Here is a 115,343-nt window from a genome sequence, read left to right on the forward strand (position 1 = left end):
CAAATCTCAATGAACTAAACAAAACAATACCCCGTTTTGCGGGTGCAAATATAGAACCCTTTTTCTTTATGACAACACATTTTCATAACTATTTTAAAACTTTTTTTTAACAGTCTGATAAACTATAACTTATGAGCACAAAAAAAGCTTTATCCCATATCATAAATAATTATAGGCAGCTTTAGTATATATAATGAAGTTAGATCAAATTTAACCTTCACCCCTCTTTATAGTAGTCATCTCACATAATCAAAAGAATTCATCAATTAAATATGTCTTATATATTGTATGAGTTTTATTATCGTATTATCTTTGCCCCTTTAATTAGAAAAACATGATCAAGATTACGTTACCAGACGGTTCGGTTAGAGAATATAATAGCGGTGTTACTGCTATGGATATCGCAAAAGATATTAGTGAAGGTTTTGCAAGAAATGTAATTTCTGCAAAGTTTAACGGAACTACTATTGAAACCACCACCCAATTAACCACAGATGGTAACCTTATATTATTTACGTGGAGAGATGACGAAGGCAAGACAGCGTTTAGACACTCTACATCTCATGTTTTAGCCCAAGCCCTTGAAGAACTATACCCTGGAGTTAAGCTATCTATTGGTCCTGCAATTGATAATGGATTTTATTATGACGTTGATCTAGGGGATAAAACAATCTCTGAAAAAGATTTCAAGACTATTGAAGATAAAATGCTCGAAATCGCAAGAGGCAAGCATAACTTCAAAATGAGAGCTGTTTCAAAGGCTGATGCTTTAGCCAAATACAAAGAGGAAGGAAATGAGTATAAAGTTGAACTGATTGAAAACCTTGAAGATGGAACAATTACATTTTGTGATCATGATACTTTTACTGATTTATGTCGAGGAGGCCATATTCCTAACACAGGAATTATCAAAGCCGTAAAGATCATGAGTGTTGCCGGCGCATATTGGAGAGGAGATGAAAATAATAAACAACTAACACGAGTTTATGGAACATCTTTTCCTAAACAAAAGGAATTAAAAGAATATCTAGAATTACTAGAAGAAGCAAAAAAACGTGATCATAGAAAATTAGGTAAAGAACTAGGGCTTTTCACTTTTTCTCAAAAAGTGGGTCAAGGACTACCTCTTTGGCTTCCAAAAGGAGCTGCTTTACGAGATCGTTTAGAGCAATTTTTGAAAAAAGCTCAAAAAAAGGCTGGATATGAAATGGTAGTTACTCCACACATTGGTCAAAAAGAGCTATATGTAACTTCTGGTCATTATGCTAAATATGGAGAAGATAGCTTTCAACCTATAAATACTCCTGCTGAAAGTGAAGAATTTCTATTAAAACCCATGAATTGCCCTCACCATTGTGAAATATACAATAGCGAACCGTGGTCATATAGAGATTTACCTAAGCGATATGCCGAGTTTGGCACCGTATATAGATATGAACAAAGTGGTGAACTTCATGGTTTAACTCGCGTAAGAGGATTTACCCAGGATGATGCTCATATCTTTTGTACTCCAGACCAATTAGATAATGAATTTAAAAAAGTAATTGATTTAGTTTTATATGTTTTTGGTTCTTTAGGTTTCGAAAATTTTACAGCCCAAGTATCTGTTAGGGATTTAGAAAATCCCAATAAATATATTGGTGATGTAGCAAATTGGGAAAAAGCTGAAAATGCTATTATCAATGCTGCAAAAGACAAAGGTCTTAATTATATAATAGAAAGTGGTGAGGCAGCCTTCTATGGTCCCAAACTTGACTTCATGGTCAAAGATGCTTTAGGAAGAAGCTGGCAATTAGGAACTATCCAGGTAGATTATAACTTACCAGAACGTTTTGAACTTACATATAAAGGTAGCGACAACGAATTACATAGACCAATAATGATCCATAGAGCTCCTTTTGGTAGTCTGGAAAGATTTATCGCAATCTTATTAGAACATACGGGAGGTAATTTCCCATTATGGCTCATGCCAGAACAGGCTATTATACTCTCTATCAGCGAGAAATATGAAAAATACTCTGAAAAAGTTTTAAATTTGTTAGAAAATGACGAAATTCGCGCCCTCTCGGATCATAGAAATGAAACGATTGGCAAAAAGATCAGAGAAGCTGAAATGAATAAATTTCCTTATATTATAATCGTAGGGGAACAAGAAGAAAAAGATAATACAATTTCTGTTCGAAAACATGGAGGAGAAGATTTAGGAGCAATACCTATTGAAGAATTCTCTAAATTAGTAACCGAAGAAATTAACAAAACTTTAAAACCGTTTAACGGATAACGAATACTAAAAAATTAAGTTTAACTAAAATTATTAAGTCATAGCAATTAGAAGAAGAAGGTCTCAAAAACCACTAAGAGTAATTAAAGAAGATGCTCACAGAATCAACCATAAAATTCGTGTTGATGAAGTGCGTCTTGTAGGTGACAATATAGAAGTTGGTGTATACCCAACAAAAAAAGCTTTACAACTTGCCGAAGAGCAAGAACTCGACCTTGTAGAGATTTCACCTAAAGCCGTACCCCCCGTTTGTAAAATAATGGATTACAAAAAATTCCTTTATGAACAAAAGAAAAGAGACAAAGCCTTAAAGTCAAAGGCCACTAAAGTTGTTATTAAAGAAATTAGATTTGGTCCCAATACAGATGAACATGATTATGAGTTCAAGAAAAAACATGCCATTAAATTCCTAAGCGAAGGAGCTAAATTAAAGGCTTATGTATTTTTCAAAGGACGTTCTATCATATATAAAGATCAAGGACAAATCTTACTTCTTAGGCTTGCACAAGAATTAGAAGAATATGGTAAGGTTGAGCAAATGCCAAAACTAGAAGGTAAGCGAATGATAATGTTCATTGCGCCAAAAAAATAAACAAATTCCTAACAAAAAGGAAATTGTAATAATATTAAGTGAGATTATAAAAACAAGGATACAATGCCTAAAATGAAAACAAAATCCAGTGCTAAAAAGCGATTTAAGCTTACCGGTACTGGTAAAATTAAAAGAAAGCATGCGTTTAAGAGTCATATCTTGACAAAAAAATCTAAAAAACGTAAGCTTGCTTTGACGCACTCAACATTAGTGCACAAAAGCGATGAAAATAGTATTAAAGAGCAATTGCGATTGAAGTAATCACTTTTTAATAAGGTTAAAATTAATATAAACCAAGGAGTTAGGCCAATAGTAATAAACTCTCTAATACAGATGTAACTACTATAAAACAAAAGAGTCGAATATCGACCGCCTACTACTAAAAAATTTAAATTATGCCAAGATCAGTAAATTCCGTTGCAAAAAGAGCTAGAAGAAAAAAAGTTCTTAAGCAAGCAAAAGGTTACTTCGGACGTCGTAAGAATGTTTGGACTGTAGCAAAAAATGCGGTTGACAAAGCGATGCAATATTCGTATAGAGACCGTAGAAACAAAAAGAGAACTTTCCGTGCTTTATGGATCACCCGTATTAATGCTGGTGCTAGATTACATGGAATGTCTTATTCTCAATTTATGGGACAAGTAAAAGCTAATAATATCGAATTAAACCGTAAGGTTCTTGCAGATTTAGCGATGAACAACCCTGAAGCTTTTCAAGCAATTGTAGAAAAAGTAAAATAACTCTTTTAGTAAAAACAATACAATCTCACTTATAAAAAAACCCTGCTATATAGCAGGGTTTTTTGTTCTATTTAGTTTTTACATAAATGCATTTTGTCGACAAAACAAGTACTTTAACTATAAAAAGGGATGCTAATCAGTATTTTTTCATTACTTTTAAGAAAACTCGACATATATGAAAAAAGCTTACTTTTTACTTACATTCGTTTTATTTTCTAGTAGCCAACAATTGTTAGCACAAGATCATACTGGACACTCAGATAGTGATATGGGTGCAGAACAGATTTTTGGTCTTCTCGAAATGCCATTCCTTGCCATTGCTTTGGTTTTTAGCTTCTTAACAGCAACACGATTAAAGGGAGGAAAATTTGGATCAGGAATGACACTATTAGCATGGGGATTTGTAGTAATGGCTCTTGGACATCTTCATATGCAAATAGCTCATATTTTTAATTATAATATTTTTAAAAATATATTTGGAGACACGGCGGGTAATTATATCTGGTTTATTGCTCTTATTCTTACATGGGGGTTATCTGCGCTGGGTTTTTATAAAATATATAAAGCCAGTAAAATATGACCTTAGATGATCCTTAATTGGTTTAAAAGAATATTTCGCCCCAAGAAAGCTTATCCTTCAAAAAACCAAGAAGAACAGAAAATTATAGATCTTATTGATTTTCTATGGAATGAGGTTGATATACATGCAAACGCCTCTAACTTAAAAACAAAGGTTAAAGCTTATAAAGGACTATCTCTCACCAAAAAGATTGAGTCCCTACCCGAGGTATATTTATTTCTCGAAGAACATCTTACCGAAAAAAACACAATAAAACTTGCCAGTAAACATTTTATAAGAAATCAGGTTGCCGAACAACATGCTCCTCTATTTAAATACAAAAATTTCAAATTAATATTTGATCCACTAAAGGAGCAAGAATTAATATTATGTAAAGTTTTTCTCTCGAACGTACTAAAGAAATCTTCAGAACTGGTCGGCAACTATAATGATCAAAAAATCCAGCAAATAAAACAATATCTAGACACCGAATATGATTTTAATTCTATTGATCTGATCAAAGAAAGAAAAAAGCTACTAGAATACTCCAATCAAATATTTTTTAGAATAAAAAATAGTTTAGGGATAAATGCTATTACAAACATCTACCTCATTATCTATAAAAAGCATTTTCAATCCTATCATTTACTAGAATCCTTCACCGCTACTCTTAATGTTATCCCAGAAGAAATTCTTTCAAAAGATCTTATTAATTTCCCAAGCAAACAACAAATGCATAAGATGCTGCAAAAGCAGCTATACAGCTTGGAAGAAATAAACGAGAGACTAACCAAAGAAATTGTTGAAAGAAAAAAAGTAGAAGAAGAACTAAAATACAGTGAACACTTAAAAACAACTATTCTAGAAACTGCTATGGATGCCGTAATCCTAGTAAACAGTATAGGAACAGTATTAAACTGGAATAAACAAGCTGAAATAATTTTAGAGTTAAAAAAAGAAGAAACTATAGGTAAGAACTTATATTCTTTGGTACCCAGAAAATTAAGACACCAATTAAAAACCAGTTTTAGCAATTATATACAAACAGGAGAAGATGAACTCATAAATAAAAGAGTAGAGACCTCTATTAACAGAAGAGATGGCTCTATTGTTTATATCGAACTTACTATTATTGCTATTAAAACTAAAAACGATTATCTTTTTAATGCTTTCTTTAGGGATATAACCAATAGAAAAATTATAGATAATGAAATTAGAGAAGCAAAAGTAATAGCAGAGAAATCTGCAAAAGCAAAATCTGTATTTTTATCTAATATGAGTCATGAAATCAGAACACCACTTAATGTGATTCTGGGACTTACAGGTATTTTACAAAAAAGTAATTTTAGTACTCCACAAATCGATAGAAAAAACCTAGATGGCATACAATTTTCTGCTGAAAATCTTTTGATTCTTATTAATGATATTCTTGATTTTTCTAAAATTGAAGCAGGAAAACTAACATTACACAATACCGATTTTAATGTTCGAGAACTCATTACTAATATCTCTCGAGGTTTTAGAATAAAAGCAGATGAAAAAGGACTAAAGTATATTATGCATATTGATTCTTCAGTACCTAAATTCATTATTGGAGATCAACTTAGGTTAAATCAAATTTTAATTAACCTATTGGGTAACGCAATAAAATTTACCCAAAAAGGAGAAATAATAATTCAAGTACAAACAGAAGAAGTTATTGAAACTCATATTACTATTAATTTTTCTGTAAAAGATACTGGAGTAGGCATACCAAAAAACAAACTAAAGAATATTTTTGAAAGTTTTTATCAAGTCCATAAACCTGGCAAAAACAAGATAGAAGGAACTGGTCTTGGTTTATCAATTTCTAAACAACTTATAGAACTACAAGGGGGAACTCTCAAGGCCGAAAGCCAACCCGGAAAAGGTTCTTCCTTTAATTTTTCTATTACTTATGCTAAAAGCAGTTATAAATCTTCAGAAAACGAAAAACTAACCACACAAGCTGAAAATAAGCGCAGTTTATCAGGAATGAAAGTTCTTGTAGTCGAAGATAATAAAATGAATCAATTTTTTATGAGGCAATTATTTTCTAACTGGAACATCAAAGCAGATATTGCTGATAATGGAAAAATTGCTTTGGAAAAATTAGAAGAATCTATTTATGATCTTATACTGATGGACATGCATATGCCAGTCATGGATGGTCCCGAAACAACAGAAATCATACGAAAATCCAGCAATAACAGGATTAACCAATTACCAATAGTGGCATGCTCCGCAGATGTATTTCCAGAATCAAAAAAGAAAGCAATCGAATCTGGAATGAATTTTTACTTAACTAAACCATTAAGTGAGGAAGCTCTAGAAGAAATACTCTTTAGCTTACAATCCAACATAAAAAATAAAACTTCTTTTCATACTGATACTAATCCCATAGCTAACAACAAAAAGTTCTGCGATTTATCTTTCCTGAAAAAAACTTTTGATAACGATATAGAAATCATCAAAAGTGTGCTTCAGATATTTATAGAAGAAACTCCTGAAGAATATAAAAAATTAAAAGAGGCTATTGAAAACAAAAATATAAACGTAATACAAGGAATTGCTCATAAACTTAAATCAAGTTTTAAAACTATTGGGTTACAAAAAGAAACCAGTATTCTAGAAGACATAGAACGTTCTTCGAAAGAAAAATTAGAATTCTCTTTGCTTTTAAAACTATTTCAGGATTTAGATGGATACTACCCAAAAATCATCAAGGAAGTCCAGCAATACATAAACGATCCAACTTCTTTAAATACCTAAAAAAAGAAAACATTTTTTCCCACCTATTACTATCTTTGCATTTATGCAAAATCAAATAAAAAGCTTGCAGAATGATAAAGTAAAATTTCTCAATCAACTTAAAGAAAAGGCACGAGTTCGTCGGAGAGAAAAACTTTTTATCATTGAAGGTAAGCGTGAAATTACTCTAGCAATACAAGGCGGCTATACTATTACCCAATTATATTATTGTTCTTCTATTATTACCTATAAAGAGGTTTCATTGCTAGCCAAAACTTATAGCAATCAAATTGAGTTATTCGAGATTACATCAGAAATATATCAAAAGCTAGCTTACCGAGCAACGACAGAAGGGGTCTTGGCCGTTGTAGTATCCAAGAATACAGATATAAACAAATTGACTTTACCTTCTAAAAACCCTCTTATTTTGGTAGCAGAAGCTCCTGAAAAACCAGGCAATATAGGAGCACTGCTTCGTACTGCTGACGCTGCTCAATTAGATGCTGTTCTCATTGCCAATCCAAAAACCGATCTTTACAATCCTAATATCATACGATCCAGTGTAGGATGTCTGTTTACTAATACAATTGCCACAGGATCAACAGTTGATATCATAAATTTCCTAAAAAAAGAACAAGTGAATATCTATGGCGCAGCATTACAAGCATCTGTAAATTATAATACATTAGATTACACCAAGCCCACTGCAATTGTTGTTGGCACTGAGGCTACTGGCATGAGCGATCTGTTTTTAGAAAATACCACTCAAAATATTATTATTCCTATGAATGGTGTAATAGATTCAATGAACGTTTCTGTAGCCGCCGGGATTTTAATTTTTGAAGCAAAACGTCAACGGGGCTTTACAAACTAAAAGATTTAATATTATATTAAAAATAAATTAAAATTCATTACCTTACGAATTCTTACATGTCCCAAATGTTTGAACTCTAATTTGCTATAAACCGATGACCCCTTATTACCTATTTTACTTACTGATAGCCATCATTGTAATTGTTTTCTTAATAGATTCTCTATTAGATATACTTAATGCCAGACATTACAATAATGAAATCCCTAAAGAACTTTTAGACGTATACCCAGAAGAAGAATATGAAAAATCTATAGCATACAAGAAAGCAAATTATAAATTCAAACTAGTTTCTTCTACTGTATCCTTAATTATAATGCTTTTATTTTTCTTCTTAGACGGTTTTGCTTGGGTAGATACTATATCAAGAAGCATTTCTAATAACTCTATTATTATAGGACTTCTTTTTTTTGGAATTATTATGATTGGTAGTGACATTCTATCTACACCTGCTGTCTATTATAAAATTTTTGTAATTGAAGAAAAATTTGGTTTTAATAAAACAACTATAAAAACCTTTTTTATTGATAAGATAAAAAGCATGATCATGATGATTGTTGTGGGTGGAGGGCTACTAGCATTAATTATATGGTTTTATGAATTAACAGGAAGGTCATTCTGGATATATGCCTGGACATTAGTATCTATTTTTACATTAGCAATGAATATGTTCTACGCTAAACTTATTGTACCTATATTTAACAAACAGACTCCTTTAGAACCGGGAGAACTTAGAGATACGATTGAAGCTTATTCAAAAAAAGTGGGATTTCAATTAAAAGATATTTTTGTGATTGATGGTTCTAAGAGAAGTACCAAGGCAAATGCTTATTTTTCTGGTTTTGGTAGTGAAAAAAGAATTACCCTTTATGATACATTAATTAAAGATTTAAATAATGAAGAAATCGTTGCTGTACTTGCTCATGAGGTTGGTCATTATAAAAAAAGGCATGTAATCGTTAATTTACTATTATCTATAGCGCTTACTGGTTTGACATTATGGTTTTTATCTCTTTTCATAGCAAATCCACTTCTTTCTGAAGCTCTTGGGGTCGCAACTCCTTCATTTCATATAGGTCTTATAGCCTTCGGAATTTTATATAGTCCTATTTCTGAAATAACTGGGTTAATAATGAATGTAGTATCTAGAGCATTTGAATACCAAGCTGATGACTATGCAAAAAACACATATAATAATGAAGCTTTAATTAGTAGTTTAAAAAAACTTTCAAAAAATAATTTAAGTAATCTTACACCTCATCCTGCTATGGTATTCATTCATTATTCACACCCTACTCTATCGCAAAGGATTAAAAATCTAAGAAAATAAATCCATCACTTAAGTACTTGGTGGTTACATTTCTTAATTGTACTTTTAATTATTATTGAAAAAAATTGTTTTTTAATTATTAAAATAAGGCATAATTTTTGACAACTAATACGACTAAGGGGATATCACACATATTGCTTAATAGGGCTTTCTTAAAAAACTTTGTGTTATGACCGAAGCTGCTATAGACGAGGAAAACAAAAAAATTGCAAAGCAATACAAAGAATTGCTTCGTATTAGTTATAGGGATCTTACCAAAGAGGACAAAATACTTATACGACAAGCATTTGATATTGCTGTAGATGCACATAAAGATCAACGCCGTAAGAGTGGTGAGGCATATATTTTTCACCCTATTGCTGTTGCTAAGATTGTGGCCAGTGAAATTGGACTTGATGCTACATCCATTGCTGCTGCTCTACTTCATGATGTTGTAGAAGATACAGAATATACATTAGTCGATATAGAGCAAATGTTTGGAGAAACGGTTGCCCGTATTGTAGATGGTTTAACTAAAATTTCTTCTCTAAAAAAAGATAGAGATATATCCTTACAAGCAGAGAATTTTAGAAAAATGCTCCTTACTCTTAATGATGATGTTAGAGTTATTATCATTAAGATTGCCGATCGTTTACATAATATGCAAACGATGGATGCTATGCGACCAGACAAACAAGTAAAAATCGCCTCTGAAACACTATTTATATATGCCCCATTAGCGCATAGAATTGGCTTATATAACATCAAAACAGAACTTGAAGATTTGGGGCTCAAATATACCGAACCTGAGGTTTATAAGGATATTCTCGAAAAAATTAAAGAGAGTAAAGAAGAGCAAGATGAATATATCAAAAGATTCTCTGATAAAATTAGAGAAGGACTGGATAAAGAAGGATTAAATTATGAAATAAAAGGAAGGCCTAAGTCCATTTTCTCCATTCGCAGAAAGATGGTGAAACAGAATGTATCATTTGACGAAGTCTATGATAAATTCGCCATACGAATCATCTATAAGTCCGATGCTGACACTGAAAATGAAAAATTCATAGCTTGGAAAATCTATTCTATTGTTACAGATTACTACAGGCCTAATCCAATTCGATTAAGGGATTGGATTAATCAACCCAAAACAACAGGTTATGAGGCTTTACACATTACGGTTATCGGGCCAGATAGCAAATGGGTAGAGGTTCAAATTCGTAGTGATCGTATGCATGAAATCGCTGAAAAAGGATACGCTGCTCATTATAAGTATAAAAACAATGAAGAAAGGCAAGAGGACCAAGGATTAGATGGTTGGCTCAACAGACTACAGGAAGCCTTAGAAAATTCTGAAACCAATGCTGTAGACTTTGTAGAAGAATTCAAACTAAATCTTTATGCTAAGGAAATCTTTGTTTTTACTCCAGAAGGTGATTTAAAATCCTTACCCAAAGGAGCTACTGCCTTAGATTTTGGTTTTAGCGTACATACAGAAGTTGGCTTAAGAACTCGGGGAGCAAGAGTAAATGGCAAATTGGTACCATTAAGCCACGAACTTAAAAGTGGTGACCAAGTCGAAATAATTACCTCAACAAAATCAAAACCTTCTTCCAGCTGGCTGGATTACTCTACTACTGCAAGAGCACGATCAAAGATAAAATCTGCTTTACGAGATGAGAGAAAACAAATCGCAGAAGATGGTAAAGTTATCCTAAAACGTAAACTTCGTTCCCAAAAAATTACAATGGGAGAAAAAGTAGTAAATGAACTTGTTCTTTATTTTAAACTTAAAACAAGTTTGGATTTATTTTATAGAGTTGGTATAGGAACAATTGACAACCAAAAAATTAAAGAATTTGCTACTACTCGAAGCAATGTCTTTATGAATTTTATTAAAAACAGAATTCGAAGAGGTAACATTAAAGATGTAGATAAAGAAGAAATTACATCAAAATATGATCTACTTGTTTTTGGTAAAGATTCAGAGAAGTTAGAATACAAACTATCAAATTGTTGCAACCCTATACCTGGGGATGATGTTTTTGGCTTTATAACTGTTAATGAAGGAATAAAAGTGCATAAAAATAATTGTCCGAATGCATTGCAATTACAAAGTAACTATGCATATCGTATTATGCCTGCTAAATGGATTGATTCTAGTCAGGAAGAATTCAAAGCAGTAATCAAACTTAACGGTATTGACAATATTGGGGTTGTAAATGAAGTGACCCAGATCATTTCTAACAATATGCATCTCGCTATTTACAATATGAACTTTGATACTAATGATGGTGTTTTCACGGGAAAAATAACTGTAGGTGTTAAAAATAAAAATACTTTAAAAACAGTAATGAAAAGTCTTTCTAAAATAAGTGGTATTGATAAAGTAGTCAGAGAATAATTCTATATAAGAACACTTTATAACCTACTGCTATTCTGTTCTTTTCAGGTCATTACCACAACTTATATAAGTTATATTTAATTAATTTTAAAACGTTTAAATAATCGTTTTAAAAATCAGAGTCTCGCTAATAAAAAATAATGTAACTTTGCTTTTTTAAACGTATGAGTACTAAAGCAACTACACAAAACGATCAAGTTATCGTTAAAAATGTGTTTACCAGTTTCTTAGAAGAAAATGGTCACAGAAAAACACCCGAAAGATACGCTATACTTCAAGAGATATATGAAAGTGATGAACATTTTGATATAGAATCATTATATATCAAAATGAAAAACAAAAACTATAGAGTTAGTCGTGCTACTCTATATAACACTATAGAACTCTTACTGGAATGCAAATTAGTAAGAAAACACCAATTTGGGCAAAATCAAGCTCAATACGAAAAATCATACTTTGATAGACAACATGATCATCTAATTCTAACCGATACAGGGGATGTATTAGAATTTTGTGATCCTAGAATCCAATCTATAAAGAAAACAATCGAAGAAATTTTTGATGTAGACATTACAAATCACTCTTTGTATTTCTACGGCACTAAAAAGAAACCAACTAATCAACAAGACAACTAATGGCTGTAAACTTATTACTTGGTCTTCAATGGGGAGACGAAGGTAAAGGAAAAATTGTAGACGTTCTTACAAAAGATTATAATATTATTGCACGATTTCAAGGAGGACCTAATGCTGGTCATACTTTAGAATTTGATGGAATTAAACATGTACTCCATACTATCCCAAGCGGGATTTTTCATGACAAGGCTATTAATCTTGTCGGCAATGGTGTTGTAATCGACCCTGTTATTTTCAAAAAAGAATTAGATAATCTTGATAAGTTTAATTTGGATTACAAATCCAAATTATTAATATCAAGAAAAGCACATTTAATTCTTCCAACACACAGAATTCTTGATGCCGCATCTGAAGCCTCTAAAGGGAAAGCCAAAATAGGCTCTACCTTAAAGGGAATCGGCCCTACTTATATGGATAAGACAGGTAGAAATGGTATTCGTATTGGAGATTTAGAATTAAGTGATTGGAAAGAACGCTATCGTACCTTAGCTAATAAGCACGAAGCTATGATTGATTTCTATGATGCCAAAATAGAATACGATTTAGAAGAATTAGAACGTGAATTTTTTGAAGCTGTAAAAGTATTAAAAACGTTAACTTTTATTGATAGCGAAGAATATTTGCATCAGGCTCAAAAGGATGGTAAAACAATTTTGGCAGAAGGTGCTCAAGGATCATTATTAGATATAGATTTTGGAACCTACCCTTTTGTTACATCATCTAATACTACCGCAGCAGGTGCCTGTACTGGCTTAGGTATAGCTCCAAACAAAATCAAAGACGTTTTTGGAATTTTTAAAGCATACACTACTCGCGTTGGTAGCGGACCATTTCCAACAGAGTTATTTGACGAAGATGGAGAAACTATGGCTCGTGTAGGACATGAATTTGGAGCAACAACTGGAAGACCAAGAAGATGTGGATGGTTAGATCTTGTTGCTTTAAAATATGCTGTTCATGTTAATGGTGTAACCAAATTAATGATGATGAAAGGTGATGTTCTAAGCGGGTTTAAAACCTTAAAAGTATGTACTGCATACACATATCAAGGTAAAAAAATCACTCATTTACCTTACAATATTGAACCTGAAAATGTAACTCCTATATACACAGAGATGAAAGGTTGGTCAGAAGATCTAACTGAAATGACAGATGCTTCTCAACTACCAAAGGAATTGAATGATTATATTACTTTCTTAGAGAAAGAACTGGAAACTCCAATAACAATAGTTTCTGTTGGACCAGATAGAAAACAAACTATCCATAAGTAAACTACAAAAAATAACATTTCGATGTGATTGCATATCACATCGAAATGTTATTAAAATATTATAAATCTCTCTTAGAATTTCAAGAAATTAAAACAGCTTTTTAGCTTTAAAAGCTATCTTTATAATGAAGTTGTACTAACTTTACTAGGTTTAAGTTTGATAACTCTTTCTAGTTTTAATCTGGTTTTTGGCCTACTATCTTCATAGCTCTCAGGAAACGATGTTACTTGCCTAAATCCATAAATATCGTCATCACCTTTTCCTCCTTTACGATTACTTGCAAAATATCCACTCTTATTTTCTTCATTAATAATAAAAGTGAAATCATCTTTAACACTATTAATGGGCTTTCCTAAATTATAAACTTTAATTGAGCCATTTCTTTTAGGTATTGCCATAAAAATATCCAATCCTCCAAAACCTTCATGTCCATCACTTGCAAAAAAGAGTTTACCTTTATCACTTATATAAGGAAAAGTTTCTCTCCCAGAAGTATTAATTTGTTTCCCCAGATTCTTTATAGCTCCAAAACTTCCATCTTCTTTTATCTCTACTACATACAAATCAGATTTACCATTACTTCCTGGCATATCACTAGCAAAGTATAAGAATTTTTCATCAGGAGATAGTGCGGGATGAGCTACAGAGTATTCATCACTACTAAATGGTAATTCTTCAACACTTCCCCATTTTCCTCTATCATATCTTGCTCTATATATTTTTAACAGCACTGTTCCCTTTTCATCTGTTTTTGATTTTCTTTTAGAATAGTTATTTCTTGTAAAATAAACTGTTTTTCTATCTCTACTAAAAGTTGCAGATGATTCATGAAACTTTGTATTTATATCCCCCTTTAATCTAGTTATACTCTTTTCATCGGTTTTTACTGTATTCGTGGCATATAAATCTAAAAAAGGTTGATTATTCCATTCATGAAGTATTGTAGAATAGTTATTCTTATTTCTTGAAGAAGCAAAAACTAATTCATTTTGATAAAAACTAGGCGCATAATCAGAGTACTCTGAATTTATATTTAAAACATCAATAATAAAATTTGCAGATTTATCCTCGGATGATGAAATATCATAACCTATTGTCGTATTACTTATCTCAACTTCGATTTCGTTATTATCATCACTGGCATACAACAAGGGAAGCACCTCAATCCCTTCAATACTATTTTCAGTACTTTTCAGACTATTGAAATACTTGTTCTGATATTCAGGTGTTATTTGTTTTGGATATAAAGATTGTAAAACCTCATACCATCTTGCAGCTCTTTCCAATTCTCCATTAAAGTAATATGAATCTCCTAGTTTTTCATATAACTCCATTGATGAACATCCCTTTTCTAATGCTTTTAAATACATCTCTCTAGCCTCTATAAAGGCATAGTTTTTAAATGCATTATTTGCTTTTTCTAACTGCTTTTCCTGAGAAAATACAGCTCCCCAAAAAAACAAAAAAAATAGAGCCCCAAAGTTTTTTTTCAAAAACATCTATTATTTTTTTGTCAATAGTGTCCCGATCTATACTCTTTTTCCTTAGTAAAAAAGCACATGCATATCCCAAGTGATTTCTATAACACTCACTAGAATACATAGTCCTGATTTAACTAATAAATAAAAAAAGTTAATGATGCTATCCCCATAGCACCTATCGTACCCTTTTGTTGTTTTCTATCGCAATTTACTGATGCTTAAGCAGATCAAGTGTTAAAAAAATCGAAAATTTATTTATTTAACTTTTTTTCGCTCATAATTTTAGACAAATTTAATGCTCTTCATATCACACGTGTTCCCCTTTTCATAAGCTTTGTGATCGTTTTTTAAGCTATGTTTTTATGAAATTAAATAGAATTGACTTGTAAAAATGCAACATACAGTATAACAAACGGTTATTGATTAGTAGTAACTAAGTTTTTATTTTACATTGTACGCCACAATCATTAGATACAATTTTCGTTATTTTGCATACAAATTTAAAACACTTGAAAAACAATTTTTTCTACATAACATTCGCTCTTTTGTTTTCTTTGGCATCCTTTGCTCAAGAAGCAAAACAAATTAAAGTGCAATCAGATCGTACAATAAAAAATGAAAATAGGTTTCCTGGAGCTACAATTTTAGCCAAGGTAAACAAACAGGTATACATGCAGCATGAAGGAATTGAAATCTGGTGTGATAATGCTGTGCACTATGGTGCAGATAAATTTGTCAAGGCATCAGGTAATGTAATTATAAAGCAAGGAGATACGCTGACAATGACTAGCAAATATGCAGAATATAATGGGAATACTCAATTTGCATATGCTCGGGATGATGTTTTCATGGAAACTCCGTCTAATACATTACGTACAGATACTTTATTTTTTGACAGGTTAAAGCAACAAGCATATTATAGAAGCGGAGGAACTGTAAAAGATTCTTCAAATACATTAACAAGTCAAATTGGTCGTTATTTTATGGATAGAAAGCAATATTCATTTAATACAGCCGTAAAAATTGTTAATCCAGAAAATACAGTGGACTCTGATCGTCTGGACTATTATACAGAAAATGGACATGCTTACCTTTATGGACCTTCTACGGTTAAAGGAAAAGAGAGTACATTATATTGTGAACGTGGATTTTATGACACTAAGGTTAAAACAGGATATGCTATAAAAAATGCTCGAATAGATTATGACAAACGTACCGTATTTGGGGATAGTATATTTTATAATAGCGCAATTCAGTTCGCTTCTGCAACAAACAACATCAAGGTATTAGACACGGCTAATAATTCGCTAATCACTGGCCACTATGCAGAAGTATTTAAGGATAAAGATTCTGTATTTATTACCAAAAGAGCACTTGCTGCCACACTACAGGAGAAAGATTCTATCTTTATCCATAGTGATACACTCATGATCACAGGGAAACCTGAACAAAGAATAATGAATGGTTTTTATGACGTAAGGATTTACAAGAGTAATATGAGTGGTAAAAGTGATTCAATAAATGTAAATCAAACTACAGGATATACCAAAATGATCGGTAAACCTATTATTTGGTCACAGAGAAATCAAATGACAGGTGATACGATAAAAATTATTTCTAATACCAAAACAGAAAAACTAGACTCACTTATTGTATACCAAAATGCTTTTCTTGCACAAGAAGACACCTTAAAAGCAGGATTTAATCAAGTAAAAGGTCAAATCTTATACGGTTTGTTTAAGGATAATGAGATTTACCAAGTTGATATTGACAAAAACACGGAGACAATCTTCTTTCAAAGAGAAAGCGATGGAGAACTAAAACTTATTGGAATTAATAAAGTACTATCCAGTTCGATTAAAATGCTTTTAAATGATAGAGAAATCGAAGATGTTTATTATTATCAGAATGTTGATGGTACTTTATATCGCGAAATTGATCTACCATTAAATGCACGTGAACTTTCTGGATTAAATTGGCGAGGAGAAGAGCGCATTAATACTAAAGCAGATCTGTTTAAAGGAGAATCTCCTCCAAAACTCATAAAAATAACTGGAATACCTTTACCAAAAGACGAAGCCGATTTTTTTGATGAAGAAACAGTAAAACGATTAGAAGATAATAAATCTGAAAAATCACAATTGCTTGAACAAGAATTAAAAGATGCAGAACTTAAAAAAACTAATGAAGAGCTCGATTCTATTCCATCTCAAAAATTCATAAAAGAAGAAATCAAAACTGAAAAGAAAAAAAATCAAAAAAAAACTTCTTTTATTGATCAAGACCTTACTCGCACCCCTAAACAAAGAGATAGTATTACTGTAACCACGCTACAATACTCTGATAAGAAACCAAAAGACAGTATCAGAAATTAAGTATAGAAATAGAACAAAGCACAGATTGATTTACTAATAATATATTTTGAAACAAAATTTTTTCAAATATCAAGCACAAACTTCTCCTCATCCTTTGGCTATGGAGGTTTCTCATGCTAATGGTAGTTATATCTATGATATAGAGAATAAAAAATATCTTGATTTTGTTGCTGGCGTATCTGCATGTAGTTTAGGGCATAGACATCCTAAGGTTGTAGATGCTATAAAAAAACAACTGGATAAATACCTTCATGTAATGGTGTATGGAGAATACATTCAACAACCAGCAGTTGAACTTACTCAACTTTTAGCGAATCATTTACCTTCTCCATTAGAAAAGACATATTTAACTAATTCGGGAACTGAAGCTATAGAAGGATCGCTAAAACTTGCAAGAAGAGCTACAGGACGAAGTCAAATTATTGCTGCAAACCTAGGATATCATGGAAATACAATGGGATCTATGAGTGTAATGGGCTATGAAGAACGTAAACAAGCATTCAGACCTCTCATTCCTGATGTTTCCTTTATATCTTTTAACAAAGAAGAAGATTTAAAACATATAACAAACAAAACAGCTGGAGTTATTCTTGAAACCATACAGGGAGGGGCAGGATTTATTGAACCTAAAAATGAATACCTTAAAAAAGTAAGAAAAAGATGTACAGATGTCGGTGCATTGCTTATTCTTGATGAAATCCAGCCGGGATTTGGAAGAACAGGCACATTATTTGGTTTTCAAAATTATGATAGTGTTCCTGATATAGTTGTTATGGGTAAGGGAATGGGAGGAGGCCTACCAATAGGCGCTTTTACGGCCTCTACAAAAATAATGAACCAGCTTCAGGACAACCCTAAACTAGGCCATATTACAACTTTTGGAGGTAACCCTGTAATTGCATCTGCCGCTTTGGCAACATTACGAGAAATTACAGAAAGTGACTTAATGGCAGCTACTTTAGAAAAAGAAAAGCTATTTAGATCCTTATTAGTTCATCCCCTCATTAAAGAAATACGTGGATTAGGTCTAATGCTTGCCTTAATAACTCCTTCTGCAGAGATCACAAATCAGGTTATTTTAAAATGTCAAGACAAAGGACTCATTCTTTTTTGGTTACTTTTTGAAACTCGTGCAATTCGCATAACCCCACCGCTTACTATATCTGAGAATGAAATAAGAGAAGGATGCAATATTATTCTTACTGTACTAGATGAGCTATAAAAATCTAAATTTTAAGACTTGATCGCTAAAAAATCATTAAAAATATCGTATATTGAAGTATCTCATCCTATCTTTTCACAAATTCAGTATCACATAATAGCTTACAAAAAAGAAAAACTCTAATCCATTATCAATATAATGGTACGTATTTTGTTAATTAGTTTGTTAAAAACAATTGATCATCGAAGTATAATCATTCAATTTCATTTGTAATTTTAATACTGAGGAAATCAATAATGCGAAAATAGATTAAGTAATGGAGTTATTAAATACTCTCTTTTGTTGGGGAAAACAAAAAAAGTATTTTCACTGTTTTACAATTTATGAAGCATCTTTAATCAACGTGTATGAAATTTAACCGCGAAGAAGAAGAAAATAATTTCTCAATTACTCGATATGAGTCTATGCTGAGATCTAATGATGTTAAATTTTTTGATTCAGATGAGTTTGAATCTATAATTCATCACTATCTGGAAAATGGAAAAATTGCCAAAGCAAAAAAGGCAATTTCTCTAGGTTTATCTCAACACCCATCTTCCGTTAATTTAAAGTTATTACAAGTAGAAGTATTGGTTTTTGAAAACCGATTAGATAAAGCCGATAATCTTTTGGCTCAATTACATGCTATAGAGCCAGAAAATGAAGAAATCTACATCCAGAAAGCAAATATTCTCTCAAAACAAAATAATCATGAAAAAGCTATAGAGCTTTTAACTATGGCTCTGAGCTATACCGATGATTCTGCCGACATATATTCTTTGATAGGAATGGAGTATCTATTTATGGATGATTTTGAAAATGCTAAAATCAATTTTATGAGATGTTTAGAAGCAGATGATGAAGATTATTCTGCTTTATATAATGTGATATATTGTTTTGATTTTCTTGAGCAACATGAGGAAGCTATTGAGTATCTAAACATGTTCTTGAATAAAAATCCTTATTGTGAGGTAGCTTGGCATCAAGTTGGTAAACAATACTTTGATTTAAAAGAATATGATAAAGCATTAGCAGCGTTTGACTTTGCCATTATAAGTGATGAATATTTTATAGGAGCTTATCTTGAAAAAGGAAAAGTATTAGAGAAATTAAAAAGATATAATGAAGCTATAGAAAATTATAGAATCACTTTAGAATTAGATGACCCCACTTCTTTTGCACTATTAAGAATAGGAAAATGTCATGAGCGATTAGGAAATGATGATTTAGCCATTCAGCATTATTCTAAAACTGTACATGAAGATCCTTTACTCGATAAAGGATGGATCGCCATTACTGATTTTTATATGAGGAAACGCGATTATCAAAAAGCATTATACTATACTAATAAAGCAATAAACATTGATGGTGAAAATGTTTTATACTGGAAAAGGTATGCTAAAATTAACAATAGACTTGCTTTTTTTGAAGAGGCAGAACGTGGATATAGAAAAGCATTAGAATTAGGAAACTATGAAATAGAAACCTGGTTAAATCGCTTTGATATACTTAGGTTTTTAGGAGAATCTGATGCTGCTATACAAAGTTTACATCAAGCTATCGAATTTTACCCTGATAATCCAGAAGTACAATACAGACTTGCAGGATTGTATTATGAAATGCAAGATTATGAGAAGGGTGAATACCATATCAGAAAGGCTCTAGAACTCGACTATGAATACCATATTGTTTTAGAAGAACTATTCGAAAAGATTTTTAATCTTACTTTGGTTAAAAATATTATTTCAGAATATAAATAATTCTAAAAAGACCATTTTTTTTGTATTAGGTTTGATTGTAAAATTGCATACATTTGTTTTGATTAAAAACATCAAAAACAACACAAATGCAAAGAAGTCTTAAGGACTATTTGATAATCTCAATAAAAGGCCTTGCTATGGGAGCTGCAGATGTAGTTCCTGGGGTTTCAGGAGGTACTATCGCTTTTATATCCGGTATTTATGAGGAATTAATTGAAACCATTAACAGATTAGACATTAAATTCTTTTCAGTTTGGAAAAAAGAAGGCTTCCTAACATCTTGGAAAACATACAATCTTTCCTTTTTGACAGCTCTTTTCCTTGGAATAGCAATCAGCATCTTATCTCTTGCCAAATTAATAAAATGGCTACTCCATAACGAACCTCTTTTACTTTGGGCTTTTTTCTTTGGATTAGTCCTTGCCAGTATTGTTTATATAGGTAAACAAATCAAAGTCTGGAAGCCAAAAGTAATATTGGGTATTGTTGTAGCAGCTGTACTCTCCTATTTTATAACGATAACAGAGCCTTTTGCCTCCCCAGATAGCAATTGGTATCTATTATTTTGTGGATTTTTAGCCATCATTGCAATGATATTACCAGGAGTATCGGGAGCTTTCATACTCCTGCTTCTAGGAGCATATCAGACATTCATCTCCATCTTAAATCAATTACGTGATGGATTAGTTACTATGAATATCGATCTTCTGTGGCAAGCTGTCTCTAAAATTCTTATCATCGGTATTGGTGCAATTGCAGGTTTAAAGTTATTCTCTAAAGTACTGAACTGGATGTTTAAAAATCATAACAATACCACTTTAGCTATACTTACGGGGTTTATGATAGGTTCTCTTAATAAACTTTGGCCCTGGAAAAAAGTGTTGTCATGGAGAACAAACTCTGAAGGACTTAAGGTTCCTTTTATTGAAAAAAGTATACTTCCAACACAGTATGAAGGTGACGCCCAGATCATCTGGGTTTTACTTTTTATAACAATAGGTTTTTTATTAATTCTTATCTTAGAACGTCTTTCTGTGAAAAAAGAAGACTAATACCTATGCAACAAAGTACCCGAACCTTTACTGATAGATTATTTCTTGTTATAAAAGGTCTTGCTATGGGTGCTGCCAATAAAGTTCCCGGAGTTTCAGGAGGTGTAGTTGCCTTTGTTGCAGGTTTTTATGAAGAATTCATTTACTCTCTTCAAAAGATTAATTTTAAAGCTTTTAAGCTGTTTATTAATTTTAGATTTAAAAGTTTTTGGAGATACATAAATGGTAGGTTTCTCGGATTATTGATTTTAGGAATGTTAATTAGTTATTTTAGTGTTTCAAAAATTCTGGATTACCTCATCATTCATTATGAATTATATGTCTGGGCTTCTTTTTTTGGAATGATAGTGGGTTCTATTTATTATATCGTAAAAGATTTTGATGATTGGAGTAGACGAAATATTTGTCTTATTATAATAAGTATAATAGTCGGAATTAGTATTAGTTTATTAGATCCTGCAAAAGAAAATGACAATCTATGGTTTGTATTTATTTGTGGTATTATTGGAGTATCAGGTATGACATTACCAGGGTTATCAGGTTCTTTTATTCTCATATTACTTGGCAATTATGTATTATTACTTGTTGATTCTGTCAATGCTTTATATGATACCATTGCAGATCTAATTCGTTGGGATTTTTCTTTTACTGAAAACACCAATAGAATACGGTTACTAAAAGTACTTGTTGTATTTAGTATTGGATCTTTAACCGGTCTTGTCACATTATCGCACTTCTTAGGATATGTATTAAAACACTATAAAAGTGCAACTTTTGCTGCTATCATAGGGTTTATAACAGGCTCATTAGGTGTTGTTTGGCCTTGGAAATATAAAATTTACAAAACAGATACTTTAGGAAATACTCAAATTGATGCATTAGGCAATCCCATTTTAGACAACTATGATCGTTACTTTCCTGATTTAACCATTTTAGAAACCTATATAGGTCTTTTCTATATCATTGTAGGTATCGCTATTGTGCTATGGTTAGAGTGGTATGGCCAACGAACACAAAAAACTTCACAATGAAAAAAACATACGGTTTGCTAGGCAGACACATAGGCTATTCATTTTCCAAAAATTACTTTTCAGAAAAATTTGAAGAAGAAAACTTAGATTGTGAGTACAAGAATTTTGATATATCTCAAATAGAAGATGTAAAAGAAATTATTAACAATCCTGTGGTCAAAGGTCTAAATGTAACCATTCCATATAAGGAAGAAGTAATTTCATTTGTACATGATTTGGATCCCATAGCCAAAGAAATTGGAGCCGTAAATGTTATCAAATTTGATAAAGACAAAAGATTAAAAGGTTTTAATAGTGACTATTATGGATTTACTGAATCTCTAAAACCATTATTAAACAATACTGTAAAAAAAGCACTAATTCTTGGAACAGGAGGAGCTTCAAAAGCTATTGCTTATGCGCTTCAGCAACTCAATATCGAATATACATTTGTATCTCGCAATCCAGACTTTAATGAGCTAAGTTATACTAATTTGGATGAAGATATTATTCGAACATACACTCTAATAATTAACTGTACTCCATTAGGAACACACCCCGATGTCCAAAATTATCCCGACATCCCATACGAGTATATTACTAAAAACCATGTACTCTATGATCTTATATATAATCCTGCAGAAACTGTTTTTATGCAGAAAGGAAAAGAAAAAGGAGCTACAGTAACTAATGGATTACGAATGTTAATACTTCAGGCAGAAAAGTCCTGGGAAATCTGGAATACCTGATTTCTTAGTAAATTTTGTCATAAAATTCTTACTAAAATTTGTTATTACTACTCTTAAAACCTATCAATAACTTTGAGGTTTTCTAATATGTTAGTATCTTAGTCAGGCATTAAGCCGAGACAAACAAAAACGTTCACACAATGTCCACAAGCGATAACCTGCCTAAGGCAGATGGAAATGAAGAAAATAAGACTAAAGCTTTAGAAGTAAATTCTGAAACTTCAGATGTTGATGATAATAAAGAATTAGTTTCATCAGAGACAACAGATGAAACTCCTACTGAAACATCAATACAATCTAATGAAGGAAACCCTGAAGCATCTATTGAGATAGTCAATCCGCAAATTACAGATGCTGTAGAAGCACAACCTGAGTCTCAAAGTGATGAGACTAAAGAGTCTAATTCTGAAGAAAAAGAAGAGGAAAAGATAGAAACTCCTACAGAACAAGAAAGTGTTGAGGTAGAAAAAAATGAGAATACTCCTGAGGGTGAAGCCATAATTTCTAATAGTGCTGCAACTAAAAAAGAAGAAACTACAAAACCAGAAGTAGTTGTTGACGCTAATGATACTAACGAAAATGATCCTGATGAAATTCAGGATGAAATGAACGAAGCTGTTGCAGAACATAGCGAAGACGAAACTACTCAGGAACGTCATGATATAGAGAAGAAAGATTATCATGCCATGAATAAAGAGGAATTGATTAAAGAACTTAGAGACTTGATCAGGAATGAAAAAATTCAGGCAATTAAAGAGCATGTTGACGAAATCAAGAATGAGTTTAATGAAAAGTTTAATGAAGAAGTAGAACAGAAAAAAGAGGAATTTCTAGCAGATGGAGGAGATATAATTGATTTCTATTATTCTACACCTATAAAAAAAGAATTTAACTCTGTATATTTTGACTATAAAGAAAAACGAAATTCATATTATCAAAATCTAAAAAAAGACTTACAGGAAAACCTTAAACGACGATTAGAATTAATAGACGAATTAAAAGGTTTACTTAATGTAGATGAAAATATAAATACTACTTATAATCATTTTAAAAGTATACAAGAAAGGTGGAGAAACGCAGGACCAATTCCTAGAGATAAATACAATACAGTTTGGAACACTTATCACCATCATACCGAAAATTTTTATGATTTCTTGCACCTTAACCGAGAGTTTAGAGATTTAGATTTTAAGCATAATCTAGAGCAAAAACTTAAAATTATAGAACGAGCTACAGAACTAGCACAGGAAACAGATGTGAATAGGGCTTTTAGAGAATTACAGCTACTTCACAAAATGTGGAAAGAAGATTTAGGGCCGGTAGGAAAAGAATACAGAGAACCTATTTGGGAAAAGTTTAGTGCTTTAACCAGACAAATTCATGAAAATCGACAAGCGTACTTCAAAGATCTCGATAAAGTTTTTGAAAAAAACTTAGAGGTAAAAAGAGAAATTATTTCAAAAATAACCAAGGTCAGTTCTGAACACCCAAATAATCATAGTGGTTGGCAACAAAAAATAAAAGAAATTGAAGCTCTTAGAGATGACTTTTTTAAAGCAGGAAAAGTTCCTTCAAATGTAAATGAACAAACCTGGAGTGAATTTAAAACCGCTGTTAGGGATTTTAATCGCAATAAAAATGCATTTTACAAGAGTCTCAAAAAAGATCAGTTTGAGAATCTAAATAAGAAAATGGAGCTGATTAAAATCGCTGAAGACAACAAGGATAGTGATGATTACTCCGTTACTACTCCACTCATGAAAAAAATTCAAGCTGATTGGAAAAAAATAGGTCATGTTCCTAGAAAAGATAGTGATCGAATTTGGAAAAGATTTAAAGACGCTTGTAATACTTATTTTGACAAGCTTCATGCAGAAAGAAATGAAGCTAATAAAGAAGAAGTGATTTCTCTAGAAAAAAAACAAGCTCATATTGAAGCTCTTAAAGAAATTAAACTTTCTGGCGATCCAGAGGCTGACCTTAGCACAATAAAAGACAATATTGCTACTTGGAAAACTTTGGGAAGAGTACCTTACAAAAAGAAAAACATAGAAGTAGAATATAATAAAGTCCTCGATAGCCTTTTTCAGCAGCTTAACTTAAGCCGTAAAGAAACAGAACTTATTAAGTATGAAAATAAGTTAAATACATTATCAGGACAAACAGATGATCGTGCACTTAGAAACGAACAGAATTTTATTCGTAAAAAAATCGAAGAAGTAAATGGTGAAATTCGTCAACTCGAAAATAACCTTCAATTTTTCAAACATGCCAAGGATGATAATCCAATGGTAAGAGATGTTAAGAAAAATATTGAAAAACACAAAGAGAATTTAGACGTCTGGAAAGCCAAACTAAAGAAGATTAAACAACTTTAGTCATCATCATGCGATGTACACTCTGTAATTCAGAAACTATATTATATTCTGAAATACAAAATAAAAAATATTGCAAGTGTACTACATGTGATGGTATTTTACTTCATACTTCACATTTCTTGTCTGCCGTAGCAGAAAAAGAACGTTATGAACTACATCAAAATGATGTAACTGATTCTGGGTATCAAAATTTTGTGTATCCCATTATAGAGCAAGTACAAAATGATTATTCATCAAACCATAAAGGTTTAGATTTTGGGTCTGGAAGTAATTCTGTCATTACATATTTATTAAACAACAATAAATATCATATAAGCACCTATGATCCTTTTTTTGACATCAATGATGATGTTCTTAAAAAAAAGTATGATTACATTGTTTGTTGTGAGGTAATGGAGCATTTCTATTCTCCTAGTAAAGAATTTAAACTCTTACACTCTATTCTACTTCCTAATGGAGCTCTATACTGTAAAACTAATCTGTATGACTCTTCAATTGATTTTAAAACATGGTGGTATAAAAATGATACCACACATGTATTCTTTTATTCTTCAAAAACATTGCATTGGATAAAAGAAAAATTTCAATTCAAATCCTTAGAAATCACAGATAATTTTATCGTTTTAAGAAAAGAGTAATATTAAGTTTCTCTTATTCACAATATTTAAAGCCGAAATAATAACACTTTTTACAAGTATAAAAAGAGTGTTTATTATGTATTTGTTAACACGAAAACGTTTTCGTCTATCAACCTGGTAAAACGCTTTCAAGATTTTATCTAAATTGTCTTTTCACAAAACAAAACTAATTAGATGATAAACAAATAGTTACAACCAATTTATTTCACACAAACACACACACTAATGAAAAATTTACTACTTACTTTATTTTGTACTGTATGTACAGGAGCCATATATCTGTCTCCATTATCGACTAGCAGTCAAACCGATTTTAGAGAAGAAACTATTTACTTCTTAATGACCTCCCGTTTTTTTGATGGAGATTCTTCAAATAATGCTCCAACAGAATGGTCTTCTTACAACCCTAACCCTTTAATAAATCCTACAATTACAGATCCAAATGATGTCACGTGGAGAGGAGATTTTAAAGGTCTTATACAAAAACTAGATTACATCAAAGATTTAGGGTTCACTGCAATATGGATTACCCCTATAGTCCATAACCGAAGTCCATTGGATTATCATGGATATCATGCATGGGATTTTACCAAAGTTGATCCTAGGTTAGAATCTCCTGGTGCTACGTTTCAGGACCTAATTAATGAAATTCATGCTCGTGATATGAAAATTGTTTTGGACATTGTCACAAACCACTCAGGGAGATTTGGAATAAAAGATGTAGCTGAAATCAAATACAATACTGACCCTTCAGCTACCTGGTACGCTCCCGACAACTCTAATTGGGCATATGATGGATTAACTCCTAATCCAGAAGATGGTTTAATCTGGAGTAGAGCCAATTTAGCTAAAATGCCCCCTCCCTATAATCAAAATTTGGAAGCATTTAATTTCCCTAGTAAAGAAAACTATGTTGATACTTCTGATCCAAACTGGTATCATCACTCCGGAAATGGATTCGCTCAAGGGTTTGATGATGTAGAAAACTTACAAAATCGTGCTTTAGCTGGGGATACACCAGACTTAAATACCGGAAATCAAGTAGTCAGAGATTACTTGGTTAATGCCTATACTACATTTATTAATATGGGGGTAGATGCTTTTCGATGGGATACGGTAAAACATATGAGCAAAGAAGATATCTTATACTTCTATGATGCTTTTAAAGCTGTAAATCCAGATCTATTCATCTTTGGCGAAGTGGCACAAAAACGTCATGAGTTACACCCAGTCGAAGAAACAAATCCTCATTATTATACCTGGCGAGGTGCAGTAAACAATTCTGCTCCTATAGATTTAGCTGTAATAGATTTTTTCGGAGAAGCAACTTTTCATGGTACTTTTGAAGAAGGACAATCATTTCCTACAGTAAAAGCCGCTGCCAGATATGATAACCTTTATAGCGATCCATCTACATTAGTAACCTGGTTAGATAATCATGATTTTGGACCTAATAACGACTGGAACAGACGTTATGGGGGTTCTGATGAAAATCTAGCCGCCTGTATGAATTTTATGTTCACCTGGCGAGGAATTCCTACAGTATACTATGGTACGGAAATGCGCTTCAAAGCTGGAGAATTTAATGATATTCACGATGCTTCGGGTATTCAAAAATCCATTGATGAGACTGGTAGAGCCTATTACGGAGATATTATGGATCAAGCTCCGGGGCACAAAATATATAAACATATTAAAAAATTGAATGCAATTCGTAAAGCTGTTCCTGCATTACAAAAAGGAACGTGGAGTTGGAAAAATGCTCCTGGAAATGCCGTTGCGTATCGCCGTGTTTTTCAGAATAGTGAAGTTATAGTAGGCCTTGCAAAAGATGGAGACGCTTCTTTTTCCATTTCTGGGATGACTAATGGTATTTATAGAGATGCTGTTACTGGTAGAGAGATTGCCGCTACTAATGGTAATCTGAATTTTAGTGTAACTTCAGGTTCTGCAGGAATTTATGTTTTAAACGGTCCGGGATTAATTGGAAGTTGTGGTGGTGGTTTTTTTGAAAACTGCGTAAATGGACCTATACAACCTACTGCTATCATTAATCCAAATATTACTAGGTCTGAAAATCCAATTCAAGTAACCTTAGAAGGTATTGGAGGTGCTGGAAGTCCTTATACAATTTATTACACTACCAATGGTCAAATCCCAAGTAATAGTAGTACAAGATATACTGGAACTTTTACAATAACCGAATCCGCTTTAATCAAAGCTATTGTATATGACAAAAACGGCCTTGTATCTAACATTTCAACAAAAAACTATAGCATTGGCCCTATCGAAGGTTTACAAATACATTTTAAAAAACCTGCAAACTGGTCGCAAGCAAATGTTCATTACTGGAATGAACTCCCAGATGTCTTAACTACTAGCAATTGGCCAGGTCCACAAATGACAAGAATTGAAAATTCGGATTGGTATACCTACATTTTTGAAGGAGTAGAAAGTATTAACCTTGTGTTTAATGATAATGGAGGATTAAAAACCAATGACCTTTCTAGAAATAAAGATGGATGGTATGACAATGGTCAATGGTTTGATAATCAACCAGGAAATAATTCTAACACACCTCCTTCTCTTACTATGTCTCCTAATGGTGGTTCCTTTACACAAGGAGAATCCATTTCAGTAGCCTTAAGTGCCACAGATAATACTCCTGGCACAGATATATATTACACACTAAATGGAGATGATCCGTCTACCTCATCTAGGCTATATACTTCGGAAATTATAATTACTGAAAATACAACAATACAAGCAATTGCATATGATTCTGAAGGTTTAGTATCTAATACAGTTAATAATACGTTTACCTTCTCAACTTCAACAGAATCAATGACTATACATTACAAAGGTTCTTTGAACAACCCTAATTTATATTTTTGGAATACAAGTCCATCAGTAATAAATACTAATTGGCCTGGTGTAAACATGACCGAAGCAAGCAATGGCTGGTTTACATATATATTAGACGGTGTTTCTTGTACTAATCTTATTTTTAGCACTAATGGAAATAATCAAACTGAAGATCTTAATCGATGTGGTAGCGGGTGGTATTTTGAAGGAACATGGTATGATACAAACCCAGAACAAGTATCAGAAAACCTAACTGTCTATTTTAGGTCAGATTCTTATTCTTCTCCAACTATTCATTATTGGGACCTTACACCTTCACAAAATAATACAATGTGGCCAGGTAGTCTTATGACAGATAATGGAGATGGGTGGTATAGTTATTCATTTGCAAATACTTCTTGTGCGAATATGATCTTTAGTAATAATGGAGCTTCACAAACATCTGATCTTTTAAGATGTAAAAATGGTTGGTATTATAATGGGACGTGGTATGATAACAAACCAAATCGTAATAAATTAGATACCTCAATTTCTAGTTCACAAATTACTATTTCTCCAAACCCCATTAATGAAACTTCAATAATACAATGGTATACTAAAAATAATGACAGCAAAATTAAAATTGAAATTATAGACGTATATGGAATTACTCAAATTATTTATAGTAAAATAACTACTAGTAGGAAACATACTATTAATCTAAGTGAACATATGAATTCAAAAAGCTCAGGAATCTATTTTTGTAAAATAACTATTGATGATCATACTTTACTGAAAAAAATAATCAAACAGTAAATCTTTATATTTTGCCTTATATAAATAAAATAACCCACCAGTTCAACACTGGTGGGTTATTTTTTAAATTATTGATACTCTATAACACTTATTATTAGTATCCAGGATTCTGTTGTCCTGCTATAGTAGGGTTTGCATTAATCTCAGCAAGTGGAATTGGAAACTGGAATCTAAAATCTCCAGCTGCAAGAACCGGGGCTTCAGGTGGAGTTCCAGTACCATCAATAATATCACCTGCAGTAGGATTACGCATTATACTTTCTCCTCTTCTTTTAATATCAAAGAATCTATGACCTTCACAAGCCAACTCAACTCTTCTTTCAAATTGAATTGCATCTTCAAGAGCAGAACCTGTTTCTGTACCAGCTACAAAAGGAGTGTAACGTTGTGCTCTTACTTCATTCAACGTAGTTAAAGCATCTGCTTCCATTCCTAATTCAAATTGTGCTTCAGCTTTGTTTAATTTTCCTTCAGCACTACGGAATATTTTCACGTCAACTCGACCATTAACTTGTCCTGGTTCACCTAAGAATTTCTTTATTGCATTATAGTCATTACCTTGGTTTACACCAACAAATTGTAAAACATCTCTCCTTGCATCAGTAGGATCAATACTATTAAAGAAATCAAAATCAAGTACAAATTCTGAAATAGTACTACCATCCGAAGATTGACTATACAGTACACCAACATTATTACCTCCAGCTTCTGAAGAAGTGTTGATAGAAAGTTCTATAACAATCCCAGCATTAGTAGCATCAGTATACACATCAGGAAGTTCCGTAGGCGTTGCTAATGCAGTAGTAATCTCATTTGCAGCATTTATAGATTTTTGATATTCTCCGTTGTACAAATAAACTCTAGATAATAATGCAAAAACACCATTTCTATCTAATCTACCTTCACCATTACTATCGCTACCTATTAATGTACTCGCACGTTCCAAATCTCCGATAATTTCTACATAATTTGATGCTACAGTTTCTCTACCTGGTGTTGCAAAAGGATCTCCTGTATCACCGTCTTCTACCTTAAGATATGTAATCCCAAAAGAACTATTGGCTTCTGCGCTTTGTGTTGGGATTTGACCAAATATTCTGGCTAAATCAAAATGAGCCCAAGCTCTTATGGCTAATGCTTGCCCAAGAATATTATCTTGTGCAGGATCACCATCAAGATTACTAATTTGTCCTATAACTAAATTTGCTCCATTAATAGCTTCATAAGCTTCACTATAGAATAATGGAATAGGTCCAAGCGTACTAGGTACATACCTAAGATCATGATAATCATCATTAGATCTTCTTCCAGTTTGTGCCTGTATTACATTATCCGAAACAATATCTGGAATCCCTTGTAAACCAGAATTAGGATTTGAATAAAGCAACCATAACTGGCGGTAAGCACCGTCCAACCCAATCTGGAAAGTGGCCGGTGTATTAAAGAAAGTACTTGGGTTACCCTCTGTAAAGGGTTGCAAATCATTTAATTCATCATCGCAGGCGAAAAAACCTAACGAAAGAAATAAAATAACTACTATATTAATTTTATTGTTCATCTCTTATTTTTTTTAATTAAAATCCTACTTCAACTCCAAAAGTGTAAGATTTCGTTTGTGGATAACTAAATAAGCTAAATTCTCCTGGTACAAAACCAGCATCTCCTGGCTCTCCAGATTCTGCTGAACCTAAACCAATTTCAGGATCACCTTCATAGTCTGTTATCGTCCAAATATTTTGACCTGTTACAAAAAATCTTAAAGATTCTAATTTTATAACTTCTAAGAATTTTCTAGGTAAGTTATAATCAAGTGTTAAGGTTCTTAATCTAATAAAATCACCTTTCTCTAAGAATCTTGTTGTTCCTGCTTGATCAGCAGTACCTTGAAATAATGGACTTGGTAAAACATTAGTATCCCCTGGTTGTCTCCAGTAATTAAAAGCACTTGTACGTAGGTTTGAATCAATATTTCCTATAAATTCACCTTGTGCTCTTTGATTATTTAAAATATAGTTTCCACTTCTAAATACAAAATCACCTCTTAAACCGAATCCTTTATAGTTTAAAGAAGTAAAAAATCCTCCTTCAACATCTGCTATTGGTGATTTCCCTTCTTGTAGTTTTTGGAAACCATCACTATAAGTCTCAGTGATGTTCCCATCTAAGTCTACATATTGAGGAGCACCATTTGCTGGGTTCACTCCTGCATATTCAACTAAAAAGAAAGAATTAATTTCCTCACCTTCTCTTAATACAATATTACCAAATGTACCTGTAACTATATCATTACCATCAATCAACTTTTTCACTTCAGTATCTAATAGAGTTATATTTCCTCCTAGAGACCACTTAAAGTTTTCTGTTTTTATTACATCTGCATTTAAACTGATTTCTAAACCGCTATTTTGAACTTCACCAACATTCTGAAAAAGTCTATTATTCTCATCTCCAGCAGTAAAAGAAATAGGTCTGTCCAAAAGAAGGTCTTTAGAGTTCTTCTTGAAATAATCTACTACACCATTAATTCTATTGTTTAAGAAAGCGAATTCTACACCAATATCCAAAATTGCTTGAGATTCCCATTGAATTACCGGGTTTGGCGCGTTCAAAGGAGAGGCAGTAGTACTACCATTGTAGGTATTTGCAAATGACAATAAATCTAAAAACTGGAAATCCGGGATGTTTTGATTACCCGATGTTCCATAGGAAGCACGAAGTTTTAAGTCGTTAAAAATCGAATTATCCATAAAACTTTCTTTAGCGATATTCCAAGCTAAACTTCCACTCACAAAAGTACCAAATTTATTTTCAGGTCCAAATTTTGAAGAACCATCTCGTCTTACAGAAGCCGAAGCAATATATTTACCATCATAATCATAATCCATAAATACAGCCTGAGAGAATAAAACTCTTCTATCTTCGTCAGAACCTTGATTAGTAGATTCTGCAGCAACATCTAAGTATGGAATATCTGGAGAAGGAAACCCTCTTGCCGCAACAAATAGGTCGGTTCTTATATTTTCATTATATTCAAGTAAGAAACTGGCAGATAAATTATGTACATCATTAAATGTATCACTATAAGTAAATAAGTTAGATACATTATATTCAAAATCTAATGCAAAATTCTCAGTCTGTGTTCCTGGGAAGTTACTATCACCAATAAACCCTTGTAAAACTCCTCCTTGAATAGATCTGTTCGTTCTATTAAAACGGTTACTTACAAGACCTACTGCAAAACGGTTAGAAAATTTCTCTGACAATGTAAGATTAGCAGCAACATTACCGATAATCAAAAGGTTACGATTATTTTCTTGTTCAGTCAATAAAGCTCTTGCAATTGGAAACCCTGTTGATGTTCTATTAAATACAGGATTACCTTGACCATCTAATAGTATACTACCATCTGCATCTCTTGAGAAAAGAGGCTCATATGGATTGTAATCATAAAGTCCTCTAAAAGGATTCTGAACATTATTTCTATCTCTCGGAAGATCTGTCGTACTTCTTGCTACAGAAATATTAGCATCTATTCCCAGCCAATCTTTTGCTTGATACGACGTATTTAAACGTGTTGTGATTCTTTCAAATCCCTTAATTCTATCAATGATACCATCATTTTTGTCATAACCTAAAGAGAAAAAGTAAGATAATCTATCACTAGCTCCTGAAATAGATAATGCATTAGACTGAATTACAGAAGTCCTTAACAATTCTTCTTCCCAATCTGTGTCTAGGGCGATCAATGCTTGTAATTCTGCAGGAGTAGATGTTGCTCCTGGAAGACTTGTAGCAGCCCCAACTCCTAATGCTGCAAATTGACGTTCTATTTCGAGTTTTTGTGATGCATTCATTAAATCAAATGGATCTTTAATACGCTCACCAAAACCATAAGAAGAAGTAAACTTAATTTTAGCATCTCCCTTTTTACCTTTCTTTGTAGTTATTAAAACTACACCATTCGCTCCTCTGGATCCATATTTGGAAGCTGAAGCAGCATCTTTAAGTATCGATAACGATTCGATATCATTAGGGTTTAAATTACCTAATGGATTGAAATTATTATTTAAAGTATTATCAGTTATAGGAATAGGAACTCCATCTATAACATAAAGAGGAGTAGTACTCGCATTTATAGAACCTACTCCACGTATTTGAACAAATGCAGTATTACCTGGTCTACCATTAGATGCAGTAACTTGTACACCTGCTGCCTGACCTTGAAGAATGTTGTCAATACTGGTAGATGGCACAAAGTCCTCCAGATCCTGTGCTCCAACAGTTGATATTGCTGACGTTACATTAGATCTACTAGAAACACCATACGCAGTAACGACTACTTCTTCCAACTCTGAAGACGAAGTGGCTAATTGCATATTTATTGTACTATTGTCTCCTACAACCACTTCTTTGGTTTCAAAACCAACATAACTAAACGAAATTACTGCTCCACGATTTACCGATAAAGAGTAATTCCCGTCAAAATCGGTTTGTGTTCCCCCACTTGTATTCTTGACAAGAATGTTAACACCCGGAAGTGGTAACCCTTGATCATCTGTGACAGTTCCCGATACATTTTTTTCCTGAGCAAATGACAAACCACATACAAAGAAAAAAAACATTAGAAACTTGTAATAATGTACTTTCATAGATAAAAAAATTTTTCAAAAAATTATACTTAAGTTATTAGATATAATCATAAAAGGAAGGGTTAGAATATTTTGATGGCTAACTCAAATTTACTCTCACAAAACTTGAACAAAGTTTAAATGGAAATAATAACATTCGCCCTTCCTAATTATAATTACAAGCCAAAGAAACGTGTGACACGAATAAAAACAGGTAACCCCTATAAGGTTTTACCTCTTTCCGAAGAAGATTTACCTAAGTTATTGCAATCTTTAACGATTAGGATTTGACATACTCGGATGGAGTGATTCGGTTGTATTTTTTGAAGGATTTATTGAAGGTAACTTTATTATTAAAACCTACTTCGTAAGCAACATCTATAATATTTACCTTCTTATTCCTTTCTCCTTTCAGAAGTTTTTTGGCTTCTTCAATTCGGTACCGATTAATTAATTCAAAAAAATTGAGATTAAAGTGCTCATTTATTATTTGCGAAGTATTATGCCTTGTTGTATCCAATAATTCAGCTAATTTCTGAAGATTAATATCATTTTTCATATACACCTTTTCTTGATTCAATAGGAATAAAAGCTTTTCTTTTAGCTCTATAGAAAGTGTCTCTGTTAAACCCGATTTTCTATATTTATCTAGCTCTTTTTGCTTCCCTCCCTCCTTAATCACTATCAATCCTTCACCAAAAATACTAGGATAAACAAATGCCATATAACTTATATACAAAATCAATAATGCGATTGAAACAATTTGAAAATGAACAGGAAAATCATCTATTACTCTATGAATCTTCAAAATATTATAAACCACATAAGAAGCAATGTGTATTGAACATAAAATAACAATATTTCTCTGCCAATTATGTTGCACCTTAGATATAAGAGAATTACCAACAACCAATTTAACATACATTCTAATTACTAAAATCATATATGCTAATAAGGACATAAGTTTAACATCTGAGACTAAAGTTATATATGGTCGCTCATCATTGAGCATTATCCTTAGTTTCTCCTCTACAGGCAGGCTATAAACAGGAAGCAATAAAAACAGAAGTAAACCTGTTGGCACTAAATGTAATACATCCAACCAAACAAATCTATATTGCAAAATCACACGTTTAAAGTAAAAATAAATAAGAGGACCATACAAAAACGAAAACAATGTTGATAAATACAGAGAATGCGGTAAGTAAAATTCATAATTTGTTGGCAACAAACTAATATTGATAATAAAGATAGAGTGCTGAAATAAAAACGCACTCATCAAAAGATTTGCAATTTTATCAAATCTCTTTCGGAAATTTAGAACTACAGAGATGAACACCCCAACAAAACCAACATACAAACAAAGTATCCACCAAAAGTCTAATTTTTTATGATACTTATCTGCTAATTCAATGTAAGAACTTGAATTACCTATAGAATCAAAATAACTATGTTCTATAAAAGAAACATCCAAACTACTTTTTATATATTTTTCAAGGTATTCACATGCCAACTCTGCTTTATTTTCTTTAGCGTAGAAAAGTGCAAATTCTTTAAACAGCAGTATAGAGTCAATACTACTCTTATTTGACTCTTTTTTATATATTTTATCAGAAAACAAAAGGCTGTAATTATCCTTATTTCTTATCTCAATTTCATTTGTAGACGAATACAAACTTGATGAAATAAGTAAAACGATGATAATCAAAATCGGTGTTTGTGTTCTTTGAGTTAGCCACATAATTACTCCTAGGAAACTATAATAATCTATCTATGTAAAGTAAAAAATATTGCTATGCATATTTTCTAAACCTTAATTACTATAAGGTAGTCAATTTAAACAAACAAAAATTACATTTCTCCACATAATTTTATATTACTATAAGAATAATGATTAAAAAGCGAATTATTATAAAAAAGATATTTTTTTAACACGCACTTATACAACAAATAACTTTAAATATTCTGAAGGTGTTATTTGATTATATTTCTTGAAGGATTTATTAAAGGTCACTTTATTATTAAAACCAACTTCATAAGCCACATCTATAATATTAAACCCCTTATGCTTCTCCCCTTTTAATAGTTCCTTTGCTTCTTCAATTCTATATTTATTAATTAATTCGAAGAAATTAAGATCAAAATGTTCATTTATGACCTGTGAAGTATTATGCCTTGTTGTTTCTAACAATTCAGATACTCTTTGGAGTGTAATATCATTTTGCTTATAGATTTTCTCTTCATTTAAAAGAAACAACAACTTTGATTTGAGCTCTAAAGACAAACTTTGCGTAAGTCCTGATTTTTTATATTTATTATTACTTACTACTGTATTTTGTATTACAGGAGGTGTTACTATAATTTTGAGATTTCCAAACAATGAAGGTTGCACAAATGCAGAATAGCTAACATACAGCACCATTACAGCTATCGAAGCTACTTGAAAATTAAACAGAAAGCCACTACCAATATGACTCATATTTAATATTGCATATATGGCATAAGAAAGTATGTATATAGAACAAAAAAGCACTATATTCCTCTGCCAATTTTTAACTATTTTAGCAACATACAATTCACTTTTAAGTGATTTTATATATAATCTAACCACCAAAACACCATAAACCAATAAAGAAGTTAGTTTGGAAATTGAAATCAACGTAAGATAGGGTCGCTCATAATGTATTACCATTCGTAATTTATCTTCTCCTGGCAAGAGATAGATAGGTAATAACAATGTCACAAGAAATATTGTTGGTAATAAATGTAAGAGATCAGTAAGTTTAAATTTATATTGCTCGGTTACCCTTTTAAAATAGAAAAATATTAATGGCCCGTATAGATATGAAAATGTTGTAAATAGATATAATGTATGCGGTAAATAATACTCATAATTCATAAAGTAAAGTGCCATATGAATCATAAAGCATGAGTGAAGCAATACAAAACAGCTCATTAGCAAATTCGCTACCCTATCAGAACGTTTTCTAAAATTTATAACTACGGATAAGAAAAAGCCAACAAAAGCAACATAAAAGCAAAAGATTGCCCACCATCCAAATTGCTTAAGGTATTTATTTGCTAATGCAATATGTGCTTCCGAAGTACTAATCTGGTCAAAATAACTATGACCTACAAAAGTAACATCTAAGGTTGATTCGATATATTTCTCGATAAATTCACAAGCTAATTCTGATTCATTAGCATTTGCATAAGAAAATGCTAATTCTCTATATACATAGGTTGAATCAATTGCCTCTTTTTCTAGCACCTTATTGTACTGAAAAGTTGTTTTTGATTTATCATTATTAGAAAGATTCTTTATTGATGAGATAGGTATGTAAGAATTTTCGCTCTCATTTTTTATATCAACTCCAAAAGATAAACTATATCCTTTTACTGATATTAATAAAATAAGACCGAAAAACAATAATGATGATTTTGTTTTTCTTTGAGCTAGCCGCACAGTTTGATTGATTGATGTTTAATGCGACTAATTTACGACTTGTTTTTCTTAAAATTTTGTTATAAATGAGTATCCCGATAATATTTTACCAAAAAAACCAATAATAGCTAGGGCTAACAAAGTGTAAATAAATAAAAAATATAAGTGAAAACCGTAGAAAAAGAGTTACAAAACAGTATTCTTACAAGTAAAAATTAAGTAAAAAAACCTTTTTTTACCAAAATTCTGATGGAATTAAGAAAATTCGCAAAAGAATATAAAATCCATTTTATGAAGGTATAAATAAAGAAGTTTATGTTCTCTATAACCTTTTAGCTTCTTCCCAAAAAACGTCCATTTCAGAAAGAGTCATGTCCATTAAATTTTGGTTGTTTTGTTTTGCTTTAGATTCTAAATACTGAAAACGCTTTATAAACTTTTTATTTGTTCGTTCTAATGCGTCTTCTGGATTTACTTTTAAAAAACGAGCATAATTAATCATAGAAAAAAGTACATCTCCAAACTCGGATTCTATTTTTTCCTGATCTTGCACCTTTACTTCGTGTTGTAGTTCACCTAATTCTTCTTTAAGCTTTTCAAACACTTGATATGGTTCTTCCCAATCAAACCCAACTCCTGCTACTTTATCCTGGATTCTGCTTGCCTTTACCATAGCCGGAAGCGATTGAGGCACCCCTTCAAGAACACTTTTCTTCCCTTCCTTAAGCTTTAAGTTTTCCCAGTTACGTTTCACATCTTCTTCATCTTCTACACTAACATCACTATAAATATGTGGATGTCTATGGATCAGTTTATCGCAAATTTCATTTGCTACATCTGCTATATCAAAATCTTTAGTTTCACTACCAATTTTAGCATAAAAAACAATATGCAATAGTAAGTCTCCTAGCTCTTTTTTTACCTCTTCGAGGTTATTATCTAAGATTGCATCACCAAGTTCATACGTCTCCTCTATAGTAAGATGTCTTAAAGACTGCAGTGTTTGTTTTTTATCCCATGGACATTGCTCCCGAAGCTCATCCATAATAGTTAGTAACCTATCAAAAGCATTAAGTTGATCTTTTCTCGAATTCATCTTTGATATTTATATAGCGACTTGTTCCATGCTCTTTTTGGTTTCTTGAAATTCCTTAATCATATCATCAACAATGACCTTTGCGGGTTTGATATCTTGAATTAATCCTGAAACTTGACCAATTTCTAGCTCCCCTTCATTTAAATCTCCTTCAAACATTCCTCGTTTTGCTCTAGCACGACCTAATAATGCTTTTAATTCGTCAATAGAAGGTCCTTTACTATATAATTCTGTGACATCATTATAAAATTTATTCTTAAGTAAACGAACAGGCGCTAACTCTTTTAATGTTAATTGTGTATCTCCTTCCTTAGCCTCTACCACCATTTTTTTAAAATCTATATGCGAAGAAGCTTCGTCACTTGCTACAAAGCGACTTCCAACCTGAACTCCATCTGCTCCTAAAGCCATCACCGCATACATAGCAGATCCGGTTGCAATCCCTCCTGCAGCAATTAAAGGTATACTTACCTCTTTTTTAACTATTGGTATTAATGTTAATGATGTAGTTTCATCCCTTCCGTTATGCCCTCCTGCTTCAAAACCTTCTGCCACTACAGCATCCACTCCTGCTTCTTGGGCTTTTAAAGCAAACTTCAGACTACTCACCACGTGAACTACTGTAATACCTTTTTCTTTAAGATAAGCCGTATATGTTTTTGGATTTCCAGCAGAAGTAAAGACTATTTTTACACCTTCCTCGATTATTATCTGAATAATTTCCTCAAGATTAGGATATAACATTGGAATATTAACCCCAAAAGGCTTATTTGTAGCTTTTTTACATTTTTGTATGTGCTCCCTTAATATATCAGGATACATAGATCCAGATCCTATAAGACCTAGTCCTCCTGCATTACTTACTGCACTCGCTAATTTCCAGCCACTTGCCCATATCATTCCTCCTTGAATTATCGGGTACTGAATATTGAATAATTCTTTTATTTTATTCATTAATTTCTAAATCAGAATATATAAATAATTAGTTTATTATGAGATTACACCAGAACCAACCAATTCTTCACCAATATACCAAGCTACGAACTGCCCCTCGGTTATCGCACTTTGATCGTTTTCAAAAACAACATACATACCAGAATCTATAACGTGTAATGTAGCCTTTTCTAGTGGTTGTCTATATCGAATTCTAGCCATAACTTCAAGTTCTTCATCTACATTAAGCCTAAGATCTTCTCTAACCCAATGTAACTCTTTATTAGTTATAAACAACGCCTTTCTATACAAACCTGGGTGCTTTTTGCCTTGCCCAGTATAAATTGTGTTTGTTTCAACATCAGTCTCAATAACAAAAAGGGGCTCTGGAGTTCCTCCTACAGCCAACCCTTTACGTTGCCCTTTGGTATAGTAGTGCGCTCCTTGATGTTTTCCTACTACCTTGCCATCTCTGGTGTCATACTGATATTTACTGGACAAGAACTCTAATTCTTCTCTTTTAGACTTAAACTGAGGTATTGTACGTTGATATTTTTCTTCAGAAGATAATATTTCAATAATATCTCCCTGTTTTGGTTGTAACTTTTGTTGAAGAAATTCGGGCAAACGAACTTTTCCGATAAAACATAATCCCTGAGAATCTTTTTTATCCGCTGTCACCAAATCTTGTTCTTTAGCGATATCCCTAACTTCTGGTTTTAATAATTCACCAACAGGAAATAACGTTTTTGCTAATTGTTCCTGAGACAATTGGCATAAGAAATAAGATTGATCCTTATTAGAGTCTTTTCCTGCTATAAGACGATGAATTTCTTTTCCTTCTTTGCGTATCGTATCCTTTCTACAATAATGCCCAGTCGCAACATAATCAGCTCCAAGAGATAATGCAATTTTTAAGAATACGTCAAACTTAATTTCACGATTACATAACACATCGGGGTTTGGAGTACGACCATTTTCGTATTCATTAAACATATAATCCACAATACGTTCCTTATATTGCTCACTTAAATCCACCGTCTGAAATGGTATCCCCAATTTCTCTGCTACTAATAACGCATCATTACTATCATCCAGCCATGGACATTCGTCAGAAATTGTTACTGAATCATCATGCCAATTCTTCATGAATAATCCAATAACCTCATATCCTTGCTCTTTTAATAAATATGCCGCTACACTGGAATCAACTCCCCCTGATAATCCTACGATTACTCTCTTCATCAAAAAAATCCTTTCTTTATTTTATTCTTTATAATTATTTTACAAAAGTACTAAGTAAATATCTTAGAGACAAGCTATCAGAATATTCAGCCTTAACTAATTTTGGAATGTTATAATAGACTGAGTTGATTCTTTCTAATTAAAAGCTCAGTTCATAAAAAATGGATATTTGACAAATCAAATATCCATTTTAACAAATACGACAGTATTCAATAACTAATTAAAATTCTACCATCATCTTCTTTTTAAGTATACTATTTTCTCCTAATATAACTTTTACTAATAAAAACCATTCGTCTTAATTGAGCTTATCATTTCACAAAGAGAAATCAAAGACTCACCTAACTTTAATACACCTAAGTCTTTTCTCTGTATCAATTTTCCTGTTAAATCCGTAATCTATGGTAAAGGACTGAATATTATTTCACCCTTAGCATTTCGAAATTCACATCGATCTATAACATATAAAACTTAACGACGAACAACACTAAATTTTTGAGTACTTGTTTTGATCTTATCTCTCCAGTCTTTACCTACAGGAACCAATAAAGCTGTTGCTGTATAACCACTACCTATCACTATTTTTTTAGGAACATTCATTATAACACTAGTTCTTCCTGAGCCTTTACTTACTTTAACACTCATTAGATCTAACCATTTATGTTGCGGATCTCTAATTTCTACTTGGATTTCTCGTTCTTGATTTACATCATATTCTACACTAAAAGTAAAATTCTCCGACTTTTTTTGATTGGGCACCTCTAATAATTCAATAAATTCTTCTTTTGGCGGAATATACGTTGAAACTCCTTCTGTACTGGCTGATTTAGTACCGTTAGTCACGTTAAATTTTCGAGAAGTATTTTTGATTTTATCTTGCCAATCTTTACCTACCGGTAATAATAAAGATATTGCTTTATAATCATTAGCAATCTCTGCTGTATTAGGTATTTTTACAGTAACAAAAATCGTTTCAGAACCCTCTGGCACTGTTACTTTATTTGATCCTAACCATTGTTTTCGCTGATTTCTGATCTCTACAACAATATCTCTTGCTTTCTTTGCTGTGTATTTTAATTCAAAAGTATAGCGATCAGCTGGTTTTTGATCTGGCAAAGGCATTATTTCAAGATTTTCTTCCATCTCAGCGTGATCAACATTTTCTTGTGGTATCACATTAAATTCTTTTTCATTATTTACGATTTTTTCTTTCCAATCTTTACCTAACGGAACCAATGTAGCTATTACTTTATAACCATTTCCAATTATGGCTTCATTCACTAAACCTACAGCAAGATCTATTTTTCGTGATCCTTTTTTTACGATTACTTTGTTAAATCCTAACCAAACATTTTCTGGACTTCTGATTTCTAAATGAATTTCTCGTTCTTTCTTTGCTTTATACTTTAACTTAAAATTATAACTCTTAGATGGATATTGATCTGCTATTTCTAATAATTGAACATCTTCTTCCAATACGTTTTCTCTATCTGCCCCAAAAAAAGGTTTGGGTATGTTAGCGTGATTAGCAATACTATTTGAAGCTAATTCGATACTTTCATTTTTCACAATAGTATACGCGCTAATAAAACTCTCATCACCTTTAAATTTTAAACTTTTAGCATGAGAAAGCTTAGAAATTTCTTTATTTAAAATATCGGTATTAATATTATGTAATACCACATTATGATCTGTTAGATTGATTATCGATAATATTTTAGCATTGCAAGAAAACACAGCTACTAAACAAAATACAAAAACGATAATAAATTTTTCTTTTAAAGTTTTTAAAAACAAATTTGACTTCATTTTACTTGTAAATTTTAGGGTTTTATGATATAATTAATGATTAAAAAATCTTTTAAGAGTATATATATTACTCTGAAGTAAGGTCAGTTATAATAAACTTCTCATGATTACCTACTACAGATTTATCACAGGTAAGACCTGTAAGGTTACCGTTATTATGACTTACGTACAATCCATTATTTCCTTTGATAGCGCCCTCTCCTCCTAAATCAAAATTTTCAGCCTCAATAACTCCTGGCATATTATTACCGCCTCCATATTTTGTCTGTTGACCTATCGATGTCATCGTTATTAAACAAAACAAAAAAATTGTAATAGCATTTCTTTTAACCTTTTTAAAGAATAATACAATTTTTAAGACTTCTAGTATCATACGTTAAATTTTTAAATGCTTTTAATCTAAATATGTTCATTCAAACAAAAATCCAAATAATTTAACGTATGCCTTGTAAGATATATCCTATTTATTACCACACATGGTTAATTCTCTGCGAATAGATTGCAATTTACAAGTATAGCTTTTGAAGAGAAGAAGAGGATAAGAAGTATTAATTCATATTTAAAAAGTTGTGTATTAGCCCCAGACTAAAGCACAAAAATATTAGCCATTGTTATATAACAGCTTCAAAAAATCTCTTTAGATAATTAGCATGTAATTTTAAAGATTTTATACGATTAAAATCCTTTATTTTGAACGGGAAACAATTTTTGTTCGGATAGTTTTCCATCAGTGTAATAGCTCCAAATACCATCCTTACGATCTCTCTTATAGTTTCCTTCTATAATCAAATCACCGTTGGTATTGTAATATTTGGTTATACCATGAAGCTGGTCATTTTCGTATATAAACTCCTTAATAACAATACCTTTTTCTGAATAAATTAGTCTTTTACCTTGTCTTTTTCCATTAACATATGAGGTACTCTCTGTTAATTGACCACTTTCAAAATAAGTACGTTGCTCTCCATCAAGTTTTCCCGACAAGTAATGTTCAGTCATCATAATTTTTTTAGAACTATTATGATAATATTCCCATAACCCTATTCGTTCTTTGCCAATCATTTGACCTTGACTTATCACTTTTCCCTTTTGGGTAAAATATTTAACCTTAACAGTATCACTATTTTTTGAAAATGTTTTTACAGCTGTAGGAGAATCACCGCTGCTAGGTTTGTAGAATTTAAAACTCCCTATCTCTTTGCCATGGTCAAAAGTACCTTCATATCGAATTTGATCACTATTATCATATTTCTTTCGCCATTTACCGTGTCGTTTACCTTCACTATCATATTTATTGTACTCTTGCCCTAAAATGGGTAAACATGTAAACATCAAAACACAAAATAACAATATACTTCGCATAACTACTATTTAATTTGGGACATTATTTCAACGAAAGTAACTTCCAAAAAGTATACCAATATTATAAAATCATAATGATAAAATGAAGTTGAAAGCATAAAAAAGCTCCAAAGAGGAGCTTTTTTATAAGATATTTAAAAATAAATTATTTCTTCTTGGTATTTTTTTGCTGTTCTGCTTGCTCCATTAGCTCTTTCATCTTTTTCTGGAATTTACCTTGTTTTTTAGGTTTTTTCTTATTTTCCTGAATCTTAGCATGGATTTTATCTTCATTGATGATTACATTTTTAATCACCAACATAATACCAATGGTAATCAAATTAGAAACAAAATAATACAATGATAATCCACTTGCATAGTTATTAAAGAAAAATAACATCATCACCGGAGACAAATACATTATGAATTTCATATTTGGCATTCCTGGTTGTTGTGTTTGCATTGTTTGTCCAGTAGTCATCGTCATATAAATAAAAATTGCAACTGATGCTAAAATTGGAAATAAACTAATATGATCCCCATAGAAAGGAATAGTAAACGGTAACTGAGCTATATTATCATAACTAGATAAATCATCTGCCCACAAGAAACTCTTTTGACGTAACTGAAAAGCACTTGGGAAAAAGTTAAATAAAGCATAGAAAACAGGAATTTGCATTAATGCAGGCAAACAACCACTCATTGGATTAACACCAGCTTTGCCATATAACGCCATAGTTTCCTGTTGCTTCTTCATCGCATTGTCCTTATATTTTTCGTTAATTTCTGTAATCTCTGGTCGCAAAACTTTCATTTTTGCTTGTGACACATATGACTTATAAGTCACTGGAGACAGAACAATACGAACAATAATAGTCATTACTATAATAGCAATACCATAAGGAAGGAAGCTACTTAAAAATGCAAAAAACGGAATAAACAAGTATTTATTTATGATTCCAAAAATTCCCCAACCCAAAGGTACTATTTCATCCAAATTACGGTCATATGTATTTACAATTCTATAATCCGTTGGTCCATAATACCAATCCATAGCATAATTAAGCTCTCCACCTTGTAATTCTAATGGCATAGATGCAGAAAACTCTTTGGTAACCTTGATATCTTTATCATCCAAATCTGTAGACCCAGCAAGGTTTTTTGAAGTAAAAGACGCTTTTTTAAATGGTGTATCTGTTAACAATACAGAAGTAAAGAAATGTTGATTAAATGCTATCCAAGATACATTTTCTTCTTCATCATCTGTAAATTCTCCTGCTCCCAAATAATCATCTTTATCACCATCATATTCATATTTAAGTTCTGTATAACGATTTTCATAAGCTGCACTTTTAGCATGCCTAATCCCTTGAAGTTTCCAATCTAGGTTTACCGTTTGACTACTGTTAATTACTTGTTGCAATCCTTGAGATCGAATTGTAAAATCAACCATATATTCATTTGGCTTTAACTCATATCTATACTCAAGGTATTTTGTATCAGAAACTTTAAGTTTCATGGATAAGATTGTATTCTCTCCATTTTTGGTCACTGTAGGTTCAAAAAACAGGTCTTTGGTATTTAGAATTCTATTATCTGTAGTCCCAAAATTTATATTTAAAGAAGCATTTTTGCCATCCTTAATCAAATACACGGGTACAGAATCATAGGTCTTAAAGTTTTTTAATAATGCCTCAGAAATGTATCCTCCTCTATTATTTACTTTTAAACTTAATACTTCGTTTTCTACTTTGGTAAATTCCTCCTTTGCAGATGCTAAACTAGCTGAGTACGCAAATGCACCCAATTGAGATTTTGCATTTGAGAGTGCCACAGAATCTTGCGGATTAACAACAATAGGTTTGCTTTCTTGAACAAAATCTGGGGTTGTATCCTTATTATCTGCCTCTTTCTCGTTTGCTACTTGTTCTTCTTTAGCTTTTTCTGCTTCAATTTCTTCAGGAGTCGGCTGATTTAAATAGAACATCCAAACGATGATTCCAAAAATAAGTGCAAATCCAATTATCGAGTTAAGATCAAATTTCTTTTCTTCCATTTATGTAAGTATAAAAAGCCTTTATCCGATAACTCAGAAAGGCTTTTGTCTATTTATATTTATTTATTTTTCAAAGGTCGGATTAGAATTCGTATACTAGTAATTCTTAGTTGGTATCAAAATTTGCTATTATACTTATTTCAAAAATTATATATTGTTATATCCTGTTGTCAATTATCTAGCCAATTACTATTCTTGTGACACTTTGGCATTCTTACTATTTTTTGAATATTCTACCGCAGCTTTTACAAAAGCTATAAACAAGGGATGCGGATTAGCCACAGTACTCTTATACTCTGGGTGATATTGAACACCCACAAACCAAGGATGATTTGATAATTCTATAATTTCTACCAATCCTGTTTTGGGATTAACACCTGTGGTTTTAAGCCCTGCATTTTCTAATTGCTCCTTATAATTATTATTATATTCATAACGATGGCGATGGCGTTCTTCAATCAGTGACTTTCCGTATGCTTCATACACAATACTACCTTCTACTAATTCACACTCCCACGCACCTAATCGCATTGTGCCTCCCATATCTGTAATACTCTTTTGTTCTTCCATAAGATCAATTACGGGGTGCGGAGTATTTTCATCTACTTCTACAGAACAGGCATCTTTTAACCCTAAAACATTACGAGAATACTCGATAACGGCCATCTGCATTCCTAAACAAATTCCAAAAAACGGCAACCCATTTTCTCTTGCAAATTGCACTGCTTTTATTTTTCCCTCTATACCGCGCTCACCAAATCCGGGAGCGACCAAAACTCCATCCAGGTGAGCAATTTTCTTCTTTATTGTTGTATCTGTAATATATTCTGAATGAATACTTACTACATTAACTTTTACTTCATTTTCTGCACCTGCATGAATAAATGCCTCAAGAATTGATTTATAAGAATCTTGTAATTCTACATATTTCCCTATAAGCCCAATAGTAACTTGATGTTTTGGATTTTTATGTCTTTGTAAAAAGCTATTCCAATTATCAAGGTTAGGAACGTTATCATCTCTAAGTACCAATTGTTTTAGCACAACTGCATCCAAGCCTTCTTCGAGCATCAAATTAGGCACATCATAAATAGTTGAGGCATCTATGGACTCTATTACTGCTTCTTGTTTAACATTACAGAAAAGTGCTAATTTCCTACGTAAATCGTCAGATAATTCATGTTCTGTTCTACATACCAGAATATCTGCTTTTATACCACTTTCCATCAAAGTTTTTACACTGTGTTGGGTTGGCTTCGTTTTTAACTCTCCTGCTGCAGAAAGATAAGGTATTAAGGTTAAATGAATCACTAAAGCATTAGAATCTCCAAGCTCCCATTTTAGTTGACGTACAGCCTCTATATATGGCAAAGATTCAATATCCCCAACCGTACCTCCAATTTCAGTAATTACGATATCATAGTCCCCGCTTTTACCTAAAATCTGAATTCTTTCTTTTATTTCATTAGTGATATGAGGAACCACCTGAACTGTTTTTCCTAAAAATTCTCCACGTCGTTCTTTTTCAATAACACTTTGATAAATTCTACCTGTAGTTACATTATTAGCTTGAGAAGTTGGTGTATTTAAAAATCTTTCATAATGTCCCAAATCCAGATCTGTTTCTGCTCCATCATCAGTTACATAGCATTCTCCGTGTTCATAAGGATTTAAAGTTCCTGGATCAACATTAATATACGGATCCAGTTTTTGAATTGTAACTCTATATCCTCTTGCCTGTAATAGCTTTGCTAAGGAAGCAGCTATAATTCCTTTTCCTAAAGAGGAAGACACACCTCCGGTTACAAAAACATATTTGGTATTAGCCATGTAAACTAAATATTAGTAAGATTGTATTAAAATTTTGCGCAAAAATACAAAGAAAAGTATTATAACTAATACTAATACATCACTAAATACCACTCTACTAAAAACAAGTAAAACGGCAGTGATATGATATCCAAAATCTTATAAAAACATATAACAAAGTCTTTCCATTACAATTTTAACACTAAATAAGACCCTACTCACAAACCACTCAATTACAAACAATTAAAACCAATCACAATTTAAACATGTGTTCGTCTTAATACCAGATTTATTTACCAAAATATTGAAACATTTCTTTTTCAGCTCAAGTCTCATAATCTGAGACATCAAAGAAATAGGTTTGCTAAAGATTTTTATTAAAGAGGTCTAATTTCTTAATAACTAAATATTAATAATAACAAAGAAAAAAAATGAAAACAAAAATCAAATTTCTATTACTATCAATCGCAATTGGAGCAATTTCCTGTTCCAAAGATGAAACAAAGTCTCAGAGTCCTGAATCTCTGGGAGAACCTATATTAAATGAAAAAACCAACAGATTAAGTTTTGACAGTTCTGAGTCTATCGAAAAATTCATTAAAGGACAAAAAGATGAGGAGTTTGAATCAAAAATGAAAGGGCTTCAAAAAAATGGATTCAATTCTTTATCTCCTGTCTTTGATGAAAATGACACCGAATCAAAACGAGCCTTTTTAGCAAAAAGATTACACCGAATCAATAAAGATTATAAATTCTCAGGAATTCCTTATACTGCTAAAATTTCTGATTTAGAAGATGAAGACCTTGATGATCCACTTGTCGTTGATGATAAATTTGCATCTATCTTAGATGAGGATAGAAGTATTTATGTCGGAGATTACCTATACGTCTATACAACTATGGGAGTATTTAAAACTCAAAAGAAAAACGAGAAAGAACTTATCGACTTATTAGACAAATATTATGAAGAAGGCGTAATCACAGAAAAATCAAAAAACCCTAACAACTTACCTGTTGTTCCTAGCAAAATATCTGAATGCGACGACATTCTTCGTGCATCAGAAGATAGTTTTAATCTTTTTGCAAATCCAGTAGTTAACACAACACAATTAACCCGATCAATCGAATTAATTCAAATTGATACCTGCGGTAGCGGTGGCGGCGGAAGCGGCGGTGGTGGTGGAACCGGCGGTGGCGGCGGAACCAATAACACAAAAAAATACCCATACGAAAAGAAAATTGAGCTAGGGACTTGTGTAATAAAGTCTGAAAGTATTTGGCAACAAATTTTTGGTGCTGCAGAAACCTGTAATGACTATTATGATAGTAAAAGAAGAGTTAAAACAAAATTTTGGAATCAAAATTATTTAGTATACTCTTCTATTGGAGTAAGTGTTAAACATCAAAAGAAGAATTGGGGAATTTGGGATAAATCCAGTGCTACAGATTTTATTGAACTTGGAATTAATAATGCTTCCTGGACATATGAATACGAAGCCGCTCACCTTAATCAAATCTATAATAACTTTGCAACAAATACACTCGTACGGTACAAGGGAAAAACATATAACACTGATGGAACCATTATCAACAGTCTACCTATATCAGTTCCTAACTGGCCTTTTAATGGTGATGATCCACTTATTGATGGATTAGAAATATATATGTTTGGAAACAATCTTTTATCAAGCGCTGATTGGAAACAGGCGAATAGACTTTTAAGAGATCAAGCTAAATCATTTATCAGAAATTTTGGAAATCAATTAGAAGGCTCTGCAAATAGAGATAAAATAGAAGTTTCTGGAGCAGTTATTGATCCTCTAAACAGAAAACTAACTTTTTCAATTGTGGGAAGAGTAGAAAGAGATTATAATGATTGTTGTGCCACATACTACCTTGACCAAAATGCATTTGTTGCATTCAAATTTAATGTTGATTACAATAACCCTTCATGCGCTGATGGTGCTTGTACCAGCGGAGGTTATGACATTAACGGTTTTAAAACAGATATTTTTAATGCAAAAGATTATAAAAATCTTTCTATTGATTTTTACGGATTGGCAAGAAGAGATGGCAATAATTACAAAGGAAAAAGAGTCATTTCTGACAACATAAAATAATTTTTTAAACATGAAGCGGCAATACATAATGTATTACCGCTTTATTTTAGCTTTAAAAAGTAAAGAAGGACACAATAACTATACCTATAGAATTCATAAGCAAACAATTGGGGTCAGGCAAATAAAAAAATAAAAAGTAGAAACATTTAATTTATAATGACTTACAAAATTAGAGTTAAAATTATACATTTATGTGTAGTACTTAGTAGTCATATCTGTATTGGTCAGTTAAAAAACTTTGGCATGTATACAGAATTATCTGTTTACCGAGATACAGGATTTAAAAACAATGGTTTTTCCGATATAGAAATAGGCGTAGCTTTTTTTAATAATTTTTGGATTTCTCCTGAGATAGGTACTAGTTATTCTTTTGGAACATTAGAAGATCAAAATAAAATAAACATTAACGATCATAATTCTACCCCAAACGCTATATTAGAAACCCGTTATAACGCATCTTTACTAACTATTAGTCCAAAAATCAATATTGGAAGAAACAATGAAAATTTATGGTGGGTTATACAACCTAAGTTTTTCACTGGAAATCTTATTATTAATAGTAATTATCTGACTTTATCTGAACCCAAAGAAAAATATGAAATCATAGAATCACAAAAAAGAAAAAGTACTATATCTTTTTTCAATTTATCAATAGGATTAGAAGGATATATCACAGAGTCCGAAAAATTATCACTTGCATTTTTTATCAGGTATACTACTATGCAACTAAGTGACAGATTTAAATCTATAAAATTTAACACCCCAGATATTTCTAACCCAGAAGAAAACACACAAACTTTAGGAATTGGATTAAAACTATATTTTAACCCTTTTAAAAAAGAATAACGATATCACTTATTCTTCTTCTGAAGCTTTATCTTCTTCTGGTTCAGAGAAATCATTCATTCCTTTTGCCTGGAGAATATTATACCAGTGAATTACCTTTTTCATGTCACTCACATAAACTCTGTCTTCATCATAATCTGGCAAGACTTCACTAAAATAAGCTTCTAATTTGTTTTTTGATTCTTTATGGCTTATTGCTTGCTCTCCATTTTCTTTCTCCTGAATCTTTTTAAAGATTTCTCGTAACGGCACCTCTTCAGTGAATGTATAAATTGCAATTTCGCTTAATACACTTACATTATGTCTAATACTTACAGATAGTCTTTTCCCATCTAATAAGGATTCAGCCAAAAACCCACTTCGCGTTTGTGTTTTTAACTCATATAAACCAGGCTTACCCGAAATTGCTAATATTTTATCTAAGCTCATATATGTTCGTTTCAAAGTTGGCAAATATCAGTAGTTCGTTTTAAAAAATCAAACATTAACCAACATAAATATTTAAAAGTAAATTATCTCCCTTTTTTCACTAAAGGAAAACGCATTCGATATTCAGAATTAATTTTACCCTTAGAAATATTCGCCAGTTTTCCTTTTATTAACCTTTTTTTAAGACTAGATAGTTTATCCGTAAACAAAATTCCTTCTATATGATCATATTCATGCTGAATTACTCTTGCTGCTAATCCGCTATAAACCTCTGTATGCTCAACAAAATTCTCATCAAAATAATTAATTTTTATAGTTTCATTTCGAAAAACATCTTCTCTAATATCAGGGATACTCAAACAACCTTCTGTAAAGGCCCACTCTTCTCCAGTTTCTTCTAAAATTTGAGCATTAATAAAAACTTTCCTAAAACCTTTTAATTGATTTACTTCTTCCTCAGATAATTCTTCATCCTCAGAAAAAGGTTCTGTATCTACCAAAAACAAACGTATCGGAAGTCCAATCTGAGGAGCAGCCAACCCTACTCCATGGGCATTATACATAGTTTCAAACATATTATCCAGTAATTCTGATAATTTAGGATAATCTTTTGTTATCTCTTTTCCTTTTTTTTTCAATACCGGATCTCCGTATGCTACAATTGGAAGTATCATATATTTCTTACTTATTTTCTATTAATTTACTGATTATAAAGATAATCCTGCAGTATAATCGTTGCACTAATTTGATCTACTAACGCCTTATTCCTTCGTTTCTTTTTTGAAATCCCACTAGCAAGCATTGTGTCAAAAGCCATCTTTGAAGTAAAACGTTCATCAATTCTTTTTACAGGAATATTTGGAATTTCTTCACTTATTTTTTTTAAAAATGGTTGAATCAACTTCTCACTTTCTGAAGGAGCTCCATGTAATCTTTTTGGTTCTCCTACTATAAAAAGTTCGACTTCTTCCTTAGATATATATTCTTTTAACCAAGATAATATATCCTTGGTGTCAACAGTAGTCAAACCAGAAGCTATAATTTTAGATTCATCTGTCACCGCAATCCCACAACGTTTTCCTCCATAATCTATTGCCAAAATTCGCCCCATATCTATTTTTCTGCAAAAATATAACATTATTATAAAAACACCTTATTTATTAATGGATTCCTAAAATATGCTCAATCAGTATTTTTTTCCAACTAAGCTATTATCTTTACCAAAATTTTTTAATCGATGAACCAACTAAAGGAAACCATAGAAAAAGCTTGGGAAAACAGAGAGCTTTTAAAAGAATCAAATACGCAAAGCGCGATAAGAGAAGTTGTTAATTTATTAGATGCCGGAGAGCTAAGAGTTGCTGAACCTATTGAAGGAGGTTGGCAAGTTAATGAATGGGTTAAAAAAGGAGTTGTACTCTATTTCCCCATTCAAAAAATGGAAACTCTTGAAGCGGGAATCTTTGAATATCATGATAAAATCCCATTAAAAAAGGGATATGAAGCAAAAGGGATTCGAGTAGTACCAAACGCCGTAGCACGTCATGGGGCTTATATTTCTCCAGGTACTATCTTAATGCCTAGTTATGTAAATATTGGCGCATATGTTGATCAGGGAACAATGGTAGATACATGGGCAACTGTAGGTAGTTGTGCACAAATTGGTAAAAATGTGCATCTAAGTGGAGGTGTTGGTATTGGTGGAGTATTAGAACCATTACAAGCCGCTCCTGTAATTATTGAAGACAATGCATTTATTGGATCTCGCTGTATTGTTGTTGAAGGTGTTCGTGTAGAAAGAGAAGCTGTACTTGGAGCTAACGTAGTATTAACAGCATCAACTAAGATTATCGATGTGACTGGGGATACTCCTGTAGAAAGAAAGGGAATAGTTCCTGCTGGCTCTGTGGTAATACCAGGAAGTTACACCAAAAAATTTGCAGCTGGAGAATATAACGTACCTTGTGCATTAATTATTGGAAAACGAAAAGAAAGCACCGACAAAAAAACCTCTCTTAATGAAGCGCTTAGAGAGTATGATGTAGCTGTATAGTAAAAAATACATAAAGATTTTGGGCTTGTCTTTATTTTTTTTAGGCAAGCTCTATTATTTTTGACCCCGACTTATGAAGATTTTGGTTATTCAACAAAAAATGATTGGAGATGTGCTCACAAGCACTATTATTTGTGAAGCATTGCGAAAAGAATACCCTGATGCGACTATTGATTATTTAGTAAACTCAAATACAAAACCAGTTCTAACAGAAAATCCTTTTTTTGACCATATTGTAGAATTTAAAAAAGAATATCAAGATAGTAAAAAGGCTTTCTACACTTTTTTAAAAAAGATTCGGGAAACCAGATATGATCAGGTCATTGATGTTTACGGGAAGTTAGAAAGTAATCTTATCACACTATTCACTGGAGCTCCAACAAAAGTGTCTTTCCACAAATGGTATACACAATTTTTATATACAAAAACGATTAAAAGAAGTCCTGACTCTATTACAAATGCTAGTATAGCAATAGAAAACAGGCTTCGTTTAATTTTTCCAGAAAATAGAATTACCGCCGAAATCACAAGGCCTAAAATATTTTTAACGAAAGAAGAAAAACAAAAAGCAGGGGAGTTTTTAGAATCCAACGGAATCAAATCAAAAACTCCCTTAATCATGATCAGCGTTTTAGGAAGCGAAACAAAAAAAACACTCCCTTTTGCCTATATGGCCAAAATGATTGATGTAATAGTGAACACAACTGGAGCAAATATCCTTTTTAATTATATCCCTAATCAAGAAAAAGATGCTCGCGCTGTTTACAACCTTACTATGCCAAAAACGCAAAGGCATATTCATTTTGATGTGTTTGCAAAAAGTTTACGTGGATTTCTGGCTATTCTATCACATTGCGACTCTTTAATAGGTAATGAAGGCGGAGCTGTAAACATGGCAAAAGCGTTAGACATACCAACATTTACTATTTTCTCTCCTTGGATTCATAAAAAAGATTGGAATATGTTTGAAGATGGAGAAACACAAATATCTGTCCACCTATCAGATTATTTACCAGGACTATTTTTACATAAAAACGGTAAAGAACTTAAAAAGAAATCATTAGAACTTTACCCTTATTTCAAACCAGAATTATTCATTGATCAATTATATAACTTTTTGAACAAAAACTTGTAATTTGCATTTCTAAAACCAAATCATCATAGAAAAAAAAGCTTCACATAGAGAAAAAGTTACGGCTATTGTCCCTTGCTATAACGAAGAACATAATATCAGAAAAGTATTAGAATCTGTATCATTTGCTGATGAGATTATGGTGGTTGATTCGTTTAGCACAGATAAAACTATAGAAATAGCTAAGGAGTATACCGATTTTATAATCCAACGGGAATATGAATATTCTGCTTCACAAAAAAACTGGGCTATCCCACAAGCTAATCACGAATGGATTATACTTGTTGATGCGGATGAATGTGTTACACCAGAGCTAAAAGATGAAATTTTAAAAACTTTGGAAAATCCAGGAGTTGATAATATAACTGGATACTGGATAAAGCGCATGAATCATTTTATGGGAGAGCGCATAAATTATAGCGGGTGGAGAAACGATAAAGTAATCCGCCTTTTTCATAGAGATCGGTGCTCATACCAAGACAAACAAGTACATGCTGAAATAAAAACAGATGGAAAAATAGCATTTTTGAAAAACAAATTTTATCACAATACATATACAACTCTTGATGCTTATTATACAAAAATGAATAGATATGCGGCGTGGCAAGCAAATGATTATGATAAAAAAACTGGTAAATTAACTCCATATCATTTTGTTATCAAACCTTTCTGGGGATTCTTTAAACATTATATTATTCAAAGTGGGTTTAGAGATGGACTTCCTGGTTTGGTTATTGGTTACATACAAGGGTACACTGTCTTTATGAGGTATGTAAAATTATGGTTGCTTCGTAGAGATCGAAAATAAATTCAATCTTTATACCTTTTTAAACCATTCTTTTCTAAGCAGTTTTTCATTAAAAATGATATTAAAAACTGAGTTTCAGAACTAAAAAATGCCAAACTAAAACATTATTAATTACAGAAAAAACAGGTTTATCAGGTTTTTTCAAGCTTCTTCCTTATACATAAGAACTAAAGAACTATGCTGATATAGTTTTGAGCAAAATCGTTCAAAATAAAATCAGATATGAATAAACAACTTATGTACCTTTTTTGTTTTTTTTACCTGGGAAGCTATGCTCAGGAAAAATTTACAATAAGTGGATATGTCAAAAACAATAATTCTGGAGAGAAACTTCTAGGAGTAAACATTATTATTGATAACGCTTATGGAACCACTACTAATGATTATGGATTTTATTCTATAAACCTTGAAAAAGGCAATCACCAGGTCGAAATTAGCTATTTAGGATATAAAACTATTAGAAAAGAAATTTTTATAGACGCCCATAAAAAAATTGATTTCGACCTAGCAGAAGAATTAGCAGAACTTGATGAAATTGTAATCTCTTCTAACAAAGCACGTAAAAAAATACAATCAACAGAAATGAGTGTGGTATCTTTAAAAGGAGAAACCATTAAAAAACTTCCTGCAATATTAGGAGAACCTGATGTATTAAAATCTCTACAGTTATTACCTGGTGTATCTAGTGTCAATGAAGCATCTTCGGGATTTAATGTAAGAGGAGGTTCTGTTGACCAAAATCTAATTCTTCTAGATGATGCTACCATTTATAATGCTTCGCATTTATTTGGTTTTTTTTCTGTCTTTAATTCTAGTGCTATAAAAAATGCCAAATTATATAAAGGGGGAATTCCTTCAATTTATGGAGGTAGACTATCATCTGTATTAGATATTAAACAAAAGGAAGGTAATACCAAAAAATTTGGTGGAGAAGCCGGAATAGGCCTTATTTCTGCAAAGGCTTTAATCGAAGGCCCTATACTTAAAGGAGATAAAGAAGAAGCTTCAGGAAGTTATATGCTCGCGGGCAGAAGGTCTTATATCGACTTGTTTACCTTTCTCACAGATGACTTTAAAGATAGTTCACTCTTCTTCTATGATTTTAACCTTAAAGCTAATTATGATATTAATAAAAACAATCGCTTGTTTTTATCTGGGTATTTTGGCAGGGATAAATTCGAATTAGACGGACTCTTAGGGACTTTATGGGGAAACACTTCAGGATCTTTGCGTTGGACAAGTGTACTTAATGAGAAACTCTTTCTACAAACCTCTGCTATTTTTAGTAACTACGATTATAACCTGGATAACTTAAGAACAGGATCAGAATTTAGATGGAAATCAAGTATTTCTAATTACAATCTAAAACCAAGATTAACCTGGTTTATAAACAATAATAACACTCTTAAAACAGGGTTAGACTTCACTTATTATAACTTTAAACCAGGAAAAATCTCTTCGCTTAATGGCTCTAGTATAAACGCAGAAGAATTCAGTGATAAATTTGGGCTTGAAAATGGAATCTATATTGATTTAAAACAAAACATTTCTGACAAACTAAGCGTACAATACGGAGTAAGATGGTCCAACTTTTCTAGGTTAGGAAAAGGCGATATTCGCGAATATGAAACTGGCACGCCTCTAACTTACAATTCTGCATTAGATATTTATGAAGAAAATGAAGTATTAGGAATAACGAATTATGGATCAGGAAAACGTATTAAAACCTTCAATAATATAGAGCCAAGAGCTTCTATCAGATACCTTCTAAACGAATCCAACTCTTTAAAAGTTAGCTACAATAGAATGTATCAATATTTACACCTTATTTCCAACACTACATCCCCAACTCCTCTAGACGTTTGGTCTCCTAGCGGCCCTTACTTATCTCCTCAATATGCAGATCAATTAGCATTAGGTTATTTTAAATCTTTTCAAAATGGGAAATACGACCTTAGTCTTGAAACCTATTACAAAAAACTACAAGACGTTACCGATTTTATAGACGGTGCTGATCTTTTATTCACAGAGGAAATAGAGACCCAAGTTGCCCAAGGACAAGGAAGAGCTTACGGGCTCGAAGTACAACTTAATAAAAACGAAGGTAAACTCACAGGGTGGTTAAGCTATACACTGGCTCGTGCTGAAACCAAAGTACTTGGTATCAATAACAATAACTACTACCCTAGTAATAGCGATCAATTACATGAACTAAACTTAGTTGGATTATACAAACTAAATAAACGATGGGATTTTGGAGCAAATTTTGTCTTCGGTTCCGGAAGGCCAGTTACATATCCTACAGGAAGATATGAACAAAACGGATTAGTTGTAGCGGATTATAACGATAGAAACGGAAATCGCCTACCAGCTTACCATAGGTTAGATATTTCTGCAACATTAAATCCTAAAAAAGGAAAAAATGGAAAATGGGTTTTTAGTCTTGTTAATGTATATAATCGACAAAATGCCGCTTCTATATATTTTAACGAGGTAAACGAAGTAAACGAGGTCGAAATGGCAACTGGGATGACACAAGCCACCAAATTATCATTTTTCGGAATTGTACCTAGTATATCTTATGAATTCAAGTTTTAAAAAATTATAATCATGAAAAATATATCCATAATACTATACGCCTTTTTAATTCTTATCACCTTTACATCTTGTGAAACAGATGTAACTAATGATATCACCTTGGCAGATACCACACCTAAATTAGTAATTGATGGAGGTTTAGAACGAAATACAATAACCCCTGTTACTACACAGCGTATACGACTTACAACAACCGCAAATTTTTTATCTAATACCGATGAACCCTTTGTTGATAATGCACAGGTTATAATCACAGACGGAACAAACTCTTGGGAATTTACCCATAACAATAACGGATACTATGAAAACACAGATATTCTTCCAGAAATTGGGAATACCTACACCATTAATATAGTATGGAATGGAGAAACTTATCAAGGTTCTGACACCTTATCTGAAGCACCAAAATTTGATGATTTTTATTTCGAATTTGAAGAAGAAACTATAGTTAGCGATGAGGGATATTTTGTGAAATTTGACACTACAGATCCTGCTAATGTGGCCAATTATTATTACTATAGACTTTTTAAAAATGGAGAGTTCACTATTGTTCCTGATGCTGGTAATAGTGAAGTATTAGTAGTATCTGATGAATTTTTTGATGGACAGCAACGCATTGGGGTTAACCCTAACGATGAGATTGCTTTTGAAGTTGGAGAATTAGCTACAGCTCAGCAATTATCAATATCAGAATCTTATTTTCACTATCTTAAAGAATTATTTGTACAAACAGGAAATTTAGGGAATCCTATAGTTGGCAACCCCCCTCCTGCATCAATACGAGGAAATTTAATAAATTTAGATAATAACACTAATCGTGCTTTAGGTTATTTTTACACTGTGGATATTGAAGAAGATACGATAACTATAACTGAAAACTAAAACCATAAACATTGAAAGCTAACAGAATATTCTTCTACCTCTTCATTATTCTTTTGTTTAATACACTTCACTTCATTAGTGAAGTGTATACTAGCAGTCTGGAAGAAGGCATCTCAGAAACAATTATTCTGTTACCGACGACTTTTCTATTTACGGTATTTGTTTTTTGGACTCGAATGCTTATTAAAAAACATATTGCCTATAAAATCATATTTCAAGAAAACAAATCAAAAACTTTAGGCTTTTGGGGTTTAGTTATCATACTCAAAACTGTAGTCTTGACTTTTATGATAATGCCAGTAACCAATTATTTTTTTGATGATGACGATCCCCCGGGAGAGCCTTTCTTCGGACTAACTTTCTGGAGTATTTTAATAGTTAATTTTTCTATTATTACATTTTTATATTTTATTGAAATTTTTCTAGAAATGCAGAAAGAAAAACAAGATATAAAAGTTAAGCTAACACAGTATCAAAGTGAGAAATCAATAGCTCAGTATTTAACTTTAAAGAAACAGTTAAACCCCCATTTTCTTTTCAATAGTTTTAATAGTTTAATGGGATTAATTACTATTGACAGCAAAAAAGCTGAATATTTTTTGCAAGAATTATCTAACATCTACAGATATAATTTAACGCAAAGCGAAGAAGTAGTCGTTCCTCTAAAAAAAGAACTTCAGTTAATTTACTCTTATATGTCTTTGCAAAAAATAAGGTTTGGAGAATATGTTAGCATGGAGGATAACATCGAAGAAAACAAGCTTAATTTCTTAATTCCTCCCATGACTTTAGAATTATTGTTTGAAAATGCTATTAAACATAATATTATAGAAAGTAAAAAGCCTTTAAAAATATCCATCATAAGTGAAGGATCAATAATTAAAGTAACCAACAATTTTCAGCCTAAAAACAACAACTACGAAAAATCTCTAGGGATTGGTCAAAAAAACTTAATTAATCAATATAAAATGTTACATACAGAATCTCCAAGTTTCGAAATACTCAATGGTAACTATATTGCTTATATCCCTTTAATTGAACCTGAATTATGACTAAAGCCATCATTATAGAAGATGAAAGTATAGCAGCAATTAGATTACAAAATCTAATTCATGAAGTAAATGATCAAATTAAAATCATAAAAGTACTTTCTTCTGTAAATGAATCTATACATTATTTATCTTCGGAAAACCCCGATTTGATTTTTTTGGATATTAATTTATCTGATGGGTATTCTTTTGAAATTTTTAAAATTCTTGAAATTAACATCCCAATTATATTTACTACTGCTTATTCTGAATATGCCATCAAAGCTTTTGAACAAAATAGTATTGATTATTTATTAAAACCTGTAAATAAGGAAGCATTACAACGTAGTATTAGCAAATTTTCATTGCTTAACAAAAAAGAACTTCCAAAATACAAAGATTTATATCTACATAATGGACAAGGTTTTAAAAAAAGGTTTTTGGTAAAAATGAATTCTAGTTTAAAAACTGTTGACATTACTGAAATTGCCTATTTCTATACCCAAGAAAAACTTACTTTTATAGCGCTTTGGAGTGGAAAAAAAATGCCCATCGACTTTTCATTAAAAAAACTAGAATTAGAATTAGACCCCTCTGTTTATTTTAGAATTAACAAAAGATACATTATAAACTTAAAGTCTATTGGCGAAATGTATTATACTTCAAAATCGAGAATAAAAGTATCATTAAATCCATCGCCCAATGAGGATAACATATTCGTTGCTATAGAAAAATTAGGGAAATTTAAAAAATGGCTTTCACTATAATCAATCATTATTTACTCTCTTCTCTGTATTTCTTTTTCCAGAAAAATATTTTCCTTTTCAAAGCTCTTTTTTTGTAAAACTTCTGCTGAAAGGCTTCTGTGAGACCCCACATTTTTTGATAAATCATAGATTCATCTACACCAGTTAACTTGGCATATTCATTAGCCATAATAGCAACCATTTCTTTTTTAGGTGTTAATCGAGAAAAATTGCGAATTCTGGTATCCATATCCAAATCCTTAAATTCCATCCTATTAAGATCTACCAAATAAAAATCATACCCAGTATCTGTTTTCACAATCAAAGTATTGCCCGGCGAATGATCCAAAAACAACACTCCTTTTTCATGAAGATCATAGGTAAACTGGGTAAAAGCTCTTAAAATATTTTCATGATCTGGATAATCTGGCTGTCTCACCAATTCTCTATAAGTAAGATTGTACTCTAATAACTCACTTACATAATAACTTTTTTTTAATAAAAATGGTGTAGTATATAAATCATAGGCCAAAGGAAATGGAGTTTTTATTTCTAGTGCTAACAAATTATTTGCATAACTATAAGATCGCTCTGCTTTTGATTTTCTAAAAAATCTATATACAATCTGATTTATAAGGTTAGGAACTTTAAATGATTTAATCGTATACTTTTCACCTCCAATTTCTACAATCTTAATAACATTACGTTCTGCATCACCTAGTATATCATTGTAAGTTTCAAAGTTCTTAATCGTCTCTTTAACTTCATCTTGAATTCCTATATATTCAGAATGTATAACAAATTTATTTCGCATCCTTTATAAGCTAGTTTTTATAAGTAGCTACTGTAGCATATTGAGGGTATTTTATATCCATATGGGCAAAAAACAAAGGGATATTATATAGATATGGCCTAATAGATTTACTTCCATTAATACCTTCATGTTCCTTTACTTCAAACCCTAATTCTTCATACATTCTTTTAATGCTTTTACCTGTAAAGAAACGAAGATGTGTTTTATCCATTACTCCATGCCCTTCATACTTCCAATCTTTTTTAAACAACACTTTCAAAAAGGTATTGTAGTATCTCACATTAGGAATAGAACTAATCACTACTCCACCAGGTGTCAATTTATGTTTTACCTTATCCAAAACCATATAAGGATCCACAAGGTGTTCTAATACATCATTAAAGTAAATAACATCAAAATATTTATCTGGTAGCTCATCCAAGTAATCTTCGCACTTCCCAGAAAACACTTTATCCAATCTTTCATTTGCTATTTGGGCTTCATCATCCATATATTCTATTCCCCAGATCTCTGCTCCTGTTTTTTCTTTAAGTGCAATAGCAAAAGCTCCATTACCACATCCTATATCTATTATTTTTTTTGCAGTATCCGGAAGATATTTGATCATTTCATGTCGAATATTATCATAATATCCCTGAGGTTTATTCTCGTAATCCATGGGTTTTGATTTTTGCAAATATATTCAAATAATAAGCACTATTCTACAGATAATATCATATTGAATTATTATAATTATTTTTGATATCAAATTCTTATGATGAAAATCCGTTACTTTGCAAAATAAATCATTCTAAATGAAGGCATATCCCACATGTTCCTTGGTTACTCCCACCTACAATTGGCCTGAAGCCCTTGAACTATTACTTTTAAGCATAAAAAAGCAAACGCATTTACCCGATGAAGTAATTGTTGCCGATGATGGATCTGGAGAAGATACGGCATTACTAATCAAGAAGATGCAGAAAGACTTTCCTGTTCCATTATATCACATCTGGCACGAGGATAATAAAAATCAAAAACCGGCAATTATGAATAAAGCAATTGCCAGTGCTAAATATGATTATATTGTTGAGATTGATGGTGATATTATTATGCATAAAGACTTTGTAAAAGATCATCTTTCATTAGCAGAAAAAGGAGTGTTTTTATATGGAAGTCGTGTTAATATTCAGGAAAATTATTTAAATACCCTTTTTGAAAAAAAACAAACGCATTTTCATTTCTTTTCAAAAGGCATTAAAAAAAGAGGGCGAACATTGCGTATTCCTTTTTTAGCAAAAAGATATAAAAAAGAAGATCAACGATCATCTAAACTAAGAGGGTGTAATATGTCTTTCTGGCGAGAAGATTTTCTTAAAGTAAATGGTTTTAACGAATCACTAACAGGATGGGGAATTGATGATAGTGAGATGATTCAACGTCTGCTTAATATTGGTGTCAAAGGAAAAAGATTAAAATTTAAAGGTATTGTTTTTCATATATATCATCATGAACAGGACAAAAGCCATATTCACCTTAATGAAATTATAGAAAAAGAAACTACTGAAAAAGGAGTTACTTATATAGAAAAGGGTGTAGATCAATATCTAAAAAAATAATGTATGTATGATATTTCAGTTATAATCATTAATTATAATTCTGAGGAATATACGATTAACTGTATCAAATCTCTTATAAAACATACTTCTCCTCAATTATCTTGTCAATATATAGTAGTAGACAATGGTTCTGAGAAAGAGAGTTATCAAACATTAAAAAAGTACATTGACACCATTGATATAGATGCTGCAATAGAGCTTACTAGAAGTAATATAAATACAGGGTTTGGAAGTGGTAATATGATTGGAGTACAAAAAGCTACTGGCAAATACTTAGCTTTTATCAATAATGATACTATCCTAGAAAGTGATTGTCTTTCTTCTTTGAAAAATTTTATGGATACAAATACCAATGTTGGCGTTTGTGGACCTCAAGCATTTAATGAGAATAAAAAAATACTCCCCACTATTGATCATTTTGCTTCTTTAGGGAGAGAAATCTTAGGAAGAAAGTTCTTAGAGAAATTAAACTCTAAAAAGTACCCAAAAAGAAAAAGGCTATACACAGAACCTCAACAAGGACAATTTGTGGCCGGAAGTTTTATGTTTTTTAGAGCTAATGATTTTAATTTGGTGGGCGGTTTTGATACTAATATTTTTCTGTATTATGAAGAAACAGATATTTGTAAACGTTTATCCAAAATAAATAAATCTGCGTTTCTTGTTCCTGATGCTACTTTTATACATTATCATGGGGCAAGTACTGAAAAATCTGTAAAAATAAAGATAGAACTAAAAATATCATTACTATATGTTATCAAAAAACATTATGGTATACTATCATTTTATGTACTATTAACATATTTACAGATCAGGTATTTTTTCAGCAGTATCATAAAACCTAAATATTGGCCTCTGTTTTATACACTTTTACTACAGGCTCCATTAACGAGGTCATTAAAACATAAACAACAAATCAAACCTATTGATATTTAATACAAAGTAATGGTTGATCAACAAATAGAATTAGAAAAGACACTTACAACATTAAAAAAAGGGGGAATTATTCTTTATCCAACAGATACTGTCTGGGGTATTGGTTGTGATGCTACTAATGCAGACGCTATAGATAAGATATTTGCGCTAAAAAAACGAATAGAAAGCAAGTCTATGATATGTCTTGTCAGTGATTTTAAAATGCTACAACAATATGTAGAAGAAGTTCCTGAGGTAGCTTATGATATATTAAAATATGCTACAAAAGCAACTACAATAGTTTATGACAGACCATTACGAGTTGCAGAAAATATAATAGCAGATGACAATACCCTAGGAATTCGAGTAGTCAGAGATCCTTTTTGTGGAAAATTAATTCGGAAATTAAAAAGACCCATTGTTTCTACATCAGCTAATATTAGCGGTACATCTACTCCAAAAAACTTTGAAGAAATAGCTTCTGCTATTTTGGAAGGCGTAGACTATGTTGTAAATTTGCCACTACAAAATAAAGGTGCAAAACCTTCTTCAATTATCAAAATAGGAGGCGATAGTACCGTAAAAATTATTAGGAAGTAAATTGATTCATGTCGGAAGCTAAAAATTACAAAGACGCTCTACAACATCCAATTTTTAAAACGATTACCCAGGCATCAGAACATCTAAAATTAGAGAGCTATGTTATAGGGGGATTCGTTAGGGATTACGTTTTACAAAGAGGAACTGCCAAAGATATTGATATTGTCGCTGTGGGTAGTGGTATTAAATTGGCCAAAGAAGTTTCTAATCTTCTTCCCAATAAACCCAAAGTACAGGTATTTAAAACCTATGGCACTGCAATGCTAAAATTAGATGATATTGAAGTAGAGTTTGTAGGAGCAAGAAAAGAATCATATACAGAAAATAGCAGAAATCCAGTAGTCGAAAACGGTACGCTTGAAGATGACCAAAATAGACGAGATTTTACTATTAATGCTCTCGCCCTTCATTTATCAAATAAAAATTTTGGGGATTTATTAGATCCTTTCCAAGGTTTACAGGATCTACAGGAAAAAATAATTCGTACTCCGCTAGATCCAAACATTACCTACTCTGATGATCCACTACGAATGATGAGAGCAATTCGTTTTGCGACTCAACTTAATTTTAAAATTGAAACCACTTCTTTAAAAGCTATAACATATAATAAGGATCGTATTAAAATCATTACAAAAGAACGAATTGTTGTAGAATTAAATAAGATTCTTCTTAGCGACAAGCCTTCTGTTGGTTTTAAATTACTCGAAAAAACAGGACTTCTATCCTACATCCTTCCAGAATTAATGGCTTTAAAAGGAATTGATGAGATTGAAGGACAACGTCATAAAGACAATTTTTATCATACCCTAGAAGTTGTGGATAATATATCTCAAAACACAAATGATCTCTGGTTACGTTGGGCTGCATTATTACATGATATTGGTAAAGCTCCCACAAAAAAATTCAGCAAAAAAGTGGGATGGACTTTTCATGGACATGAATTTGTGGGATCTAAAATGGTATTTAAGCTATTCAAGCGCCTAAAAATGCCGATGAATGAAAAGATGAAATTCGTTCAGAAGATGGTACTTATGAGCTCTAGACCTATTGTAATCGCATCCGAAGTTACCGATTCTGCAGTACGAAGGCTAATTTTTGATGCTGGAGATTATATCGAAGAATTAATGACGCTTTGCGAAGCAGATATCACCACCAAGAATCCCAAACGATTTAAAAAGTATCATCATAACTTTAAGGTTGTAAGGCAAAAAATGGTAGAGGTAGAAGAACGTGATCAAGTTCGTAATTTCCAACCTCCGGTTACAGGAGAAGAAATTATGAAGACTTTTAATATTAGACCTTCCAGAGAAATTGGAATCATCAAAGAAGCAATCAAAGAAGCGATTTTGGAAGGGGAAATATTAAATGATCATGATGCTGCATATGATTTTATGATAAAAAAAGGAAAAGAGTTAGGATTAAAAAGTAGCTAAGGAACAAAGAATCTAAGTTTCAAAAAAATTATAACATTATAGTTTTTGAGACTTAATCAAATACATAGTGAATCATGAGTACATTCAGAAACTTAATCATTTGGTAAAAGTCAATGGAATTAGTCACTAGAATATATATTGAAACAAAAACATTTCCAAAGGAAGAACTATATGGATTGACTTCTCAAATCAGAAGAGCATCTGTATCAATCCCAAGTAATATTGCTGAAGGATATGGAAGAATGGGCAAAAATGATTACTTAAGATTCTTAAACATTGCAATAAGTTCACTTTTCGAGTTACAGACTCAATTAGAAATAGGCAAAAATCTTTCTTTTTTACAAGAAAACAACTTCAATATTTTATTTGAAGGTACAAGAGAAATTGAGCGTATGCTAGTTAGTTATATCAAAAAAATTAAAGATTCTTAATAAAATTATACCATCTTAGATTCTAAGATTCTTAATATCTCAGAGTCTTTTTATAACAAAAAAATGAAAAAAGACAATAATAAAGTAATATACTGGCTACTCACAGGATGTTTATTAATTTTTATTATGGTAGTTGTAGGAGGTATTACAAGGCTTACACATTCAGGATTATCTATCTCTAATTATAAATTAATTTCGGGTACAATTCCTCCAATGAATGAAACAGAGTGGAATGAAGCCTTTGATCTTTATAAACAATACCCTGAATACCAAAAAATAAACAACCAATTTACTCTTGAAGATTTTAAAGATATCTACTTTTGGGAATGGATACATCGAGTTATTGGAAGATTTATTGGCGTTGTATTTATTATTCCTTTTATATATTTCTTAATCACTAAACAACTTACAAAATCCACAATTAGAAAATCTATAATTCTTATGCTATTGGGAGGTTTTCAAGGCTTTCTTGGTTGGTTTATGGTAAAAAGTGGATTGGTTGACAGACCTGATGTAAGTCATTACAGACTCGCTATGCACCTCACCTCTGCATTTATAACTTTCGCATATACACTTTGGGTTGCTCTAGATCTTATATATCCAGTGAAAAAAAATATAAATATTAAATTTAGAAACCTTCTGAGATGGACTTTAGGAATATTACTTATTCAAATTATTTATGGTGCATTTGTAGCTGGTCTTGATGCCGGTTTTTTACATAATCATTGGCCTTTAATGAATGATGGTGCACTAATTCATGAATCAGTATATATAGAGCAATCTCCAACAATAATGAATTTTATCCAAGGAAAAAGTGGAGTACAGTTCATACATCGCTATTTAGCTTATATTGTTGTAGGGTTCATTGTACTAGTCTGGTATAAAGGTAAGCATGTAGAAAAAAATAAAATCCAGACTAATTCATTGCATATAATTCTAATTATAGTTGGTATTCAATTTTTGTTGGGTATTTTCACTCTAGTATATAGGGTCCCAATCACATTAGGAGTGTTACATCAAGTTGTTGCATTTTTCTTACTTGGGGCAATGACTTTTTCATTACACCGTTTTAGTAAATAACAATGCTTTTATAGTATCTTTGTTTTTCCAAATTAATTAAGAATGATTTATCGTTTTAGAGTTATCCTGGATACAGAAGAAGATGTATTTAGAGATATCGAAATAGAACAAGAAGCTACTCTAGAGCAGTTTCACAATGTAATTACACAATCTTTTGGTTTTGACGGAACCGAAATGGCATCCTTTTATATTAGTGATGATCAATGGAATCAAGGTGAAGAAATATCATTATTTGATATGAGCGATGGCAATCAGCCTGTTCGTTTAATGAATGAAACTACTCTTATTGACGTTGCTCATGAAGCTTCTCCCAAACTAATTTATATCTATGATTTTTTGAGTATGTGGACGTTTTTGGTAGAACTGGCAGAAATTGCAGAATATGAAAACGGAAGAGAATATCCAAATATAATGTTTGTACATGGTCAATTACCTGACAATGCTCCTGAAAAGGAGTTCAAAGCAGATGATTTAAATGGTGAAGAAAATGAAAGTTTTATGGACCTCGACGAATATGATGATCTTGGCTTTGATGAAAACTGGAACTAATTCTGGTTTTTATCAAACCGATTAAAGCTTCGAATTAATATTACTCAACAACTTTGCTACTTTGTAGCTATGAAACTTAAAAAACTATGATCAACTTATATAGCACTCAAATTGAATCTCTTTCTGTTCATAAAATAGGAAATAAAAACAAAGGTGAAAATATATTTCTTTCGGAATCACCTTACATGGTTAATGATGAGCTAACAGCAATTCTAAAAGAGTATTTTTTTAAACCTTTTAGAGAAAAAGAAGAAAACTATTTTCAATTTGCTAATGAAGTAGATGTAGAATTCAACCCTTTATTCAAGATTGTAACCGAGATTTTTGAAAACCCTTCTTCTGTTCATGAAAGGTCAAAAAGAATTGCTTCTCTATTATATGAACAATCCAACCATCCACATATCAAAAGTGGAGAGGTCTATGTAACCTATTTAGACAATGTAGCTATAGATAATGAAAAAGTTGATGCTATTGGAATCTTTAAATCTGAATTAAAACATGACTTCCTTCAGTTTGAAGAAGGAGAAACCAATATAGAATTATTGATTCAACAAGGAGTAAACTTAAATAAATTAGACAAAGGGTGTTTGATTTTCAATCACAAAAAAGAAGAAGGATATAAAATTTTATCTGTAGATTCTAATCGCTATGACACAAAATATTGGTTAGAAAATTTCTTAGGTGTAGAAGCTTTTGCCGATGAAAATTTCTATACAAAGAAGTATATGAAATTCTGCCAGGACTTTGCCAAAGATGTAGTACTTCCTGCCGAAGATAAAAAAGAAGAGGTAATGTTTATGAATCGCGCAGTGAATCATTTTGCCAAAAACGATGAGTTTGAAGAATCAGCTTTCTTAAATGAAGTAATCGATAACCCAGACCTTATTCCCGAGTTTAAGCATTACAAAACCGAAAAAGCTCCTAAATATCAAATCGAGGATCTCACTTCTTTTCCTATAGCTAACAATGCCGTAACCGCTGCGCGTAAGAAGATGAAAAATGTAATCAATCTGGATACTAATGTCCAAATCAAAATGGACTTTATAAATCCTGAATCTGCTGAGAAGTTTGTAGAAAAAGGATGGGATGAAGAAAAACAGATGTATTACTATTTGGTATATTTTAACAAAGAGCAAAAGACTTAAAACCTGAAGCCGAAAAATAGAAGGTGAAAGTCTAAGGTAAAAGCATTTAAATAAACCATGGACTACATTATAGTAGGTATTGTAGCATTATTAGGATCGGGGTTAACATTTTTCTCTGGTTTTGGTTTAGGCACATTATTGATGCCTGTTTTTGCTTTATTCTTTCCTATTGATATTGCAATTGCACTTACCGCAATAGTACATTTACTCAATAACCTATTTAAACTTACACTGGTAGGTAAAAAAGCTAATATTAAAACAGTATTGCGTTTTGGGCTACCTGCAATTTTATTTGCTTTTTTAGGTGCATACACACTTGGTAAACTCACGAATCTAGAACCGGTATTTACTTATCAGTTTTTTGACAAATCGTATCAAATCACGGTAATCAAAATATGTATTTCGGTTTTACTGATCTTTTTTTCTCTATTTGACTTAATTCCAAAACTAAAAAGATTAGAATTTGACACTAAATATTTACCTTTTGGAGGTGCGTTAAGTGGTTTTTTTGGGGGTATGTCTGGTCATCAGGGAGCTTTGCGTACTGCATTTTTAATACGAGCTCAATTAAGTAAGGAAGCTTTTATTGCGACAGGAGTTGTTATTGCTTGTTTTATCGATGTTTCAAGAATTGCAGTATACGCAAAAGATATTTTGGAGTTAGGCAATCAGCTTAATTACACAATGCTTGGTCTCGCGACAGCAATGGCTTTTATTGGAGCTTATATAGGAAACAAATTCCTTAAAAAAATTACTATCAATACAATACAAATAGTCGTGGGAGTCTTTCTCATTGTTTTTGCATTGCTTTTGGGAATTGGGGTTTTATAAGTCGGATGACCGATGCCAGATGTTAGAAGTTTGAGTTATGATATTGCTCTTTCCTTATATTAGGATGACCAATTTTTCCGTTTTTTATATTTTCTTTAGACCTCCGTCTTCTGACTTCTAACTCAGATTCCTAAAAACATCAGCGTTTAGTGGTAAAGAAAAACATATTTATATATCTTAGCCATCGAATTCCTACCCTACATTAAAATCATTATTTATTTAATTTTTAATTTATGAAGAAAATAATTTTTCTATCGATGTCATGTGTTTTGATATCATTGAACAGTGTAGCACAAAACACTTTTCCTGCAACTGGTAATGTAGGTATAGGGACAACAAGTCCTTCCTATTTATTAGATGTTTCAAGTTCTCTAAATGATTATCTACAATTTAGAGTAAAATCACCAGGCTCTCCATTAATAAAGCTTTCAGGAGCATACAATGGCGGTAATGGTGCCGAATTTTGGCAAAATGAGGGGGGAGATTTACGACTCAACATTAATAGCACTACAAATGGCTTATTAATCAAAGAAAATGGTAGTGTAGGCTTAGGTGGAGCAATAACAATTAATCCAAATGCCCCAGATAAAAATTATTTACTATTTAAAAACAATGGTACTAGCCTTGGTATTATTGGCTCCGATGGTAGTATTTCTGCTAATAACCCCAACAATTTTGGAATGTACGTCTATGGAAATAATGATTTAGAATTCTGGACTAATTCTGGTAAAAGATTAGTTATTAAAGGAAATGGTAACGTAGGAATAGGTACAACGACACCTGACTCCAAACTGGCTGTAAATGGTAAAATACATGCAAAAGAAGTAAAAGTAGATTTAACTGGCTGGCCAGATTATGTTTTTGAAAATGATTATGAGCTATTATCATTACAGGAAGTAGAGTATCATATTGCAACGAAAGGACATTTACCAAATATTCCTTCTGCTGTAGAAGTAGAAAAAGAAGGGATACAACTAGGAGAAATGAATGCAAAACTTCTTCAAAAAATTGAAGAGCTTACGCTATATATGATTGCTCAAAATAAAAAAATAGAGAAACTTCAGAAAGAAGTTGAGGGACTTAAGAAAAGGTAAAAAAGAGTCCGGAGCTTGGAGTCGGATGTCCGAAGTAATTATTGGACATCCCATTCCTAACATTTGCCTTTTAACTTATGAACTCAGACATCCTATTTCAACCTTTTTTGCGCTTCTAATTTTCAGTTTTCCACTTTTCACTATAAGCATACAGCTTCTAGCTTCCGACCCCCGGTCATCCAATCTAAAGCTTCTGGCTTCGGACTTCAGCCTTCCAACAATCTATTCATATTTACATTTTCATAATTACGTCGTACAAAATCCATTGCAGTTTTTAGTACTTCTCCCATAGAACGACTACGACGAAATTTTAAGTCAAGGGTAAAATTATATAAATGCTCCCTTAATTCTTTCAAATTTTCTTGTGTAGAAATCGTGTCTTCACACATACAATCAACCAACGTTTCATATCTTGATCTGGATGTTAATATTCGTTTGGCAAGAATAGAACGTTCTTCTTTTTTATATTGTTCGATAGAACTGGGTTGTAATTTATTCATCACAATATCCACCATATCAAAATTTTCTTTAAAAAATTGTGGTTGATATACCTTTAATTTACCCTCAAAACATTGTTGATCAAAATCGATAGCACGTATTTTATATTCAACATGATCAAAATCATGAATCGGTATGATCACATAGTTATAAGAACGCATATCACCCAACAACCGCATCTGACATCGTTCATTAAATTTCACAAATTCTTTGGCTATCTGTGACTTGGCCTGATCGCTTAGATCTGGCAAGAAATCCTTAATAAATACATCTCCGGGAATCCCTGCAATATGTTCTTCTATCAGCGTATTTTTATATACTAAAAAGTTAATACGGTTTGGAGAAAACATATGTTCTAATTCTAATCCATAAATACGCGAAGCATCCGCTTTTTTCACATAAACATAGGTATAATTATCATTCAGGATATTTCTAACTTTAATTCTAAAAGGCTTTGAATTTCCAAACGTACAATAATCTATAGCATCAATATTTAAAAATTCAATAGCATCTTCATTACCATCAGAATGTAAGATTGTATATACTTTTTTAAGACTTGACTCTATCTCTACTCTCTCGTGCTCTTCATAATATACTCTCACCCACAGCGTATCTTCATCATTACTATCGTAAACTACTATTGATCCCGAAAACCTCAACAAATCATCATAAAACACAGGAATCTTGATTTTTCGATTACATTCACGCAAGTAAGCATCTAATTGATCATTTATAGGGTACGTCGGTTTTTTCTTCGACATTAATTTTTCTTCCATAACAGACTTTCTCTAAGAGAAGCAATTTACAAATTTCAAATCCAAATTCTAAAAACTAAGAATAATCCACGAATAACTATCAACTATCTTGTAACAAATCTCTATACTTGTCGTCTTGTTTTATATAACCACCAAAAACAATTACAATTGGAAAATATACTGACCATAAATAACCTTACTAAAAAGTTTGGACCAATTACAGCCGTCAAAGACCTCTCTTTTACTATAAAAAAGGGAAATGTGTATGGGATTCTAGGACCAAATGGAAGTGGTAAATCCACTACTTTGGGAATTGTTCTTAATGTTGTTAATAGTACTTCTGGTGGGTTTACCTGGTTTGATGGAAACACATCAACGCATGATGCATTAAAAAAAGTTGGAGCAATTATAGAACGTCCCAACTTTTATCCATACATGACCGCTGCGCAAAACTTAAAACTAGTATGCCAAATCAAAGGTGTTTCTGCTGCAAAAATTGAGGAAAAACTTGAAGTTGTGGGATTACTAGATCGTAAAGACAGTAAATTCAGAACATTTTCTCTGGGAATGAAGCAACGTCTGGCGATTGCTTCTGCATTGTTAAATGATCCGGAAATTTTAATTTTGGACGAACCTACAAACGGACTCGATCCTCAAGGAATACACCAAATCCGAGAAATCATAAAAAAAATCGCATCTCAGGGAACTACTATTCTTTTGGCATCTCATTTACTGGATGAAGTAGAAAAAGTATGTAGTCATGTAGTTATTATAAGAAAAGGGATAAAATTATATTCTGGACCAGTAGATGAAATGAACGCAAGTTATGGGTTCTTTGAGCTTAAAAGCGAACAAAAATCAGCTTTGGTAGCCTGGTTATCAAAACATAAAGATTTTAAAAACTTTAAAGAAGAGGATGATAATAAAATTATTGCGTTTTTAGCACATGAGTTAGATGCAGAAAGTCTTAACAGGCAATTATTTAAAGAAGGGATAGTTCTTACGCACCTGGTAAAACGAAAAGAAAGCCTCGAAGAACAATTCTTACAATTAACCAACAATTTAAACTAAAGCCATGTTACGACTACTCAATATAGAATTTCAAAAATTAAGGTATAATAAAGCTGCCAAAGTATTAACGATTACATACTTTGTGCTCATTACAGCCATTGCATTGATTGCTTCTTATGAATTTAGCTTTGGAGGAGTAAACTTCCGTTTGGCAGATCAAGGAATCTTTAACTTTCCATATATCTGGCATTTTAATGCCTATATCGCAGCATGGTTAAAACTCTTTCTGGCGATTGTTATCGTGTCTATTATGGCAAATGAATATACCAATCGAACACTAAAACAAAATTTGATCGATGGATTAAGTAAAAAAGAATTTTTAGCATCAAAGTTTCTTACCGTTGTAGTATTTTCTCTTATTTCGACCGTATTTTTATTCATAGTATCATTAATTCTTGGATTGATCTTTTCTGATTACAATGAGTTTTCAATTGTCTTTTCGGGGATAGAATTCATTTTTGCTTACTTCTTAAAATTGGTAGGCTTCTTTTCATTTTGTATGTTCCTTGGTATTTTAATCAAAAGATCTGCCTTTGCCTTAGGGTTTTTAATATTCTGGCAAATTATAGAAGGGTTAGTCCGATTACTCTCTAGTCTATTTAAATGGAAATTTGATTCGGATATCATTGATAAAATAATACCTTTTCTTCCTTTAGAAAGCATGAGTAACCTGGTTAATGAACCTTTTACCAGATTAAATTTTGTACAGTCTGCAGCAAATCAGTTAGGAGAAAATTTTAAAAGTGATTATGCTGTACATTGGTATGAGATCTTAATTGTATTGGTTTGGACAGCAATTTTCATCAATCTTTCTTACAGATTACTTAAAAAGAGAGATTTATAATATATTTGAGTTTTAGAGCTCAAGTATGCGGAATATTTATGCCGTTTTTATTATTATTTCCTTTTTTTACTTCTCGGCACTAAGTCAAGGAGAGGCTAATAATTGGTATTTTGGGCAAAATGCAGGGATCAGTTTTAATACTACCCCTCCTACTGCTCTTACTAATGGCCAAATAGATACTTTAGAAGGATGCACCACAATTTCTGATGCTACCGGGGGATTATTATTTTATACTGACGGAATCACTGTTTGGGATCGGTTTCATAATATTATGGATAATGGAACTGGTTTGAAAGGAGATCCTTCGAGTACTTCATCTGCTTTAATTGTTCCGCAACCCAATACACCAAATATCTATATCATTTTTACCGTAGATGAACCTCATCACGATAATGCAGATACAGATCCTCTAACATCTGATGGAGATGGCGTAAATGATGGTTTTATGTTCTCTATAGTAGATATGTCTCTAAATGGAGGAAATGGAGCAGTTGTTCCCGGACAAAAGAACATGCCATTGGTTACTTATAATACATCTGGACTTCTGGATAATGCATATAAATGTTCAGAAAAGATAACCGCTATTAAAAGTGATGATTGTGATTCATTCTGGGTAATTACTCATTTTGTAGATACATTTTATGCTTTTAAGGTAGATCAAACTGGCGTTAATACTACTCCGGTAAACTCACGTGTAGGAGTTACTGTGCCCCTCTCTGGATATCGCCGTAATGCATTAGGATATATAAAAGCTTCCCCAGAGGGAGATAAAATTGCTGTGGCACATTTTGGCTTTGCCACTGTCACTGCAGGAAATGGGCCAGGAAAAGTTTTATTATATAATTTTGACAATACTACAGGAATCGTATCTAATGAAATTGAACTTTATAATGGAGATTCTCCATATGGAATAGAGTTTTCACAGAGCGGACAACGGCTTTACAGTACGATTGGTTTTGGAGATGAAGGAAATGGAAGAAGCTTTCTTATGCAATACGATTTATCACTCCCTGATAATCAAATAGCTGCAAGCGGAATCAGAATCCAAAATGAGAATAGTCAGGATTCATTTGATTTTAATGAAGGAGCACTACAATTAGGTCCAGATGGAAAAATATATCGAGCTCTTTTTAATTTTGCGTCAGAGCAAGGCAGTTATCTTGGGGTTATAGAAAACCCAGAAGAATTAGGTAATAATGTAATTTATAACGAAAAAGGAATATTAGTTAATGTAGACGGGACCAGAAATGTTAGGTTGGGGTTACCTCCATTCATTCAATCTATTTTTGCACAGACTGTTGATATTATCAATAATGGTAATCCAAATGATGTAAATCTTCCTCTCTGTGATGGTGATACTTATAGACTATCATATCTCAATATTCCAGGTGCTACATATACCTGGTTTATTAATGACGCTCCTACCGCAAATACCACTAATTTTTTAGATATTACTTCAACAGGCAATTATAGATTAGAAATTGATCTTAATGATGGTAGTTGTCCATTAATCGGAGTTGCAAATGCTACCTTCTTTGATGTTCCTGTAGCCGCTCCAGCAACTATGACACAATGTGATGCTTATCAAACCAGCGGAGATAACATTACTATATTTGATTTACATACAATTGACGATCAACTTACGGGTGGAAACTCAGAGTATAGCACTCAATTTTTTAATGATATGACTTCTGCTATGGCAGGAACTCCTAGAATAAATAATGAAGATAGATTCGAAAACAGTATGAATAATCAGCAAATCTATGCTCGTGTATTAAATACAAGAAATCCTAATTGCTTTGATATTACATCCGTTACATTAGAAGTAAGTACTACGGATGTAAATGATGTAGAACTTAGAGCTTGTGACGATGATGGTCTAGAAGATGGATTTACTACTTTTAATCTTACAGAAGCAAATGCTCAAGTATTATTTGGAATAACAACTACCGGACTTACAATTTCTTATTACGAAAGTACAGAAGACGCATTATTAAATAGAAATCCTATCACAACATATACAAATACGACACAAAATACTCAAGGAGATGATATTATTTACGCTAAAGCTGAAGAAAGTGATGGAGCATGTTTTGGAATTAGTAGTATTAGCCTCTTTGTAATACCTCTCCCTCAAATAGAAGCAGACACATCATATTTCTTATGTCAAAATGAAACCAGTATCGATATTGATGCCGGTATACCATTAAACGGTAACATTAGTGATTTTACAATATTATGGTCCACCAATGAAACTAGTCAAACCATTTCTGTTAGACAACCAGGAATTTATACCGCCCAAATTACGAGTAATCTGACGGGGTGTTCTAAAACCAGAACTATAAACGTAATTGCTTCCAGTATAGCAACCATACAATCTATAGATATCAATGATGCTCGAGATAATAATACCGTCACAGTTAATGCAGTAGGTCTAGGAAACTATGAATATGCTATCGAAATAGAAGGAGTTTTGAGTAACTATCAAGACGATCCCACTTTTACAAATGTACCCCCGGGATTTCATACGATTTATGTAAGAGATAAAAACGGATGTGTCCCTGAAATTACACAAGATATTTCTGTTGTTGGTTTTCCAAAATATTTTACTCCTAATGGAGACGGCTTTCATGAAACTTGGAATGTTGAAGGAATATCTACCGAGGTCATGTCTAATTCTTTAATTTTCATTTTCAATCGCCATGGAAAATTACTTAAGCAATTAAGAGCAGGAGGCTCTGGCTGGGACGGTATATATAACGGTCAAATAATGCCTTCAAGTCAATATTGGTTTCGTGTAGAATTAGATGATGGTAGAATTCTTACCGGAAGTTTTTCCTTAATTCGATAATAAACTTCGCAAATAAAATTTTCTTATCTGTAGCCACCACTTTTAAAAAAAAGTAGGGTCTTTTAAAATTCATTTGTTTTTAGAATATAAAGACATTTAAATTAAAAAGTATCCTATGAAAAAATGGAATTACATATTAGTGGTTTTTTTAAGTATTATAACTTTCTCTATCCTGTCCTGTAGTAATGATGATGACGGAGCAAAACCCATAGAAAGTACCGATAATAATCAAAATGAAGATAACTCATTAAAAAATTTGACACTCTATAAAGTTGATGGAGAAAATATTATAAAGCAAAAGGATTTTGACGTAACAGGAAATGCTTTAGTATTACAAAAAGACATTAAAAAGCATCAAGAAATATGGAACCTTACAAAAAAAATTATTCCTCTTGATTATCGATCAAAAATGAATGAATTCATGATTTATTATGGTGATGAAAGCGAAGAAGAAGGTGTTCTTGGCTACGTAGTAGAACGCACAAAAGATCTTTCTAAATGGCAAATGGGGATCGCAATAGATTATGCTTACGAGGGTGGATTTAATGCAAAAGGAGAACTTGCATATACGATAATACATGAATTTGGACATATCATTACTTTGGATGATACACAGGTTGACTCTTCTATTGAAGAAAGTAGTTGTCAAAATTTTTATACAGGAGAAGGTTGTGCAAGAGATAACTCGAACATTAATCAACTTCAAAAAAAGCACTGGGCAGATATCTGGGATGAATTTCAAAATGCAAATAGCGAAACTGAAGCACAGGCATTTTATGATAAATATAAAGATAGATATGTAACCCAATACGCATCTACAAATCCTGGTGAAGATATTGCTGAAGTTTTTGCAACATTTACAACAAGAGAAAAAGGTGTATCAGGAAATAGCAAAGCCGAACAAAAAATTCAAATCATGTATGATGATGATAAAATGATAAAACTACGAAACTACATAAGAGGAAACATCGCTAAGAGTAACAGAAACTTTCTACCAAGTCCTGGATCATGGAAAAGAGCAAACTCTATAGGGGATAAGAACAAATCTCATTGTAGACTCCATAAAAATTAAAAAGATAATCCTGTAACTAGTCGAAAAAGTCCGAGCAATCAAAACAAATAAGATTATGAAACCTTTTATTATTATATTAATATGTATAAATTTCTCCTGTAACACTGTACAAAAAACTCTAAATACTTCTTCTCAAAAAGAAGCTATAATTTACTATTCCAAAAGCCCTTGTCACGGCAAATGTCCAGTTTATGATTTATGGATATACAATGATGGTTCTATTTCTTATTCCGGAATAAGTAATGTTCCTGTTGTAAAAAACATAAACAGGAAATTAGATAATCGAGAAATTAAAACTTTAAAAAATATACTGGATGAAGATCCTCATCAAGATGTAATATTTAAAAAAAGATTAGACCGATCAATTACCACCTTACGCTTTAATAATAAAGAATATAAATATTACAACTCTAGTGATAATGATTATATAAAGAAACTTGATAAAAAAATAAAGAGCATAGTAGAAAGGATCATATCGAATGTAGAAAATGACACTTAAAATTATACTATAGTTTATCTGCAAAATGTGAACACAAATGGTGAGTTCTGATACGACTTTATCAATATTAAATGAGTCAATTAATCTATTTATAATTCCCTATGTTGTTTTTTATTTGAGTAAAGAGGCTACTTGTACTACATCAAGTAGCCTCACCTATACATTTTCATAATATTTTAGGATCGAATCGTATTGAATTTCAATTTTCTTAAAACGAATAACATCATTAGATATTTTTAAGAATAAATAGCTCTACATATGTGTTTTGATTCAGTATCTTTATTCTTAAAAAGAAAGAATATACAATGAAGTTCGAACTGGAATCTGAATTCAAGCCTACCGGAGATCAGCCAGAAGCTATACGACAACTAGCAGAAGGTATAGAGGCAAATGAAAAATATCAAACACTTCTTGGAGTCACAGGTTCAGGAAAAACCTTTACTGCTGCCAATGTAATTGAAAGAGTACAACGCCCTACCTTGGTATTAGCTCATAATAAAACGCTTGCGGCACAACTTTATTCAGAGTTTAAACAGTTTTTTCCTAAGAATGCTGTAGAGTATTTTGTTTCGTATTACGACTATTACCAGCCTGAAGCTTATATTCCTACTTCGGGAACATATATAGAAAAGGATTTATCTATCAACGATGAAATCGAAAAAATGCGACTAAGCGCAACTTCCTCATTGTTATCAGGAAGAAGAGATGTACTTGTCGTAGCATCTGTATCATGCTTATATGGTATTGGTAATCCTGTAGAATTTCAGAAAAATGTAATCTCAATACAAGCAGGACAATTTGTATCCAGAACCGCTCTATTACATCGCTTAGTGCAAAGTTTATACTCCAGAACTGAAGCAGAGTTTAAGCATGGGAATTTTAGAATAAAAGGAGATACTGTAGATATTTTCCCAGGGTATGCTGATGATGCATTTAGAGTACATTTTTTTGGAGATGAAATTGAAGAAATTGAAGCTTTTGATGTTCAGACTAATGAAATCATTGAAAAGTATGATCAATTAAATATCTATCCTGCCAATATGTTTGTGACTTCTCCTGAAGTATTGAATGGTGCTATTGATCAAATAGCATTAGATTTGGGTAAGCAGGTAGAATATTTTAAAGAAATAGGAAAACCATTAGAGGCCAAAAGACTTGAAGAACGCACTAATTTTGATCTCGAAATGATTAAAGAATTAGGGTATTGTTCTGGAATAGAAAATTACTCTCGTTATCTTGATGGAAGAGCTCCTGGAACAAGACCATTTTGTTTATTGGATTACTTTCCTGATGACTATCTGATGATTATTGATGAAAGTCATGTTACAGTACCTCAAACCCATGCTATGTATGGTGGAGACCGTTCTCGAAAAGAAAATCTTGTAGAATATGGGTTCAGGCTTCCTGCTGCAATGGATAATCGCCCATTAAAATTTGAAGAACTTGAAGCGATACAAAACCAGGTTTTATATATTAGTGCAACACCTGCCGACTATGAGCTACAGAAAAGTGAAGGAACATATGTAGAACAAATCATAAGACCAACCGGATTATTAGATCCAATAATCGAAGTACGTCCCAGCTTGAATCAAATTGATGATCTTATCGAAGAAATACAAAAGAGAATTGAAGTCGATGAACGTATTTTGGTTACTACTCTAACCAAAAGAATGGCAGAGGAATTAGCAAAGTACCTAACACGAATAGAAGTTAGATGTAGATATATTCATAGTGACGTAGATACATTAGAACGAGTAGAAATCATGCAAGATCTCAGAAAAGGAATCTTTGATGTGCTCATCGGTGTAAACCTACTTCGTGAAGGACTAGATCTACCAGAAGTATCACTAGTCGCTATTTTGGATGCTGATAAAGAAGGTTTTTTAAGAAACAAAAGATCTTTGGTTCAAACTGTTGGTAGAGCTGCCAGAAATGTAAACGGTAGAGCGATTATGTATGCGGATAAGATTACTGATAGTATGCAAAAAACAATAGATGACACAGAGTATAGAAGAGGGAAACAAATTGCTTACAATAAGAAACATGGTATTTCTCCTAAAGCTATCAAAAAATCATTAGACAATGCTCTTGCTGGCAAAAAGGTTGAGCCTTATACTTTTGAAAACGCTCCTACATTACAAGCTGCAGAAGAAGAAACATTATATTATACAAAGGAACAACTCGAAACCCGCATTCGAAATGTTCGAAAGGAAATGGAAAAAGCCGCAAAAGAACTAGATTTTATGACTGCAGCTCGACTAAGGGATGAGATTAAAATGTTACAAGGAAAAATTCAAGATCAAAAAGTGTGATTTTTTGAAATAACATACTATGAATTACTTATAATTATAAATTCAAAAAATATTCAACTACTATGAGTAGCATTTCAATTGAAAAATTTATTGAAGGAATCCCTAAGGCAGAACTTCATTTACATATAGAAGGAACATTCGAACCCGAATTGATGTTCGAAATTGCAAAAAGAAACAATAAGAAAATAAAATATACTACTGTTGATGAATTGAAAAATGCATACAGTTTTAATAATCTGCAGGAATTCCTTGATATCTATTATGCTGGAGCCAATGTCTTAATTGAAGAACAGGATTTTTATGATCTTACCTGGGCCTACCTTACCAAAGTGCATGAGCAAAATGTAGAACATGTTGAAATCTTCTTTGATCCCCAAACTCATACTGACCGAGGCATTTCTTTTGATACAGTAATTAATGGAATTTATAAAGCCTTACAGGATGGTGAGAAGAAGTTAGGAATAACAAATGTTCTGATTATGTCTTTTTTAAGACATCTCGATGAATCCTCTGCTTTTGAAACATTACAACAAGCTTTACCCTTTAAGGAATGGATCGGCGGAGTTGGTTTAGATTCTTCAGAAGTAGGGAATCCCCCATCAAAATTTGAACGTGTTTTTGCAAAAGCCAGAGAAGAAGGTTTCACCCCCGTAGCTCATGCTGGAGAAGAAGGTCCGGCAGAATATATTTGGGAAGCGCTGGATTTGCTTCATGTAGCTCGTATTGATCATGGAAATCGTTGCCTTGATGATGAAGTTCTTGTAGAAAAACTCGCAGCATTACAGATACCCCTTACCCTATGTCCTCTATCTAATTTAGAATTAAAAGTCGTTACAGATTTAAAAAATCATCCCATCTTAAAAATGATGGATAAAAACCTTTTGGTAACTGTTAACTCTGATGATCCAGCCTATTTTGGCGGGTATATGAATGAAAATTATTGGGGTATTGCACAAGCTCTTGATCTTTCAAAAAAGCAAATTACTGAGCTTGTAAAGAATAGTTTTAAAGCTAGTTGGTTACCCGATACAGAAAAAGAAAAGAAACTTTTAGAACTTGATCAATATTTTCAAAATCATTAAATGCTTTTAATCGACTATCATCATACTATAAGTGAATAAAAAAATGGTAATAGAGCATCATACCATTACACTATTTAATAAGAAAGTTTTTGAAAAAGCTGTAGTAACACCTCCGTTCAAAAACCCAAACCCATTAGAAAATGAGGCGTGTTTTTTATATGTTACTGAAGGTATTAGCAATTCATATTCTGAGGAAGAACATCTCGTTGTAAATCAAAACGAAGGTGTTTTGATGAAGTGTGGAAATTATATGTATGATGTAATCCCTGACCCTAAAACAAAACAATGTGGAATTGTTGCCATTCACTTTTACCCCGAAGTACTTAAAAAAATCTATGAGAAAGAAGTACCTGCATTCCTAACGAACAAAGAACAATATTCTTATAGTTCTAATATGGCACTAGTACAGTCTGATATTCTAATTCGGAAATATATTGACGGCCTTCTATTTTATTTTGAAAACCCTAATCTTGCCAGTGAAGAACTATTAATCCTAAAGTTTAAAGAAATCATCCTACTTTTATTAAACACCAAAGATGCCGACAATATTATCAAAATCATGTATAATTTGTTTTCGCCAAAATCCTTTTCATTAAAGGAGGTGATAGAAGCCCATATTTTTTCTCCTATTACGGTATCTGATCTTGCAAAATTATCTTATCACAGTTTGGCTTCTTTTAAAAGAGAATTCAGAAAAATCTATAACGATAGTCCTGCAAATTATATAAAAAATAGACGTTTAGAAAAAGCCGCTACACTTCTTAGTATATCCAACCAACCCATACGCAATATCGCATATGACTGTCTTTTTAACGATTTAGCGCATTTTTCCAGTTCGTTTAAAGCAAAATACACACTTTCTCCATCGCAGTACAGAATGAGCCAATCACAAAAGTAATTGAGCCAATTCTAATACTTCTTACTGTTTCATCAATCTATTTTTGTGCTATAAACTTTTGAAAACAAAAGGTATTATAGATACATCATGACATTGCTTCATAGTACTTCCAAAATAATTCGACAATGAAACCAAAAATTTTAATCACTGCGGCAAACGGAAATACCGGTTTCCCTGCAGCCAAAGAGTTACTAACATTAGGATTTCCTGTTAGAGCATTTGTAAGAAACGCTAATTCAAAAAAGGCAAAAGAACTCAAGCACCTTGGAGCCGAAATTTTTATAGGTGATATGTGTGACATTAGAGATGTGCGCAAAGCGTTAGAAGGTATTCAGCGAACATATTTTGTGCCCACATATCCCAATATCCTTTTTCAAGGAGCTACTTTTGCTACTGTTGCAGATGAATTAAAATTAGAGCATGTGGTTTTATTAACGCAATGGTTAAGTTCTCATGTACATCCAAGTATCTACACCAAAGAACATGCTCTTGTAGACACTATATTTAAGAGATCAACTTCTAATCTTACGATCCTCAATCCAGGGCTTTTTGCATTTCCATATGTTATGACACCTCACCCTCTAACTCAATTTGGAATGTTCCCCGATTTTGGAAAAAACGCACCTCCTTCCAGCGAAGATATTGGTTTGGTTGCTGCTCATATCTTAAAGGCTCCAAAAAATCATGTTAATCAAATCTATCGAATAACAGGTAAGGAGTTACTTTCTGCAGCGCAAATGGCAGCGACGATAGAGAAAGTGATTGGACGAAAAATAACTGTCAGTCAACTCTCAGATAAAATGATTACAAAAGTTTTAAAAGCTTATAAATACCCCAAAATGGATATTTCTCAAATCCCATATTATATAAATGAAGGACGCTTAGGAACTTGGGAAAACAATGCCCCCACAACAGTTGTACAAGATATTGTTGGAAAAGAAGCAGATGATTTTGAAACCATTATCAGAAAACTTTTAGTCCCTCAATCCATTACCAAACAAACGTTGAAAAACAAATTAAAAGCAATTGCTTTTATGATAAAAGCAATGCTCACATCACCTCTGAATATTAAACACTTTGAAAAACAACAACACTTACCCGAATTTAAGAATACCCTTTTCTCTTCTCAATCCAAAGGTTGGAGAAAAACTCATACATAAAATGTCTAATAATAACACCATTTAAAAAATGCAAATTTTAGCAATTGACAAGATGAAAGAAGGAGTAAACGATGAAATACTTACTCCACATTTACCACAGGAACTAGCCGCTACTATAAATTTATATTTGGAAGAAAAAATCAGAACTTTCTATTTTAGAAAAGACCGACCCGGAGTTGTATTTATTCTTGAATGTGAATCTATAGAAGAAGCAAGAAAAACACTTGATCAACTTCCTCTAGTACAAGAAGGTCTTTTGGATTTTGAATATATCCCACTAGGTCCTTTAGAACCATTAAAAATGCTCTTCTAAACCCTAAAATCACTTTTCCTGACATCAAAAAAATGTCGGGATTTTTTTGATGTATAACAAGAATATTTTATTAATAGTTTTTTATGAAAACTCAATTCATATTACTACTTCTTTTAATTATTTTTATACAAAAATTCTAACATGCCACATTTTGTACTAGACTGTTCTGAACACATTATTAAACTCAGGTCCCCAGAAGAAATTATTCAAGCAGTATATGACACAGCAGAGTCTACAGATCTTTTTGATAAAGGAGATATTAAGGTAAGAATAAATCCATTTAAATATTATACTATCGGAAATACTAGCGATGATTTCATACACATTTTTGGTAATATTATGGAAGGCAGAACCGATGCTCAAAAAGCTGATCTATCCAGAAGAATCGTGACTACTTTAAAATCTATGTTCCCAGATGTTCCTATACTCTCTATAAATATCAGAGATTTTGAGAAATCTTCGTATTGTAATAAATCAATGGTATAGTTTTTTGATAATGTATAATTCTATATTAGAAAACTTATATTAACATCGAAATATCTCTTCTAAGCGTTAGAGGGATCTTTTTAGTATTCCGACGTAAGAGTTAGCTACCTGAGTAAGAAGGTTTTTATACGTTTTATCAACAACAAAAGAGGTTATATCTTCTTCTGTATCGGCGTACCAAACTAAAACACCATCTAACATACATGGAATTGTTTTGTCTTCTTTCTTCTTATCTTTAACATACAATCGAGAAGAAATTGATCCAGAATAAAAGAGATGCACTTTATATTTAGAAGCAAGGTTAATCATTTCCTGTAACCATACATGATCAACTTTACCTTGATAATGATGGATTATATATATTTTTGATTTATCCTTTGTTTTATTAAAACTTAAGTCATTTTTAGAACTAAATCCAAAATTAAAATCCTGCACTGCTTTAATCCTAAAAACACTAATTAACTTAAAATATAAGTTATCCAACAAGCTCTTAAAACTAGCAACCGATGGGTATTTAACAATTAATAACATTTCTCTATGTTGATCAGAATTACCTATAAGTTTTTTAGTTATTTCTCCTTTAAAAATAGGCCTTGCTCCTACTTTATATACACTTCTTGCAGCTAGAAGATTATAAAAATTGTATAGTGATCTATTTTTGGTATTAAACCAATTTATTGCAAAAACTTCATTACTCAAAGAAACATTGGCATCTGTGGATCTAATAATGACAGCTCTTTTTTTTGACACTCTACAAGTAATCTCTTCTAATGCTTTCATCCTCTAAGTAATACAATTATCATTTCAATAAATGTAAGAAAAAGTCTTTAGTACACTACTATTCAATAGAAAGTGAACGGTATACAAACATCTAATTGTTGAAAAAATTAACCTGTAAAAAACTAACTCATACCGTTCTACAAACACATCATTAGGATATAAAAAATACTATTATTTTAGTTAACTTAGTTCATAAATAATGCAACGGATTCATACGAAACGTTAGCTTTAATCATAGCGCATGGATCAAGAAATATTCTTCCAATATCTTTCTAAGTTTATCTCATTAACAACTGATGAAAAAGATATTCTAATCCCTTTTTTAAAACATCGAAAGTACTTAAAAGGCCAATATATTGTTCAACAAGGAGACATTTGTAACTATGATAGTTTTGTCATCAAAGGATGTCTTAGAACTTATCATGTAGATCAACGAGGTCAAGAACACGTTATTCGTTTTGCCATCGAAAACTGGTGGACTGCAGACATGGGTAGTTTTATTAATAAAACACCTGCAGATTATAATGTTCAATGTCTTGAAAATACCGATGTATTTCAGTTTTCCTCTACCACACTTGAGGAAATATTTAATCAAATTCCAAAATTTGAAAGTTTTTTCAGATTGATTATACAAAATGCTTTTGTAGCATCTGAAAAAAGAATTGTGAGAAACTTTAGTTTAGATGCTCGAGAAAGATACCTCGCTTTTTCAGCATTATACCCTCGACTAGATCAACGTATTCCGCAATACATGATTGCATCATATCTTGGGATTACAAAACAATACTTAAGTGAAATACGAAATCAACTCGCTCATGAATAAAACAAAATGTTCAACTATCTGAATATAAATTATTAATATACCTGATTTTTGTTATAGATATACTTCTTCATTTTTGTCATGATTTATAAACAGTTAAATATAATAATCATGACATTCATAAATTCATTATTCAATTTCACAAAATCATCATCATCCTTTAAAACCATTTTATGGTCTGGATTAGTTGCCGGAATTCTAGATTCTATTGCAGGAATATTGGTATATTATCTCTATTTTGAATTAAACCCTTTACAAGTATTACAATTCATTGCTAGTGGAATTTATGGTCCGACAGCCATTGATGGAGGAATCTTTATGATAATTACTGGAACATTCTTTCATTTTTTAATCGCATATACTTGTGCCATCATCTATTTCTTTCTCTATCCAAAAATTGAGTTTTTAAGTAACCACAAAACTATTTCGGGATTGATATTTGGGTTAGGTATTTGGTTGGTAATGAATTTACTAATTTTACCATATACCAATATCCCAAAAAGTCCTTTTGATCTTGGTTTAGCATCTATAGGTATTATCTGGCATATGATTTTGGTAGGATTACCCATAGCAATAATAACAGCCTTGTATTACAATTCAAAAAAAGTAACTTCTCTTATCCAACATAAGAATTAAAAAGCGTTTGCCTAAACAACAATATTCTAATAAGATATATCCTTAATGCATTTGAGTTAACTAATAGAAAATCATACGCATTAAGGATATATTTAACTCTTAACACAAAGTATTTACCCTTTTAACTAATCAAATACAGATCTTGTAAGGATAGTACACAACAATCATTCTTTTAAAATACTTTTCACAATCTTTAAATGATGTTTAGTATGCACTTCCAAAAATCGTTTAGTTTGTTTTTTATTTAACTGTCCAAAAACCGGGTGCTTAAAATTGGACTGATCATCTAACGATTCTATTTTTCTTACTTTCTCCCTGGCTTCTACTAACTGCGAAACAATATCAGCAGTCATTATGGTATCTGGAGGTTGAACAGATAGTGGCGCGGCTGCTTTTCCTCTTGGTATATATCCAAACGTAAAAGATAATGTACGAGCGGTACTAAATTTATTTTTATACATATCTGGATTAGAATCTTTTAAAGAGTCATAAATTTTATTGATCACTTTAAGACTATGATCCAAATGCCAGGCAACTGCCACTTTAGAAACTTCTTTATTTAAACTATCTCGATGAATGAGATAGTGTTCTATTTTATTTAATTCACTTTTCATGAAATTATGCTTTGAAGGTTGATTAGATAGTTCTATAAACCCCACAATAATCACGCCCAAAACTATAGTAATTATTGTTACCCCTTTATTCTGCTCATTTTTAAACTTTTACTAAATCAAAACTGAAATCGATACCCAACATCAGGGAAAAAACCTGTTTGATCTACCTGATCGACCCTATTTGTTAAACGATTATATCGACGTTCAAATACATTCTCATTACCTGTTACATTTTGAAGATCAATGTAAAACTGATGAGATTGTTTTTTTGATTTGCTATTAATTTTGTATCCAAACTTTACATCCCATCTAAAATAATCATCATACTGTTCACTAAAAGCTATATCTTCCTGTAAAATCTCAAAACCTGCTTGTTGAGATGCCGCTAAATCGACCGGAGTAAAATATCTTCCTCCAGAAAAAGTTAAACGAGTATCAAAAAACAATACATTTTTTTGAGCTTTCCCCATTTTAAATTCTTTACCTGCTAAAAAATTAATTACTTGTCCATTATTAAAAGGAGTATTTCTTTCTATACCGTCACTTCCTTCATATTTACTCTCAAAAAAGGAAGCGGTTAACAATCCATAGTACCCTTTACTAAAGAATTTTTCTAATGTTAGTTCTATCCCTTGATTAAAACCAGTACCTGCATTAACTAATGACACCCTATCGTTTTCAAATCCAAAATCTGCTCCTTCTGTTAATGATGAATAGCTAGAGGAAAAAGATTCTACAGCTGCATTATCTATATCCTGATAATATACCTCTGCCTTACCTCTCCATCCATTACCAATTCTCACATCGTAGCCCAATACATAATGACTACTTCTTACAAAATCCAATTCTTTATTTGTTTGTACCAACTGACCATTAATCTCTTCATTCAAAAATAATAATGGTAACGAGACTGGTTGATGATGCAAACCATATCCAAAACTTAATGTATGATTTTTTGAAATCTTATAATTAAGACCAGCACGAGGTTCAAAAACAAATTGTTCATTTAGACTACTATATTGTGCGTGTATTCCTGCATTAAGTGTTAATTTTTCTGTTAATCTAAGTTGCCCTTGTATATAAGGCTGTATAATGGTTAAATTTTCATCAATGTCTCTAAACGTAAATAAATCCGGATCTCCATCGCCATTAATATCAGCTTGTTCTTCTCGATCACGCTCGAGTAACTCTACTCTAAAATTCTCTACCAAAACTCCGGTTCTTAATGTTGCTTTATTACTAAGTTTAGTATTAAACAATGTTGAAAATGTAAGCCGTGTCTCTGTATTGTCTGCTTCGGTATATCGTATACTTCTTTCTTGAGGAGTATCTTTATCAATAAAACGATCAGCTTTAAAATCATTAGTACTAAAAGAGCTCGAGGCTATAGTCCTTAAAAAAGAATTCTCCCCAACTGCTATTTGGTGTTTCAATCCAACCACACCAAAGCCAGATTCTACAAATGTGTTTTCATCTTCTGCTGCAAAAAGATCATCTTCATCAATATCATCTCCTAAAAATTCGATATCAGAATTTCCTAAAATTCCAAATACGGAAAAATTCCCTAGTTTTCCTTTTCCAAAATCTATATTGAAAGACACATCATTATAGTTTGGAGTTGCTGATGTACCTCCAGCTCCACCACCTACTAGGCTAATCAAAGAATATCTTCCTGCTACTAAAAATGATCCTTTATTTTTCCCTAAAGGTCCTTCAGCCATTGCTTCTACTCCAGTAAAAACACCAACCTGACCTGTAAATTCATAATCATCAATATTTCCTTTTCGAAACCCAAGATCAAAGACTCCTCCTATTGCATTTCCGTATTCTGAAGGGAATGCAGAAGTAATAAAATCTGAATTCTTCAAAAGATTGGGGTTTAATGCCGATACGGGACCTCCTGTAGTACCTGCTGTAGAAAAATGATTCGGACTTGGAATAGGTACTCCTTCCAACCTCCATAATAATCCCGTTGGCGAATTACCACGGATCACAATATCATTTCTACTATCATCTGGTGAAGAAACTCCAGCAAAATTTGCTGCCAAACGTCCAACATCACTTCTACCACCAGAAAAACGTGTCACCTCTTCTACTCCAAATTGTCGGGCAGAGACAGATGCCAACTTATTAATTGCTTTGGCTTTGGCATTTTTATTCGTAATTATGATCTCATCAAGTTGAGCAAAAGATTCTATTAAAGAAACATTAACCACTGCATCTTTCCCCGAGGTTACTACAATATTAGGTATTGTTATAGATTCAAAACCTATAAAACTTATTCGTATAGTCTGTCTCCCAAACGGAACATTCTCTAATCTAAAATATCCATCATCATCAGTTATTATACCAATAGGTGTAGTACTTTGCAAAAGTTCTATGGTTGCACCTGGTAAAGGTGATTCTGATTGCTTGTCTGTAACCAAGCCTTTAATGATTCCTGTCTGCGCATTTGCAAACACATTTAATAAAATGAATACGACATAAATAAGTTTTCTCATGATCTTTTAGTTTTGATCAAATGTGCAATCTTACTACCCCAGATAAAAACGAAAAACACTTGATTGATGATTTAGTGTTTGAAATGTCTAAAAACAAGAACCAATTGTTAATAGCGCTAATAGGAGTATCATTTTCAAATTAAAGTCGAATACTTACAATTCAACATTTAATACAACAATTCAGGAACGTGTAATTAATTTCTAAAAAACTACTTATGTATCTTTACCAGTACTAATTATCAGTATACTGTATGATTTCAAAAAACTACATGAAAAAATTTACCATTCGTTTTCTTATTGTAAACTTGATTTACTTTTTGGTAAAGTTTACTATAGATCATGATGATGATGGTAGTCCATTTGATGGTCCAGGGATTTTTTATTATTGTAGTGCTTTTTTTCTTCTCATGCTTGCCTGGGAGACTAATGATTGGTTAATACAGAGAGCAACAAAATCCAAACTAGGGAGCAGCCTGGATATGCATAACGGAATGAAAATTATAGCCGTTAATATGGCGATCGTTGTTCCTGTTATTGCCTTGGTATATTATCTAGCTATCTTCGAATTCGAAAACATTTGTAACATTGATGCTCACAATCCATGGCTACGATTTAGAATTGATTTTTTCAGGGCTATTATTCTCGGGTTTACGGCGATTCTTTTTAATCTTTTTTATTATGCTCTCAAACAAAAAAAAGAATTAGAAAATACCATGAATCTATTAAAGAAAGAAGCCATGGCTTCTAAATATAAATCTTTAAAAAATCAAATCAGTCCTCATTTCTTATTTAATAGTTTAAATACATTAACCTCTCTCATGTATGAAGATAGAGATTTGGCATCTGACTTTGTATCTAGGCTAGCAAAATGTTATCGTTATATTCTGGATAACCGCGAACAAGACCTAGTGAGTCTTAAAAAAGAATTGAGTTTCTTGGATTCATTTATATTTATGATGAATGTTAGACATGAAGGAGCATTAAGCATTACTACTCATATTTCTGTTGATCAAAATGAATACCTAATTCCAACATTAACCTTACAAATGTTGGTGGAGAATGCACTAAAACATAATTATTATTCAAAAGAGAAACCATTAGAGATTAACATTATCTCTACAGATAATAATCATATTATTATCCAAAACAATTTACATATAAGAAAGCAAAAAGAAGAATCCACAAAATTGGGTCTTAAAAATATAGAAAAGAGATATTCATTTTATACCAATCAAAAAGTTATGGTAACAGCAGAGAATGACTATTTTAAAGTCACTATTCCTCTTTTATCAAAAAACATTAAAGAAGTTTCCATTGTAAAAATTTCATAATATGACCGCTATAATTATTGAAGATGAAAATATTGCTTCTAGACGTCTTGCTAGTCTTATAGAAGAACTTGCTCCAGAAATAGAAATTGCAGGTCAGATTACTTCTGTAGAGAGCGGTAAACATTGGTTTGACAATAACCCTTTACCTGATCTCATTTTTTTAGACATTCAATTGAATGATGGTTATGGTTTTGATATTCTTGACACTTTAGCAGATCATCCACCAGTCATATTTACTACTGCATATAACGAATACGCAATTAGAGGTTTTAAATATAATGGTTTAGACTATCTCTTAAAACCTATTGACAAAAAAGATCTTAAAAACGCACTCACAAAATATAGAAAAAACCTCCCTAATGATAGCACAGCTATAGAAAATGAAAAATTTGAGCGAATTAAAAACCTGTTTTCTAAAGAATTTAAGAAACGATTTATGGTAAAAGTCGGTAATCAATTTAACACTTTTAGTGTAGACGACATCGCATATTTTAAATCTGATGAAGGATTGATTTTTTTACACACACATAAAGATCAACATTACCCTATAGAATATTCTATCGACCAGTTAGAAGATATTTTAGACCCTGTACAATTCTTTAGAATCAATAGAAAGTTTATGGTTTCTGTTAAAGCCGTTATTGAAATTCATAGTTATTTTAACAGTAGATTACTCTTAAAATTAAGGCCTTCGGATGATGATAATGTAATTGTATCGAGAGAGCGAACTTCTAATTTCAAAAAGTGGTTAGATTTATAACAAAAAGAAATACATTAAAATAAAAGCACCCTTTTGTAAAAAAAGGTGTTTTATACCATTATACTAAGGAACATAGTATTATTTCTCTTCTGAATTATCTTTATTTTTGGTTTTTAATCGTTTAGCATCTTTAAGGCTTTTATGTATCATCCATTCTAATTGACCATTAACACTACGAAACTCATCATCTGCCCATTTCTCTATTAACTTAAAAGTTTCAGGGTCTATTCTAAGAACAAATGATTTTTTCTTACTCATATATTATGAATGAAGTGTACCGGTATTAATTACAGGAGTCGCTTCTTTATCTCCACATAAAACAACCATAAGATTACTTACCATAGATGCCTTTTTATCTTCATCAAAATCAATAATGTTATCGTTTGACAACTTAGATAACGCATCCTCTACCATACCCACTGCTCCTTCTACTATCTTTTTACGCGCAGCAACTATAGCAACTGCCTGTTGCCTCTTTAACATAGAACTTGCAATTTCTGGAGCATAGGCAAGATACCCTATTCTAGCTTCCATGACATGTATTCCAGCAATAGCCAAACGTTCTGTAATTTCATTCTCCAAAGCTTCATTTACTTCATCCATCCCTGATAACAATGTTACCTCATGTTGTCCATCGGCAAAATTATCATAAGGATAGGAACCCGCAAGTTTTCTAACTGCCGCATCTGTTTGTACTCTCACAAACTCTTCATATTGATCAACATCAAAGGCTGCTTTATAAGTATCCTCTACTTTCCACACCAAAATTACATTAATCAAGATTGGATTCCCAATTTTATCATTCACTTTTACCCGTTCACTATAGAAGTTTCTGGCTCGCAAAGAAATTCGTTGCCTCGAATAAAAAGGGTTAGTCCAAAAGAAGCCATTATCCTTTACTGTTCCTATATATGCTCCAAAAAGCACCATAACTTTAGAACTATTTGGATTAACAATAAAAAAGCCCTTAATGATAAAAACTATTACAACTAATAAGGCAAGAATTAAAGGGTTCTCTGTGAAAATAATCCCTAATAGCATTGAAATGATCACCAATACCAATACTCCTAATACTATATAACCATTATTTGGTTTCATTTTGTTTTCATATTTCATAATAATATCATTTTGATATCATAATAATACAAAAAATAATTCAAATTTCAAAAATATCTTTTCTATGGTAGACATGAAACCATAAAAAGCAAAAACGCCTTTTTTACAAAAGGCGTTTTTACAACATTAACTAACTAAATAAAATCTCAAATCAAATCACTTTATGAAATCTCTATCAACCTCTTAGGTTGTATCTTTGCTTCTTCTTTTTTTGGTATCGTTACCAACAGTACTCCATTTTCATACGAAGCTTCTATTCCTGTACCTTCTACTGTATCAGGTAAGCTAAATGATCTTTTGAATGTGCTATAACTAAACTCTTTTCGCGTGTATTTACCTTTATTTTCTGAAGTCTCTTTTTCTGACTTTGTTTCTGAAGAAATTGCAAGCACGTCGTTATCCAATTCGATATTAAAATCTTCTTTTGATAGACCTGGAGCAGCAAGCTCAACATAAAAATCTTCATCTGTTTCTTTTACATTTACTGCAGGAGTATTATTTGCTATTTTACCAATATTAGCTGTTCCTCCGAACCAATCGGTAGCTAAAAAATCATCAAAAAGGAAAGGTAATCTGTCTGTTTTTTTAAGTAAACTCATTATATTTTATTTTAAAGATTATTTTAAATCATAATTTCAATGAGTATATAGCAATTAGAGTTCCATTAATATTTTTACGACATTATGTCATAAATACACTATCAGAAAATGACATTTTGTCAAATTTATTTACTATTAGAATGACAAAACCTCATAAAAACAAAAACCCACAAAGGGAATTTTGTGGGTTAAATATTGTTTTCACTATAAATTTTTTAAACAAAATCACACTTAACCATATAAGCATGGTGTTTTTAATATGTTCTAATTATAGAATCTGGTAAAAATTGTAATTAATTCTTTTGGAGGAATCACTTTATTTGGATAATCATGCATTTTCTCAAGAACTGTATCAATAGCCTCTGTCCTTAAACCCATATGCAATCCTATTTCTTTGATTTTATGAATTTCTACCTGAGAGGTCTCTTGATCTACATTCATTAACAAAATTAATCTATGAAATTGAAGAATTCTCTGTGATTCTGGTTGCAAACTCTTTTTTTTAGCTTCTTTTTCTACCAAAGCATCTATCTCTTCTTTTGTAATTTGAAGTTGTGCTGCTACTGCCAAAATAAAATTATACTCTTGTTCTTTAAGCTCCTTGTCTACTTTTGCAAATTCTACCATTTCTGAAAGTAAACTCAATTTTTCTTCTTTACTGTACATATATTCCTTTTACTTTTTGTCGAAAATAATAAATTTCAACTAATTACATGCTTCATCAAATAATCCTTTCGCATATCTTATATCAATTCAATTATAAAATATACCTTTGCCTTATGGGTTTAACAAATAATGACATTTTTAAGAAACTTAGAGTCGCACACAAATTGCGTGATGATGATATTGTAAAAGTTTGTGCATTAGTTGATTTCAAGGTAACTAAAAGTGAATTAGGTGCAATCTTTAGAAATGAAAATCACCCAAAATACATGGAATGCGGAGATCAAATTCTTCGCAACTTTTTAAATGGACTAATTATTCACCTAAGAGGTCCAATGCCTGAAAAAAAGAAAACCTCTCCAGGCAATAAGAATACAAAATAGGATATTGCACTTCAAAATAAATGCTTAATTTGGTTGAAGTTAACAAACTTACAACCGTTAAATTAAGTATCTATGCTATCTATCGAAGAAAAACAAGTATATAGAGAAGAACTTTTTCGTCATTTAGATGGAATTGCGGTTGCTCCAGTCGCATATTCTTTACATAAAAACAACATTACAGATTATCTTCTGGAGAATAAGAAAACATCTATTTCACAAATTTCTGAAGCAAAAAAAGTTAATGAAGGATACCTTAATGTAGCACTACGTATATTGAGTGCCCAGGGCTGGTTAGAATACACCATAGATAATGATGAAATAATAATACAGACCAATTCTATCTCTAAATCAGCCTTTGATCATTTTCATATTTATAAAGATGTTGTAAATCTACTGGAATATTCGGGTAAATTTCATCCTCGAAAATTCGAAATGGATCCATTTCAAAAACTTGAACAGTTATTTAAAAAATATACAAATCGTTTTGACCTCTTACCTTCAGAGGATAAAACAACTACTCAAATTCAGGATCAAATTCTTAAACATATTGAAGGGATTTTAGTAGGACCTACCACAGTACATTTAGGTATGGGAGGTATGTTTCACAAATACTTCATGGAAGCCTCCTTTAGTGCTGATGAATATCATAAATTTCCAGAAAGCTTCGATACCATTCTTACATTTTTGAGCCACTTGGGCTGGTTTAGCAAGTCAGGTACTAATTATACGTTTACTAATAAAGGATTGTTTTTTGCCAAAAGAGCTTCTGCATATGGAGTTACCGTTTCTTATATTCCTATGTTTAGACAAATGGACTCTTTACTATTTGGAGACCCTAATGTATTATGGAACTCTGAAAAAGATACCGAAACTCATGTAGATCGTGAAATGAATGTTTGGGGAAGCGGGGGTGCACACACTACTTATTTTAAAAAAATTGACGAAATTATCATTAGTTTATTCAATAAACCTTTGAATGAACAACCTAAAGGGATTTTGGATATGGGTTGTGGTAACGGAGCATTTTTAATTCATCTTTTTGAAGTAATAGCTTCAAAAACATTACGAGGAAAACACCTCGATGACTATCCTTTGTTTCTTGTTGGTGCAGATTATAATAAAGCAGCCTTAAAAGTTACCAGAGCAAATCTAATTCAGGCAGACATATGGGCAAAAGTTATTTGGGGAGATATTAGTGATCCCGAATTACTTCAAAAAGACCTAAAAGAAAATTACACTATTGAATTAAAGGATCTATTGTCTGTGAGAACATTTCTTGATCATAATAGAATTTGGAGTGAACCAGTATCTCAACTTGACGCACCTAGTCAATCTACGGGAGCTTTTAGCTATCGCGGAAAACGATTACATAATAATGATGTAGAACGTAATTTAAAAGACCATTTTCAGAAATGGGAACCCTATATTACCAAATTTGGTTTAATTGTTATTGAACTGCATACCATAGCACCAAACCTAACCTCTCAAAGTCTTGGTAAAACTGCAGCTACAGCATATGATGCAACTCATGGTTTTTCTGATCAATATATTTTGGAAATTGATTCCTTTCTAAAGATAATTGAAGAAGTTGGTCTGCAAAGTGATTCAAAATATTTCTCTAAATTTCCAAATTCTGAGTTAGCTACAGTAAGTATCAACTATATAATTGGCAAATAGAAATCCATAAATCAAATAAGTTTTACTCTTGGTAAAGTATCTAAACAAAAAAATCCCGGTTGATGAATCCCGGGATTTTAACAATTTTTCCTAATGTTTTATAACAATATTCCTCCATCAAACGAGGCTGATTCTTCAACCAAACGAACTGGTAATTTGAATAACTTAGTATCAGCATACACCTGCGCTCCTACTTTTTTGTAATTTATACGGTGCTTGATAAAGCTTTCTAATTCTTCGCTATCTGTATCAACAGATAATACTACCATTTCTCCTTCATCATTTATAGTGATGGTTACATAAGCTGTCAATTCTTTTGCTATTTTAAAAGAAGGCTTCTTTAATAATGTTTTTACTTTTTTGTTAATAACATTTTGTGCTTTAGTTGTTGGATTTGTATTGGCACTTGCAACACTTGTTATTGCAAATGCAATGGCCAAAAGCACTACATTTAATTTTTTCATGATTTATTCGTTTTTTATTGATTCATACCTATAAGACAACGAGAACCATAAGTTTGTTACACCATAACCTTACATTTAACAAATGTTAACAAACTAACAAATACTAGTTAGGGAAAAACAAAATCAAAAACCTTCGTTCTTCTGTACTTTTTTTATGATATCACCTTTCTATTAAGCTTCAAAAAAATGATAATTGATAATTTAAAAAATGATTAACAAAACACCATTGAGAAAACTGTATTTTCACCTAGCTTATATCACACCAAGATTACAAATATTTATATCAATAATGAAGAAGTTTAATTTCACACTCTCTAAGCTCATAGTATTATTTACTTTAGCTTTTATCCCACTACAATCATTTTCTATCGATCCTACTGATACCAGAATGATGCATCAACCTACAATAGGCAAATCAAATATTGCATTTATTTATGCAGAAGATTTATGGGTTGCCAATCTCGATGGCACTCAACCAAGAAGACTTACCATAGACAAGGGTATTGAATCCAATCCGGTTTTCTCCCCAGACGGTAGGCATATTGCTTTTAGTGCGGAGTATGATGGTAATGTTGATGTATTTATAATTCCTGTTAATGGCGGAATACCTAAACGACTTACCTGGCATCCTGGACGAGATAATACTCTTAATTTTTCTCCTGATGGCAAATCTGTATTATTTAATTCACAAAGAGCAATTCACACCAACAGGTATTCAAAACTATATCAAATTTCTATTAACGGAGGATATCCAACTGAGTTAGAAATACCTAATGCCTGGCATGCGACTTACTCTCCTGATGGAAATTATATGGCCTACACCCCTATTCGAGAACGTTTTCATCAATGGAAAAATTACAGAGGAGGAACAACCGCAAATATTTGGTTATTTTCTTTTAAAGATAAATCCATCGTTAAAATTCCTCAACCAAATGGAGGAAGTAACGATGTACAGCCTATGTGGAAAGGAAATGAAGTTTTTTTCTTAAGTGATAGAAATGGAGAGTTTAATTTATTCTCCTACAATACTTCTTCAAACGAAATAAACCAACTTACTCAATATAATGATTTCCCTATCACAAATGCTGCTCTTAACGAGAACAAAATTATTTTGGAACAAGCTGGTTATCTTCATATATATGACATCACACAAAAAAACACTACCAAATTAAAGATAGGCATCGGCACAGACTTATTAGAACTACGAGAGCGGTACGTTAAAGGCGATCGGCACATTCGTTCTGCAAATATATCCCCTTCCGGAAAAAGAGCAGTTTTTGATTATCGAGGTGAAATCATAACTGTCCCTAAAGATAAAGGTGATCCTAGAAATTTAACGCTAAGTCCAGGGAGTCATGAAAAGTATCCGGCATGGTCACCCGACGGAAAACAAATTGCTTATTTCTCTGATGTTTCTGGAGAATATGAACTTCATATTAAATCACAAGATGGCAAGGGTAAAACCAAAAAATTTAAAGTTTCAGGAACAGGGTTTTATGCCTATACAAACTGGTCTCCCGATGGTAAAAAGATTAGCTTTTCTGATAATGGAAGAAATCTATACATCCTGGATATTACTTCAAAAAAAATCACCAAAATAAATAGCGATGAATATTATTATCCAGGACCTTTTAGGGACTTATTTGGAGATTGGTCTTCAGACTCTAATTGGATTTTATACTCAAAAATCATAGAAAGCAATTTTGAACAAATATTCTTGTATAACGTTAAAGATTCAAAGTCTTACTCTATATCTGATGGTTTAAGTAACGTAAGTGACCCCGTTTTTGACGCTAGTGGAAAATACATATATTTTACTGCTTCGACAGATGCCGGACCTCTGGTAAATTGGTTTGACCTATCTAATCAAGACATGTCGCTTACAAATTCTATATACCTGGTAACACTGCAGAAAGGTACAATTTCACCTTTTGTAAAAGAAAGCGATGAAGAAGAGCATAAAGAAGAAAATAGCAAAGAAGAATCTAAAGACAATAAAGATTCTAAAAAAGAAGATACTTCTAAACCGATACAGATTGATCTTAATGGAATACAAAACAGGATTATTGATTTACCCATAAAAGCAGGATTGTATTATGACTTAAGCTCTGGTGAAGAAAATAAAATATTATATATATCCGGTAGTACAAATAATAATAACGAATCTCCAACACTTCATCAGTACGACCTAAAAGAGCGTAAAGACACTGAAATTATGGAATTAGACACTTACGTGATTTCTTCTGATGGTAAGAAAATGTTGTACAATAAAAAGAATACGTGGGGAATTACAGAAATAGGTAAAAAACCAAAAAATGGAGATAATGTATTAAAAACTAGAGATATTCAAGTAAAAATCAATCCTTCACAAGAATGGACAAATATTTTTAATGAAGCATGGAGAATTAATAGGGATTATTTCTATGATCCTGGGATGCATGGTTCTGATTGGGAAGCTATGAAAGAGAAATATGCTCAATTTTTACCGCACTTATCTTGTAGAAATGACCTAAACAGAACCATACAATGGATGTGCAGCGAATTGTCGGTTGGGCATCATAGACTTCAGGGAAGCGGGGAACAATTAAATACCTCTAAACGTATACCTGGTGGACTTTTGGGAGCTGATTTCATAATCTCAAATAGTAGATATCAATTTAAAAAGATATTTGGAGGACTTAACTGGAATCCAGAATTAAGATCTCCTTTAACAGAACCCGGTATCGATGTTAATGAAGGTGATTACTTATTGGCGATAAATGGAAAAGATCTGAATAGTAGCCAAAATATCTTTAGCCTTTTTGAAAATACTGCCAACAAAATAACAGAATTAACCGTTGGACCTAATCCAGACTATACTAGTTCAAGAATCATAAAAGTAACACCTGTAACTAGTGAATATTCATTACGAAATCGTGATTGGATAGAAGGAAACCTAAAAAAAGTAAACAAAGCGACAAACGGGCAAGTTGCCTATGTATATGTACCTAACACCACTACAGCAGGTCATGAATATTTTAAAAGATATTTCTATCCTCAAGCCAATAAAAAAGCAATTATTATCGATGAACGATTTAATGGCGGTGGGCAAATAGCTGATTACTATATTAACCTTTTACTGAATCCTTATCAATCACATTGGAATTTCAGATATGGTAGAGATCTAAAAACTCCAAGTGCTTCGATCCAGGGGCCAAAAGTGATGCTTATTGATGAGACTGCAGGATCTGGAGGTGATATGTTACCCTGGATGTTTAGAAAATTTAAAGTTGGAACTTTAGTTGGCAAAAGGACATGGGGAGGCTTAGTTGGAGTATTAGGTTTTCCTGAATTTATTGATGGTGCCAGTGTTACTGCCCCTAATGTAGCTATCTGGACCGAAGATGGGTTTATCGTTGAAAATGTTGGTGTCGCACCAGATATAGAAGTAGAACAACTCCCGTCTGAAGTAATAGAAGGTAAAGATCCTCAATTAGAAAAAGCAATCGAAATTATCCTAAAGGAGCTCCAAAATAATCCAGTAAAGGAACGAAAAAGACCTCCTTATCCTAAACGGGCAAGGAATTAAACTCCAAAAAAATACCTGATTAGTAAATCAGGTATTTTTTTATCTTGTAAACTGAGTGATTATTTCTTTATATTTTGGATATTCTTTAATTAAAGCACTTCTTTCTGCTAACTCAAAATCACTAAAATCAAATCCAGGAGCTACGGTACACCCTACCAAAGAGTAACTATCTTTATTTTTTACACTAGAAGCAAACCAACAGCCGGCAGGAACTACTAATTGAGGTAGTTCTTCTTGATCTAGATTTATCCCAACACTGTACCTTTTATATTTACCATTAGGATCAATAACATGAACATATAACGAAGACCCTTCATAATAATGCCATATTTCATCTTGTTTAATCCTGTGAAATGCTGAAAAATTATTAGATGTAAGCAAGAAATAAATAGCTGTACTATAATTACGAGCTCCGGTAAATCCTTCTCCTAAAACATGTTGAGGAATCATACTTTCACTTCGGTAAGTCTCTTTATAATACCCACCTTCTGGATGAGAATTCATCTCTAATCTATGTACTATCTCTTCAACTTTATTCATTATTTCATTTATTTTTTATGCAAAAAAAAGCGACCTTAAACAGATCGCTTCTAATATACATAAGATTATTAGTTGTTATGCTAATACTGCTTGTACTTTATCAGCAGCCTCTTGAAACTGTACAGCACTTTGCACATCTAGCCCACTGTTATCAATAAGTTCTTTTGCGATATCTGCATTTGTACCTTGTAAACGAACAATAATCGGCACTTTAATTGCATCACCCATATTCTTATAAGCATCTACAACACCTTGTGCAACTCGGTCACAACGAACAATACCACCGAAAATATTAATCAAAATTGCTTTTACATTATCATCTTTTAAGATAATTCTAAATGCCTCTTCTACACGCTTAGCATCTGCCGTACCACCAACATCAAGAAAGTTAGCTGGTTCACCACCTGCTTGCTTGATTAAATCCATGGTAGCCATTGCTAGACCTGCACCATTAACCATACACCCAACATTACCATCAAGGTCAACATAATTAAGACCTACCTCATTTGCTTCAACTTCAATAGGATTTTCTTCTCGAATATCCCTCATATCTACATAGTTTTTATGACGGTATAGTGCATTATCATCTATTGTCACTTTAGCATCTACAGCCATGATTTTATCATCGCTAGTTTTAAGAACAGGATTAATCTCAAACAATGATGCATCAGATTTAACGTAAGCTGTATATAAAGCCATTACAAATTTAGTCATCTCTTTAAACGCTCCTCCGCTTAAACCTAAATTGAATGCAACTCTTCTTGCCTGGAAAGGTAACAATCCAACAGCTGGATCTACTTCCTCTGTAAAAATAAGATGGGGAGTTTCTTCTGCAACGGTTTCAATATCCATTCCTCCTTCTGTAGAATACATAATCATATTACGACCAGTAGTACGATTTAATAATACAGACATATAAAATTCATCTGGTTCACTATCTCCAGGATAATACACATCTTCGGCCACCAATACTTGGTGTACTTTTTTACCTTCTGCCGAAGTTTGAGGAGTAATCAGGTTCATTCCTATGATCTGACCCGCTATTTCTTCTACTTCCTTAAGGTTTTTAGCAAGCTTAACACCTCCACCTTTTCCACGCCCACCAGCGTGAACTTGTGCTTTGATTACATGCCATCCTGTTCCGGTTTCAGCAGTTAATTGTTTTGCTGCAGCAACAGCTTCATTTGCATTTTGCGCAACAATACCGCGTTGAATACGTACGCCAAAGCTGTTTAATATCTCTTTACCCTGATATTCGTGTAAGTTCATACTATTATTTTTTTGCCTTTTTTAGGAGTTTCAAAAATAGGAAAAGTGAAGTTACTGTGCCAATCTTTTACGGTAAAAAAAGTTAGCTTAAATTAATTCCTAAAATGACTCAGAAAATACTCATTTTTCACAACTCAAAATCCTCAAAATCTAGGGGATCAAAATTCTTAAAATGACCATTCATTTTGATAACTTCTTTTGCTCTATTCATCTCACGCACCACGGGAATTGTTATTTTAAGATGGCCAATAAGATAATTAAGCCTTTCAAATTCAGTACGAAGTTTTAACAGATGATATTCTTGGTGTAATGCCAAACCAACTTTATGCGCAACTTGGTAGCTTACAAAGGGAATATCAAATACCGGTGGATTTTCTATAGTTAACTCTACATACAAGATAGCTATATTTTTAAGCAATTCTTCCTGAAGTTCTTCTGGACTACTATCGTTATCTTTTAGAAATTCGACCTCACCTCCAGCATAAAGTTTACCCGGAAACTGTTGATAAAAATTTTTTATTTTAAAGATTCTTGTTCCAATACAAATTACATCACTCTCTCCTTCTGGGTATTTTTGAGCTACTTTTTGAAGTCTTACTTCGGTTCCATACTCTAATTTGTCATCAATATATGTTGGTATACCAAAAGAAATTCCTTCTTCCTCACAATCTTGTATTAATTGTTGATACCTTTTTTCAAAAATATGTAAAGGCAAACGCTCTCCAGGATAAACAACGGTCTGTAAAGGAAAAAGAGGTATCATATTTTTTTAATAAAAGTACTAATTAACGAGGCACAAGCCCCTTAAACACTCGTTAAAAATCTCTAAATCTACTACATTGGTAGATTTTTTCTTTATTAGACGACATTATCTCTAAATTTATTGATAATTTCGTAGGCTTAAATTTGTGACACGATGGAAAATGAAAATTTATTAGCAATTGCAAAAGAATTTGGGAGTCCAGTTTATGTATACGACTCTTCAAAAATTATTTCACAGTACAACCGCCTTTCTAATGCATTTAAAAAGGTCAAACGGGTAAAACTGAATTATGCGGTAAAAGCACTGTCTAATATGACTATTCTGAAGCTAATGAATTCATTAGGCGCAGGGCTAGACACGGTTTCTATTCAGGAAGTGAATTTAGGATTAAAAGCTGGTGTAAAAGCTAGTAATATTATTTTTACTCCAAATGGTGTTTCGCTAGAAGAAATAGAACAAGTTTCTGCTCTTGGTGTTCAGATCAATATCGACAACCTTTCTATATTGGAACAATTTGGAACCAAACATCCTGATGTACCTGTTTGTATTAGAATTAACCCACATGTATTGGCTGGTGGAAATAGCAAAATTTCTGTAGGTCATATTGATAGTAAATTTGGTATCTCAATACATCAAATTCCGCATATCCTTAGAATCGTAGAAAATACAGGCATGAATATCAATGGTATTCATATGCATACAGGAAGTGACATCCTTGATATCGAAGTCTTTTTATATGCCAGCGAAATATTATTTGAAACTGCCAAAAACTTCAAGGATCTTGATTTTATTGATTTTGGTAGCGGCTTTAAAGTGCCATACAAGTTAGGAGATATCGAAACTGATATTGAAGAATTCGGAGAGAAACTCACTAAACGTTTTAATGCCTTTTGCAAAGAATATGGAAAAGAGCTTATTCTAGGTTTCGAACCCGGAAAATTCTTAGTTAGCGAGGCTGGATATTTTTTAGCTAAAGTAAATGTAGTGAAACAAACAACTTCAACTGTTTTTGCTGGAATTGATAGCGGCTTTAATCATTTGATACGTCCTATGTTTTACAATTCTCATCATGAGATTATCAACATCTCTAACCCCGAAGGAAAAGAACGTTTTTATTCTATTGTAGGATATATATGTGAAACAGATACTTTTGCCACGAACAGGAGAATTTCAGAAATTAATGAAGGAGATACTATTGCGTTTAAAAATGCAGGTGCTTATTGTTTTTCTATGGCTAGTAATTACAATTCTCGTTATCGTCCAGCAGAAATATTATGGCATGAAGGAGAAGCTCACTTGATTCGTAAGCGTGAAACCTTTGATGATCTCATAAAAAACCAAGTAGATGCAGATATATTTTCTAAGGTTACTGAAACAGCATCATAGCTTAAAAGTTTTAATATACACAAAAGCGTCTGATTTGATATCAGGCGCTTTTTTTTCTAAAAAACATAAATTTCATTCTTTTACACCAGGTTGAGTAATCGTAAAGCCCTCTTCCTTTTTTGCTCGATCAACCATTTTCTTTACATCTGCCAGCAATTCTTTGGCATTATATATAACTCCATCTTTGATTGTATACCTTACTCCTCCCGCTCTTATAACCTCATTATCCTTTGTTAATCGAATCGCTCCTGTTCCGTATAAAACTTTAAGGTTTTTTAAAGGGTTTTCATCCAGCACTACAAAATCAGCAAATTTCCCTACTTCTACAGATCCAATTTTATCAGATACACCAAGTGCTTCAGCGCCATTTAACGTTGCGGCTCTAATTATTTCTAAGGGATGAAAACCAGCCTCTCTAAACAACTCTAACTCTCTAATATATGCAAAGCCATAAAGTTGAAATATAAACCCTGAATCTGACCCAACCGTTACACGTCCTCCCCTATTTTTATATTCATTAACAAAAGTCATCCATAATTTATAATTTTCTTTCCAGACGACTTCTTGTTCTGTTCCCCAATCATGCCAATATGATCCATGAGAAATTTTACTTGGTTGATAAAATCGCCAAAGAGAAGGTAATGTATATGTTTCATGCCACTCTGCTCTGCGTGCTCTTTGCAAATCTCTACTAGCCTCATAAATATTAAAAGTAGGGTCTAAGGTAAAATCTAGCTCTATAAGTTCGTTCATCACTTTATTCCAATGATCAGAATAAGGTTTTGCAGCTTGTTTCCACAATTTTCCTGCTTCTTCAAATCGATGTTGCTCATTTTGATAATTATAATCGAGTGGATAATCCTGAATCGTTCTATCATCAAACAATGCCTCTGGCAACCCGTACCAATGTTCCATAGAAGTAAGTCCAGCTCTTGCAGAATGTAAAACATTCCATCTAGCGACATCAGTTTGGGCGTGATGACAAGCAGAACGTAATCCTAGTTTTTTATTTTCGTCCAAAGCAGCCTTCATGATTTCTGGAGCGGCTCCAAAAAGCTTTATTCCATCAGCTCCTTTTTTTGCATTTTCCCGAACCCAATCTCTTGCCATCTCCGGAGTACTTACAGGCAATTTACTACCTTGTCCAAATCCAGTATATGCAAAAATTCGAGGTGCAACAATCTCATTTTTATCACTTGATTTTTTCAGCTTCATTGTCCAATCTACTCCTCTTCCGCTGGGTTCTCTCACTGTAGTGATACCATGTGCCATCCATAATTTAAAAACATAATCAGAATCTGCCCCTTGCGCTTTACCACCAATATGCCCATGCATATCCACAAATCCGGGCAAAACATACATCCCTTCTGCATTAAGTTCTTTGCCTCCAGTTTTTAATACTGGTCGTTTAGAGGAATTAATTTCTACACCAGGATATCCCACTACTACAATATCCTTTATTATATTTTTTTCAACTACAATATCTACAGGACCTCTAGGAGGAGCTCCATTGCCATTAATTAATGTGGCACCTCTAATAATTAATTGAGAAAAAGGTCCTTCTCCTAATTCTTGTGAATTTGACTGCAATATGCCTAATATGGCTAAAACAATGATAAGTGTGTATTTTATGTTTTTCATTATTTACAAAAATGATTAGAACAAAAAAAAGAGTGTTTTATACTCCTAGAAAAAACTCTAGAGTATTAAATTATCATTAAACATACTCAATTCAAAATAAACTGAATACCTTCTGATATGAATTTAACATCAACGTTTTTTGTGTTAAACACTGTATAAACAGAACATATAAGAATTGTGCACTTACAAGTCTTTATTTAAAAAATAAAACCTTACTCAACGAAATGTAAATAATCTTAGGAGGGGGAATAAACTTTCTAACTATCTATTTACAAATATGTGATTACATATTTTTTATATTTCTAATTAAATACTCCAAGCCGTTTAATTTTAATTCATAGACAGTTTGTAGTTGCTGTCCTAAAACTCCTTTTGGGAATCCTTTATTATGATACCACACGACGTAGTATTCTGGAAGATCTATAAGATATCTGTCTTTATATTTTCCGAATGGCATTTTGGTATGTGCCAATTTTTCTAAAAAGTCTTTTTGGAGTGAGATTTCCATACAATTTTTAGAATCAAAACTATTTTGTATAATCCCTATAATACCACATGAGAGTTTCTATCTTCTTATCCCACTTTGCCTGATTCACCTTATTTTTTGAATGATCTGTTTCTTCATCGTATCGTTCTTGCATATTTATCCTCATTCTTTCTACCAACTTGTACATCTTATTAAGATCTCTACGTATGTTCTTACCTGCTTTGTATTCCTTTAACCTTTTTCGCATGATTCTCGCATGCAATTCTGAAATATCAAAATGTAATTGTTCGTGAGAAAGAAGGTCTTCAGACATATGTCCTTTTTTAACCCAAGATAGAGAAGGATAGCAAAAACTATCAACCTGATAATTTAATTCGATTTCTCCTTTATCTTTACCATAGGACCATTGATAAGTTATCCCCGTATTCACACTAGCCGCAAAATGACTATCAAATTTAGGTTTACCCCTAAAATCCGACCATTCTAAAGTATCTTTTTCTGCGTACGAGAATTTACCTACAAAACCATTATTATTGGTAATAAATAAAATTAAAACAATAGTAAAGTACTTACTCATAATTGCAAACAATTATGCCCAACCAATAGTTATTATTTTTCCATTTTACAATGTCAAGGGATACAATATGGGGCAGATATTGTTGACATACTATAAAATAGCTTTACTTTTTGATTCTAAATATACAATCTATTTTTAAATTATACATAATTTCTAGAATCTATCTTACATTATTTTTTTGTTTTTCTTAACATTTAAAAACTTATCAATTATAATGCCAAGGATATCTTATTTTATAAATAAAAAACATTAAAAAAAGATAACCCAAACAATATCAAAGATATAGAAAAATCTTTTTTTATTTTATCAATACATAGTATTATTTAGCTATTGACTTTATTATTTTTTCAACTAAAACATTTTAAGATTAATTGTTAACCTTATGTTATTGATATCAAAATCGCCAAGAAGCATCATTATCAAAGTCCCCACTACTTTGATCAAATTTTATTTTAACTGTATTCAAAACTTATATTGAATAAGAAAATACTCTAAGTATTAAAATTCCCAATTAATACTTATTAGATTTTTCAAACTTAAGATAACTTTTTTAAAGTCGCTAAACTTTAACAAAAATTACTCTACTATTGTTAATTTAAGATCATCATCAAACTTAATTAGATAGGACGCTTTATTATAATATCCTCCTAAAAGTTTTTTAGAATATTCAAATTTATTTTCTACATATTCTGTAGTTCCCTCAAAAGATGCAGCTTGATATAAATTTTCGGCTGCTCCTAATCTTAACAAAATATCATATGCAATATCAAAACCTCGTATAGCCCAATTATTAGGATCTATACCATATTCTTTCTTATATCTTTTAACAAAAGGTGTTACTTCTTCTCCTTCTACTACTACTTTATTATCAAATTCTTTGTCCACAGATGGATAATGGAGATGAAGTTTTGACAATTGTTCATTCTTTATATCATCACTATCAAAAGCAGTATTTTTATCTGTCGTGAATAAGGTAACTTGATGGCTTTCTGCTTTAGCATTAAGTAATGGGATTACATTACTTAACATAGCAACATCATTGGACTCCAGAAACACCCAATTTGGCATACTTTTATGTAAAACTTTATTAAGCCGAACTTCATAAAGGTAATTTCCTTCTTCTATTTTAGCAATCTTTGCATTAGGAAATTTAGCTTTTAATTTTTCTTTTATTTCTTCATGCCTTTTACCTTGCTGTGCAATAATAATAATATTCTTAGCAGTAGAGTCTTTTTCTACATAAGAAATGATTTTATCCTGAAGCATTACATTGGTTGGTCTTGTCTGAAAGAAATTATCATATAGCGCTGATTCTTTTCTTGAAGCTGGAGAAAATATTGGCGTATTATACTTTTTAAGTTCAGACGCCACTACTTCTGCATTGTTTTGATATAAAGGCCCTATAACAACATCTGTATTCTCAAAATTATTTTGACCAATTAACTCCTTTATATATTTTTCATTATTATTCTTCTTCGTGTCAAAAACATTTAGCTCTGTAGTTATCCCTCTTGTTCTTGCAGAATCTACAGCAATTAAAACTCCACTATACAAATCTAACGCAATTCTAAGGCTTGTCTTATTTTTTAGATACTCTTCTGTATCTTTTATGGCTTCAAAGTTTAATGTATCTAAGCTAAAAGGAAGCATTACAGCTACTTTTTTGGGAGCGAAATTATTTAGACTTTTACCTAAATCAATAATTCCACCAGCTTCAACAAGATTAGCTGTTGTCATTAATGTATCCTTGGGAATTGTAATTACCATTCCCGCTTTTAAACCATCCCTTAAATACGGATTCATTTTAAATAAAGAATCTACAGATATCCCTGTACGTTTTAAGATTCTGTAAATAGTTTCTTTGGGTTTAACTTCATATAACTCAAAGCCCGGTTGAACTGCATCTTCTAACGAAACGAAAATAGATGTTGGAACCGTAATTTGCATCCCCACGGGAAGGTTAGTATCCATATTAGGATTAAGCCGTTCTAACTCTCCAATAGTAATCCCGTGTCTTCTGGAAATACTATATCTTGTATCTTTTGGTTTAATTGTATATCTAGTGGTTGTTGACAATCTAGTAGTTGTACTATCTATAACTATTTCGGTTGGGCTAGATTCATCTTCAAACACAGGTATTCTTAATTTATCTTTCTTTTTGATCTGTTCAGAATACAATCTTTTATTATGTTTTTTGATATCCTCGACAGTAACCTTATATCTTTTAGAAATACCATATAAAGTTTCTTTTCTCTTAACCTTATGAGTTATAAATCGAACAATTTTTCGTTCTTTAGGTATGATTTTTAAACTATCAAGAACATTCTCTTTACCAACTACCGAGCCACCATCAATAGCAGACGGATCTTTCTTCTCTATTTTTCCTACGTTAAGAACCTGACCTATATTAATACCGTTTTTTGCTTCTGGATTAAGTAAATAGAATGTTTCTGTAGAAATATTATATTTTTTAGAAAGATTATATACGGTATCCCCTTTTTCTACTACATGCGTTTTGTATTCTTCATCATCGACTATAGGAATAGCAAGAATTTCACCTTCTTTAACTCCATCTTTTGCTGTAGGGTTTATTTTATATATTGCTTCTGGAGTAGTATTATAACGTTTTGCTATTCTATACACATTTTCTCCTTTAGCAACGGTGTGACTTTTATACCTCTGAGCATAGGCAGAACCTGCTGCTATTAATAACAAAAAGATCAATAAAAACTTTTTCATCTGTTATGTTTATTGTTTTTTTTAAATGGTCAGGTCTAATTCGCTTAACAACTATTTTGGTTGGTTTCAAAATTTTTGATTATGCGTATTATATATATTATTTTATGGCTTTAAGAATTAGATAAAACCTACACTATTAAAAAGAATCTTGGTTAAACAACAATTTCTTAACAGAAGGTTTTATACTACTTATTTTTATTCCTTACTTCAAAAATTAGAATTAAAACACTCTTTTATTCCCATTCTATGGTTGCAGGAGGTTTAGAACTAATGTCATATACTACTCTATTAACGCCTTTTACTCTGTTTATTATTGCATTAGAAGTATTTTGTAAAAATTCATAAGGAAGATTTACCCAATCAGCAGTCATACCATCGGTACTTTCTACAGCTCTTAAAGCAACACAATTTTCATAAGTACGTTCATCTCCCATAACCCCTACACTTTGCACTGGTAAGAGAATTGCTCCTGCCTGCCAGACTTTATCATACAGTCCATTCTCTTTCAAACCATTTATAAAAATAGCATCTACTTCTTGCAAAACAGAAACTTTCTCAGGTGTTATATCCCCTAGAATTCGAATAGCTAATCCCGGGCCTGGAAAAGGATGTCTCCCTAACAATTCTGGATCAAGCCCCATCGACGCTCCTACTCTTCTCACCTCATCTTTAAACAACATACGCAATGGCTCTACAACTTTTAGCTTCATAAAGTCAGGTAAACCACCAACATTATGATGAGATTTTATAGTAGCAGAAGGTCCATTAACCGAAACCGACTCAATCACATCGGGATAAATCGTTCCTTGTCCAAGCCATTTTGCATCTTTTATTTTATGCGATTCATCATCAAATACTTCAATAAAAATCCTTCCTATAGTTTTTCGTTTTCCTTCAGGATCACTTTCTCCTGCAAGCGCATCCAAAAAACGTGCCGAAGCATCCACTCCTTTTACATTAAGCCCCATCCCCTCGTATTGTTTTAATACAGCCGAGAATTCATTTTTACGAAGTAATCCATTATTTACAAAAATACAATGTAGATTTTCTCCTATAGCTTTATGTAGTAATACAGCTGCGACAGTAGAATCGACACCTCCGCTTAATCCCAAAACAACTTTATCATTACCTACTTTTTCTTTCAGCTCTGCTACAGTAGAATCCACAAAAGAATCTGGCGTCCAGTCAGGTGAAATATTTGCAATCTTAATCAAGAAATTCTCTAATAATTTCTTCCCATCGGTAGAGTGATATACTTCAGGGTGAAATTGAATTGCATAAGTTTCTTCATTTTCAATCCTATATGCCGCATTCTCTACATCTCCTGTACTTGCCAGTCTAATCGCGCCAGTAGGTAATTTTTTAATTGTATCACTATGACTCATCCATACCTGCGAACCTGTTGTAATATCTTCAAAAAACTGTTCTCCTCCTTTTACGAACGATAAATTCGCTCTACCATATTCTCTTGTATTGGACGGAGCAACTTCTCCTCCGCTAAAATGTGCCAAATACTGAGCTCCATAACACACTGCCAATAGCGGTCTTTTTCCTCGAATTTCTGATAAATCAGGATGTGGAGCATCTTCTCCTCTAACCGAAAAAGGTGAACCAGAAAGGATTACTGCCTTAAAATCTGACACATTATCTGGTAAGTTATTGTAGGGATGAATTTCACAATATATATTTAACTCTCTAACTCTTCGTGCAATAAGCTGAGTATATTGCGATCCGAAATCTAAAATAAGTACGTTGTTTTGCATAGGCAAAAATAAAATTAAATTAATAACCCTGAAATCCTGAATAGAATAATTTTTCACTTTATTTATAACAGGTTATTTTTAAAGCATAGATCTTATAGTTTTCCCCATTATAATCTACTTTTTCATAATACTATCCAGATCCTTTTACTTTTGATTCCCTCATTAAATTGATTAACTTTAAGAAAAAAATTCGCACATGCCCGACATCATCTTTTCTTCAATTATCAGAGACTTAAAAGCTGCCTCAAAAACTAAGGACCATCCTTTTAGATACTTTACACTAGCGACTTCAGATATTAACGGAACACCAAAAATGCGTACCGTTGTACTTCGAGAAACCAATGATCAACTACAACTTATTTTTTATACAGACAAAAGGTCTGAAAAAATGAATCATATCAAAGAGCATGATGCAGTTAGCTTATTATTTTTTGATACCGAGCGATTATTACAAATTTCAATACAAGCTAATGCTAAAATTATTACTGATGATTCTAAATTACAATCAATTTGGAATCAAATACCACAAAACTCCAGGAAAGAATACACTTCTAAGCTATCCCCGGGTAAAGCTATAAAAAATCCTGAAGCAGTTGATTATCTAGAAGGGAAGCATTTTTTTTCGGTCATCAAATTAATTCCAAACCGTATTGAATATTTACGTTTGAAACGACCAAATCATATTAGGGTACTGTTTAAAAAAGAAAACACAAATTGGAAAGGTATGTTCCTGGTTCCGTAAACTATATAAAATATATCGTATCGGGAATTTCATAATACGTTTGATTCATAGTTAAAATCATACTAGAATGTAATATCTCATATCTAATAAATATGACTTCATCTAAAAGCTAATACCTACTTACTTTTTCAAAACCAAAAACTGTCCTTTAAGAGCATCTAGATACTTTAGCAACATAGGTATCAAATCTTCTCCATATTCTAAATATAATTCAGAAAAGTTCGTATTACGTTCTTGTAAGCTTTGATTAGGAAACAATTCGTTTTGCATTGTTGTTAAACGCTTTACATGATCACTTAACTTCCTTTTTTGCGCTTTTAACAATCTCTTTTCTAACGCATCCAATCCTTTGAGTTGTTTTACTTCTTGTGCTTTTACAGCATTATAAAAAGTAACATCTGTTTGTTCTGCTAATGTATACATCTCTTCAAACTGTTTTTTAAGATGTTTACGCTGCGGGTCAAAATTGATATTTATATTAGAGATACGACGCACTTTGCGATTAATTAATTCATGCTGCTTTAAAAATAATTCTGTATCAGAAACATTTAATTTTTCAATTTTTTCTGCTTGTTTTTCAGTCTGAATCAGTGTCGAATTACGAAGTAAAAGCATTGGAAAAGGTATCTGAACAGCATCAAAATAATCTTTTAATTCAAACCAATATGCTAATTCACCACCTCCACCAATATAACATAAGTTAGGTAAAATAACCTCTTGATATAAAGGCCTCATCATAACATTGGGACTAAACCTTTCTGGAAACTCGGAGAGTTCTTTTAATATTTCACTCTTGCTCCAAGAAATATCTGTTTCGTTAACAAAATACTTTCCTTCATTTTCTATGATACGTTCTCTTAAACCTTCTGCTAGGTAAAAAAGATTGATTTCTCTGGGGTTTACCTGTACCTTATATCCTTGTAATTCTAATTCCTTTGTTTTTGGTAAAACTTTAGCATATGAAACTTGTTCTACCAGTTCTTTTTCTACATATGGAACAAAAAGTTGTTTCAAATCTGCATCATCCCCATCAATAATCACTAAACCATACGCTCCAAAAAGTCTATTTGCTAAATAACGGGTAGCTTCAGTAAGATTGCTGTGTTCTAAATATGCTTCTTTAAATAGTAATTTAAGTTGTTCTGCATTACGACCTAATCCGATTTCCGAAGAAAAAACCTCTAAAACTTTATCAAGCCCTTTTGTATCAAATCTGCCTACGGCCCCACCATCCTTACGATTCCATTGGATCTTTTTACCAAAAAGATTAAAATAATTAATCTCATCAAAATCATGATCTTCGGTCGCCATCCAATACACTGGAACAAAGTTATTTTCTGGATGCTTTTCTTTTAAAACCTTAGTTAGATTTATTGTAGAAATAATCTTATACAAAAAATATAACGGCCCTGTAAAAAGATTTAATTGATGTCCTGTTACAACGGTAAAGGTATTTTTAGTTTTAAACAACTCAACATTTTCCTGAGTAGCTTCAGATATTGTAACAGATTTGTATTGATTTGCTAATGCACTAACAAGTATCTTTCTATTCTCATCAGAAAATGATTGTTTTTTCTCTTCAATTTGGTCTTTGAAGTTTTCTAATTTGGGAAAACGATTATAAAAAGGTTGTAATTCAGCTTTTTCGTCTAAATAATCACAAATAAGAGATGAAAAGTAATTCGTATCACGAAACGGAATACAGTCACTAGGCATACGTATGTTTTTTTTGAGAGGTTAAATATACATTAGATTGTGATTGTAAATCCTAAATTTTAGTTAATACAGATTATATCCTAAATTTAACTCGGTATTTTACCCTTTTAAAACTATCATCAATCAATGAAAAAAATAATATTCACTTTCTTTGTCGTAACGGCATGTTTAACTTACTCTCAAAACAAATTACAATCTCCGGCAGAATTTTTAGGTTATGAAATTGGCGATCAATTTACACGTCATGCCGAAGTAATTAATTATTTCAACCATGTTGCTGATCATTCTAAAATGGTTACGTATCATACCTATGGAAAAACTAATGAACGCAGACCATTAACATATGCTATCATTTCTTCTGAAGAGAACATTAATAATATTGAGAACATCAGATTAGATAACCTCAAAAATGTAGGTATCGTAGAAGGTACTGCCTCACCTCAAACTGCAATTGTTTGGCTTAGTTATAATGTACACGGAAATGAGGCTTCTAGTACAGAAGCTGCAATGCAAACTATCTATGAACTTATTACCAAAAAGACATCCTGGTTACAAAACACAGTGGTTATTATAGACCCCTGCATTAATCCTGATGGTCGTGATCGATACGCAAACTGGTATAATCAGGTAAAAGCAACACCATATAACGTAGATCAATTAGCTACAGAACATAATGAACCTTGGCCAGGAGGAAGACCTAACCATTATTTATTTGATCTTAATAGGGATTGGGCTTGG

96 protein-coding genes (1 of these 96 running past the window's edge) are annotated in these 115,343 nt (G+C 32.1%); 60 read left to right on the plus strand and 36 right to left on the minus strand.

Features of this window, described 5'->3' with window-relative positions:
* Positions 1–334: 334 nt before the first annotated feature.
* The 11 genes from thrS (at position 335) to PQF96_RS02615 (ending at position 13,431) form a co-directional block, all read left to right on the plus strand.
* Entirely contained in the window at positions 335–2,281 is a 1,947-nt protein-coding gene (thrS, locus tag PQF96_RS02565; RefSeq protein ID WP_271764990.1) for a threonine--tRNA ligase, read from the plus strand.
* A gap of 82 nt (positions 2,282–2,363) precedes the next feature.
* Complete coding sequence (infC, locus tag PQF96_RS02570) at positions 2,364–2,873, plus strand: translation initiation factor IF-3 (RefSeq protein WP_255412242.1); 510 nt, start codon at positions 2,364–2,366, stop codon at positions 2,871–2,873.
* Between the two features lie 63 nt (positions 2,874–2,936).
* Entirely contained in the window at positions 2,937–3,134 is a 198-nt protein-coding gene (rpmI, locus tag PQF96_RS02575; RefSeq protein ID WP_027394180.1) for a 50S ribosomal protein L35, read from the plus strand.
* 134 nt (positions 3,135–3,268) lie between these two features.
* Positions 3,269–3,613: a 50S ribosomal protein L20 gene (gene rplT / locus PQF96_RS02580; RefSeq protein ID WP_109437046.1), complete on the plus strand. Its 345-nt coding sequence runs from the start codon at positions 3,269–3,271 to the stop codon at positions 3,611–3,613.
* 175 nt (positions 3,614–3,788) lie between these two features.
* Positions 3,789–4,193, plus strand: coding sequence for a hypothetical protein (locus tag PQF96_RS02585; protein WP_109437047.1), 405 nt, complete (start codon positions 3,789–3,791; stop codon positions 4,191–4,193).
* Between the two features lie 6 nt (positions 4,194–4,199).
* Positions 4,200–6,962: a PAS domain-containing hybrid sensor histidine kinase/response regulator gene (locus PQF96_RS02590; protein ID WP_271764991.1), complete on the plus strand. Its 2,763-nt coding sequence runs from the start codon at positions 4,200–4,202 to the stop codon at positions 6,960–6,962.
* Between the two features lie 43 nt (positions 6,963–7,005).
* Positions 7,006–7,815: a TrmH family RNA methyltransferase gene (locus PQF96_RS02595; protein WP_109437049.1), complete on the plus strand. Its 810-nt coding sequence runs from the start codon at positions 7,006–7,008 to the stop codon at positions 7,813–7,815.
* A gap of 94 nt (positions 7,816–7,909) precedes the next feature.
* On the plus strand, positions 7,910–9,142 hold the full coding sequence (locus PQF96_RS02600; protein WP_109437050.1) for a M48 family metallopeptidase: 1,233 nt from the start codon (positions 7,910–7,912) through the stop codon (positions 9,140–9,142).
* Positions 9,143–9,311: 169 nt separating this feature from the next.
* Entirely contained in the window at positions 9,312–11,525 is a 2,214-nt protein-coding gene (locus PQF96_RS02605; RefSeq protein ID WP_109437051.1) for a RelA/SpoT family protein, read from the plus strand.
* A 164-nt stretch (positions 11,526–11,689) separates the two neighbouring features.
* On the plus strand, positions 11,690–12,160 hold the full coding sequence (locus PQF96_RS02610; protein WP_109437052.1) for a Fur family transcriptional regulator: 471 nt from the start codon (positions 11,690–11,692) through the stop codon (positions 12,158–12,160).
* Positions 12,160–13,431 (plus strand): adenylosuccinate synthase, encoded by a 1,272-nt coding sequence (locus tag PQF96_RS02615; RefSeq protein ID WP_109437053.1) that lies wholly within the window; start codon positions 12,160–12,162, stop codon positions 13,429–13,431. Before PQF96_RS02610 ends, PQF96_RS02615 begins: the two co-directional genes overlap by 1 nt.
* Before the next feature lie 119 nt (positions 13,432–13,550).
* Here PQF96_RS02615 and PQF96_RS02620 read toward each other — a convergent pair whose 3' ends face one another.
* On the minus strand, positions 13,551–14,930 hold the full coding sequence (locus PQF96_RS02620; protein WP_271764992.1) for a tetratricopeptide repeat protein: 1,380 nt from the start codon (positions 14,928–14,930) through the stop codon (positions 13,551–13,553).
* A 491-nt stretch (positions 14,931–15,421) separates the two neighbouring features.
* Here PQF96_RS02620 and PQF96_RS02625 point away from each other — a divergent pair, with 491 nt between their 5' ends.
* The 9 genes from PQF96_RS02625 (at position 15,422) to PQF96_RS02665 (ending at position 29,735) form a co-directional block, all read left to right on the plus strand.
* Complete coding sequence (locus PQF96_RS02625; protein ID WP_235010979.1) at positions 15,422–17,287, plus strand: OstA-like protein; 1,866 nt, start codon at positions 15,422–15,424, stop codon at positions 17,285–17,287.
* A gap of 46 nt (positions 17,288–17,333) precedes the next feature.
* A complete protein-coding gene (locus PQF96_RS02630) occupies positions 17,334–18,509 on the plus strand; it encodes an aspartate aminotransferase family protein (RefSeq protein ID WP_143915294.1) in 1,176 nt (391 codons plus the stop codon).
* A gap of 347 nt (positions 18,510–18,856) precedes the next feature.
* Positions 18,857–20,248: a tetratricopeptide repeat protein gene (locus PQF96_RS02635; protein ID WP_271764993.1), complete on the plus strand. Its 1,392-nt coding sequence runs from the start codon at positions 18,857–18,859 to the stop codon at positions 20,246–20,248.
* 86 nt (positions 20,249–20,334) lie between these two features.
* Positions 20,335–21,300 (plus strand): DUF368 domain-containing protein, encoded by a 966-nt coding sequence (locus PQF96_RS02640; protein WP_109437057.1) that lies wholly within the window; start codon positions 20,335–20,337, stop codon positions 21,298–21,300.
* A gap of 5 nt (positions 21,301–21,305) precedes the next feature.
* On the plus strand, positions 21,306–22,331 hold the full coding sequence (locus PQF96_RS02645; protein WP_244299550.1) for a DUF368 domain-containing protein: 1,026 nt from the start codon (positions 21,306–21,308) through the stop codon (positions 22,329–22,331).
* A complete protein-coding gene (locus PQF96_RS02650; protein ID WP_109437058.1) occupies positions 22,328–23,059 on the plus strand; it encodes a shikimate dehydrogenase family protein in 732 nt (243 codons plus the stop codon). The genes PQF96_RS02645 and PQF96_RS02650 overlap by 4 nt, the downstream gene beginning before the upstream one ends.
* Before the next feature lie 140 nt (positions 23,060–23,199).
* Positions 23,200–25,437, plus strand: coding sequence for a DUF349 domain-containing protein (locus tag PQF96_RS02655; protein WP_271764994.1), 2,238 nt, complete (start codon positions 23,200–23,202; stop codon positions 25,435–25,437).
* 8 nt (positions 25,438–25,445) lie between these two features.
* The gene (locus PQF96_RS02660) at positions 25,446–26,075 is read left to right on the plus strand and encodes a class I SAM-dependent methyltransferase (RefSeq protein WP_271764995.1); all 630 of its coding nucleotides are present in this window, start codon (positions 25,446–25,448) and stop codon (positions 26,073–26,075) included.
* A gap of 225 nt (positions 26,076–26,300) precedes the next feature.
* The gene (locus tag PQF96_RS02665; protein WP_271764996.1) at positions 26,301–29,735 is read left to right on the plus strand and encodes a starch-binding protein; all 3,435 of its coding nucleotides are present in this window, start codon (positions 26,301–26,303) and stop codon (positions 29,733–29,735) included.
* A gap of 94 nt (positions 29,736–29,829) precedes the next feature.
* On the opposite strand, the gene PQF96_RS02670 is transcribed toward PQF96_RS02665, so the two are convergent.
* The 12 genes from PQF96_RS02670 to PQF96_RS02725 all read right to left on the minus strand — a co-directional run bounded on the left by PQF96_RS02670 (position 29,830) and on the right by PQF96_RS02725 (position 48,118).
* Positions 29,830–31,293: a RagB/SusD family nutrient uptake outer membrane protein gene (locus PQF96_RS02670; protein WP_271764997.1), complete on the minus strand. Its 1,464-nt coding sequence runs from the start codon at positions 31,291–31,293 to the stop codon at positions 29,830–29,832.
* Positions 31,294–31,309: 16 nt separating this feature from the next.
* On the minus strand, positions 31,310–34,384 hold the full coding sequence (locus tag PQF96_RS02675) for a SusC/RagA family TonB-linked outer membrane protein (RefSeq protein ID WP_271764998.1): 3,075 nt from the start codon (positions 34,382–34,384) through the stop codon (positions 31,310–31,312).
* A 259-nt stretch (positions 34,385–34,643) separates the two neighbouring features.
* Positions 34,644–36,071, minus strand: coding sequence for a helix-turn-helix domain-containing protein (locus PQF96_RS02680; RefSeq protein ID WP_271764999.1), 1,428 nt, complete (start codon positions 36,069–36,071; stop codon positions 34,644–34,646).
* 231 nt (positions 36,072–36,302) lie between these two features.
* A complete protein-coding gene (locus tag PQF96_RS02685) occupies positions 36,303–37,829 on the minus strand; it encodes a helix-turn-helix domain-containing protein (protein ID WP_271765000.1) in 1,527 nt (508 codons plus the stop codon).
* Positions 37,830–38,130: 301 nt separating this feature from the next.
* Entirely contained in the window at positions 38,131–38,904 is a 774-nt protein-coding gene (gene mazG, locus PQF96_RS02690) for a nucleoside triphosphate pyrophosphohydrolase (RefSeq protein WP_271765001.1), read from the minus strand.
* Positions 38,905–38,913: 9 nt separating this feature from the next.
* Positions 38,914–39,858, minus strand: a complete 945-nt coding sequence (locus tag PQF96_RS02695) for an NAD(P)H-dependent flavin oxidoreductase (RefSeq protein WP_143915286.1) — start codon at positions 39,856–39,858, stop codon at positions 38,914–38,916.
* Positions 39,859–39,894: 36 nt separating this feature from the next.
* A complete protein-coding gene (mnmA, locus tag PQF96_RS02700; protein WP_109437068.1) occupies positions 39,895–41,082 on the minus strand; it encodes a tRNA 2-thiouridine(34) synthase MnmA in 1,188 nt (395 codons plus the stop codon).
* 471 nt (positions 41,083–41,553) lie between these two features.
* Positions 41,554–42,891 (minus strand): hypothetical protein, encoded by a 1,338-nt coding sequence (locus tag PQF96_RS02705; protein ID WP_271765002.1) that lies wholly within the window; start codon positions 42,889–42,891, stop codon positions 41,554–41,556.
* Between the two features lie 67 nt (positions 42,892–42,958).
* Positions 42,959–43,264 carry a carbohydrate-binding protein gene (locus tag PQF96_RS02710; RefSeq protein WP_271765003.1) on the minus strand — a complete coding sequence of 102 codons (306 nt, stop codon included), beginning with the start codon at positions 43,262–43,264 and terminating at the stop codon, positions 42,959–42,961.
* A 302-nt stretch (positions 43,265–43,566) separates the two neighbouring features.
* Positions 43,567–44,253 carry a toxin-antitoxin system YwqK family antitoxin gene (locus PQF96_RS02715; protein WP_109437071.1) on the minus strand — a complete coding sequence of 229 codons (687 nt, stop codon included), beginning with the start codon at positions 44,251–44,253 and terminating at the stop codon, positions 43,567–43,569.
* A gap of 145 nt (positions 44,254–44,398) precedes the next feature.
* A complete protein-coding gene (gene yidC, locus PQF96_RS02720; protein ID WP_109437072.1) occupies positions 44,399–46,288 on the minus strand; it encodes a membrane protein insertase YidC in 1,890 nt (629 codons plus the stop codon).
* 189 nt (positions 46,289–46,477) lie between these two features.
* Positions 46,478–48,118, minus strand: coding sequence for a CTP synthase (locus PQF96_RS02725; RefSeq protein ID WP_271765004.1), 1,641 nt, complete (start codon positions 48,116–48,118; stop codon positions 46,478–46,480).
* Between the two features lie 410 nt (positions 48,119–48,528).
* Between PQF96_RS02725 and PQF96_RS02730 the strand changes: the two genes are divergently transcribed.
* Together PQF96_RS02730 and PQF96_RS02735 are read left to right on the plus strand one after the other, a co-directional pair.
* Positions 48,529–50,217, plus strand: coding sequence for a hypothetical protein (locus PQF96_RS02730; RefSeq protein WP_271765005.1), 1,689 nt, complete (start codon positions 48,529–48,531; stop codon positions 50,215–50,217).
* Positions 50,218–50,460: 243 nt separating this feature from the next.
* Positions 50,461–51,063 (plus strand): hypothetical protein, encoded by a 603-nt coding sequence (locus PQF96_RS02735; RefSeq protein ID WP_271765006.1) that lies wholly within the window; start codon positions 50,461–50,463, stop codon positions 51,061–51,063.
* A gap of 9 nt (positions 51,064–51,072) precedes the next feature.
* On the opposite strand, the gene PQF96_RS02740 is transcribed toward PQF96_RS02735, so the two are convergent.
* The 3 genes from PQF96_RS02740 to ruvX all read right to left on the minus strand — a co-directional run bounded on the left by PQF96_RS02740 (position 51,073) and on the right by ruvX (position 52,603).
* The gene (locus PQF96_RS02740; RefSeq protein ID WP_271765007.1) at positions 51,073–51,492 is read right to left on the minus strand and encodes a DUF5606 family protein; all 420 of its coding nucleotides are present in this window, start codon (positions 51,490–51,492) and stop codon (positions 51,073–51,075) included.
* A gap of 83 nt (positions 51,493–51,575) precedes the next feature.
* Positions 51,576–52,166: a peptide deformylase gene (def, locus tag PQF96_RS02745; RefSeq protein WP_109437075.1), complete on the minus strand. Its 591-nt coding sequence runs from the start codon at positions 52,164–52,166 to the stop codon at positions 51,576–51,578.
* 26 nt (positions 52,167–52,192) lie between these two features.
* A complete protein-coding gene (gene ruvX / locus PQF96_RS02750) occupies positions 52,193–52,603 on the minus strand; it encodes a Holliday junction resolvase RuvX (RefSeq protein ID WP_109437076.1) in 411 nt (136 codons plus the stop codon).
* 126 nt (positions 52,604–52,729) lie between these two features.
* Between ruvX and PQF96_RS02755 the strand changes: the two genes are divergently transcribed.
* The 7 genes from PQF96_RS02755 (at position 52,730) to PQF96_RS02785 (ending at position 60,760) form a co-directional block, all read left to right on the plus strand.
* Positions 52,730–53,545: a 2,3,4,5-tetrahydropyridine-2,6-dicarboxylate N-succinyltransferase gene (locus tag PQF96_RS02755; protein WP_271765008.1), complete on the plus strand. Its 816-nt coding sequence runs from the start codon at positions 52,730–52,732 to the stop codon at positions 53,543–53,545.
* Positions 53,546–53,618: 73 nt separating this feature from the next.
* Positions 53,619–54,680 carry a glycosyltransferase family 9 protein gene (locus tag PQF96_RS02760; RefSeq protein ID WP_271765009.1) on the plus strand — a complete coding sequence of 354 codons (1,062 nt, stop codon included), beginning with the start codon at positions 53,619–53,621 and terminating at the stop codon, positions 54,678–54,680.
* A 64-nt stretch (positions 54,681–54,744) separates the two neighbouring features.
* Complete coding sequence (locus PQF96_RS02765; protein ID WP_333967953.1) at positions 54,745–55,485, plus strand: glycosyltransferase family 2 protein; 741 nt, start codon at positions 54,745–54,747, stop codon at positions 55,483–55,485.
* A gap of 222 nt (positions 55,486–55,707) precedes the next feature.
* Entirely contained in the window at positions 55,708–58,083 is a 2,376-nt protein-coding gene (locus tag PQF96_RS02770) for a TonB-dependent receptor (RefSeq protein WP_271765010.1), read from the plus strand.
* Between the two features lie 12 nt (positions 58,084–58,095).
* On the plus strand, positions 58,096–58,965 hold the full coding sequence (locus PQF96_RS02775) for a DUF4249 domain-containing protein (RefSeq protein ID WP_271765011.1): 870 nt from the start codon (positions 58,096–58,098) through the stop codon (positions 58,963–58,965).
* Positions 58,966–58,976: 11 nt separating this feature from the next.
* Entirely contained in the window at positions 58,977–60,017 is a 1,041-nt protein-coding gene (locus PQF96_RS02780) for a sensor histidine kinase (protein ID WP_271765012.1), read from the plus strand.
* Positions 60,014–60,760, plus strand: a complete 747-nt coding sequence (locus PQF96_RS02785; protein WP_271765013.1) for a LytR/AlgR family response regulator transcription factor — start codon at positions 60,014–60,016, stop codon at positions 60,758–60,760. The genes PQF96_RS02780 and PQF96_RS02785 overlap by 4 nt, the downstream gene beginning before the upstream one ends.
* 7 nt (positions 60,761–60,767) lie before the next feature.
* Here PQF96_RS02785 and PQF96_RS02790 read toward each other — a convergent pair whose 3' ends face one another.
* A complete protein-coding gene (locus tag PQF96_RS02790) occupies positions 60,768–61,553 on the minus strand; it encodes a Kdo domain containing protein (RefSeq protein WP_271765014.1) in 786 nt (261 codons plus the stop codon).
* A 10-nt stretch (positions 61,554–61,563) separates the two neighbouring features.
* A complete protein-coding gene (locus PQF96_RS02795) occupies positions 61,564–62,211 on the minus strand; it encodes a class I SAM-dependent methyltransferase (RefSeq protein ID WP_200825126.1) in 648 nt (215 codons plus the stop codon).
* Positions 62,212–62,347: 136 nt separating this feature from the next.
* Between PQF96_RS02795 and PQF96_RS02800 the strand changes: the two genes are divergently transcribed.
* The 10 genes from PQF96_RS02800 (at position 62,348) to PQF96_RS02845 (ending at position 71,229) form a co-directional block, all read left to right on the plus strand.
* A complete protein-coding gene (locus PQF96_RS02800) occupies positions 62,348–63,151 on the plus strand; it encodes a glycosyltransferase family 2 protein (RefSeq protein ID WP_271765015.1) in 804 nt (267 codons plus the stop codon).
* A gap of 3 nt (positions 63,152–63,154) precedes the next feature.
* Positions 63,155–64,087 carry a glycosyltransferase family 2 protein gene (locus PQF96_RS02805; RefSeq protein WP_271765016.1) on the plus strand — a complete coding sequence of 311 codons (933 nt, stop codon included), beginning with the start codon at positions 63,155–63,157 and terminating at the stop codon, positions 64,085–64,087.
* A gap of 9 nt (positions 64,088–64,096) precedes the next feature.
* Positions 64,097–64,666 (plus strand): L-threonylcarbamoyladenylate synthase, encoded by a 570-nt coding sequence (locus PQF96_RS02810; RefSeq protein ID WP_109437087.1) that lies wholly within the window; start codon positions 64,097–64,099, stop codon positions 64,664–64,666.
* Positions 64,667–64,674: 8 nt separating this feature from the next.
* On the plus strand, positions 64,675–66,099 hold the full coding sequence (locus PQF96_RS02815; protein WP_271765017.1) for a CCA tRNA nucleotidyltransferase: 1,425 nt from the start codon (positions 64,675–64,677) through the stop codon (positions 66,097–66,099).
* Positions 66,100–66,212: 113 nt separating this feature from the next.
* Positions 66,213–66,530, plus strand: coding sequence for a four helix bundle protein (locus tag PQF96_RS02820; protein ID WP_271765018.1), 318 nt, complete (start codon positions 66,213–66,215; stop codon positions 66,528–66,530).
* 63 nt (positions 66,531–66,593) lie between these two features.
* Positions 66,594–67,610: a COX15/CtaA family protein gene (locus tag PQF96_RS02825; RefSeq protein WP_109437089.1), complete on the plus strand. Its 1,017-nt coding sequence runs from the start codon at positions 66,594–66,596 to the stop codon at positions 67,608–67,610.
* A gap of 42 nt (positions 67,611–67,652) precedes the next feature.
* Positions 67,653–68,159 (plus strand): IS1096 element passenger TnpR family protein, encoded by a 507-nt coding sequence (locus PQF96_RS02830; RefSeq protein WP_109437090.1) that lies wholly within the window; start codon positions 67,653–67,655, stop codon positions 68,157–68,159.
* Positions 68,160–68,245: 86 nt separating this feature from the next.
* A complete protein-coding gene (locus PQF96_RS02835; RefSeq protein WP_109437091.1) occupies positions 68,246–69,304 on the plus strand; it encodes a nucleoid-associated protein in 1,059 nt (352 codons plus the stop codon).
* A 57-nt stretch (positions 69,305–69,361) separates the two neighbouring features.
* Positions 69,362–70,135 (plus strand): sulfite exporter TauE/SafE family protein, encoded by a 774-nt coding sequence (locus PQF96_RS02840; RefSeq protein ID WP_271765019.1) that lies wholly within the window; start codon positions 69,362–69,364, stop codon positions 70,133–70,135.
* 233 nt (positions 70,136–70,368) lie between these two features.
* Positions 70,369–71,229, plus strand: coding sequence for a tail fiber protein (locus tag PQF96_RS02845; protein WP_271765020.1), 861 nt, complete (start codon positions 70,369–70,371; stop codon positions 71,227–71,229).
* A gap of 206 nt (positions 71,230–71,435) precedes the next feature.
* Here the strand turns inward: PQF96_RS02845 and PQF96_RS02850 are convergent, their stop codons facing one another.
* Positions 71,436–72,503 (minus strand): hypothetical protein, encoded by a 1,068-nt coding sequence (locus PQF96_RS02850; protein WP_109437094.1) that lies wholly within the window; start codon positions 72,501–72,503, stop codon positions 71,436–71,438.
* Between the two features lie 147 nt (positions 72,504–72,650).
* On the opposite strand from PQF96_RS02850, the gene PQF96_RS02855 reads away from it, so the two are divergent.
* The 11 genes from PQF96_RS02855 to PQF96_RS02905 all read left to right on the plus strand — a co-directional run bounded on the left by PQF96_RS02855 (position 72,651) and on the right by PQF96_RS02905 (position 85,070).
* Entirely contained in the window at positions 72,651–73,553 is a 903-nt protein-coding gene (locus PQF96_RS02855) for an ABC transporter ATP-binding protein (RefSeq protein ID WP_109437095.1), read from the plus strand.
* A gap of 4 nt (positions 73,554–73,557) precedes the next feature.
* On the plus strand, positions 73,558–74,397 hold the full coding sequence (locus PQF96_RS02860) for an ABC transporter permease (RefSeq protein ID WP_109437096.1): 840 nt from the start codon (positions 73,558–73,560) through the stop codon (positions 74,395–74,397).
* A 25-nt stretch (positions 74,398–74,422) separates the two neighbouring features.
* On the plus strand, positions 74,423–77,248 hold the full coding sequence (locus PQF96_RS02865) for a T9SS type B sorting domain-containing protein (RefSeq protein ID WP_271765021.1): 2,826 nt from the start codon (positions 74,423–74,425) through the stop codon (positions 77,246–77,248).
* Positions 77,249–77,363: 115 nt separating this feature from the next.
* Positions 77,364–78,320 carry a zinc-binding metallopeptidase gene (locus tag PQF96_RS02870; RefSeq protein WP_271765022.1) on the plus strand — a complete coding sequence of 319 codons (957 nt, stop codon included), beginning with the start codon at positions 77,364–77,366 and terminating at the stop codon, positions 78,318–78,320.
* Between the two features lie 55 nt (positions 78,321–78,375).
* On the plus strand, positions 78,376–78,819 hold the full coding sequence (locus PQF96_RS02875; protein ID WP_271765023.1) for a DUF6438 domain-containing protein: 444 nt from the start codon (positions 78,376–78,378) through the stop codon (positions 78,817–78,819).
* 305 nt (positions 78,820–79,124) lie between these two features.
* On the plus strand, positions 79,125–81,131 hold the full coding sequence (uvrB, locus tag PQF96_RS02880) for an excinuclease ABC subunit UvrB (RefSeq protein WP_109437100.1): 2,007 nt from the start codon (positions 79,125–79,127) through the stop codon (positions 81,129–81,131).
* A 62-nt stretch (positions 81,132–81,193) separates the two neighbouring features.
* Positions 81,194–82,213, plus strand: a complete 1,020-nt coding sequence (locus PQF96_RS02885; RefSeq protein WP_271765024.1) for an adenosine deaminase — start codon at positions 81,194–81,196, stop codon at positions 82,211–82,213.
* 43 nt (positions 82,214–82,256) lie between these two features.
* Entirely contained in the window at positions 82,257–83,111 is an 855-nt protein-coding gene (locus tag PQF96_RS02890) for a helix-turn-helix transcriptional regulator (RefSeq protein ID WP_271765025.1), read from the plus strand.
* Positions 83,112–83,236: 125 nt separating this feature from the next.
* The gene (locus tag PQF96_RS02895; RefSeq protein WP_271765026.1) at positions 83,237–84,271 is read left to right on the plus strand and encodes an NmrA family NAD(P)-binding protein; all 1,035 of its coding nucleotides are present in this window, start codon (positions 83,237–83,239) and stop codon (positions 84,269–84,271) included.
* 28 nt (positions 84,272–84,299) lie between these two features.
* Positions 84,300–84,584 carry a hypothetical protein gene (locus PQF96_RS02900; RefSeq protein ID WP_271765027.1) on the plus strand — a complete coding sequence of 95 codons (285 nt, stop codon included), beginning with the start codon at positions 84,300–84,302 and terminating at the stop codon, positions 84,582–84,584.
* 141 nt (positions 84,585–84,725) lie between these two features.
* Entirely contained in the window at positions 84,726–85,070 is a 345-nt protein-coding gene (locus tag PQF96_RS02905; RefSeq protein WP_109437104.1) for a 5-carboxymethyl-2-hydroxymuconate Delta-isomerase, read from the plus strand.
* 66 nt (positions 85,071–85,136) lie between these two features.
* On the opposite strand, the gene PQF96_RS02910 is transcribed toward PQF96_RS02905, so the two are convergent.
* Positions 85,137–85,850 (minus strand): hypothetical protein, encoded by a 714-nt coding sequence (locus tag PQF96_RS02910; RefSeq protein ID WP_143915516.1) that lies wholly within the window; start codon positions 85,848–85,850, stop codon positions 85,137–85,139.
* Positions 85,851–86,091: 241 nt separating this feature from the next.
* On the opposite strand from PQF96_RS02910, the gene PQF96_RS02915 reads away from it, so the two are divergent.
* Positions 86,092–86,673 (plus strand): Crp/Fnr family transcriptional regulator, encoded by a 582-nt coding sequence (locus PQF96_RS02915; protein WP_271765028.1) that lies wholly within the window; start codon positions 86,092–86,094, stop codon positions 86,671–86,673.
* Positions 86,674–86,781: 108 nt separating this feature from the next.
* Positions 86,782–87,306, plus strand: coding sequence for a DUF1440 domain-containing protein (locus PQF96_RS02920; protein WP_271765029.1), 525 nt, complete (start codon positions 86,782–86,784; stop codon positions 87,304–87,306).
* 164 nt (positions 87,307–87,470) lie between these two features.
* Here PQF96_RS02920 and PQF96_RS02925 read toward each other — a convergent pair whose 3' ends face one another.
* Positions 87,471–87,920: a DUF1569 domain-containing protein gene (locus tag PQF96_RS02925; protein WP_271765030.1), complete on the minus strand. Its 450-nt coding sequence runs from the start codon at positions 87,918–87,920 to the stop codon at positions 87,471–87,473.
* Between the two features lie 116 nt (positions 87,921–88,036).
* Positions 88,037–90,421, minus strand: a complete 2,385-nt coding sequence (locus PQF96_RS02930; RefSeq protein WP_271765031.1) for a TonB-dependent receptor — start codon at positions 90,419–90,421, stop codon at positions 88,037–88,039.
* A 269-nt stretch (positions 90,422–90,690) separates the two neighbouring features.
* On the opposite strand from PQF96_RS02930, the gene PQF96_RS02935 reads away from it, so the two are divergent.
* Both PQF96_RS02935 and PQF96_RS02940 read left to right on the plus strand, forming a co-directional pair.
* Positions 90,691–91,752: a sensor histidine kinase gene (locus tag PQF96_RS02935; protein WP_271765032.1), complete on the plus strand. Its 1,062-nt coding sequence runs from the start codon at positions 90,691–90,693 to the stop codon at positions 91,750–91,752.
* 1 nt (position 91,753) lies between these two features.
* Positions 91,754–92,512 (plus strand): LytR/AlgR family response regulator transcription factor, encoded by a 759-nt coding sequence (locus tag PQF96_RS02940; RefSeq protein ID WP_271765033.1) that lies wholly within the window; start codon positions 91,754–91,756, stop codon positions 92,510–92,512.
* Positions 92,513–92,590: 78 nt separating this feature from the next.
* On the opposite strand, the gene PQF96_RS02945 is transcribed toward PQF96_RS02940, so the two are convergent.
* The 4 genes from PQF96_RS02945 to PQF96_RS02960 form a co-directional block, all read right to left on the minus strand.
* Positions 92,591–92,770 carry an Arc family DNA binding domain-containing protein gene (locus tag PQF96_RS02945; protein WP_109437113.1) on the minus strand — a complete coding sequence of 60 codons (180 nt, stop codon included), beginning with the start codon at positions 92,768–92,770 and terminating at the stop codon, positions 92,591–92,593.
* 3 nt (positions 92,771–92,773) lie between these two features.
* Positions 92,774–93,628 carry an SPFH domain-containing protein gene (locus PQF96_RS02950; RefSeq protein ID WP_271765034.1) on the minus strand — a complete coding sequence of 285 codons (855 nt, stop codon included), beginning with the start codon at positions 93,626–93,628 and terminating at the stop codon, positions 92,774–92,776.
* Between the two features lie 161 nt (positions 93,629–93,789).
* Positions 93,790–94,227: an Hsp20/alpha crystallin family protein gene (locus PQF96_RS02955; RefSeq protein WP_271765035.1), complete on the minus strand. Its 438-nt coding sequence runs from the start codon at positions 94,225–94,227 to the stop codon at positions 93,790–93,792.
* 264 nt (positions 94,228–94,491) lie between these two features.
* On the minus strand, positions 94,492–94,893 hold the full coding sequence (locus PQF96_RS02960) for a TerB family tellurite resistance protein (protein ID WP_271765036.1): 402 nt from the start codon (positions 94,891–94,893) through the stop codon (positions 94,492–94,494).
* Positions 94,894–95,006: 113 nt separating this feature from the next.
* Here PQF96_RS02960 and PQF96_RS02965 point away from each other — a divergent pair, with 113 nt between their 5' ends.
* Positions 95,007–95,273: a DUF1456 family protein gene (locus PQF96_RS02965; protein ID WP_271765037.1), complete on the plus strand. Its 267-nt coding sequence runs from the start codon at positions 95,007–95,009 to the stop codon at positions 95,271–95,273.
* 72 nt (positions 95,274–95,345) lie between these two features.
* The gene (locus PQF96_RS02970) at positions 95,346–96,950 is read left to right on the plus strand and encodes a class I SAM-dependent methyltransferase (RefSeq protein WP_271765038.1); all 1,605 of its coding nucleotides are present in this window, start codon (positions 95,346–95,348) and stop codon (positions 96,948–96,950) included.
* A 98-nt stretch (positions 96,951–97,048) separates the two neighbouring features.
* On the opposite strand, the gene PQF96_RS02975 is transcribed toward PQF96_RS02970, so the two are convergent.
* Positions 97,049–97,414 (minus strand): hypothetical protein, encoded by a 366-nt coding sequence (locus tag PQF96_RS02975; protein ID WP_271765039.1) that lies wholly within the window; start codon positions 97,412–97,414, stop codon positions 97,049–97,051.
* A 289-nt stretch (positions 97,415–97,703) separates the two neighbouring features.
* Here PQF96_RS02975 and PQF96_RS02980 point away from each other — a divergent pair, with 289 nt between their 5' ends.
* Positions 97,704–100,982, plus strand: coding sequence for a S41 family peptidase (locus PQF96_RS02980; protein WP_271765040.1), 3,279 nt, complete (start codon positions 97,704–97,706; stop codon positions 100,980–100,982).
* A gap of 39 nt (positions 100,983–101,021) precedes the next feature.
* Here PQF96_RS02980 and PQF96_RS02985 read toward each other — a convergent pair whose 3' ends face one another.
* The 3 genes from PQF96_RS02985 to PQF96_RS02995 all read right to left on the minus strand — a co-directional run bounded on the left by PQF96_RS02985 (position 101,022) and on the right by PQF96_RS02995 (position 103,554).
* A complete protein-coding gene (locus PQF96_RS02985; RefSeq protein ID WP_143915507.1) occupies positions 101,022–101,522 on the minus strand; it encodes a cupin domain-containing protein in 501 nt (166 codons plus the stop codon).
* 75 nt (positions 101,523–101,597) lie between these two features.
* Entirely contained in the window at positions 101,598–102,791 is a 1,194-nt protein-coding gene (sucC, locus tag PQF96_RS02990; protein WP_109437122.1) for an ADP-forming succinate--CoA ligase subunit beta, read from the minus strand.
* A gap of 127 nt (positions 102,792–102,918) precedes the next feature.
* Positions 102,919–103,554: an LON peptidase substrate-binding domain-containing protein gene (locus PQF96_RS02995; protein ID WP_109437123.1), complete on the minus strand. Its 636-nt coding sequence runs from the start codon at positions 103,552–103,554 to the stop codon at positions 102,919–102,921.
* 153 nt (positions 103,555–103,707) lie between these two features.
* Between PQF96_RS02995 and lysA the strand changes: the two genes are divergently transcribed.
* Positions 103,708–104,940 (plus strand): diaminopimelate decarboxylase, encoded by a 1,233-nt coding sequence (gene lysA, locus PQF96_RS03000; protein ID WP_143915505.1) that lies wholly within the window; start codon positions 103,708–103,710, stop codon positions 104,938–104,940.
* 72 nt (positions 104,941–105,012) lie between these two features.
* Here lysA and PQF96_RS03005 read toward each other — a convergent pair whose 3' ends face one another.
* The 5 genes from PQF96_RS03005 to guaA all read right to left on the minus strand — a co-directional run bounded on the left by PQF96_RS03005 (position 105,013) and on the right by guaA (position 112,147).
* Positions 105,013–106,581 (minus strand): amidohydrolase family protein, encoded by a 1,569-nt coding sequence (locus PQF96_RS03005; protein WP_143915504.1) that lies wholly within the window; start codon positions 106,579–106,581, stop codon positions 105,013–105,015.
* A gap of 283 nt (positions 106,582–106,864) precedes the next feature.
* A complete protein-coding gene (locus PQF96_RS03010) occupies positions 106,865–107,089 on the minus strand; it encodes a DUF3820 family protein (protein ID WP_109437126.1) in 225 nt (74 codons plus the stop codon).
* 19 nt (positions 107,090–107,108) lie between these two features.
* Positions 107,109–107,645 (minus strand): DUF922 domain-containing protein, encoded by a 537-nt coding sequence (locus PQF96_RS03015; RefSeq protein WP_109437127.1) that lies wholly within the window; start codon positions 107,643–107,645, stop codon positions 107,109–107,111.
* A 576-nt stretch (positions 107,646–108,221) separates the two neighbouring features.
* On the minus strand, positions 108,222–110,384 hold the full coding sequence (locus PQF96_RS03020) for an amino acid ABC transporter substrate-binding protein (RefSeq protein ID WP_271765041.1): 2,163 nt from the start codon (positions 110,382–110,384) through the stop codon (positions 108,222–108,224).
* Positions 110,385–110,617: 233 nt separating this feature from the next.
* The gene (gene guaA / locus PQF96_RS03025; RefSeq protein ID WP_143915502.1) at positions 110,618–112,147 is read right to left on the minus strand and encodes a glutamine-hydrolyzing GMP synthase; all 1,530 of its coding nucleotides are present in this window, start codon (positions 112,145–112,147) and stop codon (positions 110,618–110,620) included.
* A gap of 196 nt (positions 112,148–112,343) precedes the next feature.
* On the opposite strand from guaA, the gene PQF96_RS03030 reads away from it, so the two are divergent.
* Positions 112,344–112,889 (plus strand): pyridoxamine 5'-phosphate oxidase family protein, encoded by a 546-nt coding sequence (locus PQF96_RS03030; protein ID WP_271765042.1) that lies wholly within the window; start codon positions 112,344–112,346, stop codon positions 112,887–112,889.
* A gap of 120 nt (positions 112,890–113,009) precedes the next feature.
* Here PQF96_RS03030 and bshC read toward each other — a convergent pair whose 3' ends face one another.
* Positions 113,010–114,605 (minus strand): bacillithiol biosynthesis cysteine-adding enzyme BshC, encoded by a 1,596-nt coding sequence (gene bshC / locus PQF96_RS03035; RefSeq protein WP_271765043.1) that lies wholly within the window; start codon positions 114,603–114,605, stop codon positions 113,010–113,012.
* A gap of 126 nt (positions 114,606–114,731) precedes the next feature.
* Here bshC and PQF96_RS03040 point away from each other — a divergent pair, with 126 nt between their 5' ends.
* Positions 114,732–115,343: the 5' portion of a M14 family metallopeptidase gene (locus tag PQF96_RS03040; RefSeq protein WP_271765044.1), read on the plus strand. Its footprint extends 1,869 nt past the window's final position; 612 of the gene's 2,481 nt are visible here — the first part of the coding sequence; it begins with the start codon at positions 114,732–114,734; the stop codon falls past the right edge of the window.

Source organism: Aquimarina algiphila (assembly GCF_947494415.1).
Classification (GTDB): Bacteria; Bacteroidota; Bacteroidia; order Flavobacteriales; family Flavobacteriaceae; genus Aquimarina; species Aquimarina algiphila.

Excerpts from the sequence above, each read along its gene's own strand:
- thrS (WP_271764990.1), top strand. The coding sequence starts at position 335 with ATGATCAAGATTACGTTACCAGACGGTTCGGTTAGAGAATATAATAGC.
- rpmI (WP_027394180.1), top strand. The coding sequence starts at position 2,937 with ATGCCTAAAATGAAAACAAAATCCAGTGCTAAAAAGCGATTTAAGCTT.
- rplT (WP_109437046.1), top strand. The coding sequence starts at position 3,269 with ATGCCAAGATCAGTAAATTCCGTTGCAAAAAGAGCTAGAAGAAAAAAA.
- PQF96_RS02585 (WP_109437047.1), top strand. The coding sequence starts at position 3,789 with ATGAAAAAAGCTTACTTTTTACTTACATTCGTTTTATTTTCTAGTAGC.
- PQF96_RS02590 (WP_271764991.1), top strand. The coding sequence starts at position 4,200 with ATGATCCTTAATTGGTTTAAAAGAATATTTCGCCCCAAGAAAGCTTAT.
- PQF96_RS02595 (WP_109437049.1), top strand. The coding sequence starts at position 7,006 with ATGCAAAATCAAATAAAAAGCTTGCAGAATGATAAAGTAAAATTTCTC.
- PQF96_RS02600 (WP_109437050.1), top strand. The coding sequence starts at position 7,910 with ATGACCCCTTATTACCTATTTTACTTACTGATAGCCATCATTGTAATT.
- PQF96_RS02605 (WP_109437051.1), top strand. The coding sequence starts at position 9,312 with ATGACCGAAGCTGCTATAGACGAGGAAAACAAAAAAATTGCAAAGCAA.
- PQF96_RS02610 (WP_109437052.1), top strand. The coding sequence starts at position 11,690 with ATGAGTACTAAAGCAACTACACAAAACGATCAAGTTATCGTTAAAAAT.
- PQF96_RS02615 (WP_109437053.1), top strand. The coding sequence starts at position 12,160 with ATGGCTGTAAACTTATTACTTGGTCTTCAATGGGGAGACGAAGGTAAA.
- PQF96_RS02620 (WP_271764992.1), bottom strand. The coding sequence starts at position 14,930 with ATGTTTTTGAAAAAAAACTTTGGGGCTCTATTTTTTTTGTTTTTTTGG.
- PQF96_RS02635 (WP_271764993.1), top strand. The coding sequence starts at position 18,857 with ATGAAATTTAACCGCGAAGAAGAAGAAAATAATTTCTCAATTACTCGA.
- PQF96_RS02640 (WP_109437057.1), top strand. The coding sequence starts at position 20,335 with ATGCAAAGAAGTCTTAAGGACTATTTGATAATCTCAATAAAAGGCCTT.
- PQF96_RS02645 (WP_244299550.1), top strand. The coding sequence starts at position 21,306 with ATGCAACAAAGTACCCGAACCTTTACTGATAGATTATTTCTTGTTATA.
- PQF96_RS02650 (WP_109437058.1), top strand. The coding sequence starts at position 22,328 with ATGAAAAAAACATACGGTTTGCTAGGCAGACACATAGGCTATTCATTT.
- PQF96_RS02655 (WP_271764994.1), top strand. The coding sequence starts at position 23,200 with ATGTCCACAAGCGATAACCTGCCTAAGGCAGATGGAAATGAAGAAAAT.
- PQF96_RS02660 (WP_271764995.1), top strand. The coding sequence starts at position 25,446 with ATGCGATGTACACTCTGTAATTCAGAAACTATATTATATTCTGAAATA.
- PQF96_RS02665 (WP_271764996.1), top strand. The coding sequence starts at position 26,301 with ATGAAAAATTTACTACTTACTTTATTTTGTACTGTATGTACAGGAGCC.
- PQF96_RS02670 (WP_271764997.1), bottom strand. The coding sequence starts at position 31,293 with ATGAACAATAAAATTAATATAGTAGTTATTTTATTTCTTTCGTTAGGT.
- PQF96_RS02675 (WP_271764998.1), bottom strand. The coding sequence starts at position 34,384 with ATGAAAGTACATTATTACAAGTTTCTAATGTTTTTTTTCTTTGTATGT.
- mazG (WP_271765001.1), bottom strand. The coding sequence starts at position 38,904 with ATGAATTCGAGAAAAGATCAACTTAATGCTTTTGATAGGTTACTAACT.
- PQF96_RS02695 (WP_143915286.1), bottom strand. The coding sequence starts at position 39,858 with ATGAATAAAATAAAAGAATTATTCAATATTCAGTACCCGATAATTCAA.
- mnmA (WP_109437068.1), bottom strand. The coding sequence starts at position 41,082 with ATGAAGAGAGTAATCGTAGGATTATCAGGGGGAGTTGATTCCAGTGTA.
- PQF96_RS02705 (WP_271765002.1), bottom strand. The coding sequence starts at position 42,891 with ATGAAGTCAAATTTGTTTTTAAAAACTTTAAAAGAAAAATTTATTATC.
- PQF96_RS02710 (WP_271765003.1), bottom strand. The coding sequence starts at position 43,264 with ATGATACTAGAAGTCTTAAAAATTGTATTATTCTTTAAAAAGGTTAAA.
- PQF96_RS02715 (WP_109437071.1), bottom strand. The coding sequence starts at position 44,253 with ATGCGAAGTATATTGTTATTTTGTGTTTTGATGTTTACATGTTTACCC.
- yidC (WP_109437072.1), bottom strand. The coding sequence starts at position 46,288 with ATGGAAGAAAAGAAATTTGATCTTAACTCGATAATTGGATTTGCACTT.
- PQF96_RS02725 (WP_271765004.1), bottom strand. The coding sequence starts at position 48,118 with ATGGCTAATACCAAATATGTTTTTGTAACCGGAGGTGTGTCTTCCTCT.
- PQF96_RS02730 (WP_271765005.1), top strand. The coding sequence starts at position 48,529 with ATGAAAACAAAAATCAAATTTCTATTACTATCAATCGCAATTGGAGCA.
- PQF96_RS02735 (WP_271765006.1), top strand. The coding sequence starts at position 50,461 with ATGTATACAGAATTATCTGTTTACCGAGATACAGGATTTAAAAACAAT.
- PQF96_RS02740 (WP_271765007.1), bottom strand. The coding sequence starts at position 51,492 with ATGAGCTTAGATAAAATATTAGCAATTTCGGGTAAGCCTGGTTTATAT.
- def (WP_109437075.1), bottom strand. The coding sequence starts at position 52,166 with ATGATACTTCCAATTGTAGCATACGGAGATCCGGTATTGAAAAAAAAA.
- ruvX (WP_109437076.1), bottom strand. The coding sequence starts at position 52,603 with ATGGGGCGAATTTTGGCAATAGATTATGGAGGAAAACGTTGTGGGATT.
- PQF96_RS02755 (WP_271765008.1), top strand. The coding sequence starts at position 52,730 with ATGAACCAACTAAAGGAAACCATAGAAAAAGCTTGGGAAAACAGAGAG.
- PQF96_RS02760 (WP_271765009.1), top strand. The coding sequence starts at position 53,619 with ATGAAGATTTTGGTTATTCAACAAAAAATGATTGGAGATGTGCTCACA.
- PQF96_RS02770 (WP_271765010.1), top strand. The coding sequence starts at position 55,708 with ATGAATAAACAACTTATGTACCTTTTTTGTTTTTTTTACCTGGGAAGC.
- PQF96_RS02775 (WP_271765011.1), top strand. The coding sequence starts at position 58,096 with ATGAAAAATATATCCATAATACTATACGCCTTTTTAATTCTTATCACC.
- PQF96_RS02785 (WP_271765013.1), top strand. The coding sequence starts at position 60,014 with ATGACTAAAGCCATCATTATAGAAGATGAAAGTATAGCAGCAATTAGA.
- PQF96_RS02790 (WP_271765014.1), bottom strand. The coding sequence starts at position 61,553 with ATGCGAAATAAATTTGTTATACATTCTGAATATATAGGAATTCAAGAT.
- PQF96_RS02795 (WP_200825126.1), bottom strand. The coding sequence starts at position 62,211 with ATGGATTACGAGAATAAACCTCAGGGATATTATGATAATATTCGACAT.
- PQF96_RS02800 (WP_271765015.1), top strand. The coding sequence starts at position 62,348 with ATGAAGGCATATCCCACATGTTCCTTGGTTACTCCCACCTACAATTGG.
- PQF96_RS02805 (WP_271765016.1), top strand. The coding sequence starts at position 63,155 with ATGTATGATATTTCAGTTATAATCATTAATTATAATTCTGAGGAATAT.
- PQF96_RS02810 (WP_109437087.1), top strand. The coding sequence starts at position 64,097 with ATGGTTGATCAACAAATAGAATTAGAAAAGACACTTACAACATTAAAA.
- PQF96_RS02815 (WP_271765017.1), top strand. The coding sequence starts at position 64,675 with ATGTCGGAAGCTAAAAATTACAAAGACGCTCTACAACATCCAATTTTT.
- PQF96_RS02820 (WP_271765018.1), top strand. The coding sequence starts at position 66,213 with ATGGAATTAGTCACTAGAATATATATTGAAACAAAAACATTTCCAAAG.
- PQF96_RS02825 (WP_109437089.1), top strand. The coding sequence starts at position 66,594 with ATGAAAAAAGACAATAATAAAGTAATATACTGGCTACTCACAGGATGT.
- PQF96_RS02830 (WP_109437090.1), top strand. The coding sequence starts at position 67,653 with ATGATTTATCGTTTTAGAGTTATCCTGGATACAGAAGAAGATGTATTT.
- PQF96_RS02835 (WP_109437091.1), top strand. The coding sequence starts at position 68,246 with ATGATCAACTTATATAGCACTCAAATTGAATCTCTTTCTGTTCATAAA.
- PQF96_RS02840 (WP_271765019.1), top strand. The coding sequence starts at position 69,362 with ATGGACTACATTATAGTAGGTATTGTAGCATTATTAGGATCGGGGTTA.
- PQF96_RS02845 (WP_271765020.1), top strand. The coding sequence starts at position 70,369 with ATGAAGAAAATAATTTTTCTATCGATGTCATGTGTTTTGATATCATTG.
- PQF96_RS02850 (WP_109437094.1), bottom strand. The coding sequence starts at position 72,503 with ATGGAAGAAAAATTAATGTCGAAGAAAAAACCGACGTACCCTATAAAT.
- PQF96_RS02860 (WP_109437096.1), top strand. The coding sequence starts at position 73,558 with ATGTTACGACTACTCAATATAGAATTTCAAAAATTAAGGTATAATAAA.
- PQF96_RS02865 (WP_271765021.1), top strand. The coding sequence starts at position 74,423 with ATGCGGAATATTTATGCCGTTTTTATTATTATTTCCTTTTTTTACTTC.
- PQF96_RS02870 (WP_271765022.1), top strand. The coding sequence starts at position 77,364 with ATGAAAAAATGGAATTACATATTAGTGGTTTTTTTAAGTATTATAACT.
- PQF96_RS02875 (WP_271765023.1), top strand. The coding sequence starts at position 78,376 with ATGAAACCTTTTATTATTATATTAATATGTATAAATTTCTCCTGTAAC.
- uvrB (WP_109437100.1), top strand. The coding sequence starts at position 79,125 with ATGAAGTTCGAACTGGAATCTGAATTCAAGCCTACCGGAGATCAGCCA.
- PQF96_RS02885 (WP_271765024.1), top strand. The coding sequence starts at position 81,194 with ATGAGTAGCATTTCAATTGAAAAATTTATTGAAGGAATCCCTAAGGCA.
- PQF96_RS02890 (WP_271765025.1), top strand. The coding sequence starts at position 82,257 with ATGGTAATAGAGCATCATACCATTACACTATTTAATAAGAAAGTTTTT.
- PQF96_RS02895 (WP_271765026.1), top strand. The coding sequence starts at position 83,237 with ATGAAACCAAAAATTTTAATCACTGCGGCAAACGGAAATACCGGTTTC.
- PQF96_RS02900 (WP_271765027.1), top strand. The coding sequence starts at position 84,300 with ATGCAAATTTTAGCAATTGACAAGATGAAAGAAGGAGTAAACGATGAA.
- PQF96_RS02905 (WP_109437104.1), top strand. The coding sequence starts at position 84,726 with ATGCCACATTTTGTACTAGACTGTTCTGAACACATTATTAAACTCAGG.
- PQF96_RS02910 (WP_143915516.1), bottom strand. The coding sequence starts at position 85,850 with ATGAAAGCATTAGAAGAGATTACTTGTAGAGTGTCAAAAAAAAGAGCT.
- PQF96_RS02915 (WP_271765028.1), top strand. The coding sequence starts at position 86,092 with ATGGATCAAGAAATATTCTTCCAATATCTTTCTAAGTTTATCTCATTA.
- PQF96_RS02920 (WP_271765029.1), top strand. The coding sequence starts at position 86,782 with ATGACATTCATAAATTCATTATTCAATTTCACAAAATCATCATCATCC.
- PQF96_RS02925 (WP_271765030.1), bottom strand. The coding sequence starts at position 87,920 with ATGAAAAGTGAATTAAATAAAATAGAACACTATCTCATTCATCGAGAT.
- PQF96_RS02930 (WP_271765031.1), bottom strand. The coding sequence starts at position 90,421 with ATGAGAAAACTTATTTATGTCGTATTCATTTTATTAAATGTGTTTGCA.
- PQF96_RS02935 (WP_271765032.1), top strand. The coding sequence starts at position 90,691 with ATGAAAAAATTTACCATTCGTTTTCTTATTGTAAACTTGATTTACTTT.
- PQF96_RS02940 (WP_271765033.1), top strand. The coding sequence starts at position 91,754 with ATGACCGCTATAATTATTGAAGATGAAAATATTGCTTCTAGACGTCTT.
- PQF96_RS02945 (WP_109437113.1), bottom strand. The coding sequence starts at position 92,770 with ATGAGTAAGAAAAAATCATTTGTTCTTAGAATAGACCCTGAAACTTTT.
- PQF96_RS02950 (WP_271765034.1), bottom strand. The coding sequence starts at position 93,628 with ATGAAATATGAAAACAAAATGAAACCAAATAATGGTTATATAGTATTA.
- PQF96_RS02955 (WP_271765035.1), bottom strand. The coding sequence starts at position 94,227 with ATGAGTTTACTTAAAAAAACAGACAGATTACCTTTCCTTTTTGATGAT.
- PQF96_RS02960 (WP_271765036.1), bottom strand. The coding sequence starts at position 94,893 with ATGTACAGTAAAGAAGAAAAATTGAGTTTACTTTCAGAAATGGTAGAA.
- PQF96_RS02965 (WP_271765037.1), top strand. The coding sequence starts at position 95,007 with ATGGGTTTAACAAATAATGACATTTTTAAGAAACTTAGAGTCGCACAC.
- PQF96_RS02970 (WP_271765038.1), top strand. The coding sequence starts at position 95,346 with ATGCTATCTATCGAAGAAAAACAAGTATATAGAGAAGAACTTTTTCGT.
- PQF96_RS02975 (WP_271765039.1), bottom strand. The coding sequence starts at position 97,414 with ATGAAAAAATTAAATGTAGTGCTTTTGGCCATTGCATTTGCAATAACA.
- PQF96_RS02980 (WP_271765040.1), top strand. The coding sequence starts at position 97,704 with ATGAAGAAGTTTAATTTCACACTCTCTAAGCTCATAGTATTATTTACT.
- PQF96_RS02985 (WP_143915507.1), bottom strand. The coding sequence starts at position 101,522 with ATGAATAAAGTTGAAGAGATAGTACATAGATTAGAGATGAATTCTCAT.
- sucC (WP_109437122.1), bottom strand. The coding sequence starts at position 102,791 with ATGAACTTACACGAATATCAGGGTAAAGAGATATTAAACAGCTTTGGC.
- PQF96_RS02995 (WP_109437123.1), bottom strand. The coding sequence starts at position 103,554 with ATGATACCTCTTTTTCCTTTACAGACCGTTGTTTATCCTGGAGAGCGT.
- lysA (WP_143915505.1), top strand. The coding sequence starts at position 103,708 with ATGGAAAATGAAAATTTATTAGCAATTGCAAAAGAATTTGGGAGTCCA.
- PQF96_RS03005 (WP_143915504.1), bottom strand. The coding sequence starts at position 106,581 with ATGAAAAACATAAAATACACACTTATCATTGTTTTAGCCATATTAGGC.
- PQF96_RS03010 (WP_109437126.1), bottom strand. The coding sequence starts at position 107,089 with ATGGAAATCTCACTCCAAAAAGACTTTTTAGAAAAATTGGCACATACC.
- PQF96_RS03015 (WP_109437127.1), bottom strand. The coding sequence starts at position 107,645 with ATGAGTAAGTACTTTACTATTGTTTTAATTTTATTTATTACCAATAAT.
- PQF96_RS03020 (WP_271765041.1), bottom strand. The coding sequence starts at position 110,384 with ATGAAAAAGTTTTTATTGATCTTTTTGTTATTAATAGCAGCAGGTTCT.
- guaA (WP_143915502.1), bottom strand. The coding sequence starts at position 112,147 with ATGCAAAACAACGTACTTATTTTAGATTTCGGATCGCAATATACTCAG.
- PQF96_RS03030 (WP_271765042.1), top strand. The coding sequence starts at position 112,344 with ATGCCCGACATCATCTTTTCTTCAATTATCAGAGACTTAAAAGCTGCC.
- bshC (WP_271765043.1), bottom strand. The coding sequence starts at position 114,605 with ATGCCTAGTGACTGTATTCCGTTTCGTGATACGAATTACTTTTCATCT.